Annotated in this window: 99 protein-coding genes and 3 pseudogenes (1 of these 102 cut by a window edge); 45 read left to right on the top strand and 57 right to left on the bottom strand. The window is 73.4% G+C overall.

Features of this window, described 5'->3' with window-relative positions:
* The 3 genes from AB0L74_RS05425 to AB0L74_RS05415 form a co-directional block, all read right to left on the bottom strand.
* Positions 1–628, bottom strand: the 5' portion of a protein-coding gene (locus AB0L74_RS05425) for an ABC transporter permease (protein ID WP_365645820.1). 392 nt of this gene lie to the left of the window's left edge; 628 of the gene's 1020 nt are visible here — the first part of the coding sequence; it begins with the start codon at positions 626–628; its stop codon lies off the left edge, out of view.
* Positions 625–2142 (bottom strand): sugar ABC transporter ATP-binding protein, encoded by a 1518-nt coding sequence (locus tag AB0L74_RS05420; RefSeq protein ID WP_365645818.1) that lies wholly within the window; start codon positions 2140–2142, stop codon positions 625–627. The genes AB0L74_RS05425 and AB0L74_RS05420 overlap by 4 nt, the downstream gene beginning before the upstream one ends.
* 171 nt (positions 2143–2313) lie before the next feature.
* A complete protein-coding gene (locus tag AB0L74_RS05415) occupies positions 2314–3495 on the bottom strand; it encodes an ROK family transcriptional regulator (RefSeq protein ID WP_365645816.1) in 1182 nt (393 codons plus the stop codon).
* Positions 3496–3798: 303 nt separating this feature from the next.
* Between AB0L74_RS05415 and AB0L74_RS05410 the strand changes: the two genes are divergently transcribed.
* Positions 3799–4326, top strand: a complete 528-nt coding sequence (locus tag AB0L74_RS05410) for a DinB family protein (RefSeq protein ID WP_365645814.1) — start codon at positions 3799–3801, stop codon at positions 4324–4326.
* 71 nt (positions 4327–4397) lie between these two features.
* Here the strand turns inward: AB0L74_RS05410 and AB0L74_RS05405 are convergent, their stop codons facing one another.
* Positions 4398–5075 carry a GntR family transcriptional regulator gene (locus AB0L74_RS05405; RefSeq protein ID WP_365645812.1) on the bottom strand — a complete coding sequence of 226 codons (678 nt, stop codon included), beginning with the start codon at positions 5073–5075 and terminating at the stop codon, positions 4398–4400.
* Between the two features lie 208 nt (positions 5076–5283).
* On the bottom strand, positions 5284–6231 hold the full coding sequence (locus AB0L74_RS05400) for a beta-ketoacyl-ACP synthase III (RefSeq protein WP_365645810.1): 948 nt from the start codon (positions 6229–6231) through the stop codon (positions 5284–5286).
* Positions 6232–6564: 333 nt separating this feature from the next.
* On the opposite strand from AB0L74_RS05400, the gene fdhD reads away from it, so the two are divergent.
* Positions 6565–7413, top strand: a complete 849-nt coding sequence (fdhD, locus tag AB0L74_RS05395; RefSeq protein ID WP_365645808.1) for a formate dehydrogenase accessory sulfurtransferase FdhD — start codon at positions 6565–6567, stop codon at positions 7411–7413.
* 311 nt (positions 7414–7724) lie between these two features.
* On the top strand, positions 7725–9626 hold the full coding sequence (locus tag AB0L74_RS05390) for an exo-alpha-sialidase (protein WP_365645807.1): 1902 nt from the start codon (positions 7725–7727) through the stop codon (positions 9624–9626).
* Between the two features lie 63 nt (positions 9627–9689).
* Here AB0L74_RS05390 and AB0L74_RS05385 read toward each other — a convergent pair whose 3' ends face one another.
* Positions 9690–10727, bottom strand: a complete 1038-nt coding sequence (locus AB0L74_RS05385; RefSeq protein ID WP_365645805.1) for a bile acid:sodium symporter family protein — start codon at positions 10725–10727, stop codon at positions 9690–9692.
* Between the two features lie 177 nt (positions 10728–10904).
* Here AB0L74_RS05385 and AB0L74_RS05380 point away from each other — a divergent pair, with 177 nt between their 5' ends.
* From AB0L74_RS05380 to AB0L74_RS05365, 4 genes are all read left to right on the top strand, one after another.
* Positions 10905–11876 carry a LysR substrate-binding domain-containing protein gene (locus AB0L74_RS05380; protein ID WP_365645803.1) on the top strand — a complete coding sequence of 324 codons (972 nt, stop codon included), beginning with the start codon at positions 10905–10907 and terminating at the stop codon, positions 11874–11876.
* A gap of 128 nt (positions 11877–12004) precedes the next feature.
* On the top strand, positions 12005–14266 hold the full coding sequence (locus AB0L74_RS05375) for an alpha-N-acetylglucosaminidase (RefSeq protein WP_365645801.1): 2262 nt from the start codon (positions 12005–12007) through the stop codon (positions 14264–14266).
* A gap of 948 nt (positions 14267–15214) precedes the next feature.
* A complete protein-coding gene (locus tag AB0L74_RS05370) occupies positions 15215–17365 on the top strand; it encodes a cellulose binding domain-containing protein (RefSeq protein WP_365645799.1) in 2151 nt (716 codons plus the stop codon).
* Positions 17366–17664: 299 nt separating this feature from the next.
* A complete protein-coding gene (locus tag AB0L74_RS05365) occupies positions 17665–18285 on the top strand; it encodes a TetR/AcrR family transcriptional regulator (protein ID WP_365645797.1) in 621 nt (206 codons plus the stop codon).
* An 81-nt stretch (positions 18286–18366) separates the two neighbouring features.
* On the opposite strand, the gene AB0L74_RS05360 is transcribed toward AB0L74_RS05365, so the two are convergent.
* Positions 18367–18975, bottom strand: a complete 609-nt coding sequence (locus tag AB0L74_RS05360; protein ID WP_365645796.1) for a hypothetical protein — start codon at positions 18973–18975, stop codon at positions 18367–18369.
* A gap of 147 nt (positions 18976–19122) precedes the next feature.
* On the opposite strand from AB0L74_RS05360, the gene AB0L74_RS05355 reads away from it, so the two are divergent.
* Entirely contained in the window at positions 19123–19623 is a 501-nt protein-coding gene (locus tag AB0L74_RS05355; protein WP_365645794.1) for an N-acetyltransferase, read from the top strand.
* 154 nt (positions 19624–19777) lie between these two features.
* Here the strand turns inward: AB0L74_RS05355 and AB0L74_RS05350 are convergent, their stop codons facing one another.
* Positions 19778–19945 (bottom strand): hypothetical protein, encoded by a 168-nt coding sequence (locus AB0L74_RS05350; protein WP_365645792.1) that lies wholly within the window; start codon positions 19943–19945, stop codon positions 19778–19780.
* Between the two features lie 440 nt (positions 19946–20385).
* On the opposite strand from AB0L74_RS05350, the gene AB0L74_RS05345 reads away from it, so the two are divergent.
* Positions 20386–22212 carry a long-chain fatty acid--CoA ligase gene (locus tag AB0L74_RS05345; RefSeq protein WP_365645790.1) on the top strand — a complete coding sequence of 609 codons (1827 nt, stop codon included), beginning with the start codon at positions 20386–20388 and terminating at the stop codon, positions 22210–22212.
* A gap of 86 nt (positions 22213–22298) precedes the next feature.
* Positions 22299–23135 (top strand): aldo/keto reductase, encoded by an 837-nt coding sequence (locus AB0L74_RS05340; protein WP_365645788.1) that lies wholly within the window; start codon positions 22299–22301, stop codon positions 23133–23135.
* A 199-nt stretch (positions 23136–23334) separates the two neighbouring features.
* Here the strand turns inward: AB0L74_RS05340 and AB0L74_RS05335 are convergent, their stop codons facing one another.
* Together AB0L74_RS05335 and AB0L74_RS05330 are read right to left on the bottom strand one after the other, a co-directional pair.
* Complete coding sequence (locus AB0L74_RS05335) at positions 23335–24156, bottom strand: methyltransferase (protein ID WP_365646040.1); 822 nt, start codon at positions 24154–24156, stop codon at positions 23335–23337.
* 300 nt (positions 24157–24456) lie between these two features.
* Positions 24457–26181, bottom strand: coding sequence for a glycoside hydrolase family 6 protein (locus AB0L74_RS05330; protein ID WP_365645786.1), 1725 nt, complete (start codon positions 26179–26181; stop codon positions 24457–24459).
* A gap of 438 nt (positions 26182–26619) precedes the next feature.
* On the opposite strand from AB0L74_RS05330, the gene AB0L74_RS05325 reads away from it, so the two are divergent.
* Complete coding sequence (locus tag AB0L74_RS05325) at positions 26620–29538, top strand: glycoside hydrolase family 48 protein (RefSeq protein ID WP_365645784.1); 2919 nt, start codon at positions 26620–26622, stop codon at positions 29536–29538.
* Positions 29539–29641: 103 nt separating this feature from the next.
* Positions 29642–32317 (top strand): cellulose binding domain-containing protein, encoded by a 2676-nt coding sequence (locus AB0L74_RS05320; protein ID WP_365645782.1) that lies wholly within the window; start codon positions 29642–29644, stop codon positions 32315–32317.
* A gap of 198 nt (positions 32318–32515) precedes the next feature.
* Here the strand turns inward: AB0L74_RS05320 and AB0L74_RS05315 are convergent, their stop codons facing one another.
* The 4 genes from AB0L74_RS05315 to AB0L74_RS05300 all read right to left on the bottom strand — a co-directional run bounded on the left by AB0L74_RS05315 (position 32516) and on the right by AB0L74_RS05300 (position 36815).
* Entirely contained in the window at positions 32516–34405 is a 1890-nt protein-coding gene (locus AB0L74_RS05315; protein ID WP_365645781.1) for a rhamnogalacturonan lyase, read from the bottom strand.
* Positions 34406–34537: 132 nt separating this feature from the next.
* Positions 34538–35314, bottom strand: a complete 777-nt coding sequence (locus AB0L74_RS05310) for a class I SAM-dependent methyltransferase (RefSeq protein WP_365645779.1) — start codon at positions 35312–35314, stop codon at positions 34538–34540.
* A gap of 5 nt (positions 35315–35319) precedes the next feature.
* Positions 35320–35625, bottom strand: a complete 306-nt coding sequence (locus tag AB0L74_RS05305) for a 4a-hydroxytetrahydrobiopterin dehydratase (RefSeq protein ID WP_365645777.1) — start codon at positions 35623–35625, stop codon at positions 35320–35322.
* Positions 35626–35726: 101 nt separating this feature from the next.
* Positions 35727–36815 carry an ADP-ribosylglycohydrolase family protein gene (locus AB0L74_RS05300; RefSeq protein ID WP_365646038.1) on the bottom strand — a complete coding sequence of 363 codons (1089 nt, stop codon included), beginning with the start codon at positions 36813–36815 and terminating at the stop codon, positions 35727–35729.
* A 28-nt stretch (positions 36816–36843) separates the two neighbouring features.
* On the opposite strand from AB0L74_RS05300, the gene AB0L74_RS05295 reads away from it, so the two are divergent.
* A complete protein-coding gene (locus AB0L74_RS05295; RefSeq protein WP_365645775.1) occupies positions 36844–37674 on the top strand; it encodes a helix-turn-helix transcriptional regulator in 831 nt (276 codons plus the stop codon).
* Here the strand turns inward: AB0L74_RS05295 and AB0L74_RS05290 are convergent.
* On the bottom strand, positions 37656–38081 hold the full coding sequence (locus AB0L74_RS05290) for a hypothetical protein (RefSeq protein ID WP_365645773.1): 426 nt from the start codon (positions 38079–38081) through the stop codon (positions 37656–37658). The two genes, AB0L74_RS05295 and AB0L74_RS05290, sit on opposite strands and share 19 nt — an antisense overlap.
* 360 nt (positions 38082–38441) lie before the next feature.
* Here AB0L74_RS05290 and AB0L74_RS05285 point away from each other — a divergent pair, with 360 nt between their 5' ends.
* From AB0L74_RS05285 to narI, 4 genes are read left to right on the top strand one after another with little or no spacing between them, the layout of a single operon-like run.
* A complete protein-coding gene (locus tag AB0L74_RS05285; protein ID WP_365645771.1) occupies positions 38442–42137 on the top strand; it encodes a nitrate reductase subunit alpha in 3696 nt (1231 codons plus the stop codon).
* Positions 42137–43732 carry a nitrate reductase subunit beta gene (gene narH / locus AB0L74_RS05280; RefSeq protein ID WP_365645769.1) on the top strand — a complete coding sequence of 532 codons (1596 nt, stop codon included), beginning with the start codon at positions 42137–42139 and terminating at the stop codon, positions 43730–43732. The genes AB0L74_RS05285 and narH overlap by 1 nt, the downstream gene beginning before the upstream one ends.
* Positions 43732–44226: a nitrate reductase molybdenum cofactor assembly chaperone gene (narJ, locus tag AB0L74_RS05275; protein ID WP_365645767.1), complete on the top strand. Its 495-nt coding sequence runs from the start codon at positions 43732–43734 to the stop codon at positions 44224–44226. Before narH ends, narJ begins: the two co-directional genes overlap by 1 nt.
* Entirely contained in the window at positions 44223–44945 is a 723-nt protein-coding gene (gene narI, locus AB0L74_RS05270; RefSeq protein WP_365645765.1) for a respiratory nitrate reductase subunit gamma, read from the top strand. Before narJ ends, narI begins: the two co-directional genes overlap by 4 nt.
* A 39-nt stretch (positions 44946–44984) precedes the next feature.
* On the opposite strand, the gene dnaK is transcribed toward narI, so the two are convergent.
* The 5 genes from dnaK to AB0L74_RS05245 form a co-directional block, all read right to left on the bottom strand.
* The gene (gene dnaK / locus AB0L74_RS05265; protein ID WP_365645763.1) at positions 44985–46862 is read right to left on the bottom strand and encodes a molecular chaperone DnaK; all 1878 of its coding nucleotides are present in this window, start codon (positions 46860–46862) and stop codon (positions 44985–44987) included.
* Positions 46863–47005: 143 nt separating this feature from the next.
* Positions 47006–47431 carry an OsmC family protein gene (locus AB0L74_RS05260; RefSeq protein WP_044385670.1) on the bottom strand — a complete coding sequence of 142 codons (426 nt, stop codon included), beginning with the start codon at positions 47429–47431 and terminating at the stop codon, positions 47006–47008.
* Between the two features lie 162 nt (positions 47432–47593).
* Positions 47594–48997 carry an amino acid permease gene (locus AB0L74_RS05255; protein ID WP_365645760.1) on the bottom strand — a complete coding sequence of 468 codons (1404 nt, stop codon included), beginning with the start codon at positions 48995–48997 and terminating at the stop codon, positions 47594–47596.
* 83 nt (positions 48998–49080) lie between these two features.
* Positions 49081–51210 (bottom strand): alkaline phosphatase family protein, encoded by a 2130-nt coding sequence (locus tag AB0L74_RS05250; protein ID WP_365645758.1) that lies wholly within the window; start codon positions 51208–51210, stop codon positions 49081–49083.
* 132 nt (positions 51211–51342) lie between these two features.
* Complete coding sequence (locus AB0L74_RS05245) at positions 51343–51744, bottom strand: hypothetical protein (protein WP_365645756.1); 402 nt, start codon at positions 51742–51744, stop codon at positions 51343–51345.
* Positions 51745–51826: 82 nt separating this feature from the next.
* Between AB0L74_RS05245 and AB0L74_RS05240 the strand changes: the two genes are divergently transcribed.
* Positions 51827–52600, top strand: coding sequence for an MBL fold metallo-hydrolase (locus AB0L74_RS05240; RefSeq protein WP_365645754.1), 774 nt, complete (start codon positions 51827–51829; stop codon positions 52598–52600).
* A complete protein-coding gene (locus AB0L74_RS05235) occupies positions 52597–53223 on the top strand; it encodes a VTT domain-containing protein (RefSeq protein ID WP_365645752.1) in 627 nt (208 codons plus the stop codon). Before AB0L74_RS05240 ends, AB0L74_RS05235 begins: the two co-directional genes overlap by 4 nt.
* A gap of 1 nt (position 53224) precedes the next feature.
* Here AB0L74_RS05235 and AB0L74_RS05230 read toward each other — a convergent pair whose 3' ends face one another.
* The 3 genes from AB0L74_RS05230 to AB0L74_RS05220 form a co-directional block, all read right to left on the bottom strand.
* Positions 53225–54286 (bottom strand): MBL fold metallo-hydrolase, encoded by a 1062-nt coding sequence (locus tag AB0L74_RS05230; protein ID WP_365645751.1) that lies wholly within the window; start codon positions 54284–54286, stop codon positions 53225–53227.
* The gene (locus AB0L74_RS05225) at positions 54283–55527 is read right to left on the bottom strand and encodes an aminotransferase class I/II-fold pyridoxal phosphate-dependent enzyme (protein ID WP_365645749.1); all 1245 of its coding nucleotides are present in this window, start codon (positions 55525–55527) and stop codon (positions 54283–54285) included. Before AB0L74_RS05225 ends, AB0L74_RS05230 begins: the two co-directional genes overlap by 4 nt.
* A gap of 177 nt (positions 55528–55704) precedes the next feature.
* On the bottom strand, positions 55705–56913 hold the full coding sequence (locus AB0L74_RS05220; RefSeq protein WP_365645747.1) for a hypothetical protein: 1209 nt from the start codon (positions 56911–56913) through the stop codon (positions 55705–55707).
* A gap of 268 nt (positions 56914–57181) precedes the next feature.
* Here AB0L74_RS05220 and AB0L74_RS05215 point away from each other — a divergent pair, with 268 nt between their 5' ends.
* Together AB0L74_RS05215 and AB0L74_RS05210 are read left to right on the top strand one after the other, a co-directional pair.
* On the top strand, positions 57182–57304 hold the full coding sequence (locus tag AB0L74_RS05215) for a hypothetical protein (RefSeq protein WP_365645745.1): 123 nt from the start codon (positions 57182–57184) through the stop codon (positions 57302–57304).
* A 174-nt stretch (positions 57305–57478) separates the two neighbouring features.
* Positions 57479–59272: a thiamine pyrophosphate-requiring protein gene (locus tag AB0L74_RS05210; RefSeq protein WP_365645743.1), complete on the top strand. Its 1794-nt coding sequence runs from the start codon at positions 57479–57481 to the stop codon at positions 59270–59272.
* Between the two features lie 127 nt (positions 59273–59399).
* Here AB0L74_RS05210 and AB0L74_RS05205 read toward each other — a convergent pair.
* The 3 genes and pseudogenes from AB0L74_RS05205 to AB0L74_RS05195 form a co-directional block, all read right to left on the bottom strand.
* Positions 59400–59636: pseudogene (locus AB0L74_RS05205) on the bottom strand (AraC family transcriptional regulator); the annotation flags it as partial.
* A gap of 99 nt (positions 59637–59735) precedes the next feature.
* Positions 59736–60146 (bottom strand): VOC family protein, encoded by a 411-nt coding sequence (locus tag AB0L74_RS05200; protein ID WP_365645741.1) that lies wholly within the window; start codon positions 60144–60146, stop codon positions 59736–59738.
* Between the two features lie 64 nt (positions 60147–60210).
* Entirely contained in the window at positions 60211–60378 is a 168-nt protein-coding gene (locus AB0L74_RS05195) for a hypothetical protein (RefSeq protein WP_365645739.1), read from the bottom strand.
* Between the two features lie 189 nt (positions 60379–60567).
* Between AB0L74_RS05195 and AB0L74_RS05190 the strand changes: the two genes are divergently transcribed.
* The 3 genes from AB0L74_RS05190 (at position 60568) to AB0L74_RS05180 (ending at position 62094) form a co-directional block, all read left to right on the top strand.
* Positions 60568–60969, top strand: a complete 402-nt coding sequence (locus tag AB0L74_RS05190) for a DUF2795 domain-containing protein (protein ID WP_365645737.1) — start codon at positions 60568–60570, stop codon at positions 60967–60969.
* Between the two features lie 69 nt (positions 60970–61038).
* Positions 61039–61503 (top strand): CBS domain-containing protein, encoded by a 465-nt coding sequence (locus tag AB0L74_RS05185; protein WP_365645735.1) that lies wholly within the window; start codon positions 61039–61041, stop codon positions 61501–61503.
* A gap of 48 nt (positions 61504–61551) precedes the next feature.
* Positions 61552–62094, top strand: coding sequence for a type 1 glutamine amidotransferase domain-containing protein (locus AB0L74_RS05180; RefSeq protein WP_365645733.1), 543 nt, complete (start codon positions 61552–61554; stop codon positions 62092–62094).
* A gap of 127 nt (positions 62095–62221) precedes the next feature.
* On the opposite strand, the gene AB0L74_RS05175 is transcribed toward AB0L74_RS05180, so the two are convergent.
* Positions 62222–62500: a DUF6158 family protein gene (locus tag AB0L74_RS05175; RefSeq protein WP_365645731.1), complete on the bottom strand. Its 279-nt coding sequence runs from the start codon at positions 62498–62500 to the stop codon at positions 62222–62224.
* Between the two features lie 69 nt (positions 62501–62569).
* Between AB0L74_RS05175 and AB0L74_RS05170 the strand changes: the two genes are divergently transcribed.
* Positions 62570–63697 (top strand): Vms1/Ankzf1 family peptidyl-tRNA hydrolase, encoded by a 1128-nt coding sequence (locus tag AB0L74_RS05170; RefSeq protein ID WP_365645729.1) that lies wholly within the window; start codon positions 62570–62572, stop codon positions 63695–63697.
* Between the two features lie 36 nt (positions 63698–63733).
* On the opposite strand, the gene AB0L74_RS05165 is transcribed toward AB0L74_RS05170, so the two are convergent.
* Positions 63734–65353: an ATP-binding cassette domain-containing protein gene (locus AB0L74_RS05165; RefSeq protein ID WP_365645727.1), complete on the bottom strand. Its 1620-nt coding sequence runs from the start codon at positions 65351–65353 to the stop codon at positions 63734–63736.
* Between the two features lie 117 nt (positions 65354–65470).
* On the opposite strand from AB0L74_RS05165, the gene AB0L74_RS05160 reads away from it, so the two are divergent.
* From AB0L74_RS05160 to AB0L74_RS05150, 3 genes are all read left to right on the top strand, one after another.
* Entirely contained in the window at positions 65471–66964 is a 1494-nt protein-coding gene (locus AB0L74_RS05160; protein ID WP_365645725.1) for a phosphatase PAP2 family protein, read from the top strand.
* A gap of 147 nt (positions 66965–67111) precedes the next feature.
* Positions 67112–67933: a methyltransferase domain-containing protein gene (locus AB0L74_RS05155; RefSeq protein WP_365645723.1), complete on the top strand. Its 822-nt coding sequence runs from the start codon at positions 67112–67114 to the stop codon at positions 67931–67933.
* Between the two features lie 42 nt (positions 67934–67975).
* Positions 67976–68146 (top strand): hydrophobic protein, encoded by a 171-nt coding sequence (locus tag AB0L74_RS05150; protein WP_365645721.1) that lies wholly within the window; start codon positions 67976–67978, stop codon positions 68144–68146.
* A 55-nt stretch (positions 68147–68201) separates the two neighbouring features.
* Here the strand turns inward: AB0L74_RS05150 and AB0L74_RS05145 are convergent, their stop codons facing one another.
* The 13 genes and pseudogenes from AB0L74_RS05145 to AB0L74_RS05085 form a co-directional block, all read right to left on the bottom strand.
* Positions 68202–68486, bottom strand: coding sequence for a gas vesicle protein K (locus AB0L74_RS05145; RefSeq protein ID WP_365645719.1), 285 nt, complete (start codon positions 68484–68486; stop codon positions 68202–68204).
* A gap of 1 nt (position 68487) precedes the next feature.
* Positions 68488–68670, bottom strand: a complete 183-nt coding sequence (locus AB0L74_RS05140; RefSeq protein WP_365645717.1) for a gas vesicle protein — start codon at positions 68668–68670, stop codon at positions 68488–68490.
* Positions 68667–69506, bottom strand: coding sequence for a GvpL/GvpF family gas vesicle protein (locus AB0L74_RS05135; protein ID WP_365645715.1), 840 nt, complete (start codon positions 69504–69506; stop codon positions 68667–68669). The genes AB0L74_RS05140 and AB0L74_RS05135 overlap by 4 nt, the downstream gene beginning before the upstream one ends.
* A complete protein-coding gene (locus AB0L74_RS05130) occupies positions 69503–69829 on the bottom strand; it encodes a gas vesicle protein (protein WP_164395057.1) in 327 nt (108 codons plus the stop codon). The genes AB0L74_RS05135 and AB0L74_RS05130 overlap by 4 nt, the downstream gene beginning before the upstream one ends.
* Positions 69826–70968 (bottom strand): SRPBCC family protein, encoded by a 1143-nt coding sequence (locus AB0L74_RS05125; RefSeq protein ID WP_365645714.1) that lies wholly within the window; start codon positions 70966–70968, stop codon positions 69826–69828. The genes AB0L74_RS05130 and AB0L74_RS05125 overlap by 4 nt, the downstream gene beginning before the upstream one ends.
* Positions 70965–71699, bottom strand: a complete 735-nt coding sequence (locus tag AB0L74_RS05120; protein ID WP_365645712.1) for a DNA primase — start codon at positions 71697–71699, stop codon at positions 70965–70967. Before AB0L74_RS05120 ends, AB0L74_RS05125 begins: the two co-directional genes overlap by 4 nt.
* Complete coding sequence (locus tag AB0L74_RS05115; RefSeq protein WP_365645710.1) at positions 71696–71959, bottom strand: gas vesicle protein GvpG; 264 nt, start codon at positions 71957–71959, stop codon at positions 71696–71698. Before AB0L74_RS05115 ends, AB0L74_RS05120 begins: the two co-directional genes overlap by 4 nt.
* Before the next feature lie 4 nt (positions 71960–71963).
* Positions 71964–72734 (bottom strand): GvpL/GvpF family gas vesicle protein, encoded by a 771-nt coding sequence (locus AB0L74_RS05110; protein WP_365645708.1) that lies wholly within the window; start codon positions 72732–72734, stop codon positions 71964–71966.
* Positions 72731–73156, bottom strand: coding sequence for a gas vesicle structural protein GvpA (locus AB0L74_RS05105; RefSeq protein ID WP_365645706.1), 426 nt, complete (start codon positions 73154–73156; stop codon positions 72731–72733). Before AB0L74_RS05105 ends, AB0L74_RS05110 begins: the two co-directional genes overlap by 4 nt.
* 55 nt (positions 73157–73211) lie before the next feature.
* Positions 73212–73673, bottom strand: a complete 462-nt coding sequence (locus tag AB0L74_RS05100; protein ID WP_365645704.1) for a gas vesicle protein — start codon at positions 73671–73673, stop codon at positions 73212–73214.
* A gap of 115 nt (positions 73674–73788) precedes the next feature.
* Positions 73789–74724 carry a non-homologous end-joining DNA ligase gene (gene ligD / locus AB0L74_RS05095; protein ID WP_365645702.1) on the bottom strand — a complete coding sequence of 312 codons (936 nt, stop codon included), beginning with the start codon at positions 74722–74724 and terminating at the stop codon, positions 73789–73791.
* Positions 74725–74866: 142 nt separating this feature from the next.
* Entirely contained in the window at positions 74867–76714 is a 1848-nt protein-coding gene (locus AB0L74_RS05090) for a transketolase (protein ID WP_365645701.1), read from the bottom strand.
* A pseudogene (locus AB0L74_RS05085) lies at positions 76711–78263 on the bottom strand (NAD(P)/FAD-dependent oxidoreductase). The gene AB0L74_RS05090 and the pseudogene AB0L74_RS05085 overlap by 4 nt, the downstream one beginning before the upstream one ends.
* Before the next feature lie 184 nt (positions 78264–78447).
* Between AB0L74_RS05085 and AB0L74_RS05080 the strand changes: the two are divergent.
* Positions 78448–79407, top strand: coding sequence for an LLM class F420-dependent oxidoreductase (locus tag AB0L74_RS05080; RefSeq protein ID WP_365645699.1), 960 nt, complete (start codon positions 78448–78450; stop codon positions 79405–79407).
* 138 nt (positions 79408–79545) lie between these two features.
* Positions 79546–79893, top strand: coding sequence for a VOC family protein (locus tag AB0L74_RS05075; protein WP_365645697.1), 348 nt, complete (start codon positions 79546–79548; stop codon positions 79891–79893).
* Between the two features lie 119 nt (positions 79894–80012).
* On the opposite strand, the gene AB0L74_RS05070 is transcribed toward AB0L74_RS05075, so the two are convergent.
* From AB0L74_RS05070 to AB0L74_RS05030, 9 genes are all read right to left on the bottom strand, one after another.
* Positions 80013–80564: a GNAT family protein gene (locus tag AB0L74_RS05070; RefSeq protein ID WP_365645695.1), complete on the bottom strand. Its 552-nt coding sequence runs from the start codon at positions 80562–80564 to the stop codon at positions 80013–80015.
* A gap of 29 nt (positions 80565–80593) precedes the next feature.
* The gene (locus AB0L74_RS05065; protein ID WP_365645693.1) at positions 80594–82402 is read right to left on the bottom strand and encodes a CocE/NonD family hydrolase; all 1809 of its coding nucleotides are present in this window, start codon (positions 82400–82402) and stop codon (positions 80594–80596) included.
* A gap of 157 nt (positions 82403–82559) precedes the next feature.
* Positions 82560–83483 (bottom strand): LD-carboxypeptidase, encoded by a 924-nt coding sequence (locus AB0L74_RS05060; RefSeq protein WP_365645691.1) that lies wholly within the window; start codon positions 83481–83483, stop codon positions 82560–82562.
* Positions 83480–85435 (bottom strand): prolyl oligopeptidase family serine peptidase, encoded by a 1956-nt coding sequence (locus tag AB0L74_RS05055; RefSeq protein ID WP_365645689.1) that lies wholly within the window; start codon positions 85433–85435, stop codon positions 83480–83482. The genes AB0L74_RS05060 and AB0L74_RS05055 overlap by 4 nt, the downstream gene beginning before the upstream one ends.
* A 35-nt stretch (positions 85436–85470) precedes the next feature.
* Positions 85471–86796 (bottom strand): M20/M25/M40 family metallo-hydrolase, encoded by a 1326-nt coding sequence (locus AB0L74_RS05050; protein WP_365645687.1) that lies wholly within the window; start codon positions 86794–86796, stop codon positions 85471–85473.
* Positions 86789–87622 carry a M55 family metallopeptidase gene (locus tag AB0L74_RS05045; protein WP_365645685.1) on the bottom strand — a complete coding sequence of 278 codons (834 nt, stop codon included), beginning with the start codon at positions 87620–87622 and terminating at the stop codon, positions 86789–86791. Before AB0L74_RS05045 ends, AB0L74_RS05050 begins: the two co-directional genes overlap by 8 nt.
* A 125-nt stretch (positions 87623–87747) precedes the next feature.
* Complete coding sequence (locus tag AB0L74_RS05040) at positions 87748–88086, bottom strand: DoxX family protein (RefSeq protein WP_365645683.1); 339 nt, start codon at positions 88084–88086, stop codon at positions 87748–87750.
* Between the two features lie 143 nt (positions 88087–88229).
* A complete protein-coding gene (locus AB0L74_RS05035; protein ID WP_365645681.1) occupies positions 88230–90635 on the bottom strand; it encodes an MFS transporter in 2406 nt (801 codons plus the stop codon).
* Between the two features lie 149 nt (positions 90636–90784).
* Positions 90785–91228, bottom strand: a complete 444-nt coding sequence (locus AB0L74_RS05030) for an SRPBCC family protein (protein WP_365645679.1) — start codon at positions 91226–91228, stop codon at positions 90785–90787.
* Positions 91229–91385: 157 nt separating this feature from the next.
* Here AB0L74_RS05030 and AB0L74_RS05025 point away from each other — a divergent pair, with 157 nt between their 5' ends.
* Together AB0L74_RS05025 and AB0L74_RS05020 are read left to right on the top strand one after the other, a co-directional pair.
* The gene (locus AB0L74_RS05025) at positions 91386–92429 is read left to right on the top strand and encodes an Rv2578c family radical SAM protein (protein WP_365645677.1); all 1044 of its coding nucleotides are present in this window, start codon (positions 91386–91388) and stop codon (positions 92427–92429) included.
* A gap of 180 nt (positions 92430–92609) precedes the next feature.
* Positions 92610–94193 (top strand): alpha/beta hydrolase, encoded by a 1584-nt coding sequence (locus AB0L74_RS05020; protein WP_365645675.1) that lies wholly within the window; start codon positions 92610–92612, stop codon positions 94191–94193.
* Positions 94194–94268: 75 nt separating this feature from the next.
* Here AB0L74_RS05020 and AB0L74_RS05015 read toward each other — a convergent pair whose 3' ends face one another.
* On the bottom strand, positions 94269–94844 hold the full coding sequence (locus AB0L74_RS05015; protein WP_365645673.1) for an adenylosuccinate lyase: 576 nt from the start codon (positions 94842–94844) through the stop codon (positions 94269–94271).
* Positions 94845–95280: 436 nt separating this feature from the next.
* Here AB0L74_RS05015 and AB0L74_RS05010 point away from each other — a divergent pair, with 436 nt between their 5' ends.
* The 9 genes from AB0L74_RS05010 (at position 95281) to pssA (ending at position 106263) form a co-directional block, all read left to right on the top strand.
* Entirely contained in the window at positions 95281–97086 is a 1806-nt protein-coding gene (locus AB0L74_RS05010) for a 3-hydroxybutyryl-CoA dehydrogenase (RefSeq protein ID WP_365645671.1), read from the top strand.
* Between the two features lie 160 nt (positions 97087–97246).
* Positions 97247–98056: a TetR family transcriptional regulator gene (locus AB0L74_RS05005; protein ID WP_365645669.1), complete on the top strand. Its 810-nt coding sequence runs from the start codon at positions 97247–97249 to the stop codon at positions 98054–98056.
* Positions 98057–98476: 420 nt separating this feature from the next.
* A complete protein-coding gene (gene ccrA / locus AB0L74_RS05000) occupies positions 98477–99814 on the top strand; it encodes a crotonyl-CoA carboxylase/reductase (RefSeq protein ID WP_365646036.1) in 1338 nt (445 codons plus the stop codon).
* A gap of 10 nt (positions 99815–99824) precedes the next feature.
* Positions 99825–101858: a protein meaA gene (locus tag AB0L74_RS04995; protein ID WP_365645668.1), complete on the top strand. Its 2034-nt coding sequence runs from the start codon at positions 99825–99827 to the stop codon at positions 101856–101858.
* Positions 101855–102871 carry a CoA ester lyase gene (locus AB0L74_RS04990; protein WP_365645666.1) on the top strand — a complete coding sequence of 339 codons (1017 nt, stop codon included), beginning with the start codon at positions 101855–101857 and terminating at the stop codon, positions 102869–102871. Before AB0L74_RS04995 ends, AB0L74_RS04990 begins: the two co-directional genes overlap by 4 nt.
* Positions 102872–102876: 5 nt before the next feature.
* Positions 102877–103389, top strand: a complete 513-nt coding sequence (locus tag AB0L74_RS04985) for a MaoC family dehydratase (protein ID WP_365646034.1) — start codon at positions 102877–102879, stop codon at positions 103387–103389.
* Positions 103390–104595 (top strand): acyl-CoA dehydrogenase family protein, encoded by a 1206-nt coding sequence (locus AB0L74_RS04980; RefSeq protein WP_365645664.1) that lies wholly within the window; start codon positions 103390–103392, stop codon positions 104593–104595. It abuts the gene before it with no gap.
* 170 nt (positions 104596–104765) lie between these two features.
* Positions 104766–105422, top strand: a complete 657-nt coding sequence (locus AB0L74_RS04975; RefSeq protein ID WP_365645663.1) for a phosphatidylserine decarboxylase — start codon at positions 104766–104768, stop codon at positions 105420–105422.
* 22 nt (positions 105423–105444) lie between these two features.
* Complete coding sequence (pssA, locus tag AB0L74_RS04970; protein ID WP_365646032.1) at positions 105445–106263, top strand: CDP-diacylglycerol--serine O-phosphatidyltransferase; 819 nt, start codon at positions 105445–105447, stop codon at positions 106261–106263.
* A gap of 291 nt (positions 106264–106554) precedes the next feature.
* On the opposite strand, the gene AB0L74_RS04965 is transcribed toward pssA, so the two are convergent.
* Positions 106555–107691: a glycerate kinase gene (locus AB0L74_RS04965; RefSeq protein WP_365646030.1), complete on the bottom strand. Its 1137-nt coding sequence runs from the start codon at positions 107689–107691 to the stop codon at positions 106555–106557.
* A gap of 159 nt (positions 107692–107850) precedes the next feature.
* On the opposite strand from AB0L74_RS04965, the gene AB0L74_RS04960 reads away from it, so the two are divergent.
* Positions 107851–108924, top strand: coding sequence for an ADP-ribosylglycohydrolase family protein (locus tag AB0L74_RS04960; protein ID WP_365645661.1), 1074 nt, complete (start codon positions 107851–107853; stop codon positions 108922–108924).
* 61 nt (positions 108925–108985) lie between these two features.
* Here the strand turns inward: AB0L74_RS04960 and fdxA are convergent, their stop codons facing one another.
* The 3 genes and pseudogenes from fdxA to gap all read right to left on the bottom strand — a co-directional run bounded on the left by fdxA (position 108986) and on the right by gap (position 110544).
* Complete coding sequence (gene fdxA / locus AB0L74_RS04955; protein ID WP_365645659.1) at positions 108986–109306, bottom strand: ferredoxin; 321 nt, start codon at positions 109304–109306, stop codon at positions 108986–108988.
* A 40-nt stretch (positions 109307–109346) separates the two neighbouring features.
* Positions 109347–109503 (bottom strand): annotated as a pseudogene (locus AB0L74_RS04950) (flavodoxin-dependent (E)-4-hydroxy-3-methylbut-2-enyl-diphosphate synthase); the annotation flags it as partial.
* 30 nt (positions 109504–109533) lie between these two features.
* Positions 109534–110544, bottom strand: a complete 1011-nt coding sequence (gene gap / locus AB0L74_RS04945; protein ID WP_365645657.1) for a type I glyceraldehyde-3-phosphate dehydrogenase — start codon at positions 110542–110544, stop codon at positions 109534–109536.
* Positions 110545–110730: 186 nt separating this feature from the next.
* Between gap and AB0L74_RS04940 the strand changes: the two genes are divergently transcribed.
* Entirely contained in the window at positions 110731–111195 is a 465-nt protein-coding gene (locus AB0L74_RS04940; protein WP_365645655.1) for a MarR family transcriptional regulator, read from the top strand.
* Positions 111196–111258: 63 nt separating this feature from the next.
* On the opposite strand, the gene AB0L74_RS04935 is transcribed toward AB0L74_RS04940, so the two are convergent.
* Complete coding sequence (locus AB0L74_RS04935) at positions 111259–111459, bottom strand: DUF2191 domain-containing protein (protein ID WP_365645653.1); 201 nt, start codon at positions 111457–111459, stop codon at positions 111259–111261.
* A 104-nt stretch (positions 111460–111563) separates the two neighbouring features.
* Here AB0L74_RS04935 and AB0L74_RS04930 point away from each other — a divergent pair, with 104 nt between their 5' ends.
* Entirely contained in the window at positions 111564–112310 is a 747-nt protein-coding gene (locus AB0L74_RS04930) for a Sir2 family NAD-dependent protein deacetylase (RefSeq protein WP_365645651.1), read from the top strand.
* Complete coding sequence (locus AB0L74_RS04925) at positions 112303–112644, top strand: glyoxalase superfamily protein (protein ID WP_365645649.1); 342 nt, start codon at positions 112303–112305, stop codon at positions 112642–112644. Before AB0L74_RS04930 ends, AB0L74_RS04925 begins: the two co-directional genes overlap by 8 nt.
* A 531-nt stretch (positions 112645–113175) precedes the next feature.
* Here AB0L74_RS04925 and AB0L74_RS04920 read toward each other — a convergent pair.
* Positions 113176–113557 (bottom strand): VCBS repeat-containing protein (locus AB0L74_RS04920; protein ID WP_365645647.1); only part of this gene is annotated, 382 nt, incomplete at its 5' end.

Raw genomic sequence — 113557 nt, 5'->3', positions numbered from 1 at the left:
AGGTGGTGCGGTTGAGCAGCAGCCAGCCGGCGACGGTGACGACGGCGAAGACCAGCACCAGGGGCGGGACGCCGAGGACGTACGCGTCGCGTTCGCCGAGGTCGAGGACGCCCTCTACGGTGACGATCTGGGTCTTGCCGTCGGTGATCTGGAGGGCGAGACCGCGCGCCGAGGCGAACATGGCGAGTGTGGCGATGAACGGGACCATCGCTCCGTAGGCGACGAGCACACCGTTGACCAGGCCGCAGCCCACTCCGACGACGATCGCGGTGAAGAGGATGCCGCCGAAGCCGTACTCCTGGGTGGCCACCGTGGTCGCCCACACCGAGGCGAGCGCGACGATGGCGCCGACCGACAGGTCGATGCCGCCGGAGACGATGACGAAGGTCATGCCGACGGTGACGACACCGATCACGGACGCCTGGGTGAGGACGAGTTGCAGGTTGCGGGTGTCGAGGAACTCGTCGGGTCTGGTGATGCCGCCGATGAGGACCAGGACGGCGAGCACGCCGAGCAGGGACAGGGTGCGCAGGTCGGCCCGGCCCAGCGGGCCCCGCCGGGCGGGCGGGCCGTCCACCGCCGCCGCTTCGCCGGTGCCGCCCCGTGGCGGGGACACGTGCTGCGTCATGACGCCGGGGTTCCTTCCATCACGAGGTCGAGTACGCGGTGTTCGTCGAGTTCGCGGGCGGGCGCCTCGTGCACGACGCGGCCCTCGCGCAGCACCAGCACCCGGTCGGCGAGGCCGAGAACCTCGGGCACCTCGCTGGAGACCAGCAGCACGGCGAGGCCCTCGTCGGCCAGGCGCCGGATGACGGCGTACAGTTCGGCGCGCGCGCCCACGTCGACGCCGCGGGTGGGTTCGTCGAGCAGCAGCACCCGGCAGCCGCGCAGCAGCCAGCGGGCCAGGACGGCTTTTTGCTGGTTGCCGCCGGACAGGGTGCGCACCGGCACGGCAGGGTTGTCGGGCCTGAGCGACAGTTCGCGGGTGGCGGCCCGGGCGGCGCCCCGTTCGGCGCCCCGGTCGATCCAGCCGCCGCGCGAGAAGCGGGGCAGGGAGGAGACGGACACGTTGCGGGTGACGGACTCCAGCATCAGCAGGGCCTGGGCCTTGCGTTCCTCGGGGGCGAGTCCGAGTCCGGCGCGGACGGCCGCCCGTACGCTGCCGGGGCGCAGCGGCCGTCCGTCGACGAGCACCCGGCCGGCGGCGGGCCGGCGCGCGCCGTAGATCGTCTCCAGGATCTCCGAGCGGCCGGAGCCGACGAGTCCGGCGAGCCCGAGGATCTCCCCGGGGCGGACCTCCAGGTCGAGGGGGGCGAACTCGCCGTCGCGGGCCAGCCCCCGCACCTGGAGCACCGGGTCCCCGCCGGGCGCCGTCGCCGGCCGCTCGGGGAAGACGTACGCCACGTTCCGGCCCGTCATCAGCGAGACCACCTCGCTGGTCGGTGTGGTCTTCGCGGGCAGCCCGCCCGCGACGGCCCGGCCGTCCTTGAGCACGGTGACCCGGTCGCCGATGCGGCGGATCTCCTCCAGGCGGTGCGAGATGTAGACGACGGCGACGCCGTCGGCGGTGAGGTCGGCGACGATGCGGAAGAGGTTGTCGACCTCCTCCGGGTCGAGCGCGGCGGACGGCTCGTCCATCACGATCAGCCGGACGTCGTGGGAGAGTGCCCGGGCCATCGACACGATCTGCTGCTGCGCCGCCGGCAGTGCCCCGACCAGGCACGCCGGGTCGATCTCGGGGTGGCCGAGCCGTTTGAGCAGCGCGGCCGTCGAGGCGCGGGCCGCCTTGCCGCGGACGACGAACCCGGCGGTGGTCGGCTCGTGGCCGAGGTGGACGTTCTCGGCCACGGACAGGTGCTCCACCAGGTCGAGCTCCTGGTAGATGGTGGCGATGCCCAGGCGCGTGGCGGTGACCGGCGAGCGCAGCGTGACCTCCTCGCCGCGCCAGCGGATGGTGCCGGTGTCGGGCTGGTGCGCGCCGGCCAGGACCTTGATGAGAGTGGACTTCCCGGCGCCGTTCTGGCCGAGCAGGCAGTGCACCTCCCCGGCCTGGACGTCGAGGTCGACACCGTCGAGGGCCCGGACGCCGGGGAAGGACTTGGTGATGCCGGACATGCTGAGCAGCGGTGGTTCTGGTGCCATGTGAGGTCCCCTCGGCGGGCGTGGTGCGGGCCGGTGTCAGGACGGAGCGGAACAGGCAGAGCAGAGCGGGCGGGACAGAACGGAACGGAACAGCGGAGCAGAGGCAGGACAGGACAGGGCAGAGCGGGGAGTGCGGCGCGCTGTGCTGGTGACGCGGTGCTGCCGGGCCGGTTACGCGGGCGAGAACAGGTGATCGCTGATGAGGCGGGCTCCGCCGATGACTCCGGCGGTGGGGCCCAGCTCGCCGAGGACGATGGGCAGATTGCCGGTCGCCAGGGGCAGCGACTGGCGGTAGACCTGGGTGCGGATCGCGGCGAGCAGGGTGTGGCCGAGGCCGGTCACCCCGCCCCCGATCACCACCAGGCCCGGATTGAAGAAGCTGACCAGGCCGGCGATGACCTGACCGGTGCGGGTGCCGCCCTCCCGGATCAGGTCCAGGGCGGTGGCGTCGCCCGCGGCGGCCGCGGCGGCGACGTCGGCGGCGCTGAGGGCCCCGTTCCCCTCCAGCCGGGCGGCCAGCTCCGGGGAGAGTCCCTGCTGGGCGGCGTCCGTCGCGTCGCGGGCGAGCGCCGCGCCGCTGAAGTGGGCCTCCAGGCAGCCCCGGTTGCCGCAGGCGCAGGGGCGGCCGTCGGGCACCGCCTGGATGTGCCCGATGTCGCCCGCACTGCCCGTCGTACCGCGGTGGACGCCGCCGCCGACGACGATGCCGCAGCCGATGCCGGTGCCGATCTTGACGCAGAGGAAGTCGGCGACGGTGCGGGCGACGCCCGCGTGCTGCTCCCCCAGCGCCATGAGGTTCACGTCGTTGTCGACCATGACCGGGCAGCCGAGTTCCTGGCTGAGCGCCTCCCGCACGGGGAAGCCGTCCCAGCCCGGCATGATCGGCGGAGCCACCGGGACGCCCTCGGGGAAGCGGACGGGTCCGGGGACGCCGATGCCGGCGCCGTCGAAGCCCTCCGCGAGCCCCGAAGCCCTCAGCTTCGCGGCCATGGACAGTACTTGCTCGAAGACCGCGACCGGTCCCTCGCGGACGTCCATGGGCTGGTTGATGTGGCCGAGGATCTCCAGTTCGGCGTTGGTGACGGCGACGTCGACCGAGGTCGCGCCGATGTCGACGCCGAGGAAGCGCAGACCGGGGTTGAGCCGGATGTTGTGGGAGCGGCGCCCGCCGCGCGAGGCGGCGAGACCGTCGGCCACGACCAGCCCCGTCTCCAGCAGCCGGTCCACCTCCACGGCCAGCTTGGACCGCGAGAGGTCGACCTGATCGCCCAGCTGGGCACGGGAATTGGGTCCGCCGTCACGCAACAGCCTCAGCAGCCGGGCCTGGTGGGCGTTGGCGGGTCGCGCGGTCATGCGTCTCACGAGCCCCTCCCCGCCTCAATGGCCTGTGCGCACCGGTTTCCGGCCACCTCCCGTGGCCTGCTTTCGGAGGGGAACGTAGCAGCGGCTGCCGGTGGTGGGAAGAAGTCGCGCACGAATTGCCGTCAACTTTCGCCACTGAGTGGACAAAGGGCGGCGGGGTGCCACCCCGTCACGGGCGCGGCTCGGGGGCGAGGCCACGGGTGCGGCCCGGGGCGGGAGGCGCGGGTGCGCGGCGGGCCGTGGCCGGGGGAAATCCGCTTGGCGAACGCCGCGGCCGTGTGCCATCGTCGCGCGGTGTCGTCCTCACGATCGAAGCTGGTGACGTGGCAGTGGGACCTGACGTGGTCGCTCTTCGAGTACCACGCGGAACGCATGGAGGCGGCGGACTTCCTGTGGGAGCCGGCCCCGCTGTGCTGGACCATGCGGCGTCAGGCCGCGGGAGGGTGGGTGCCGGACTGGGCGGACACCGAGCCCGATCCCGTCCCGGTGCCCACCGTCGGCTGGCTGACCTGGCACATCGGCTGGTGGCTGAGCGTGGCCGCCGACCATGTGGCGGGCCGGACGCCGCGTGACCGCTCCGCGATCGTCTGGCCGGGTCCCGGCGACCCGGCCCTCGCCTGGCTGCGCGGCCTGCGCGAGGAGTGGTCCGGCGCGGTGGCGGGTCTCACCGAGGCGGACCTCGACCGCACCGCGCCCTTTCCCTGGGCCCACGATCCGGAGCACACCGTCGCCCACATGCTGGCCTGGGTGAACGCCGAACTGATGAAGAACGTGGCCGAGATCGGCCAGCTGCGCCTGCTGAGGGCCGCGTCCGCACGCTGAGGCCGCGGGGCCCGCCGAGCCGTGCCGGGCACGCCCGGTCCCGCGTACCGCTCAGCGTCCCCGGGTCCGCGTCAGGACCGCGCGCGCTCGTGGTACGAGCGCCGGGTGTGCTCCGTGTGCTCCCGCATCAGGTGCGTCGCGCGCCGCTCGTCCCGGTCGGCGATCGCCGCGATCAGCTCCCGGTGCTCGATCCAGGACTGCCGGCCGCGCTGCCGGGCGACGGGCGTGTAGTACCAGCGCACCCGGCGGTCGACCTGCCGCGCGAGTTCGGCGAGGACCGCGTTGCCGGCCAGTTCCATGATCTTGGCGTGGAAGCGGGCGTTCAGGGCCACGGCGCCGTCCACGTCGTCTGCGGCCACCGCCCGCTCGCCCTCGGCGCACAGCTCCTCCAGGCCGGCGACGCCCGCGTCGTCCGCGCCGGCGGCGGCGAGCCGGGCGGCCTCGGCCTCCAGCAGCGTACGGACCGTCAGCAGCTGGTCGGCCTCCTCCTCCGTGGGCTCGTGCACGAACGCCCCCTGGGCGGGCCGGAGGTCGATCCACCCCTCGGTGTTCAGCCGTTGCAGCGCCTCGCGGACGGGCTGGCGGGACACACCGAGGTGGCCGGCGAGTTCGCTCTCCACCAGATGCTGGCCGGGCCGCAGGGCGCGGGTGGTGATGAGTTCGAGCAGCGCTTCGTAGACGCGGTCCCGCAGCGGGCCGGGGCGTTCGAGCCTGGGTACCGCCCCCTGGGGCAGTCCTGTCGACAACATCGCGGTCCCCTCCTGGGCAGGGCCGTGCGCGGCAGCGACAGCCGACTGACAGTAAAGAAATCCTAAATTGTCGTTCGTCTACAGTCTACGGTCGCGCCGCGCCTGCCTCCGGCTGGCCGCGGGGGCCGGGAGGGCGCGCCACCGCCCGTCACGGGCACCCGGGGAGCCGGGACGGGTCCGTGGCGCCCGGCCGGCGTTCACCGCCCGCTCAGGGGCAGCGGACGACCTGTCCGGCGTACGACAGGTTGCCGCCGAAGCCGAAGAGCAGCACCGGGTCTCCGGAGGTGATCTCGCCCCGTTCGACCAGCTTGGACAGGGCGAGCGGGATGCTGGCCGCGGAGGTGTTGCCCGACTCGGTCACGTCCCGGGCGACGACGGCGTTGACCGCGCCGAGCTTGCGGGCGAGGGGCTCGACGATGCGCAGGTTCGCCTGGTGCAGCACGACCGCGGCGAGGTCCTCGGGCGCCAGTCCCGACAGCTCGCAGGCCCGGCGGGCCAGGGTCGGCAGCCGGGTGGTGGCCCAGCGGTAGACGGCCTGCCCCTCCTGGGCGAACCGCGGCGGCGTCCCCTCGATGCGCACGGCCCGGCCCATCTCCGGCACCGACCCCCACAGCACGGGGCCGATCCCGGGCTCCCGCCCGTCCGGGCAGGGTTCGACGACGGCGGCGCCCGCGCCGTCGCCGACGAGCACGCAGGTGCTGCGGTCGGTCCAGTCGGTCACGTCGGACATCTTGTCGGCGCCGATCACCAGGGCGCGGCGCGCGGCCCCCGCGCGGACGGCGTGGTCGGCGGTGGCCAGGGCGTGGGTGAATCCCGCGCAGACGACGTTGACGTCCAGCACGGCGGGCTGCGGCATGCCGAGCCGGGCCGCGACGCGGGCGGCGGTGTTCGGGGAACGGTCGACGGCGGTGGACGTGGCGACCAGCACGAGGTCCACGTCGGCGGGTGCCAGTCCGGCCGCGGCGAGCGCCTTCCCGGCGGCGTGCGCGGCCAGCTCGTCCACCGGCTCGTCGGGGCCCGCGATCCGGCGGGTGCGGATGCCCACCCGGCTGCGGATCCACGCGTCGCTGGTGTCGACCAGGCCCGCCAGCTCCTCGTTGGTGAGCACCCTGGCGGGCTGGTAATGGCCGACGGCGGCGATGCGCGAGCCGTTCATGGGCGAGTCCCCCTCGTTGCCTCGGTAGCGGGATTCATCAGTCTGATGAGTGACTCACGGGTAGGGCGGCAGGTGAACCGACAGGAATAGGACGCCCCGGTTGTCGGCTTCCGTCAGGCCCTCGGACGCCCGACCAATCCCCGCCCTCGGCGGGGCGCCCGGGACGCTTCCCGGCGGACCCGGACGACCGCGGGGTGCGCGTACCGCCAGGTGGGCTGCCGCCCCACCCCGCACGTGCGGGACAATGAGACCGGGCCGCTTCGGCTACCGGCACGTACGGAGCCGGGGATGCGCCGGACCGGCCCCGGCAGCGACAACGGGACTGATGGGGACATGGGACGAGTCACGGAACGACGCAAGGTGATCCGGATCCGGGACGGCGCGGTCACCAGCCGTCCGGACACGCTCGTCGCCGAGGAGCCCCTGGAGATCCGGCTGAACGGCAAACCGCTGGCGATCACCATGCGCACCCCCGGTGACGACTTCGCGCTGGCGGCGGGCTTCCTGGTCAGCGAGGGCGTGCTCGCCGAGCGGGAGGACCTGCGGAACATCGTGTACTGCGCGGGCGCGTCGGCCGACGGGACCAACACGTACAACGTGGTGGACGTGCAGACGGCCCCCGGCGTCGCGCTCCCCGACATCACCCTGGAGCGCAACGTCTACACCACCTCCTCCTGCGGCCTGTGCGGCAAGGCGAGCCTGGACGCCGTACGGACGTCGGCCCGCTGGCCCATCGCCGACACTCCCCCGCTGCGCGTCGGACCGGGGCTGCTCGCGTCCCTGCCCGACCGGCTGCGCTCCGCCCAGCGGGTCTTCGACCGCACCGGCGGCCTGCACGCGGCGGCCCTGTTCGCCGAGGACGGCGAACTGCTGGACATACGGGAGGACGTGGGGCGGCACAACGCGGTCGACAAGCTGGTCGGCCGCGCCCTGCAGAGCGGGGACCTGCCGCTGTCCCGGACGATCCTGCTGGTCTCGGGCCGGGCCTCGTTCGAGCTGGCGCAGAAGGCGGTGATGGCGGGGGTGCCGGTGCTCGCGGCGGTCTCGGCGCCGTCCTCCCTGGCGGTCGACCTGGCCGCCGAGACGGGACTGACGCTGGTGGGCTTCCTGCGGGGCAGTTCCATGAACGTGTACGCGGGCGAGGACCGCGTCGTCCTGCGGGCCGCGGCCGCCCAGGGCTGACGGTTCCAGCCCCTCCCCGCGGGGCCCCCTGTCTCTTCCCCGGCCCCTGCGGATCGGGCGCCGGAACCGGAGCCGGGAGCCCGCCCGCGTCCGGTCCGACCCGGCAGGCGCCGGCCGGCGCGCGGGGAAGGCCGTCCTCGCGCCCTGAGCGCCACGCGGACGACACGCGCGCGGTCTTCTTTGGGGGACGCGCCGGCCCGGTCTAACGTCGGTCGGGCGCGCGTCGGACGCGGGACGTCCTGATGTCCGGACGACGATGCCTCGACCCACCCCCGGTCCCTCGACCAGCACCCCGAAGGGCAGGCCGCTCCGTGCCGGCACGACCGCGTATCCGTCCGCGTACCCGTCCGCGTACCCGTCTCGGGGCCACCCTCACCGCCCTGCTCGCCCTCGCCGCGACCGCCGCCTCCCCCGCCGAGTCCGGCGCCGTACTCGGTACCCGGGCACCGCTGTTCGAGGAACAGGTCCTCTTCAAGGCCGGCCGGGAACCGGGTTACGCCTGTTTCCGCATCCCGGCGATCGCGCGGACGACCGCCGGCACGCTCCTCGCCTTCGCCGAGGGCCGGGTCCTCGACTGCGGGGACGCGGGCGACATCGACATCGTCCTGCGACGCTCCACCGACGGCGGCCGGACCTGGGGCCCGCTGGAGGTGGTCAACGACGGCGGCGGCGACACCCACGGCAACCCGGTCCCGCTCGTGGACCGGGACACCGGCCGCGTCCTGCTCGCCGAGACGTACAACACCGGACGGACCGACACGGCCGGCTGCCCGGCGCCCTGCGACCGCCGGCCCCGTCTCCAGTACAGCGACGACGACGGCCGCACCTGGTCGGCGCCGCGCGACCTGAGCGGCGAGATCCTCCCCGCCCACTGGAACTCCTGGTACGCCACCGGCCCCGTGCACGGCGTCCAGCTCGCGCGCGGCGCGCACGCGGGGCGGCTGGTCTTCGGCGTCAACGCCGAGACCTGGGACGGCGGCCGGGTCACCGCCAACCACGCGGCGCTGGTCGTCAGCGACGACGGAGGGGAGACCTGGCGGATCGGCGCCACCGACAGCTGGCCGGTCCCCGCCGGCGGGCCCTTCCGGCAGAAGCCGTCCGAGCTGACCCTCGCCGAGCGGGCCGACGGCACCCTCCTGGTCAGCGGCCGGGAACAGGACGGCACCGACCTCGGCCACCGCACCCAGACGGTCAGCCGGGACGGCGGCGACACGTTCGCCGCGCCCTTCCGGGCCCTGCCCGGCTTCTACACCCCCCAGGTGCAGGGTGCCCTGCTCCGCCTGGGCGACCGCCTGCTGCTGTCCGCCCCGGCCGACCCCGACCGCCGCCGCACGATGATGGTCCGCTCCTCCTACGACGGCGGCGCCACCTGGGAGAGCGTGGACCGGGGCACCGTCGTGACCCGGGACTGGTCCGGCTACTCCGACATGGTGCCCATCGACGACGAGGGCACCGTGGGGCTGCTGTACGAGGGCGGGGCCGTCGACGCCCGCGACGAGATCCGCTTCGCCCGCTTCACCGAGGACTGGCTGACCCCGCGCCGCGGCCCGGACCCGGTCACCCCGGACCTCGCGCCGGGCGCCCCGCCCGCGGCGGTCCTCGGCGGTGCCGCGGTCACGGACGGCGCGATCGGCGGCGCACTCGCCTTCGACGGCACCGACGACGCCGTACGCCTGCCGTACCGCGCCGCACTGCCCCTGGGCGCGAAGGACTTCACCGCGTCGCTGTGGTTCCGGTACACCGCGACCCGGGGAGAGCAGCCGCTGCTGTGGATGGGCGGGACCGGCACCGCCCAGCCCCAGGTGTGGCTGCGGGCCGAGCCCGCCCACGACCGCGTCCAGGGCCTGATCACCGCCCGCGACGGCCTGGCCGCCCCGCGGTCGGCGTACGTACGGGCCGCGGGCGCGCGCGACGACGGCCGCTGGCACCATCTGGTGCTGCGTCGCGGCGAGGGACGGCTGACCCTGTTCGCCGACGGCACGGCGCTCGGCACGGCGGCGGACGTACCCGGCTCGGTCAGCCGGAACGCGCCGTTCGGCGTGCACATCGGCCAGCGCGTGGACGGCCGGGCCTTCTTCACCGGGGCGATCGACGACGTGCGGGTCTGGGACCGGGCGCTGACCGACGGGGAGATCGCCGGGCTGGGCACGGCCGGGGCGCCGCCGGGCACCGTCCTGTCGCTGCCGCTGGACACGGTGCGCCCCGGCGGCTGACGTCCCGGTGTCCGCCGGCCCGGTGGCTGACCTCCCCGTGCCCGGGCGGCCCGGCGGCGCGGCTCAGCCGGACCGCGACCCGGTGCCGACGGCCGTACGCGGCCCCTTCGGGTTCCGCGCGGTGTGCTCCTCGTCGCCGTCGCGCGCCCGGCGCTTGGCGATCACCGCGCACACCATCAGCTGCATCTGGTGGAAGAGCATCAGCGGCAGCACCGCCAGCGAGGCGTGCGCGCCGAACAGGACGCTCGCCATGGGCAGACCGGCGGCGAGGGACTTCTTCGAGCCCGCGAACTGGATCGCTATGCGGTCCTCCCGCCCGAAGCCGAGCGCCCGGGCGCCGTACCAGGTCAGGGCGAGCATCACGGCGAGGAGGACGACCTCCACGGCCAGCAGCCCGGCCAGCCGGACCGGGCTCACCTGGTGCCAGACGCCCTGGACCACGCCCTCGCTGAACGCGGTGTAGACGACGAGCAGGATCGACCCGCGGTCGACGAGGCCGAGCCCCTTCTTGTGCCGGGTGACGAAGCCGCCGATCCAGCGCCGCAGCAGCTGGCCCGCGAGGAACGGCACCAGCAGCTGGAGGACGATCTCCAGCAGCGAGTCGGCGGAGAACCCGCCCCCGGCGCCGCCGAGCAGGGCGGCGGCCAGCAGCGGTGTGACGACGATGCCGGCCAGGGAGGAGAAGGAACCCGCGCAGATGGCGGCGGGCACGTTGCCGCGGGCGATGGAGGTGAAGGCGATCGAGGACTGGATGGTCGACGGGACCAGGGTGAGGAAGAGCAGGCCCTGGTAGAGGGGGTGCGTCAGGAAGACCGGGACCAGGCCGCGCGCCGCCAGCCCCAGCAGCGGGAAGACGACGAAGGTGCAGGCCAGCACGGTGACATGGAGCCGCCAGTGGCGCAGGCCGTCCAGCGCCTCGCGGGTGGAGAGCCGGGCCCCGTACAGGAAGAACAGGAACGCGATCGCCGCCGTGGAGACGCCGGAGACGGCGTCCGCCGCCGTGCCGCGCGCCGGCAGCAGCGCCGCGAGGCCCACCGTCCCGAGCAGCAGCACGATGTACGGGTCGACCGGTATCCAACGGGGCCATCGCAGGCGTTTCACGGTGCTCCACTTGCTCGCTGTCGGTTCTCGCCCCCGGCAGGACGGGAGGCGGCACGGGGGACGGCTCGGGGACACGGGTCCCCCCTTTCATCGTGCTCCTCCCCCCGGCGATCGGGAATCCCGCACACCGCTCTGACTGTCATCACGAACCGCGATGACAGGCGCTAACGTGGCCGTATGTACGACCCGTCCCACCTGCGCACCTTCCTGTCGGTGGCCCAGACCCTGAGCTTCACCCAGGCCGCCCGCCGGCTCGGGCTGCGCCAGTCGACCGTCAGCCAGCACGTACGGCGCCTGGAGGACGCCACCGGGCGGCAGCTGTTCACCCGCGACACCCACTCGGTCGAGCTGACGGAGGACGGTGAGGCGATGCTGGGCTTCGCGCGCCGGATCCTGGAGGTGCACGAGCAGGCGACGGCGTTCTTCACCGGCCCCCGGCTGCGCGGCCGGCTGCGGTTCGGGGCGTCGGAGGACTTCGTGCTGACCCGGCTGCCGGAGATCCTGGAGGGCTTCCGGCACGACCACCCCGAGGTCGAGCTGGAGCTGACGGTGGAGCTGTCCGGGATCCTGCACGAGCGGCTGGCCGCCGGGAAGCTGGATCTGGTGCTGGCCAAGCGGCGGGCCGAGGACCCGCGGGGCGAACTGGTCTGGCGCGACCGCCTGGTGTGGATCGGCGCGGAGCGGCTCCGCCTCGACCCCGACCGTCCCGTCCCGCTGATCGTCTACCCGCCGCCCGGCATCACCCGGGCGCTCGCCCTGGAGGCGTTGCAGCGGCACGGCCGCGCCTGGCGGGTGGCGTGCACCAGCGGCAGCCTCAACGGGCTGATCGCGGCGGCCCGGGCGGGACTCGGTGTGATGGCGCACTCCCGCGGGCTCGTTCCGCCCGGTCTGGTCCGGGTGCCGATGGGAAGGTCGGGCCTGCCGGAACTCGGCGCGGTCGACTTCGTCCTCCTCCACGGCCGCCACCGCCCCGCCGCCCAGAGCGCGGCGGACGCCCTGGCCACGGCCATCCTGACGGGCGGGCTGCCGAGGCCGCAGGGTACGGCCTCGGCGGTCGTGGCGGGAGGGCCGTGGCCCGCGCCCGGGCGGACCGGGCGTCCGCGCCCCGCGGAGGCCGGGAGCGGTCCGCGGACCGGTCCGCCGGGGTGACCCCCCGGGGCGCCCCTGGTGGGGTTCCGGCCGTCCTCCCGGCGCGGCGGGCCGGGCGCTCTTGACGGGCGAACGCGCAGCCCCCATGTTGGCGAGCACCCCGTCAACTGAATACCTCGAGGTGACCCGTGAGAAGCCTCAGATCCCGCGCCGCCCTGTGCGCGGCCACCGCCCTCGCCCTTCTCACCACGGTCCTGGGCCCCGTCTCCTCCTCCGCGGCGGCCGCTCCGCCGGGCAGGCCGGCCTTCGCCGTCCAGCCCGCCAGAGCGGCACTCGCCCGGCTGCTGCCCCGCCATGTCTCGCAGTTCCGCCTCGTCCCGGTGAGCCGCCCGGCCTCCGGCGACTACTTCACCGTCTCCGGCCGCACCGGCCGGGTACGCGTCGCGGGCACCAGCCCCGCCGTGATCCTCAGCGGCGTCAACTGGTATCTGAAGTACACGGCGAAGGTGGACATCGGCTGGCCCGGGCGGAGCACGGCGAAGCTGCCCCGCACCCTGCCCGCCCCCGCCGTCCCCGTCCGCGAGGACGCGTCGGTGCCGCACCGTTTCGCGCTCAACGACACCGACGACGGCTACTCCGGCGCCTACCGCGACTGGGCCTCCTACGAGCGGCAGATCGACCTCCTCGCCCTGCACGGCGTCAACGAGGTGTTCGTGCAGATGGGCGCCGACGCCGTCTACTACGAGACGCTCCAGGAGTTCGGCTACTCCGAGGAGGAGCTCAGGGCCTGGATCCCCGGCCCGGCGCACCAGCCGTGGTGGCTGATGCAGAACATGTCCGGCTTCGGCGGTCCCGTCACCGAGCGGCTCCTGAAGGACCGCGCGGCCCTCGGCCGCAAGATCGCCGACCGGCTGCGCCGGCTGGGGATGACCCCGGTCCTGCCCGGCTACTACGGCACCGTGCCCCCGGAGTTCACGGAGAAGAACCCCACCGGGCCGGTCGTCCCGCAAGGGAGCTGGGTCGGCTTCGAGCGGCCCGACTGGCTCGACCCGCGCAGCGAGATGTTCCCCAAGGTCGCCGCGTCCTTCTACCGCCATCAGCGGAAGCTGTTCGGCGACTCCTCGATGTACAAGATGGACCTGCTGCACGAGGGCGGCCGGCCCGGGAACGTGCCCGTCGCGGACGCCGCCAGGGCCGTGATGGACGCGCTGCAGACCGCGCGCCCCGGTGCCGTCTGGACGCTCATCGGCTGGCAGAAGAACCCCTCGACGCAGATCATCGACGCCGTCGACAAGAGCAAGCTGTTCATCGTCGACGGCCTGTCGGACCGGTACGACGGCCTCGACCGGGAAGCCGCCTGGCACGGCGCGCCGTACGCGTTCGGCACCATCCCGAACTTCGGCGGGCACACCACCCTCGGCGCCAACACCTCGGTGTGGACGGAACGCTTCGAGCAGTGGCGCACCAAGCCCGGCAGCGCCCTGGCGGGCATCGCCTATCTGCCGGAAGGCACCGGCGGCAACCCCGTCGCCTACGAGCTGTTCACCGAACTGGCCTGGCGCACGGGCCCGATGGACCACCAGGCGTGGTTCGCCCGGTACGCCGAGCGCCGCTACGGCGGTGCCGACCCGCACGCCGCCAGGGCGTGGGAACTGCTGCGCACCGGCCCGTACAGCATGCCGTCCGGCACCTGGAGCGAGGCACAGGACAGCCTCTTCACCGCCCGGCCCCGGCTGACGGCCACCAAGGCGGCGAGCTGGAGTCCCGGCGCCCTGCGCTACGACCCGGCCACCGTGCACCAGGCGCTGGCCGAGCTCCTGAAGGTCGCGCCGGCCCTGCGCTCCACCGACGCCTACCGCTTCGACCTGGTCGACGTCGCCCGGCAGGCCCTGGCCAACCGCAGCCGGTCCCTGCTGCCGCAGATCAAGGACGCCTACGACGCCCGGGACCTGCCCCGCTTCCGCGAACGGGCCGCCGAATGGATGCGCGACCTCGCCCTGCTGGACGACCTGCTCGCCACCGACACCCGGTTCCTTCTCGGCCCCTGGCTGGAGGACGCCCGGTCCTGGGGCGCCACGGAGGCGGAACGGGCCGCCGCCGAGTTCGACGCCCGCTCCCTCCTCACCACCTGGGGCCACCGCTCCGGCAGCGACACGGGCGGCCTGCGGGACTACGCCAACCGCGAGTGGTCCGGCCTGGTCTCCAGCTTCTACGCGATGCGCTGGGGCACGTATCTCGACTCCCTCGACACCGCGCTGTCCACCGGCCGGGCGCCGGCCGCCATCGACTGGTTCACGCTGGAGAACGCCTGGAACCTGCGGCGCGACCGCTTCCCGGTGAAGGCTTCGGGCGACCCCGTGGCACAGGCCGCCGAGGTCCTCGCCACGGTCCCCGCGCCCGCCCCGGCGCGACCGGTCGGGGCCGGGAGCGAGGGTCTGTCGTCACGGTGATCCCGGCTTGCGGCCACGGTGTCCTGACACCCCGATCATTCGCAGGTGGCGGGCAGGGTGATGCGGCGTTCGGAGCTGGTGGTCTTCGTCGGCAGGATGGTCGGGCCGCAATCGCTGGCGGCTCGACCACGGCGCCGCCCCCCCCCAAGGCGCGGAGCTCACCGCCGATCCCCTCGGCACGGACGTACGGACCGCGCGGCAGGCACTCAACCTGCTGATCACCGAGCGGAAGGCCGCTCGTGTCCGCCGCGGGGTCGCCTCCAGCGATGGCGGAATGAGGGGCGAGGAAGTCACCGTCATCGGCCCGGGGTCAGGAGAGGGAGTCACTGGAGCCCTGGAGGTTTTCACGGTTCCAGCTCCGAGGAGATGCAGACCCGCGTCCGTATGGACGTGCTCGCCGACGCGGAGCCGTGCGCGGCCGGTGCGCGGGCCCGGCCGCTACGGCGCCGCCCCGCTAACCCCGGACCCGGCCCCTGGCCGCGCAGAACGGCACCCGGAACAGCCGGTCGACCGCAGGATCCCCGGACGCGCCAGCACTCGGCCGCCCGGGTCAGCCATGCGTGAGCCTTCCCCCACAGCCGGCGCGCCTACGTCGCCAACAGGGGCGACGGGACCGTATCGGCGGTCGGCCTTCCCGCCGGTTAGCCGCAGGGTGCTCCCGGCCGGGCCGGCGCTCCCGGCGAGGCCGCGGTGCCCGGTCCGCCGAACATCACGTGCGACACGTTGACAGGACGTTCTGCCCCTCCCATCCTGGGAGCGCTCCCACCGGTGGAGATCCGCCGCCGGTCCCGCGCGACCGTTCCCCGTTCGCGCACCGTTCCTCGTTCGCGCACCGTTCCCCGTGCCACCGGCGTGGCAACGCCCTGCCGCCGCGTCGGCACCCCGCCCGTCCGGCGGCACGGTCCCGGCTCCTGCCCGCCGTGCCGCGGACCCTTGAGGAGGGCCCACGTGCCACCATCGCAGAGATCCGGCCGCCCGGCCGGCACCGGCCGCACCGCGAGACCCGGTCCCCGCCGCCTCGCCCGCACCGTGGCCGTCCTGGCCGCCGCGTGCGCCCTGTTACCCCTGGCGGACGCCGCGGGCGCCGCGTCCGCCGCGCCGCGGGCGGCCACCGCCGCCGATGTCACCGTCCGGGTCAACGCCCAGGCGTCGCTGGGCCGGCTGGCCGATGTCGCCCGCGGCGTCAACGCCGCCGTCTGGGACTCCCATATGAACGATCCCGAGGTGGCCACGCTGATGAAGGCGGCCGACGTCGGGGCCATGCGCTACCCCGGCGGCTCCTACGCGGACATCTACCACTGGCAGACCCACACGGCGCCCGGCGGATACGTCGCCCCCGGCACCGGCTTCGACTCCTTCATGAACACCGTCCGGGCCGCCGGGGCCCAGCCGATCCTGATCGCCAACTACGGCTCGGGCACGCCCGAGGAGGCGGCCGGCTGGGTCCGGTACGCGAACGTCACCAAGGACTACGACGCGAAGTACTGGGAGATCGGCAACGAGATCTACGGCAACGGCCACTACGGAAACGGCTGGGAGCACGACGAGCACGAGGACAAGAGCCCCCGGGAGTACGCCCGCCAGGTCCGCGCCTACGCCGAGGCCATGAAGGCCGTCGACCCGACGATCAAGATCGGCGCGGTCCTCACCACCCCGGGCCACTGGCCGGACGGCGTCGTCGGCGAGGGCGATCCGGGCGACTGGAACCACACCGTGCTCTCCGAGGTCACCGACGTCATCGACTTCGTCAGCGTCCACTGGTACGCGGGCGGCTCCGACACCACCGCCGAGGACGCCATGGCCCGGCTGTCCGGGCTGCCCGGCGAACTGCGGGAGGTGCGCTCCCAGATCGACCGGTACGCGGGCGCCGACTCGCCGCGCATCGGCATCGCGCTCACCGAGATCAACACCAACACCGGCGGCGCCCGGCTCACCGCCCGGCCCAACGGCCTGTTCGCCGCGGACGCCTTCATGACGGCCCTGGAGAACGGCGTCTTCACCGTCGAGTGGTGGAACACCCACAACGGTCCCGGCCAGATCACCACCGTCGACGGCGAGACCGACTACGGCGACATGGGGATGCTCTCCAGCGGCGCCTGCGCCGGCGACGTCTGCCAGCCGCCGCCGAACACGCCGTTCCACCCCTACTACGGCATGAAGATGACCCGCGAACTGGGCACCGAGGGCGACACCATGGTCGCCACCGCGTCCTCCGGGCAGGACGTCTCGGCACACGCCGTGCACCGTCGCGACGGGCGCCTGAGCGTCCTGCTCATCAACAAGAACCCGGACGCCGCGCGGACCGTGGACCTCGGTTACACGGGCTTCACCCCGTCCGCCACCGCACCCCAGGTCAGCCGCTACGCGCGCGGCGACAGCGACATCACCGACGTCACCGGCGGCGAGGCGTCCGCCTCCCGGGTCACCGTGCCGCCGTACGCGATGCTCACCGTCACCCTCGCCCCGAAGGCCGGCACCGGCCCCGGCGCCTCGGCGGCCCAGGCCCCGGGCACCCCGCGGCTGGAGGCGGTGACCGACACGACCGCGCGCCTGTCCTGGGGCGGCGCGGAGGGAGCCGCCCGCTATCTGGTCCAGGAACGCGACGGCGCGCACACCCGGCTGATCGGCGAGTCCACCGGCACGTCCGTGACCCTGCGCAACCTGCCCCCGGGCAGCACCCACACGGTCAACGTGCTGGCGGCCGACGCCTCGGGACGGCTCTCCGCCCCGTCCACCCCGCTGACCTTCACCACCGGCACCCCGGCGGACGCGCCCTGCGCGGTCACCTACCACCAGGATCAGAGCTGGGGCAACGGCTTCGTGGCCACGGTCACCGTCCGGAACCTCTCCGCCACCCCGATCAGCGGCTGGACCGTGGACTGGGCGTGGCCGACGGACCGCCAGTCGGTGTCCTCGGGCTGGAACGCCACGTTCCACCAGAGCGGCCGGCAGGTACGGGTGACCGCTCCCGACGGCGCGGGACCGCTCGCCCCGGACGGCGGCTCCGCGGTCTCGTTCGGATTCGTCGGCGCCAACGACGGACCCAACCCGCAGCCGACCGTCTTCCGTCTCAACGGCACCGTCTGCTCCAGCGGCTGACGACCGGCCGGCCGGCTCGGGGCCACCGCCGGCCGGAAGACGCCGGGCGCGCGCCCGTTTACTCGGCGCGCGCCCGGCTCAGACGCCCCGGCCCACGCGGCCCGGCCCGCGCCGCCGCGCGACCTCCGTACGCGCCGATTCCCGTACCCGTTGAGCCCCGTGCACGGTGAGTCCCGTGCGGCCAACTTCCCTGTGTCACGAGGCGTGTACGCCTCCGTGGGAGATACGCAGCCGTATCCCATACGGTGCTGTACCGTGATGCGGTCACGCCGAGGTGTGAGCGGCCGGGGAGGGACGACGTGCCGAAGGGACCCACCAAGCGACGCCCGCAGACGACCGCGCGGCTGCTGGAGGCGGCCCGGGAGACGTTCGCCGAGCGCGGCTTCCACGGCTCCTCCATCGAGGCGATCTGCGAGCGCGCGGGGCTGACCCGCGGAGCGTTCTACTCCAACTTCCGCACCAAGGAGGAGCTGTTCTTCGCGCTGTTCGACCTGCACGCGCGGCGGGTGATCGACCGCCTGACCCGGGCGGTCGACGAACTGGACACGTCCGACGACCCCGTACGGACGGTGCTGACCCGCATGGGCACCGTAAACGAGACCGAACGCGGCTGGTACCTGCTGTCCACGGAGTTCACGCTGCACGCGATCCGGCATCCCCGCACCGGCCGCGTCCTGGCCGAGCACGACCGCCGCCTGCGCGAGGAGATCGTCCGCCTGCTCACCCGCCTCTTCGACCGCCTCGGCCGCAGACCGACGGTCGACCCGGACGCCCTGGCCCGCCTCCTGACGGCCGTCCACGAAGGCTCCCTGGCCCAGAGCCTGGTCGAACCCGACCGCCTGGCCCCCGAGCAGCTGGCCGTGACCTTCCTGCCGCCGCTGATCGACGCCGTCTCCGAACCGGCACCCGCGGACGGCTGAGGGGCGCCGTCCCGGCAGGACGGCTCGCCCGCCGTCTGCCCCTGGCCGTCCGGTCGGACGCGCCCGAGGTGCCGGGCGGCCTCACACGCGGACACCGCCGGAATCGATGCCGACGCGTTCCTCGTACAGCCGCACTCGCCGGCCGGCCGGCTCCAGGTCGGCCTCGTCGAGATCCTCCGTCTCGTCCTCTCCTTCGACGTTCACGGAGTAGCGCCACGTCCGGTGGGCGGGGTCGGTGGCCGAGTCGTACACCGGGTGTCCGACGATCACCTCCGCCCCGGCCAGGCCGAGCTCGCGGGCCTCGGCGCAGTCACGGACCCGCACGACGTCCCCGGTTTCGAACCGGGGGGCGGCGGCCGCCTCCAGACCTCCGGCCTGAGCGCCGTACACGGCGGGGTGCAGGAACGTCCCGCCGTTGACCGGCCGCTCCCACTCCGACCAGCCGAAGCCGTCCTCCCAGGTGAAGCCGAGGGCGCGCAGGCAGTCGGACGCGGACCCGCGCGGCGTCAGGTCGGCCTCGAAGTGCAGCATTTCCGGGGTGCGGTGAAACGGTCCCCGGGCACGCACGACCACCTCGCCGTGGGGCGCGAGTGCCGCGCGCAGGTGTGCGGCGAGCGCCGTGCTCTCCTCGGGCGGGGCCTCGGCCCACAGGGCCAGCCAGACGAGCCGATAGGGCGCCAGAGCCGTCACCGGAACTCCTTTGTGCAGACAGACGTACGCGGAACCGCCACTTCGAGGGGTCGCCGGTCTCCCGGCTCGCCGGCCTTCATCCTTTCAAAGCCGCTACGTCGGTAAATCCTTTTACGCGGCGCACCGCGGCGTGGTTGGCTCGCGCCCATGACCTGGCTGCCACATGGCTTCACCCATCCCCCGCATGTCGACATACCCGGCGGCGAGGGCCACCGGCTGCGTCCGATCAGCGCTGCGGACGCCCCGCTCGACTACCCCGCGGTCATGGGCTCGCGGGAGCGCCTGTGGTCGGTCTTCGGTGCCGCCTGGGGCTGGCCGGCGGCCACGATGTCGTACGAGGCGAACCGCGCGGACCTGGAGCGGCACGCCGCCGAGATCGAGGCCCACGCGTCGTTCAACTACACCATCGAGAACGCGGACCGCACCGCCCTGCGCGGCTGCGTCTACATCGACCCGCCGCAGAAGCGGGGGGCCGACGCCGAGATCTCCTGGTGGGTGGTGGACGAGGAGGTGGGCGGTGCGCTGGAGCGGGCGCTGGACGCGTTCGTGCCGCGCTGGATCACCGAGGACTGGCCGTTCGAGCGGCCGCGGTTCATCGGGCGGGACCTGACGTGGGAGGAGTGGCTGCGGCTGCCGGACCGCTCGTGAGCGGACGCCCGGCTCAGGGGCAGCCGAGGGATACGGCCGCGGCCGATCCGGTCGGCGGCCGCCGCGCCCGCCGTCGTGCGGGGCCGAAGGCCGGCCCGGTCACCATGATCGTGGCGGCCCGGTGACGGGGTCACCGGGCCGCCGGGGTGCCGGGTCAGCGCCTGCGGGACCAGCCGGCCCCGATCCCCGCCATGTGCAGGGCCAGGGCGGTCAGTCCCAGCAGCATGATGTTCACCGAAGAGAACACGTCATTGGTGCCGATCTCCGCCGCGTTGACGAGAAACGCGATGAAGAACAGCACCGCCGCGACTATGCCGAGCACGGGTGCCTCCTCTCGTAGGGGGTGAATCCCGTATGCCCGGCCGTCCCGTTCCCAGACGGGGCCGAAGACCCGGACTCGGCCTGGACCCCCCTCGCCGACCGGAGCGCGACGCGCCCATGGACCAGACCCGCTGTGACGAATCCGGCCGCTCCCGCGCTGAACACAGAAGAGGGCACCGGCGTGACCCATACGAGGGAACGACCGGGCGGTGAGCCCGGCGACGGCGGGTGAGCGGGTCGTACAGATTCGGTGGAGATGACGGCACCGAAACCGGCTCCACCGCCGGGAATCCGCCCGGCCCTTCCGCGTATGCGCGCATTCTCCCCGGCTGACCAGCGACAACCTGAACATCGCTCACGATCGACCCCCCTCCCGCCCCCCGTCCCGGTGGGGTAGCTTTCACGGCGCCGTGCCGGACGTCACATAGAGCGGAGCGGGGTTTGCGCGAGTTCACCAGCCCTCCGTCGGCTCTGGCGCCACCCGTGGGCGGTCTGGCCGACGTGGTCTTCCAGCACGCCCTCGACGACCCGCCGCGCGTCGCCCTCGGCCGCAAGGACGAGGCGGGGCGGTGGCGGGACGTGACCGCCGCCGGGTTCCGCGACGAGGTGCTGGCCCTGGCCAAGGGGCTGCTGGCGGAGGGGGTCCGGTTCGGCGACCGCGTCGCGATCATGTCCCGTACCCGTTACGAATGGACGCTCTTCGACTTCGCGCTGTGGACGATCGGCGCGCAGGTCGTACCGGTGTATCCGACCTCCTCGGCGGAGCAGTGCTTCTGGATGCTGTACGACGCCGAGGTCACGGCGGCGGTCGTGGAGCACGAGGACCACGCGATGACGATCGCCACCGTCATCGACCGGCTGCCGCACCTGAGGCGGCTGTGGCAGCTGGACGCCGGCGCCGTGGCGGAGCTGTACGAGGCCGGGGCCCACGTCGACGACGAGGTGGTGCACCGGCACCGGCAGGCGGTCACGCCCGACTCGGTCGCGACCGTCATCTACACCTCCGGCACCACCGGGCGCCCCAAGGGCTGTGTGATCTCGCACGGCAACCTGATGTACCAGGCGGACACCGTCATCCGGCGCTGGGAGCCGGTGTTCCGCTCCAGGAAGGGCGACGAGGCGGCGACCCTGCTCTTCCTGCCGCTGGCGCACGTCTTCGGGCGGATGGTGGAGGTGGCCGCGATCCGCGGCGGGGTCCGCTTCGGCCACCAGCCGCAGCTGAACGCGGCGGCGCTGCTGCCGGACCTCGCCGCCTTCCGGCCGACGTTCATCCTCGCCGTGCCGTACATCTTCGAGAAGGTGTTCCACGCGGCCCGGCGCACGGCGGAGAAGGAGGGCAGGGCGGGGGCGTTCGAGAAGGCCGTCGACGTCGCCGTGCGGTACGCGGAGGCGGTGGAGGCCAGGGCGTGGGGCACCGGTCCCGGCCCGTCGGCCGCGCTGCGCGTGCGGCACCAGCTGTTCGACAAGCTCGTCTACGCCAAGGTGCGAGCCGCGATGGGCGGCCGGGTGCGGCACGCGATGTCGGGCGGGTCGGCCATGGACCGGCGGCTCGGGCTGTTCTTCGCCGGCGCGGGCGTGCAGATCTACGAGGGCTACGGCCTGACCGAGTCCACCGCCGCCGCGACCGCCAACCCGCCCGAGCGCACCCGCTACGGCACCGTCGGGCAGCCCATCCCGGGCGTCACGGTGCACATCGCCGACGACGGAGAGATCTGGCTGCGCGGCGCCACCGTGTTCCAGGGCTACCTGAACAACCCCGAGGCCACCGGCGCGGCGCTGAACGACGGCTGGCTGGCCACCGGTGACCTGGGCTTCCTCGACGAGGACGGCTACCTCACCATCACCGGCCGCAAGAAGGAGATCCTGGTCACCTCCAGCGGCAAGAGCCTCTCGCCGGGCCCGCTGGAGGAACGGGTACGGGATCATCCGCTGGTCGGCCAGTGCATCGTCGTCGGCAACGACCGCCCCTACGTCGCCGCGCTGGTCACCCTGGACACGGAGGCGGTCGAGCACTGGCTGACGATGCGCAACAAGCCCCGGATGTCCCCGGCGGACCTGGTGCGCGACGCCGACCTGGAGGCGGAGGTGCGGCGCGCGGTCGTCGCCGCGAACACCCTGGTCTCCCAGGCCGAGGCCATCCGTACCTTCCGGATCCTGGCGCAGCCGTTCACCGAGGAGCACGGGCTGCTGACACCGTCGCTGAAGCTGAAGCGCAAAGCGATCGAGAAGGCGTACGCGGACGTGGTGGAGGCGCTGTACCGGGTCTGATTTTTCCCGGACAGGAATGTGTGGCGGCCTGTGATCGTTGACGATGGGAGTACCACCTGTCCACAGAAACGAAGGATCAACAGCTCGTGAGCAGCCAGGTCCCCCCGATCATCCTGAACAACGGCGTCGAGATGCCCCAGCTGGGCTTCGGCGTCTGGCAGGTGCCGGACGACGAGGCCGAGACGGCCGTCGCGACGGCACTGGAGGCCGGGTACCGCAGCATCGACACAGCGGCGATCTACGGCAACGAGGAGGGCACCGGCAAGGCGATCGCCGCCTCCGGCATCCCCCGCGAGGAGCTCTTCATCACCACCAAGCTCTGGAACAGCGACCAGGGCTACGACTCCACGCTGCGCGCCTTCGAGACCTCCCTGGCCAAGCTCGGCCTGGAGTACGTGGACCTCTATCTGATCCACTGGCCGCTGCCGTCCCAGGACCGCTACGTCGACACCTACAAGGCGTTCGAGAAGCTGCACTCCGACGGCCTCATCCGGGCGATCGGCGTCTCCAACTTCCTGCCCGAGCACCTGGACCGCCTGATCGCCGAGACGTCCGTCGTCCCGGCCGTCAACCAGATCGAGCTCCACCCGCACCTGCAGCAGCGGGCCGCCCGCGAGTACCACGCCGAGCAGGGCATCGCCACCGAGGCGTGGTCGCCGCTCGGCCAGGGCAAGGGCCTGCTGGAGGTCCCGGCGGTCGTGGCCATCGCCCGCAAGCACAACCGCACCCCGGCCCAGGTCGTGCTGCGCTGGCACGTCCAGCTGGGCAACGTCGTCATCCCGAAGTCCGTGACGCCGTCGCGGATCAAGGAGAACATCGACGTGTTCGACTTCAGCCTGGACGACGAGGACCTCGCGGCGATCAGCGCGCTGAACGAGGACCGGCGCCTGGGCCCGGACCCGGCGGCGTTCGACATGAGCTGACCCGGTTCCCACCGGTGGCCGGGCGAAGGCCCGGCCCGCCCCCGCCGTACTCGCGCGGGGGGCGGGCCGGGCCTTCGCACGTCCGGGCCCTTTCCCGGCGTACGGCCGGGGTGCCCATTCCCCGCGCACGACGGTCATGCGGACGCCGGCGCGGGCGGGCCGGACCGCCGCCGTCCGGCGCCCGGCGCCCGGCGCCCGGTCAGGCGGGCCGGACGGCGGTGTGCACGGTGTGCGCCGCCAGCAGGAACACATCCGGGCGCCGGTGGACGCTCGCCTCGTCGGCCGGGTCGAGGAGCCGGTCGAGGGTGGCACGGTCATCGGCGTCGAGACGGTCGCCCTGCCCCTCGCGCAGGCGGTCGAGGAAGGCGGCGACATAGGCGCGGGCCCGGTCGGAGGCCGGGGCGGGCAGGTCCAGCAGGAAGCTGCGGCTGCCGGTGTGCTCCAGTCCGGCGGCGTTCAGCAGCGCCGGCCAGTCCTCCGTCTCGGCGACCGACCCGGGCAGCGTCGCGCGCATCTCGGCGAACCGCTCCTCCTGCGCCACGTCCAGCCGCGCCTGGAGCCCCGGGCGCCCGACGCCGATGTCCCGCGGCAGGAACCGCATCGGCAGTCCGCCCTCCAGGATCGCCAGTGTGCCGCCCGGCGCGAGACGCTCGCCGAAGGCGGCGAGTCCGGCCCGCTGGTCGCCCAGGTGGTGCAGGCTGCGGCTGGCCCACAGCAGGTCGGCGGGGTAGTCGAGGTCGTCCAGCACACCGGGCAGCTCCCCGGCGAGGGTGCCGAAGCGGTCCGCCACGCCGAGGCGGGCGGCACGGGCGCGGGCCCGCTCCAGCAGCGGCTCGGCACCGTCGGCGGCGACGACCCGCGCGCCGGGGAAGGCGTCCGCGAGCAGACAGGAGACGACACCCGGTCCGCTGCCCGCGTCGACGACCAGTCCCGGGTCCCGTACGTCCCGTGCCAGCCAGGCCAGGGCCTGGGTGTAGAGGGGGCTGAACAGCTCCGCCTCCGTTTCCAGCAGCGGCGCCATCCCGGCCCAGTCGACGTCGGCGTGGTCGTGGTGGTGTCCATGGGGGTGAGGGCCCTGGTGCGGTCCGCCGCCCTCCGGGAGGTGGGAGCCGTGGGGGTGTCCGTGGTCGTGCGCCATGGTGGTCAGCTTCTCGTTCGCCATGATCCCAGCGTGCGCCGAGGCAGCACAAAACGGCCACTGGTGTTGCCGGAACGGCAACACCAGTGGCCGGCCGTCGGGGAGAACGGCGGTGAGGGCCGCGAGCCGCCGGGGCCCGGCCCGGGAAGACCGGGCCCCGGCGGGATCACCTGCCCGCGCCCGCTACGGCAGCGGCGGGTAGGCGTTCTGCATCAGCTGCTGGAACTGGGCCGAGAACCAGTGCCCGGAGATCGGGGCGTCCGGGAGGGCACCGGTCCGGTTGTTGTTGTTGCGCGGGTTGCCGGTGTACGTCGGGTCGCACATCCGGTCGAATCCCTTGCCCTCGGTGTTCGGGATCTCCTTGCTCGCGCCGTCCGACTCCCCCGGCGGCTTCATCCACACGTAGGCGTCGATGCCCGGCTCGGGGTTGGCCCGCGGCCGTTCGCCGAGTCCCGCCCCGTCCTGGTTGCACCAGTTGCCGAGGTGGATGCGGCGGTCGTAGCGGCCGCCGTCGACGTAGGTGTCGACGCTGGTCGTGGCGCCCGGACCGGTGGGCCGCTTGGCGCCGCCCCAGCCGTTGCGGGAGGTGTCGATCAGCATGCCGATCTTCGAGTCGAAGCCGATCGAGACCAGCTTGTCACGCATGGCCTGGGCGTAGGACAGCTCGTCGGTGTAGCGGTTCCAGTCCACCCACTTGGACTGGCGCACGGACGTGCCGTTAACGGTGTCCGTGATCTTGAAGTGGTCCTCCTTGAGGGCGCTGTAGTTGGCGGTGTTGACGATGAAGCCGTGCACGTCGGCGACGGTGGCGCCCTCGGTGGTGGCGGCCGTCTTGAACATGTCGGCGGAGGCGCCGAAGTTGTCGTCCCAGCCGAGCCAGCCGTGGTGGCCGGCGTCGATGTAGTTGTAGACGTTGGCGATGTCGCCCAGCTTGTTCAGGGCGTAGCCGACGCCCTTCTGGTAGTTGCCGTTGGCCTTCATCACGTCACAGTTGGGCGTGGCGGTGGCCCGGGGCGTGACGTTGGTGACGAGGTTGGGCAGGGAGTCGATCTCGATCGTGGTGACGATCCGCAGGCCCGCGTACTTGGGGTCGGCGAGGATCGCGGCGATCGGGTCGATGTACTCCTTCTTGTACCGGTCGATCTCCGTCGGGCCCAGTTCGCCGTTGGAGGCGAGGGCCGCGCAGTCGCGGCCGGGAAGGTTGTAGATGACCAGCTGGATGTAGAGCTCGCCGGAGCCCTTCTGCTTCAGCGCCTCGTCGAGGTGGTCGCGCAGGCCCATGCCGCCGTTGACGCCGTTGATGGCGGCGATCCGGTCGAGCCAGACACCGGTCGGCTGGTTGCTGATCCGGCTGCCGCCCGGCTCGGCGGCGGCCTTCGCCGACCACTCGGGGTTCACGTACCCCTTGGCGCCGACGTACGGGTTGTCGGCCTTGCCCGACGGGTTGGGCGGCGGGTCGGTGGGGCCGCCGGGTCCTCCGCTGCCGCCGTCGTCGACGTTACAGGTGACACCGTCGAGGGTGAAGGTGGCGGGGATCGCGTTGGTGCCGCTGTAGCTGCCCTGGAAGCCGAAGCTGACCGAGCCGCCGGTGGCGAGCTGGCCGTTGTAGCCCTCGTTGGCGGCGGTGACGGCGGCCCCGCTCTGGGTGACCCTGGCGTTCCAGGCGCTGGTGACCTTCTGGTTCCCGGCGTAGGACCACTTCACCTGCCAACCGGACTTGGCGGCCCCGTTGTTGGTCACGGTGACGGCGGCGGTGAAGCCGGTGCTCCACTGGTTCTGCACCTTGTAGTCGACGGTGCAGGGGATGGCTGCCACCGCCGAGTCCGCCGGAAGGGCGGCGAACGCCGTGCCGGAGGCTCCGGCCACGAGCGTCAGGGCAGCGAGCAACGCTGTTCTGGTTCGGTTCATGAGGGAATTTCCCATCCGTTGGGCGGTGCGGGGTGCCACGCGGCCCGGCCGCCCACGACGTGATACGTCGCCGGAGGCGCGGGAACGCGCAGGGGATGGAGTCGCCCGAGCGGGCCCGCCGACCGAAGGTGCCACCGGCGGAAAAACCCTGGACACGAGGGGTGGTGCACGAGCGACTCCGGGCAGGTCGGGCGCGCCGTGACGGACACGCCTGCTGATGGAACCGCTCCCACTGGTGTCCAAGAAGCTAGCGCCAAGTGACGGCGAAGAACAGAGAAGTCGCCAACTTTCCCGAAAGCCTTGCGCGTCGAATGTTTTCGACTCTTCACACGTCTTGACCCCTCCTACCGCCCTCCGCACTATGGGAGCGCTCCCACTGGTTCAAGGCTTGTTGCTCCTCCCACTCCCCTGCCCGAGCCGCAAGGAGGAACCAGCACCATGCATCCCGGACGCAGACGCAGACGCCGCACCACGCGGCGGCTGTGGACGGCCGCCCTGGCGGCCTTAGCGCTCCCGCTCACCCTGGCGGGAACGGGTACGACTCCGGCCCACGCCGCTGCGGTCCAGTGCAGCGTGGACTACAAGACCAACGACTGGGGCTCCGGCTTCACCGCGGACCTGACGATCACCAACCGCGGTACGGAGGCCCTCGACGGCTGGACGCTGACGTACGCCTACGCGGGCAACCAGAAGCTCTCCAACGGCTGGAACGGCACCTGGTCCCAGTCCGGCCGGAACGTCACGGTCAAGAACGCCTCCTACAACGCGCGGATCGCGGCGGGCGCCGCCGTCTCCACCGGCGCGCAGTTCACCTACAGCGGCACCAACGCCGCGCCGACCAGCTTCGCGGTCAACGGCACTCCCTGCGTCGGCGCGCACCAGCCGCCGATCACCGTGCTGACCAGCCCCGCCGCGGGCGCGGTCTACACGCAGGGCGAGGCGGTCCCGCTGGCGGCCACGGCCGCGGCGGCCGACGACGCGACCATCAGCAAGGTCGAGTTCTACGACGACACCAGGCTGCTGGGCACGGACACCAGCGCCCCGTACTCGCTCTCGGTCACCGACCTGGCCGTGGGCGGTCATTCCCTGCTGGCGAAGGCGTACGACAGCATGGGCGTGTCCGCCGAGTCCACCCCGGTCGGCATCACGGTCGCCTCCGGCCCCACCGTGGTCGCGTCCCCGCCCCAGCTGGGCGTCCAGCAGGGCAAGTCGGGCACGTTCGAGGTGAAGCTGTCCAAGCAGCCGTCCGCGAACGTGACCGTGACGACGGCCCGCGCCAGCGGCAACACGGCCCTGACCGTCAGCGGGGGCGCCTCGCTCACCTTCACGCCGCAGAACTGGAACACCGCGCAGAAGGTGACCATCTCCGCCGGCTCCTCCGGCACCGGCTCGGCGGTCTTCGAGTCGACGGCGCCCGGCCACGGCAAGGCCACGGTCACCGTGACCCAGCTCGGCGCCACCAAGGAGTACGACGCCCGCTTCCTGGAGCTCTACGGGAAGATCACCAACCCGGCGAACGGGTACTTCTCCCCCGAGGGCATCCCGTACCACTCGGTGGAGACGCTGATCGTCGAGGCGCCGGACCACGGCCACGAGACGACGTCGGAGGCGTACAGCTACCTGCTGTGGCTCCAGGCCATGTACGGCAAGGTGACCGGCGACTGGACCAAGTTCAACGGCGCCTGGGAGATCATGGAGAAGTACATGATCCCCACCCACGCCGACCAGCCGACCAACTCCTCCTACAACGCCTCCAAGCCGGCGACGTACGCCCCCGAGTACGACACGCCGAACGAGTACCCCTCCCGGCTCGACGGCGGCGTCTCGGTCGGCCCCGACCCGATCGCGGGTGAGCTGAAGAGCGCCTACGGCACCGACGACGTCTACGGCATGCACTGGATCCAGGACGTCGACAACGTCTACGGCTACGGCAACTCACCGGGCAAGTGCGAGGCGGGTCCGGCGGACACCGGCCCGTCGTACATCAACACCTTCCAGCGCGGACCGCAGGAGTCGGTCTGGGAGACGGTCCCGCAGCCGACCTGCGACGCCTTCAAGTACGGCGGCAAGAACGGCTACCTGGACCTGTTCACCGGTGACGCCTCCTACGCCAAGCAGTGGAAGTTCACCAACGCCCCGGACGCCGACGCGCGGGCCGTGCAGGCCGCGTACTGGGCGGACATCTGGGCCAAGCAGCAGGGCAAGGGCTCCCAGGTCTCCGGGACCGTCGCCAAGGCCGCCAAGATGGGCGACTACCTGCGCTACGCCATGTTCGACAAGTACTTCAAGAAGATCGGCAACTGCACGAGCCCCTCATGCCCGGCGGGCACCGGCAAGGACGCCTCCCACTACCTGCTGTCCTGGTACTACGCCTGGGGCGGCGCGGTGGACACCTCCGCGGGCTGGGCCTGGCGCATCGGCTCCAGCCACGCCCACGGCGGCTACCAGAACCCGCTGGCCGCCCACGCGCTCGCCAACTACGCACCGCTGAAGCCGAAGTCGGCGACGGGCGCGGCGGACTGGGCCAAGTCGATGGACCGGCAGCTGGAGTTCTACCGCTGGCTGCAGTCCGACGAGGGCGCCATCGCCGGCGGCGCGACCAACAGCTGGGCGGGCCGCTACGCGGCCCCGCCGGCCGGGAAGTCGACGTTCTACGGCATGTACTACGACGAGAAGCCGGTGTACCACGACCCGCCGTCCAACCAGTGGTTCGGCTTCCAGGCGTGGTCCATGGAGCGGGTCGCCGAGCTGTACCAGCAGACGGGGAACGCGCAGGCCAAGGCGGTCCTCGACAAGTGGGTCGACTGGGCGCTGGAGCACACCACCGTCAACCCGGACGGCACCTTCCGGATCCCGTCGACGCTCCAGTGGTCGGGCCAGCCCGACACCTGGAACCCGTCGTCGCCGGGCGCCAACAGCGGCCTGCACGTCACGGTCGCCGACTACACCAACGACGTCGGTGTGGCCGCGGCGTACGCCAAGACCCTGACGTACTACGCCGACCGCTCCGGCGACACCGAGGCGGCGCGGATCGCGAAGGCGCTGCTGGACGGCATGTGGGTCAACCACCAGGACGCCCTCGGCATCGCCGTCCCGGAGACCCGCGCCGACTACAACCGCTTCGACGACCCGGTCTACGTCCCCAGCGGCTGGACCGGCACCATGCCGAACGGTGACGCGATCAACTCCTCGTCCACCTTCGAGTCGATCCGCTCCTTCTACGAGGACGACCCGGCCTGGTCGAAGATCGAGTCCTACCTGGCGGGCGGCGCCGCGCCCGTCTTCACGTACCACCGGTTCTGGGCCCAGGCCGACATCGCCCTGGCCATGGGCTCGTACGCGGAGCTCCTCGAATAAGTCCCCGCTGAACGCTCCGCGTACCGGGCCGGGCGGCCCCCTCCCTGACGGGGGCCGCCCGGCCGTCTCGTGCGCACCCTCCACGACGGAAGGAATCCCCACCGTGCGAAGAACCCGCACGCTCACGGCCGTGCTGGCGCTGGCGGCCGGTCTGCTCACCGGCGTCCCCGCCGCCCTGGCCGCCGACCCGCCGAAGCCGGCGGCCAGGGCCGCGGCCGCCGACACCTACACCTGGAAGAACGCCCGGATCGACGGCGGCGGCTTCGTCCCCGGCATCGTCTTCAACCGCACCGAGAAGAACCTCGCCTACGCCCGCACCGACATCGGCGGCGCCTACCGCTGGCAGCAGTCGACGAAGACCTGGACCCCGCTGCTGGACCACGTGGGCTGGGACGACTGGGGGCACACCGGCGTGGTGAGCCTCGCCTCCGACCCGGTCGACCCGGACAACGTGTACGTGGCGGCCGGGACGTACACCAACAGCTGGGACCCGGGCAACGGGGCCGTCCTGCGCTCGGCCGACCGGGGCGCGACCTGGCGCAAGACGGACCTGCCGTTCAAGCTGGGCGGCAACATGCCCGGCCGCGGCATGGGCGAACGCCTGGCCGTCGACCCGAACAAGAACAGCGTGCTGTACCTGGGCGCGCCCAGCGGCAAGGGCCTGTGGCGGTCGACGGACTCGGGCGTCACCTGGTCCCGGGTGACGGCCTTCCCCAACCCCGGGAACTACGCGCAGGACCCCAGCGACACCAGCGGCTACGGCTCCGACAACCAGGGCGTCGTCTGGGTCACCTTCGACGAGTCGTCCGGCACCGCGGGCAACGCGACGAAGACGGTCTACGTCGGGGTCGCCGACAAGGAGAACGCGGTCTACCGCTCGACGGACGCGGGCGCGACCTGGCAGCGGCTGCCCGGCCAGCCCACCGGTTACCTCGCTCACAAGGGCGTCCTGGACGCGAAGAACGGCTACCTGTACCTCGCCTACAGCGACACGGGCGGCCCGTACGACGGCGGCAAGGGCCGCCTGTGGCGGTACGCGACGACGACCGGCACCTGGACGGACATCAGCCCGGTCGCGGAGGCCGACACCTACTTCGGCTTCAGCGGCCTGACCGTGGACCGGCAGAAGCCCGGCACGGTGATGGCGACCGCGTACAGCTCCTGGTGGCCGGACACCCAGATCTTCCGCTCCACGGACAGCGGCGCGACCTGGACGAAGGCGTGGGACTACACGTCGTACCCCAGCCGCGAGAACCGGTACACGATGGACGTGTCGTCCTCGCCGTGGCTGACCTGGGGCGCCAACCCGTCACCGCCCGAACAGAGCCCGAAGCTCGGCTGGATGACGGAGTCCCTGGAGATCGACCCCTTCGACTCCGACCGGATGATGTACGGCACGGGCGCGACGATCTACGGCACCGAGAACCTCACCAACTGGGACGACGGGACGAAGTTCACCCTCAAGCCGATGGTGCAGGGCCTGGAGGAGACCGCGGTCAACGACCTCGCCTCTCCCCCGTCGGGCGCGCCGCTGCTCAGCGCGCTGGGCGACATCGGCGGGTTCCGGCACACGGACCTGACCAAGGTGCCGTCCATGATGTTCACCCAGCCGAACTTCACCTCCACCACCAGCCTCGACTTCGCCGAGACGAAGCCCGACACGGTCGTCCGCGTCGGCAACCTGGACTCCGGTCCGCACATCGCCTTCTCCACGGACAACGGCGCCAACTGGTTCGGCGGGACGGACCCCGCCGGGGTCAGCGGCGGCGGCACGGTGGCCGCGGCGGCGGACGGCAGCCGGTTCGTGTGGAGCCCGCAGGGCGCCGGCGTGCACGTCGCGACGGGCTTCGGCACGTCCTGGTCGGCGTCCAAGGGAATCCCGCAGGGCGCGATCGTGGAGTCCGACCGCGTCGACCCGAAGACGTTCTACGGCTTCAAATCCGGCAAGTTCTACGTCAGCACCGACGGCGGCGCGACCTTCACCGCCTCCGCCGCGACCGGCCTGCCCTCCGGCGACAGCGTCCGCTTCAAGGCGCTGCCGGGCACGAAGGGCGACATCTGGCTGGCGGGCGGCGCCCCCGACGGCGCGTACGGCCTGTGGCACTCCACCGACGGCGGCGCGACCTTCGCCAAGCTGCCGGGCGTCGAGCAGGCCGACACCGTGGGCTTCGGCAAGGCCGCACCGGGCGCCTCGTACCAGACGCTCTTCACCAGCGCCAAGATCGGCGGCGTCCGCGGCATCTTCCGCTCCACGGACAAGGGCGCGACCTGGACCCGTATCAACGACGACGCCCACCAGTGGGGCTGGACCGGCGCGGCGATCACCGGTGACCCGCGTGTGTACGGGCGGGTGTACGTGGCGACCAACGGCCGGGGCGTGATCTACGGCGACCCCGCCGGCACCGGAGACGGCGGCACGGGCCCGACGCCGACACCGACCCCGACGCCCACGCCGGCCGGCGGCTGCGCGGTGACGTACAAGGTCACCCATCAGTGGTCGGGCGGCTTCCAGGCGGAGGTCCGGCTCGACAACACGGGCACGAGCGCCTGGAACGGCTGGTCACTGGGCTGGACCTTCGCGGACGGCCAGAAGGTCTCCCAGCTGTGGAACGCCGAGCACACCCAGTCGGGTTCCGCCGTGACGGTGAAGAACACCGGGTGGAACGCCGCGGTGGCGGCCGGTTCGTCCGTGAGCTTCGGATTCACGGGGAGCTGGTCGGGGACGAACGCCAAGCCGACCGCGTTCGCCCTCGGTGAGCGCGGCTGCACGGTGTCCTGACGGGACGGGTGCGTGCCGGCGCGGCACGCACCCGGGCGCCGGGGCGGGGCTCCCGCCGGGCTCGGCCGCCGCTCCCGGACCGGCCGGCCCTTCCCGGCGGGGCAGTCATGACAAGCGGACGGCCGGCCGCGGTGTGCGGCCGGCCGCCGGGCCGGCGGGTCGCCGACGGGTCATCGACAGGATGGCCCGCCGGGCGTCCTACGGCGTGTACACCGCCGGACGCGGTGCCGTCGGCATGCCGTTGCCGAGGAAGAAGCTGGGGTGCGGGGGCTGGTTGTAGGCGGTGTTCTGCCAGGCCAGGGCCGTGCGGTACTGGGTGTCGTGCAGCAGGGTCGTGATCTTGGTGTTGGTCTGGTGCGGGGTCGAGTAGATGCGCAGCGCCGTGTTGCCGCTCGTGCGCCAGATGACCTCCTCGCGCCAGTCGCCGAGGATGTCCCCGGACAGGACGGGGGTCGCCTTGGTGCCGTTGTTGGAGGACACCCCGGAGCCGGTCAGCAGGCGGGTGTCGCCGGAGGTGCCGTACTTGTCGATGCGGGTGCCGTCGAGGAGTTCGCGGACGGGGTCGCCGTCCCACCACGACAGGAAGTTGGCGCTGGAGGGCTCGCGGCCCAGGGAGGCGCCGGTCGCCGAGCGCAGGGTGGTGTCCGCGGCGGACCAGGCCTCGGCGCCCGGGCTGCCGGCGTAGACGTCGGCGGCGACGCCGCGGCCGTTGTCGGCGCCGGAGGCCGTCTGCCACAGGATCTGGCCGGTGCGGGCGTCGGCCATCCAGGAGCCGGGCTTGGAGCCGTCCTCGGAGACCTTGAAGTACTCCAGGCCCGGGCGGGACGGGTCGAGGTCGCCCACGTGGCCGGCGTCGCCGTGGCCGAGGCGGGTCGTCCAGAGTCCGGCGCCGTTGTCGTCGACGGTCATCGCGCCGTAGACGATCTCGTCCCTGCCGTCGTTGTCGACGTCCGCGACGGACAGGCTGTGGTTGCCCTGGCCGTCGTAGCCCTTGCCGGTGTTGGTGGAGGAGCTGGTGTCGAAGGTCCAGCGGCGGGTGAAGGAGCCGTTCCGCCAGTCCCAGGCGGCGATCACGGTCCGCGTGTAGTAACCGCGGGCCATGATCAGGGAGGGGCGGGAGCCGTCCAGGTAGGCCGTCCCGGCCAGGAAGCGGTCGACGCGGTTGCCGTAGGAGTCGCCCCAGGAGGAGACCGTGCCGCGGGCGGGCACGTAGTCGACCGTGCCCATCGCCTTGCCGCTCCGGCCGTCGAACATGGTCAGGTACTCCGGGCCGGACAGGACGTAGCCGGAGGAGTTGCGGTGGTCGGCCGAGGAACTGCCGATGACCGCGCCGGTGCCGTCCCTCGTGCCGTCGGCCGTCTTCATGGCGACCTCGGCCCTGCCGTCGCCGTCGTAGTCGTACACCTGGAACTGGGTGTAGTGGGCGCCGGAGCGGATGTTGCGCCCGAGGTCGACACGCCACAGCCGGGTGCCGTCCAGCTTGATGCCGTCGACGATCGTGTTGCCGGTGTAGCCGGACTGGGAGTTGTCCTTGGCGTTGGTCGGCTGCCACTTCAGGACGATGTCGAGGGCGCCGTCACCGTCGAGGTCGCCGACGGAGGCGTCGTTGGCCTCGTAGGTGTACGCCACCCCGTCCGGGGTGGTGCCGCCGGCCGGCGGCGAGATCGGGACGTCCTTGTAGCCCGCGCGGAACTGGATGGCGTGCACGGAGTCGGCCTGCTCCTGGCCGCCGACGACCGCGCGGACGGTGTAGTCGGCGTGTTCGGGAGCACCGGCGTGGAAGTAGGTGGTGGAGCCGGTGATGGGACTCGCGTTGACCTTGGTCCCGGCCCGGTAGACGTTGAAGGACACGTCGGACGGGTCGGTGCCGAGCCAGCGCCAGCTGATCAGGTTGCCGTCGGCGGTGTGGACGCTGACGACGCCCCGGTCCAGCCTCTCCACCTGACGGGCGGTGGCGGCCTGGGCGGAATCGGGGGCGAGCAGGGTCAGTCCGGCTCCCAGCAGGGCCGCCGCGGCGGTCATGGCCGGGAGGACGACACGGACGCGGCGTCTGCGGTGCGGGCGAGGGTGCGGGTGCGGGTGCTTCACGAGACGAACCTCCGGAAGGAACGGGGGCTTGCGCCTCTCAGTCGCCGCCGGGGGCGGGTACGTTGCCGTGTCCGCGCCCCGATTCGGCGACGGCGCCGGTGTCACCGGCGCGTCGCCGGGCCCCCGGCCCGGTCACCGCGTGCGCTGGGCGGGGAGGGCGGCCGGTTCCGGCGGCTTGCGGAACGCCCGGAGCGTGAAGACGGGGTCGGGCCGGGGGCGGTCCTGGTCGGGCAGGGCGGCGAGGCGGGCGGCGAACTCCTCCGCGAGCGGGCTGCCCGGCGGCAGCGTGACGAACCAGCCGCGCCGCAGGTCGGCGATGGTGCGACGCGGGCTGCGGCCCTGGCCGACGCCGGTGAAACGGGCCTGGCCGGCGGGGACCAGGCCCTGGGCGCGGGCGTGCGCCTCGACGGCCGCCGCGCCGTCCCGGACCGGACTGGGCGGGCGATCGGCGAGGACGGCGTCGATGTCGCTGCCGACGTTGTGGGCGGGGCCCTTGTCGACCGTGGTGACGTAGACCCCGCCCGGCCGCAGCACACGGGCGCACTCGCCGACGATCCTGCCCACGTCGCCGGCGCTGTCGATCAGGTGCAGCAGCCACACGCTGGTGACCGCGTCGAACGCCCCGTCCGCGAACGGCAGCCGGCGGCTGTCGGCCCGGACGACGGCGCCGGGCAGGCGGGCGGCGGCACGGCGGACCATCTCGGACGCGAGGTCGGCGCCGGTCACCCGCATGCCGTCGCGCGCGGCGGCCAGCCGCCGGGTGACGATGCCGGTGCCGCAGGCGAGGTCGAGGAGACCGCGCGTCCCCCGCGGTACGAGGCCCAGGACGGCCTGCGCGGCGGCGGCCGCCCGGGGCTCGCCGCCGCGTGCGGCGTCGTACCGCTCCGCTTCCTTGTCGTAGTCCAGCACGCGCCTCAGTGTGCCCCGTGTCCCGGGGCCAAGTCCTCTACCCTGCGGGCGAGTTCCACGTCCTTCGCGGTCACGGCGCCGCCGGCGCTGTGGGTGTGCACGCTCACGGACACCGTGTTGTAGCCCAGGGTGAGGTCGGAGTGGTGGTCGAGCTCGTCCTGGACCTGGGCGATGTGGACGACCATCGCCGTGGCCGCGGCGTGGGAGGCGAGCCGGTAGCGGCGGGTGAGGCGGTCCCCGTCGAGCGACCAGCCCGGCAGCCCGGCGAGCCGTTCCTCGATCTCCTGCGGCGACAGCGGTTCGACGGGCATGGGCCGCTCCTTCCGACGGGGGGCGCGTACCCGTCCAGCCTGCCACAGGAACGGGCCCGGGGCCCTGGCCGGCCACCCGGGCCCCGGTGCCCGCGGGGGGGTCAGCGGCGGGCGCACTCCGCCGCGAAGTCGTCCGCCAGGGCCGCGATCCGGTCGCGGCCCTCGACCCGTTCCACCCAGGCGTGCGGCAGGCCGACGTCGCCGTACCGGGCGCCGACGATGTTGCCGCACACCGAACCGGTGGAGTCGCTGTCGCCGGAGTGGTTGACCGCCAGCAGCAGCGCGTCCTCGGCCCGGGGCGCGGCCAGCGCGGCGTAGACGCCGATGGCCAGGGCTTCCTCGGCGATCCAGCCGGCCCCGAGCCGTTCCACCTTCTCGGCGCTCGGATCGCCCTCGGCGGCCAGGTCCAGCGCCTGCCCCAGCGCGGCGGAGGTCTCCTCGTGCCCGGGGTGGGCGGCGAGCAGGCGCAGGGTGCGCAGGACGGCGCCCTCGACGGAGTCCCCGTCGACGATGTACGCCACGAGCGCGGCGAAGGCGCCGGCCGCGTAGTAGCCGGTGGGGTGGCCGTGGGTCATCTGGGCGCAGCGGGCGGCCAGGCCGAAGGCCCGGTCGGCGGGGGCTCCGGTCAGGCCGAAGGGCGCCGAGCGCATGACCGTGCCGCAGCCCTTGGAGCCGGGGTTGACCGGTCCGGGCGGACCGAGCGGGGCCGCCGGGTCGGGGACGAAGTCGGTGGCGAGGCCGGACAGGCAGGCGTTGCCCGGAGCGCGGCGGGAGTACAGCCATGCCTCGGTCACCAGGCCGCCGGCGGGCCCCTGGTGGGCGCGGACGAAGTCCGGGTCGGGGGCAGGCTTGCGCTGAGTCTCCAGCCAACGCTCGTAAGCCCAGCGGACCAGGCGGGGCGCGCCGCCGCCGATGCCCTTGAGCCGCTCGCGGGAGTGGGCCTGCCGCAGGGCCTCCACGGTGAACAGGGTCATCTGGGTGTCGTCGCTGATCCGGCCGGGCGCGTCGGTGCCGCCGGTGACGAGGCCGGTGACGCCGCGCGGCCCGTGGGCGGCGCGGATGCGGTCCAGGGAGGAGAACTCCACCGGGTAGCCGAGGGCGTCGCCGAGCGCCCCGCCCAGCAGGCAGCCGCGCACTCTGGCGCGGTGGACGGCCTGCGCCTGGAGGGACTGCCGCCACGGCTCGTTCATGCTCAACTCCTCGACTACGGTCGTCAGCATGACCATTGTCTCGACCGGTACCGCCGCGCCTCAGGCCGCCCCCGCCGGCAAGGGTGCCGGCCCCTTGCTGCGGGCCTGGCGGGAGCGGCGGCGGATCAGTCAGCTGGAGCTGGCGCTGCGGGCCGACTCCTCCGCCCGGCACATCAGCTTCATCGAGACGGGGCGTTCCCGGCCGAGTGAGGAGATGGTGCTGCGGCTGGCCGAGCACCTGGACGTGCCGGTGCGGGAGCGCAACGCGCTGCTGCTGGCGGCGGGTTACGCCCCGCGCTATCCGGAGACCCCGCTGGACGACCCGGCGCTGGACACGCTGCGCACCGGTATGGAGCGGCTGATCACCGGCTACGAGCCCTACCCGGCGCTGGTGGTCGACGCCGTGTACAACGTGCTGGCCGCCAACCGGGGCACCATGCTGCTGATGGAGGGCGTCTGGGAGGGTCTGCTCCAGCCGCCGCTGAACGTGATGAGGCTGTCCCTGCACCCGCGGGGCCTGGCGCCGCGCATCCGCAATCTGCGCGAGTGGCGTGGCCATCTGCTGGCGCAGATGGAGCGGCAGATCGCCCTGCACCGGTCGGAGCCGCTGCGGGCGCTGTACGAGGAGGTGGCGGCGTACCCGGTGCCGGAGGCCGCGCCGGGCGAGGAGCCGGCCGAGCCGGTGCCGTACTTCGCGCTGCCGTTGCAGGTGGAGCACGCGGGCCGGACGCTGTCCTTCGTCTCGTCGATCTCCACGTTCAACACGCCGATGGACGTGACCGTCGCCGAGCTGGCCATCGAGACGCTGCTCCCGGCCGACCCGGCGACGGTGAAGTACCTTCAGTCGATGTCCTCCTGACGTGCCTTCAGGGCGGCGTACTGGAGCAGGGCGAAGCCGCCGACGGTGACCGCCTGGAGCGCTCCCCAGACCGCGCCGGCCATGGTGGGCGTGAGCCAGACGACGAGGGCGACGAAGCTGAGTACCGCCCAGGCGCAGTTGACCTCCACCACGGCCTGGACGGGCAGCGCGCCCGGGCGGGCCCGGGAGGCGAGCCATCCCACGGCGCCGGCGAACAGCAGCAGGAAGGCGCCGAGCTCCAGCAGCAGCCCGGAGCCGACTCCGAGCAGCCGTCCGAGCGGTCCGGACAAGGCGAGGTAGGCGATCGCGTTGGCGCCGGTCACCACGGCGTCCAGGGCCAGGAACCGGCGCAGCATCGACTGCGGCTCGGCGCTCCGGGCGAGCGCGGCAAGCTGGGTCACGGACATGGCAATCACCCTCCGTCGGGTCGGGCAAGGCGGCGGTACCCGGGTGCCGGGCCGGCCTGCGCCGGACCGGCACCCGATGCGTCCACGATGCCGCCGGGCGGCGGCCGGGTCGATTACCCGCGGGGTAATGCCGGTGCCGCCTGCCCTGAGGCCGCCGGTACCCGGGTGCCCAGGTCCCCGGATCGCCCGGGTCCCCGGGGCGGGCCGGCCGCCGGGCGCCGTGAGGGTGGCGTTGTGGCCGGTGGGCGCGGGCCGGCCGAAGCCAGGTGCCCCATACGGGCGCCGCGAACAGGTGCGCTGCCCCGTCCGCCCCTAGGTTCGGAACCCAGGGTGCCCAGGGCCAGCAAGGGAGCAGCGCACGTGACGGACACGCGGACACCGCCCACCGAGCCGGGCGCGGCGCTGCTGCGCGCCGGGCGCTTCCTCAGGCCCGGCACACCCTCCCCAGACCTGCACAGCATCGGCCTGACCGGGGGCCGCGAGTCGGACGCCTTCTACCGGGACCGGTGGAGCCACGACAAGGTCGTGATCTCCACGCACGGGGTGAACTGCACCGGTTCCTGCCGCTGGCAGGTGTACGTCAAGGACGGGATCATCACCTGGGAGGCGCAGGCGACGGACTACCCGTCGGTCGGCCCGGACCGTCCCGAGTACGAGCCGCGCGGATGCCCCCGGGGCGCCGCGTTCTCCTGGTACACCTACTCGCCCACCCGGGTGCGCTACCCGTATGTGCGGGGCGAGCTGCTGCGGATGTACCGGGAGGCGAAGGCCCGCCTCACCGACCCGGTGCTGGCCTGGGCGGACATCCAGAACGACCCGGAGCGGCGGCGCCGCTACCAGCGGGCGCGCGGCAAGGGCGGACTGGTGCGGGCGAGCTGGGAGGAGGCGGTGGAGCTGGTCGCGGCGGCCCACGTCCACACGATCGGGACCTACGGCCCCGACCGCATCGCCGGGTTCTCGCCGATCCCCGCGATGTCGATGGTGTCGCACGCGGCGGGCGCCCGCTTCCACTCGCTGATCGGCGCTCCGATGCTGTCGTTCTACGACTGGTACGCCGATCTGCCGGTGGCCTCGCCGCAGGTGTTCGGCGACCAGACCGACGTGCCCGAGTCGGGCGACTGGTGGGACGCGGCCTATCTGATCATGTGGGGGTCGAACCTTCCGGTGACGCGCACCCCGGACGCGCACTGGATGGCGGAGGCCCGCTACCGGGGCCAGAAGGTCGTGGTGGTGGCGCCCGACTACGCCGACAACGCCAAGTTCGCCGACCAGTGGCTGCACCCGCACCCGGGCACGGACGGGGCGCTCGCCCTCGCGATGGGGCATGTGATCCTCAAGGAGTTCTTCGTCGACCGGGACACCCCGTTCTTCGCGGACTACGTACGGCGCTTCACCGACCTGCCGTTCCTGGTGACGCTGGAGGAGCGGGACGGGGCGCGGGTCCCGGCGAAGTTCCTGCGCGCGGCCGACCTGGGGCAGGAGGGCGAGGACGCGCGGTGGAAGACGGTGGTCCTGGACGAGGCGACCGGCCGGGCGGTGGTGCCCAACGGCTCGCTGGGCTTCCGCTGGAACGAGGCGGACCGGGGCCGGTGGAACCTCGACCTGGGCGGCGCGCTGCCCCGGCTGAGCCTGCGCGGCCACGAGGCCGCCGCGGCCGTGGAGGTGCTGCTGCCCCGCTTCGACACCGAGGGCGGCCCGCACGGGCAGGGGCGCGGGGAGGTGGTCCGGCGGGGGGTGCCGGCGACCCGGCTGGGCGGGCCGGACGGGCCGCTGGTGACGACCGTGTTCGACCTGCTGCTGGCCCAGTACGGGGTCGGCCGCCCCGGCCTGCCGGGCGACTGGCCGGACTCCTACGAGGACGCGGACGCGCCCGGCACCCCGGCCTGGCAGGAGACGCACACGTCCGTCCCGGCGGCGGCCTGTGTGCGGATCGCCCGGGAGTTCGCGCGGACCGCCGAGCGGTCGAAGGGCCGCTGCATGATCATCATGGGGGCGGGCGTGAACCACTGGTTCCACTCCGAGACGATCTACCGCGCCTTCCTCGCCCTGCTCCAGCTGACCGGCTGCCAGGGCCGCAACGGCGGCGGCTGGGCACACTACGTGGGCCAGGAGAAGTGCCGCCCGTCGACGGGCTGGGCCTCGCTGGCCGCCGCGTCGGACTGGTCGCGCCCGCCGCGGCAGATGATCGGCACCGCGTACTGGTATCTGAACACCGACCAGTGGCGCTACGACCGGTTCCGCGCCGACGTGCTGGCCTCACCGCTGGGCGAGGGGCGGCTGGCGGGCATGGCGGGCGCGGACTGCCTGGCCCTGTCGGCGCGCTGCGGGTGGATGCCGTCGTACCCGACCTTCGACCGCAACCCGCTGGAGCTGGGCGAGGCGTTCGGCGACCCGGTGGCGCGGGCGGTGGCCGAACTGCGCGCCGGGACGCTGAAGTTCGCCTGCGAGGACCCGGACGCTCCCGAGAACTGGCCCCGCGTCCTGACCCTGTGGCGGGCCAATCTGCTGGGCTCGTCGGCCAAGGGCGCGGAGTACTTCGCCAAGCACCTGCTGGGCACGCACTCCTCGCTGCGCGCCGAGGAGGCGGCGCCGGACGAGCGGCCCCGGGACGTCGTCTGGCGGGAGGAGGCGCCCGAGGGCAAGCTCGACCTGCTGCTGTCGCTGGACTTCCGGCACACCTCCTCCACGCTGCTGTCGGACGTGGTGCTGCCCGCCGCGACCTGGTACGAGAAGCACGACCTGTCCAGCACGGACATGCATCCCTATGTGCACGCCTTCACCCCGGCCGTCGATCCGCCGTGGCAGGCGCGCACCGACTTCGACACGTTCAAGGCGCTGGCGGAGAAGCTGAGCGAGCTCGCCGCCGGGCATCTCGGCGTCCGCAAGGACCTGGTGGCCGCCCCGCTCCAGCACGACACACCGGGCGAGACGGCCCAGCCGGGCGGTGTGGTGCGGGACTGGAAGCGCGGGGAGTGCGACCCGGAACCGGGCAGGACCCTGCCGAACCTGACGGTGGTGGAGCGGGACTACACGGCGATCGGCGAGAAGTTCGCGGCACTGGGCCCGCTGGCGGAGGGCAAGGGCCTGCCCGCCAAGGGCATCACCCTGCGGCCGGACGAGGAGGTCGAGCGGCTGCGGCGGACCAACGGGGCGGTGCGCGGCGGACCGGCCGACGGGCGCCCCTCGCTGGACACGGCCGTGAAGATGGCGAACACCATCCTCGCCCTGTCCGGCACCACCAACGGCCGGCTGGCGGTGCAGGGCTTTCGCGCGCTGGAGGCGAAGACCGGCCAGGAGATGGCCCATCTGGCCGCCGAGCACGAGGGCAAGCGGATCACCTACGCGGACACCCAGTCCGCGCCCGTGCCGGTGATCACCTCGCCGGAGTGGTCGGGCAGCGAGGCGGGCGGGCGCCGCTACACGGCGTTCACGCTGAACACCGAGCACCTCAAACCCTGGCACACCCTCACCGGCCGCCAGCACTTCTTCCTCGACCACGACTGGGTGCACGAGCTGGGCGAGGCGCTGCCGGTGTACCGGCCGCCGCTGGACATGAACAAGCTGTTCGGGGAGCCGCGTCTCGGCCCCGACGGGTCACGGGAGGTGACGGTCCGTTATCTCACCCCGCACAACAAGTGGTCCATCCACTCCGAGTACCACGACAACCTGTTCATGCTGTCGCTGTCCCGGGGCGGCCAGAACATCTGGATGTCCCCGCAGGACGCCGACGCCATCGGGGTGGCCGACGACGACTGGGTGGAGGCCGTCAACCGCAACGGCGTGGTGGTGGCCCGCGCCATCGTCTCGCACCGCATGCCGCCCGGCACCGTCTACATGCACCACGCCCAGGAACGCACGGTGAACGTGCCTCTCGCCGAGGCCACCGGGATGCGCGGCGGCACCCACAACTCCCTCACCCGGCTGCTCCTCAAGCCGACCCATCTCGTCGGCGGCTACGCCCAGCTGTCCTGGGCGTTCAACTACCTCGGGCCGACGGGCAACCAGCGCGACGAGGTGACCGTGATCCGCCGCCGGAGCCAGGAGGTCGAGTACTGATGCGTGTGATGGCCCAGATCGCCATGGTGATGAACCTCGACAAGTGCATCGGCTGCCACACCTGCTCGGTCACCTGCAAGCAGGCGTGGACCAACCGGCGCGGCATGGAGTACGTCTGGTTCAACAACGTCGAGACCCGCCCCGGCCAGGGCTACCCCCGCCGCTACGAGGACCAGGAGCGGTGGCGCGGCGGCTGGGAGCTGAACCGGCGCGGCGCGCTGAAGCTCAAGGCGGGCGGGCGGCTGCGCAAGCTCGCCGGGATCTTCTCCAACCCCAGGCTCCCCGAGATCAAGGACTACTACGAGCCCTGGACCTACGACTACAAGAACCTCACCGACGCCCCGCTGGGCGCCGACTACCCGGTCGCCCGGCCCGTCTCCCAGCTCGACGGCAAGCCGATGAAGATCGAGTGGTCGGCGAACTGGGACGACAACCTGGGCGGGATGCCCGCCTACGGCGATCTGGACCCGATGGTGGAGCGCACCCGCCGGCAGGCCGCCGAGAAGGTGCGGTTCGCCTACGAGCAGACGTTCATGTTCTATCTGCCGCGCATCTGCGAGCACTGCCTGAACCCCTCCTGCGTGGCGTCCTGCCCGTCCGGCGCGCTGTACAAGCGCACCGAGGACGGTGTCGTCCTCGTCGACCAGGACCGCTGCCGGGGCTGGCGGATGTGCGTGACGGGCTGCCCGTACAAGAAGGTGTACTTCAACCACCGCACCGGCAAGGCCGAGAAGTGCACCTTCTGCTTCCCCCGCATCGAGGTCGGGATGCCGACGATCTGCTCGGAGACCTGCGTGGGACGGCTGCGCTACCTGGGGGTCGTGCTGTACGACGCCGACCGGGTGGCGGCGGCGGCCTCCGTGCCCGACGAGCGGCGACTGTACGAGGCCCAGCTCGGCGTCTTCCTCGACCCGCACGATCCCGGGGTGCGGCGGGCGGCGGAGGCGGCGGGCATCCCGCACGACTGGCTGGAGGCGGCCCGGCGCTCCCCGGTGCACGCGCTGGTCAGCCGCTACCGGGTGGCGCTCCCGCTGCATCCGGAGTACCGGACGCTGCCGATGGTCTGGTACATCCCGCCGCTGTCGCCCGTGGTCGAGGCGCTGACGGAGACCGGGCACGACGGGGAGGACGCCCGCAACCTGTTCGGGGCGATCGACACCCTGCGCATTCCGCTGGAGTACCTGGCGGAGCTGTTCACGGCCGGGGACACCGGGCCGGTGCGGGCGTCACTGGAGAAGCTGGCCGCGATGCGCTCCCACATGCGGGCGGTCAACCTCGGCGAGGAACCCGATCCGGCCGCCGCTGCCGCCGTCGGCATGCGCCCGGAGGAGATCGAGGAGATGTACCGGCTGCTGGCCATCGCCAAGTACGAGGAGCGGTACGTGATCCCGACGGCGGCGGTCGGGGACGCGCGGCGGCTGGAGGAGTCGGCGCTGCCGGACGTGTGCAGTCTGGACCACGACGGCGGGCCCGGCATGGGCGGCGACGGCCCGTTCGGACGGGACTCGGGACGCAGACGGCTGCCGCTGGTGCCGGTGGAGAACTTCCACATCCTGCGCCGGCGGCAGACCGCGGACGACGAGCGGGAGGTGTGATGCCCGGTTTCGAGGTGCTGTACCAGGCGGCGGCGCTCTGCCTGACCTATCCCGACGAGGAGTTCCGGGCCCGGCTGCCGCTGCTGCGGGAGGCGGCCCCGCAGCTGCGGGAGTTCACCGACCACGCGGCCGTGACGGCGCCGGAGGAGCTGGAGGCGCACTACGTGCGGGTCTTCGACCTGAAGAACCGGCACAGCCTGTATCTGAGCTGGTGGCGGGATGGCGACACCCGGCGCCGCGGGCTGTCGCTGGTCCGGTTCAAGGAGCTCTACCGCGCCCACGGCCTGGAGTGCACCGGCGAGGAACTGCCCGACTTCCTGCCCGCGGTGCTGGAGTTCGCGGCCCGCACCGGCAACATCGACCCGCTCGTCGAGCACCGCGACGCCCTGGAGCTGCTGCGCGGCCGCCTCACCGATTTCGGCACCCCGTACGCGTGTGTCCTGGACGCCGTCTGCGCCACCCTTCCCCCCGCACCCGCCGGAGCCCGCCCATGACCGTCTTCCTCTGGGGCGTGCTGCCGTACGCCGCGTTCGTGCTGCTCGTCGCCGGGCTGGTCTGGCGGCACCGCTACGACCGGTTCGGCTGGACGACCCGTTCCTCCCAGGTGTACGAGTCGAAGCTGCTGAACATCGCCTCGCCCGTCTTCCACTACGGCATCCTCTTCGTCCTCGTCGGCCATCTGATCGGCCTGTTCGTGCCGGAGTCGTGGACGGACGCGGTGGGCATGGACGAACACGCCTACCACCTGCTGTCGCTCTACAGCGGCACCGCGGCCGGGGTGCTCGCGGTCGCCGGGATCGCGATGCTGATCTACCGGCGCCGCACCAACGCGCCGGTGTTCCGCTCGACCACCGCCAACGACAAGCTCATGTACGTCCTGCTGCTCGCGGCGATCGTGCTGGGCATGGTCGCCAAGCTCGCCCACACCTCCGGCAGCGGCTACGACTACCGGCACACCATCGCCCCCTGGTCGCGCGGCCTGTTCACGCTCCGGCCGGACACCGCCCTGATGGAGGGCGTGCCGGTGCTGTACCAGGTGCACGCCGTGGTCGGCATGGTGCTGATCGCGCTGGTGCCCTACACCCGCCTGGTGCACATGTTCAGCGCGCCGGTGCAGTACCTGATCCGCCCCTACGTGGTCTACCGCAGCCGCGACCCCCGCGGGCTGGGGCCGCGCCCGGACCGGCCGGGATGGGAGCGGGCGGAGCTGTGAGCACGCCCCGGCCGCGTCCCCGCGCGGGCCGGTCGCGGTTCAGGCGGCCGGTCCCTTGGTGTCCTTGTCGTCGTCGACGATCTCCGCGTCGACCACCCCCTCCTCGTCCCGGGGCCCGGTGGGCCGCTCGGTGGGCTGCTCGCCACCCGCCGCGCCCGGCGGCTGCCCTCCTTGCGCGTACATCGCCTGGCCCATGCGCTGGCTGACCGAGGCGAGCTTCTCGATGCCGTCCCGCAGGGCGGGGGTGTCGGCGTTGCGCTCCAGCAGGCCCTTCAGCTCGGCGACGGCCGACTCCACCTCCAAGCGGGTGCCGTCGGGGACCTTGTCGCCGCTGTCCCGCAGGAACCGCTCCGTCTGGTAGACGAGCTGCTCGCCCTGGTTGCGGGTCTCGGCGGCCTCGCGGCGCCTGCGGTCTTCCTCGGCGTACTCCTCGGCCTCCCGCATCATGCGGTCGATGTCCTCCTTGGGCAGCGCCGAGCCGCCGGTGACGGTCATCTTCTGCTCGCGGCCGGTCGCCAGGTCCTTGGCGGAGACGTGCATGATGCCGTTGGCGTCGATGTCGAAGGCGACCTCGATCTGCGGGACGCCGCGCGGGGCGGGCGGCAGGCCGGTGAGGTCGAAGGTGCCGAGCTTCTTGTTGTAGGCGGCGATCTCCCGCTCGCCCTGGTAGACCTGGATGCCGACCGAGGGCTGGTTGTCGGTGGCCGTGGTGAAGATCTCCGAGCGCCGGGTCGGGATCGTCGTGTTCCGCTCGATCAGCTTGGTCATGATGCCGCCCTTGGTCTCGATGCCCAGGGACAGCGGGGTGACGTCGAGGAGCAGGACGTCCTTCACGTCGCCGCGCAGCACGCCCGCCTGGAGGGCCGCGCCGACGGCCACCACCTCGTCGGGGTTGACGCCCTTGTGCGGGTCCTTGCCGGTGAGCTCGCGGACCAGCTCGGTGACCGCGGGCATCCGGGTGGAGCCGCCGACCAGGATCACGTGGTCGATCGCGGAGAGCTTGATCCCGGCGTCCTTCACCGCCTGGTGGAAGGGCTTCTTGCACCGGTCCAGCAGATCGGCGGTGAGCTCCTGGAACTGGGCGCGGGTGAGCTTCTCCTCCAGGTGCAGCGGCCCCTCGGCGGAGGCCGTGATGTAGGGCAGGTTGATGCTGGTCTCGGTGGAGGACGACAGCTCGATCTTGGCCTTCTCGGCACCCTCGCGCAGCCGCTGCGAGGCCATCTTGTCCTTGCCCAGGTCGATGCCGTACTGGCCCTGGAAACGCTTGACGAGGTACTCGACGACGCGCTGGTCCCAGTCGTCGCCGCCCAGGTGCGTGTCGCCGTTGGTGGCCTTCACCTCGATGACGCCCTCGCCCATCTCCAGCAGCGACACGTCGAAGGTGCCGCCGCCGAGGTCGAAGACGAGGACGGTCTGGTCGTTCTCCTTGTCCAGGCCGTACGCCAGCGCCGCGGCCGTCGGCTCGTTGATGATCCGCAGCACCTTCAGGCCGGCGATCTCCCCGGCCTCCTTGGTGGCCTGCCGCTGGGCGTCGTCGAAGTAGGCGGGCACGGTGATCACCGCGTCGGTGACGTCCTCGCCCAGGTACGCCTCCGCGTCCCGCTTGAGCTTTTGCAGCACCCGGGCGGACAGCTCCTGCGCCCGGTAGCGGGTGCCGTCGATCGAACCCTGGTCGGGGAAACGCCAGTGCGCGTCGCCCATGTGCCGTTTCACGGAGCGCGCGGTGCGCTCGACGTTGGTCACGGCCTGCCGTTTGGCGACCTCCCCGACCAGTACCTCGCCGTTCTTCGCGAAGGCGACCACCGACGGCGTGGTCCGGGCACCCTCCGCGTTGGCGACGACCGTCGGCTCACCGCCCTCCAGGACGGCCACCACCGAGTTCGTGGTGCCGAGATCGATACCGACCGCGCGTCCCATCGCCGTCCCCTTCCCTCAGGGCACATCTCCCGATTCCAGCACAAATCCGGAGTGCGCCGTTGTCAATGGGAGGGCAGGGGCGTCCGGTCGCGCGGGCCGCCCGCGGAGGGCGGCCCGCGCGACCGGGCGGTGCGGGCGAGCGGTCAGGCGAGCTTCGCGGACAGCGTGATCGGTACCGCCTTCAGGGCCTGGCTGACCGGGCAGTTCGCCTTGGCGTCCTCGGCGGCGGCGACGAAGCCGTCGTTGTCGAGCCCGGCGACGGTGCCCTCGACGGTGAGGTGGATGCCGGTGATGCCCTCACCCGGCTGGAAGGTGACGTCGGCGGAGGTGACCAGCTTGGTGGGCGGGGTGCCGGCGCCGGCCAGGGCGTGCGACAGCGCCATCGAGAAGCAGCTGGAGTGGGCGGCGGCGATCAGCTCCTCGGGGCTGGTCTTGCCGTTCGGCTGCTCGGCGCGCGACGGCCACGACACCGGCTGCTGTCCGATGCCGGAGGAGTCGAAGGTGACGACGCCGTTCCCCTCGAGCAGGTTGCCTTCCCAGACGGTGTGTGCGGAGCGCGTGGTTGCCACGACGGTTCCTTTCGAAAAACTGCCTCGGTCGTTGTCGTTGGGCCCCGTTTCCGGTGTCCCAGGGCCCATACGATCACACTCCGGCCCCGCTCACCGGCAAGACCGCCCTACGGACGGACCGGCGGGCCCCCACGCGCCCCGGGGCGATCCCGGGGACGGGCTTCAGGCGGCCTTCTGGCGGCGGGCCGCCATCACCGCGTACACCAGCACGCCCGCGAACAGGAACAGCACACCCTGGTAGACGGCCGCGTAGCCGGCGCCCGCGACGAGCCACATGGAGAAGGCGGCGGCGACGGCCGCGACCACGGCGTCCCGCACCAGCCTGCGCCGGTCGACCAGGTCACGCCGCCCCGACACGAGGTGGAAGATCTGCGCGGCGGTCGCCAGCAGGTAGGGCACGGTGGCGGTGAAGGTGGTGACGAGGACCAGGACCTCGAAGACCTTCGCCGACCCGGCCATGTAGTTGTAGACGGTCAGCAGCGAGGCGAGGACGACGGTGACGCCCACGCCGACGGTGGGCACGCCGCGCCGCTTGCGCGCGAAGGCGGCCGGGAAGAGCCCGTCCTTCGCGGCGGCGTAGGGGGTCTGGGCGCTCAGCAGGGTCCAGCCGTTGAGGCAGCCGGTGATCGACACCAGCGCGGCCAGCGCGACGGCCCAGCCGCCCCAGGTGCCGCCGAACATGGCGTTCACGGCGTCCGAGAAGGGCGCGGTGGACTCCACCAGGCGGTCGTGGGCGACGGTGCCGAACACCGAGAGCGTGCCCAGCAGATAGACGAGCGCCGCGCCGGCGGTGCCGATGACGGTGGCGAGGCCCACGGTGCGCCGCGGGTTCCTGACCTCGCCGGCGCTCACGGCGGCCGACTCCACGCCCAGGTAGGAGAAGAGCAGGATCGCCGCCGACGCGGAGACGGCGCCGGTCAGGCTGCCGTCGCCGGCGTGGAAGGGGCCGAGGTTGTCCGGGTCGAAGAAGAACAGGCCGCCGAACGCGACCAGCAGCAGCGGCGCGAACTTCAGGACGGTGGCGACCAGCTGGACGGCGCCGACGTAGCGGGTGCCGGCGAAGTTGGCCAGCGCGGGCAGCCACTGCACGACCAGCGCGGCCAGGCAGGCGGTCCAGCGGTGGTCGTTCACCGGGACCAGGACGTCGAGATAGCCGACGGCGGCGACGGCCAGGGCCGCGTTCGACACCCAGGAGGTGATCCAGTACGCCCAGGCGGCGAGGAAGCCGGCGAAGTCGCCGAAGGCCCCGCGGGCGTAGACGTAGGGTCCGCCGGTACGCGGGTCGCGCTGGGCGAGCCGGCCGAAGACCAGCGCGAGGGCGATGGCGCCGACGGTCAGGACGCCGAAGGCGACCAGGCTGACCGTGCCGAAGGGTGCCACGGAGGCCGGGAGCAGGAAGATGCCGCCGCCGATGATGTTGCCCATGACCAGGGCGGTGGCGACGGGCAGCCCGAAACGGCGGGCATGGCGGCCGGAGCCGCCGGTGGGGTCCTCGGCCGGTGCGGGGTCCGCGGGGGTCTCCTGCGGGGCCGGAGCCGACGGGGGGACGGTTCCGGTGACGTGCATGGGGTGGTGCGCCTCTCGTCGTACTGGTGTCCGGGATCGCCGGACGGCGCCCATGGTCCGGCATGCTCCGAGGCCGCGCCAAATCACGCGCTTTTGTTCTGCAACCCCCCGTCCGACACCGCAAAAGGTGCGCTGTCGCGGGCTTCGGACGGGGAATCGTCCAGGGGCACCTGCGGGCCGTTCACCTCGCCCAGCCAGCGGCGCAGCACCCGGTGCACCTGCTCGGCGCCGACCAGCCGCGCCCCGTCGGCGACCGGCGGGGAGAAGGCGGCCGGGGCGAGCAGGAAGGCCCGGGACTGGGCGCCGCCGAGTCCCCCGTGGGAGCCGATCTGCTCCTCGAAGGCGAGGACCTCGCCGTCGGCCGGGTCGTAGAAGGAGTTGACCATGATGTCGGCGGTGTGCGGGAAGGAGTGGGTGCGGCGGACGGCGTCGGCGGCGCCGGGTCCGAACACGGCGAGCGGGCCGGGGTCCTCGTCGAGCCGGTCCAGGGGGATCTCCACGCCGCGGGCACCGAGCACGACCCCGCCGTGCCGCTCGCTGGCCACCAGCAGGAAGCCGATGCCGGGGTGGTTGGCGAGGGTCGGCAGCAGCGCCGGGTGGCGGGCGTCGATCTCCTCCTTGGTCATCCGGTGCCCGACGTCCGGGAAGGAGACCAGGCCCAGGTTGCCCGAGGCGAGCACGATCGGCTCCGAGCGGCGTCCGGCGGGCGGCCGCTGTGCGCCGCCCTCCTCAACGGGGCGGCGCAGGGCGGCGCGCACCGCGTTGCGGGCCTCGGCGCCGCTGCGGGTGCGCCGGGCCCGGCGCGGCACGGGCAGCCCGCAGCCGGCCCGCACCAGGTCGCCGAGGGTGAGGCCGTAGCGGGCGCGAAAGGTCTCGCCGGGGCTCTGTCCGTGGTCGGACAGGACGACGATCCGGTACGGGCGGGGGGCGTGCTCGGCGACCTTCTCGATCAGCGCGAGGGCGCGGTCCAGGCGCTGGAGGACCTTCTCGGCGTCGCGGCTCGCGGGCCCGGAGTGGTGCGCCACCTCGTCGTAGGCGACGAGATCGGCGTAGACGGCGGTGCGCCCGGCGAGCATGTCCCCCATCACCGCGGCGACGACGACGTCCCGCTCGACGACGGTGGCGAAGGCGCGGACGAAGGGGTAGAGGCCGCCGCGCGAGACCCGGGGGCGCTCCTTGCGCAGGCGGGCCCGGGTGGACTGGGCGATCTCCCGGGCGACCTCGGCGGCGAAGGACATCGCGGTGCGCACCGCGTTGGCCGGGTCGGAGAAGTAGGCGAAGTAGCCGGCCCGGGAGCGGTTCTCGGGGCTGCGGCGGCGGGTGGCGATGGACAGCACGAGGGCCTGTTCGCCGGCGCCGCCGCTGAAGAGGTTGCCGCGGCTGGCGCCGTCGACGGTGAGCAGCCCGCCGTGCCCGGCGTCCCGGGCGGCGCGGTGCTGGAGCAGGGCGGCGCTGGCCGGGCGGTTGCAGACCATCACCTCGCCGCGGTCCTTCTCGTACCAGCGGAACGCCGGGACGTCGTGGTTGCTCCCGTGCAGGATGCCGAGCTGGCTGGCGCCGGTCTGGCTGGACCAGTCGGTGCGCCAGGGGACGATCCGGTGGGTGGCGGGCCGGCCGTCGCCGCCGCCCAGCCAGCGGGCGACGGTGGGCATCAGGCCCCTGCCGACGGCGTCCAGCAGGAGGTCGTGGCCGACGCCGTCGAGCTGCACGAAGACGGTGCCGGGGGTGACGGGGCAGGGCGGTCCGGCACGGCGCCGGCGGCGGTCGGCGAGGCGGTACAGGCGGCGCCGGTAGGCGTCGTCGTCGCGGACGGCCAGGGCGGCGCCGGTGGCGGAGGCGACGGCGGACATGACGGCGGCCACCACCACCGCGGTCTCCGGGGCGACCGCGCCGCGCGCGGCCGGGTTCAGATGCAGCGCGAGCAGCAGCAGGGCGCCGTTGAGGAAGAAGACCAGCAGTCCGAGGACGAGCGCCGGCACCAGCAGCAGCAGCCGGACCAGCAGGGGCCACACCAGGGCGGACAGCAGGCCGAAGGCACCGGCGCCGGAGGCGGCGGTGACCGCGATGGTGGTGGCGCTGTCGCCGTCGGCGGACTGGAGCTGGAAGTCCGGCAGGAGGCCGGCGAGCACCAGCATGGTGACCGTGGAGACGGCCCACACCGCGACACTGCGCCCGATCTGGCTGGCGGCCCTCCGCCAGCGTCCTTGGCCCACGCTCAGCACACCTCACGTCCCGGCCCGTCGACGGCGCGGGCCCCTCCCCACCCTGTCACAACGGTCCGACGTGCCTGTTCGTCCCCCCGGGACCGCTGCCCGGCCGGGCGGTGCGCGCGCCTCGCGGCGGCGTCAGCGTCCGTCGTAGCCGGCCGTCGGCATCGACAGCCGGCGGTGGACGCGGGCCTTCATCTCGGCGTCGTAGGCGGGCTCGGCCCGGCCGACCGTCTCCACGCGCACCCCGCGCCGCGCGCATTCCTCGGTGAACTCCTCGACCGACGACAGCGCGCTCTCCAGCACCCGGCGGCTGGGCGCCACGAACAGGTCGGTCCCCGGGCGCACGCCCTCCCATAAGGCGTCGTGGTCGGGCCGCAGGCCCCGCACCAGCAGTTCCCTGGTGACGACGTAGCCGTGCTCGGCGGCCCAGCGGGCGCACATGGCGTGCTGCCCGCGGGAGTCCACCAGGAAGGGGTCGGCGTCCAGTTCCTCCAGCGGCGTCAGACTCGCGATCGCCGTCACCCGGACCGGCCTCATGCGTCCCCCTCACCTCCGGTGCTCGCCGCCGACCCTACCCCTGGACGTAGGCTTCGGGGAGTCGCGCGAAGGAGGCGAAGAGGTGCCGGTGGAGGTCACCTGGTGGGGTCACGCCACCTGCACGGTGGAGGACTCGCACATACGTGTGCTCACGGATCCCCTGTTCACCCGCCGGCTCGCCCATCTGCGCCGCCGGCGCGGGGCCCTGCCACCGCCGGACGCCCGGCGCGCGGACGTGGCGCTGGTGTCGCACCTGCACGCCGACCATCTCCACGTGCCGTCGCTGGCGCGGCTCGCGCCGGGCACGCGCCTGCTCGTGCCCCGGGGCGCGCGACGGGCGGTGCCGGGGCTGCGCCGGCTGCGCCATCTGCGGGTGAGCGAGGTGGCGCCCGGCGACGTCACGGCCGTCGGGGACCTCGTCGTCCGGGCCGTGTCGGCGCGGCACGACGGGCGGCGGCTGCCCTTCGGGCCGCACCGCTCCCCCGCTCTCGGCTATGTCGTCGAGGGCGAGGCCAGGACGTACTTCGCCGGGGACACCGGTCTGTTCGACGAGATGGAGAAGGAGGTCGGGCCGGTCGACGTGGCGCTGCTGCCGGTGGGCGGCTGGGGGCCGTTCCTCGGGGAGGGGCATCTGGACGCGGGCCGGGCGGCCGAGGCGCTGGCCCGGCTGGAGCCGGGGAGCGCGGTGCCGGTGCACTACGGCACGTACTGGCCGATCGGGATGGACGCCGTGCGCCCCCATGAATTCCACGCGCCGGGGGATGACTTCGTGCGCCTGGCGGCGCTGCGCGCGCCGGGCGTGGCGGTGCACCGGCTCGCGCACGGTGAGAGCGTGCGTCCGGAGGTCACGCGGTGAGCTGGCTGACCGCCGCCTCGACGACCGTACCGCCGGAGACCACGCAACAGGCGCTGGGCTACCCGTCGCTGTTCCTGCTGGTGCTGATCGGGGCGCTGGTGCCGGTGGTGCCGACGGGCGCGCTGGTGAGTTCGGCGGCGGTGGTGGCCTTCCACCAGACGGCGCCGTTCGCGCTGGCGCTGGTGCTGGCGACGGCGTCGCTGGCCGCGTTTGCCGGGGACGTGGCGCTGTACTGGCTGGGGCGGCGCGGCATGGGCTCGAAGAACGGCTCGCGCTGGCTGGAGGCGATCCGGGCGCGGGCGCCGGAGGACCGGCTGGCGCAGGCGCAGGAGAAGCTGGCCGGTCACGGTGTCGCGGTGCTGGTGCTGTCCCGGCTGGTGCCGGCGGGCCGGATCCCGGTGATGCTGGCCTGCCTGATGGCGCGGTGGCCGCTGCGCCGTTTCGCCCGGGGCAATCTGCCGGCCTGCCTGGCCTGGGCGGTGACCTACCAGCTGATCGGCATTCTGGGCGGTTCGCTGTTCGCGGAGCCGTGGGAGGGCGTGGCCGCGGCGGTCGCGCTGACGGTGCTGGTCAGCGCGGCGCCGGGGGTGTGGCGGCGGCTGCGGGGCGCGGCCGCGCGGTAGCTCACTCCAGGATCCGCGAGCCTCCCACCGGCAGGTCCCACAGGTCCTGCCGGGGCAGGCCCGCCCGTGCCCAGGCGGCGCGGACCCGGGTGAGGGGTTCGAGGACCGGCTCGGCGGACAGCACGAACGTCCCCCAGTGCATGGGGGCCATGCGGCGGGCGCCGAGGTCCTGCGCGGCGCGGACCGCCTCCTCCGGGTCGCAGTGGACGTCGCGCAGCCACCAGCGGGGGTCGTAGGCGCCGATGGGGAGCAGGGCGAGGTCGATGCCGGGGTAGCGGCGGCCGATGCGGGAGAACCAGTGGCCGTAGCCGGTGTCGCCGGCGAAGTACACGCGCTGTCCGTCGGGGGCGGTGAGGACCCAGCCGCCCCACAGGGTGCGGCAGGTGTCGGTGAGGGTGCGCTTGGACCAGTGGTGGGCGGGGACGAAGTCGAAGCGGACGCCGTGCAGTTCGGCCGCCTCCCACCAGTCCAGCTCGGTGACGCGGGTGAAGCGGCGGCGGTGGAACCAGCGTCCCAGTCCGGCGGGCACGAACACCGGGGTGTCGCGCGGGAGTCTGCGCAGCGTGGGCGCGTCCAGGTGGTCGTAGTGGTTGTGGCTGATGACGACCGCGTCGATGTGCGGCAGGGCGTCCCAGGCGACGCCCACGGGGGTGACCCGGGCGGGCGTGCCGATGATGCGGCGGGACCAGACGGGATCGGTGAGCACCGTCAGCCCCCCGATCCGCACCACCCAGCTGGCGTGTCCCGCCCAGGTGACGGCGATGGTGCGGGCGTCGACGCGGGGCAGCGGGCCCGGCTCGAACGGCAGCCGGGGGATGTCGGCGAGCCCTTCGGGCCCGGGTCTGACGGCACCCTCGCGGGCGAACCGGGCGAATGCCTTCAGGCCGGGCAGCGGGGCGGTCAGCCGGTCGTGGAACGTCCGCGGCCACACCCGGCGTTCGGCCAGCGGCCGGGGCTCGGCGAGCGGCGGGAGGGGGCCCGCCGCGGGTGACGTGGCCGCCTGGGCTCCGGTCTCCCGGGGAGGCGTGCCGGCGATCGTGGTCGACTCGGGCTGCTGCGTCATCGAGGAGGCTCCCATCGCTGAGCGTCGTGGAGGTCGCCGAAGACCGACTTCACGGTGGTCAACGCGCGTCGCACCTGGGGCAGTTCCAGCGGTGCGGGCGAGCCGAGGCAGGCCGCGCGTTCGTCCTCCGTGTCCCCCAGCAGGGGGCTGGTGGACAGCCGTACGCGCAGGGCGCCGAGGTCGTCGCCGAAGCGGTGGCCGCCGGGCGCGGGCATGCCGAGCCGGCCGGTCAGGAAGTCCTCCAGGTCCTGGGCGTCGCCGACGCCGCGCGCGGTCAGCGCGCCGCGCAGCGGGGCCAGGTCGGCGTACAGGTGGCGGCCGGCGCGCGGGGGGCGGGCGAGGGCGCCCGCCGCGACGACGGCGGCGTGCGCGGCGCCGGCCACGCGCGCGTGCAGGCGTACGGCCGCCGCGCGGTGCTCGGTGAGCGGCTCGGGCTCGGCCAGGGCGTACCCGGCCGCGGCGGCGACCGGCGCGGCGACGCGCGCGTCGAGGGCGGTGAGCACGTCGAGCACACGCGCGTGCAGGCCGTCCCCGGCGGCGGACGCGGGGAAGCGGGCGACGGCGGCCGGCCAGCCGGCCGGGAGCAGGGCACCGGCCAGGTCGGTGACGACGGTGACCCGCTCGGGCAGCATCTCGGCGGGGCTGAGCAGCACCGTGTCGCGGGGATCGTGCAGGGTGTCGCGCCAGGTCTCGTCGCTGGCCAGGTGGAGCCCTTCGGCGGCGGCGGCCTCCACCGTCTCGTGCAGCAGTTCGGGCGGGGCGACGGTGGCGGTCGGGTCGTCGGCGACGGAGAGGACCAGCAGGCGCGGGTCGCCGCCTTCGGCGCGGACCCGGCGCACGGTCTCCAGCAGGGCGTACGGATCGGGCACCCCGCCGCACTCGGCGGGCGTCGGGACGTGGAAGGCGGGCCGCCCCAGCAGGCGGGCGTACGGCCCCCACCAGGCGGCGCAGGGGCGCGGTACGAGGACGTCGCCGCCGAGCGCGGCGGTCAGCGCCAGCAGCAGGGCGGGGGCGCCGGGCGCGGCGGCCACGGCGCCGGGCTCGCAGGACAGCCCGCGCCGGGCCCAGTAGCCGCAGGCGGCCTCCCTGAGGGCGGGGCCGCCGCCGACCGGTTCGCCGGCGGTCCGGGACGCCGCCGCGGCGAGGATCCCGGACAGCCCGGGCGGCACGGGCAGCCCGTCGCCGGGGAGCGGCGGCCCGTAGCGGACGGGGCCGTGGCCTTCGGTGGCCGTCCGCCGCATGCCTCACCTCCGCGCAGTCCGTGGCGCCGTGCCGTGGCTTCCCGCCGCCTCGCGTACTCCGTGGCCGCCGGTCCGGTGGGCGACCACGGGCACTGAGTACCCACGGTGGCGCCAGGTCATGAGCGCGGGGCGGCGTTGCGCGGATCACAGCGCCGGGCGCGGGGACGTGCGGTCCGGTCACCGAGGCCCGCTTCCGGGGTGGGCGGCCAAGGTGTCCCCGCGTGCCCGCAGCCGGTGTACGGCGGCTCCCGCCGCGCCCGCGATCAGGAGGCCGCCGGCGACCACCGCCGGTACGCAGGGGGTGAACGCGCCGCCCTGCCCGGCCCGCACGCCGTGCCGGGCCACCGCGCCGCCGCAGGGCTCACCCCGGGGCCCGTGCGGCGCGGCGGGGGTGGGGCAGGGCCGGGGGGTGCCACCGGCACAGGCGCCCGCGTGCCCCGCGCCCTCGGGGCACGGCCCGGCCGTGCCGCCGGCCCGGGAGACCAGGAGTTTCGCGCTCCAGGGCACGCCCCGCCCGCCGCCGGGCGGTGCCGGGCAGGTGCCGTCGACGGTCCACGCCGAGTCCGTCGCGGCCGCGTCCGGCTCGCCCTCGAAGCTCTCGGCGGGGGCGATGCGGGCCGTGCCGCGGTAGGCGGCGCCGGGTGCCGTGGCATCGCCGCCGGAGACCTTGCGGAGCGGGACGGTGCCCTCGTCGAAAGCCGGTGAGCTGGCGTCGAGGGCGGCGGGCGCGGCACCCCCGGCCGAGTCGCAGGTGACAGAGACGGTGACGCTGTCGCCGGGTGCGACGGCCCCGGGGGCGACCCGCGCGGCCGGCCCGCCCGGCTCCACCGGCTCCACCGGTTCCTCGGCGTCCTCCGAGCCCGGCTCCACCGGTTCCGGGGCATCGTCCGCGTCCGGGACCACCGGTTCCTCGGCATCACGTGAGCCCGGAACCCCCGGCCCCACGGCATCACGCGAGTCCGGAACCACCGACTCCGGGGCACCGTCCGCGTCCGGGACCACCGGTTCCTCGGCATCGGCATTGCCCAATCCCGGCTTCCCCGGTCCGCCGCCGCCCAGGTCGTCCGGCACCACCGGCTCGTCCCCGCCCGGGTCGTCCGGCATCACCGGTTCGCCCTGGCCCGGGTCATCCGGCATCACCGGTTCGCCCTGGCCCGGGTCATCCGGCACCGACGGATCGGCGGCGCCGCCCGTCCCCGGCTCCCCCGGTACGACGGGCTCCTCGGCAGGCGCGGCGGCGCGCTCCCCCGGCGCCCGCGGCTGGGCGGCGCTTCCCGCGCGCGGCTCCTGCGGCGCCCCGGGTGCCGCGGCGGCGGCCGCGGCGGGGACACCCAGGGCGGCGCTGGCCAGGACGGCGGCGGACAGGGCACGTGCGGTGCGACGCATGGGACGGGCTCCTTCGAGCGACGGCTGCGGGGGCACGTCGCTCGCGCCCCCGTTGAGCCATCACAGCCCGCCCGTCACCGGCCCGCGCGCGGCCGGGCACCATTCGCGCGACGGTGCCGCCCGTTCGGGTGAGGCGGGACCACACGGACCCGGGTGCACTCGGGTGCGAGTCCAACGGACTCTCTGCTTCGGATAGCGCTCGGCGGGAAGTCGCGTCCCTGGCGGCAGACGCGAAGAACGCGAGAGCGGGAATCAGGGAGGACAAGCGATGGAAACAGCTCGCGGCTCCAGTATCGACGGCGGCGGCCATCTGGCGTTGATCGCCCTGGGTATCGCGGTCGTCTGCTTCATCATCGCCGCCGTCGCGTCACGGAGGAAGCGTCAACGATAGGACGGGCGCGGCTCCCGGTCTCCGGGTACCGAGAGCGGCCGTGCGCCGGCGGGCAGGGGACCGGCGGGGCGGACCGGGGCCGCGCCCCGGCGATGTTTTCCGGCATCCCGCCCGGTGACTCGTACGGCTGCCGCCGGCAACACCCCCGACGACCCACCTCCTGGAGGTCCGTACATGAGCACCAAGGTCTCCGACCACGTCCTGCGACGGCTGCGCGAATGGGGCGTCGACCATGTGTTCGGCTACCCGGGCGACGGCATCAACGGCCTGCTCGCCGCCTGGGGCCGCGCCGGCAACGAGCCCCGTTTCGTGCAGTCCCGGCACGAGGAGATGTCCGCGTTCCAGGCGGTCGGGTACGCCAAGTTCAGCGGCCGGCTCGGCGTGTGCGCCGCCACGTCGGGGCCGGGCGCGATCCACCTGCTCAACGGGCTGTACGACGCCAAGCTCGACCACGTCCCGGTGCTGGCGATCGTGGGGCAGACCCACCGCACCGCGATGGGCGGCTCCTATCAGCAGGAGGTGGACCTGCACACCCTCTACAAGGACGTCGCCTCCGAGTTCGTGGAGACCGTGACGGTGCCCGAGCAGCTCCCGAACGTGCTGGACCGGGCGATCCGCACCGCGTACGCGCGCCGCTGCCCCACCGCGGTCATCATCCCCGGCGACGTGCAGGAGCTGGACTACTCGCCGCCCACCCACGCGTTCAAGATGGTGCCCTCCAGCCTGGGGCGCGGCGAGTGGACCGCGATCCCCTCCGAGGAGTCCGTGCGGCGGGCGGCGGAGGTCCTCAACGCCGGTGACAAGGTGGCGATCCTGGTCGGGCAGGGCGCGGCCGGGGCCCGGGCGGAGGTGGAGCGGCTCGCCGAGCTGCTGGGGGCCGGGGTGGCCAAGGCGCTGCTCGGCAAGGACGTGCTGAGCGACGACCTGCCGTACGTCACCGGCTCGATCGGCCTGCTCGGCACGCGGCCGAGCTACGAGCTGATGCGGGACTGCGACACGCTGCTGACCATCGGGTCCTCCTTCCCGTACTCGCAGTTCCTGCCGGAGTACGGCAAGGCGCGGGGCGTCCAGATCGACCTGGACCCGCACATGGTGGGCATGCGCTACCCGTACGAGGTGAATCTCGTCGGCGACGCGAAGGCCACGCTGGAACGGCTGATCCCGCTGATCGACGGCGCTCGCGGGCGGGAGTGGTTCGAGACGGTGTGCGACAACGTCCGGCACTGGCGCGACGTGATGGAGCGGCGCGCGGGCCTGGAGGCCGACCCGGTCAACCCGGAGTACGTCGCCCGCGCCCTGGACCCGCTGCTGCCCGAGAACGCGATCGTCACCTCCGACTCGGGCTCCACCGCGAACTGGTACGCCCGGCATGTGACCATGCGGCCCGGGATGCGCGGTTCGCTGTCCGGCACGCTGGCGACGATGGGCTGCGCGGTGCCGTACGCGATCGGCGCGAAGTTCGCCCACCCCGACCGGCCGGTGGTCGCCCTGGCGGGGGACGGCGCGATGCAGATGAACGGGCTCGCGGAGATGATCACCGCGGCGAAGTACCGGGATCTGTGGCAGGACCCGCGGCTAGTGGTGGGCGTGTGGAACAACCGCGACCTGAACCAGGTCACCTGGGAGCTGCGGGCCATGGGCGGAGCCCCGTCGTTCGAGCCCTCGCAGGAGCTGCCGGACGTGCAGTACGCCGCGTTCGCCCGGTCGCTGGGGCTGACCGGCATCCGGGTGGAGAAGCCCGACGACGTGGAGGCGGGCTGGCGGGCCGCGCTGGAGGCGGACGGCCCCGCGGTGGTGGAGTTCCTCACCGACCCCGCGGTGCCGCCGATCCCGCCGCACGCCACCTGGGAGCAGATGGAGGCCACGGCCGCCGCGATCCTCAAGGGCGACCCGGACGCCGGCTCGGTGGTCAAGCGGGGCTTCAAGGCGAAGATGCAGGAGTTCCTGCCGGGCCGGGAGAAGAAGTAGGCCCCGGCCCGGGCCGCGCCCCGGGCCGCGCCCCGGGCCGCGCCCCGGCCGGCGGCGTCGCGCCGTTCCCCCGGCCGGGCGCGGGAAAGGCCGCCGGCGAGGACGACGACGAGCGGGGAGAGGGCGGCGCCGCCGCGCGCTCCATGCGACGCGCCATCAGGAACGCGTACGGCGACATGCCGTAGGCCAGCCGGAACTGCCGACTGAGCTGCCCGGCGGGCATGGCCGCGTCGCGGGCGAGCGCCTCCACGTCCAGCGGCCGCGCGTACTCCCGGTCGATCCGGTCACGGACGCGGCGCAGGCGTACGAGGTCGCTCAGGCGCCGCGCCTCGATGCGCGCGCGCCTCCACGCGGGGTGACACACGGAAGAAGCACTCCCCTTCGTCGAGTCGTCTTCGTCGAGTCGTCTTCGTCGAGTCGTCGAGTTGCTCGCCGGGTTCGCCGCGTTCCTCGGGGTCGTGGCTCAGCCGGTCTCCTGGATGCGGATCAGATTGCCCGCGGGATCGCGGAAGGCGCAGTCGCGGATGCCGTACGGCTGCCGGGTCGGCTCCTGCACGACCTCGGCATCGCGGGCCTGCAGCTTCTCGAACGTGCCGTCGAGGTCCGGGGTGGCCAGCAGGATCCAGCCGTAGGTGCCCTTGGCCATCATCTCGGTGATGGTGCGGCGCTCGTCCTCGGTGACCCCGGGGTCGGCGGCGGGCGGCGCCAGAAGGATGGAGGTGCCCGGCTGGCCGGCGGGGCCGACCGTGATCCAGCGCATCCGGCCCTGCCCGACATCGCTGCGGACCTCGAACTCGAGCACGTCGCGGTAGAAGGCCAGCGACGCGTCCGGGTCGTCGTGCGGGAGGGAGGTGGTGTGAATGGTGATGTCCATGACGTTCAGGCTAGGGCGGCGCCGTGCCCCCTGCTTCTCGATTCCTGATCGATCCGGGCCGGGGTCACGGTCGGGCGTCCGGCACGGCCGTGGCGGCGGCCGCGGCAGCGACCGGGTCGAGGGTGTCGGGCTGCGGGCCGGAGCCCGGGAGCAGGAGCTCCTCGTACCGGCCCAGCGCCAGTACCACGCCGAGCATGAGGACCGGGATGAGCACAGCGAACAGCACCGCCATGGTCCGTCCTTCCCGTAAAGGGGCGACGTGGGGGGAGGCGTGAGCCGGGTTCCCGCCACCCGACGGGCCAACCCCGCCCGCCGTACACCCGCACGATCCGTACCGAAATAGGGTCGGACCCATCCGAATCCGTGTCGGCGTCCGGTCTTCGGGTACGCGGTGGCCACCCCCGAGGATCTGGAGGGAGACATGCAGCGAGGCAGTGACCGCCTGAGCGTCCACCGCGACGACGAGATGAAGCACGAATTGCAGGGTCTGCTCAGGTCGGGGCACCCCACCCGCACCGAGGAGTGGCACGACCCGGAGCCGACCGCCGAGGACGATCCGGAGGTCGCGCGCGGCCCGGTGACACCGAGCCGCGGGCCGACGTACCTGGAGGCGCTCCGGCTGGAGCTGGCCCGGACCCTGACGCGCGGCGCCTTTCCCGCCAGTCCGCGGGAACTCTCCCGTGCCCTGCGCCGCGCCAACGCTCCCGACGCCCTCGTCGAGCGGGTGGAGGAGCTGCCGCACAAGGAGCGCTTCGGCAACGTCCAGCAGCTGGCCCAGGCCCTGACCGGGCCCGGCGCCGCCGGACGGGCCGGGCCCGAATAGTCCGAAGGCCCCGGCCGGGGCACCGCGGACGGCGCCGCCGGCCGGGTACATCAGGAAGGTCCCCTGCTGATGGCCGAGTTCGTGAAGGACGTGATGACCCCGGGCGTGGTCGCCGTCCGCCCGGACGCCTCGCTGGTCGAGGCGGCGCAGCTGATGCGCTCGCAGGACATCGGCGACGTGGTGGTGGCCGACGGGCAGGAGATCGTCGGCGTACTCACCGACCGTGACATCACGGTACGGGCGGTCGCGGAGGGCCTTGACCCGCTGACGGTGGGCGCCGGGTCCGTCTGCACCCCGGATCCGCTGGTGGTCGCGCCGTACGACCCCGTGTCGGCGGCGGAGGCACTGATGCGGGAGCAGGCGGTACGCCGGCTGCCGGTCGTGGAGAACGGGCTGCCGGTCGGGATGGTGAGCCTCGGCGATCTGGCCGAGGCGGAGGATCCCGCCTCGCCGCTCGCCGACATCAGCCGCGCCACGCCGGACGCCCGCGACGCCCGGGACGCCCGCGGCGGCCCCCCGCCGCCACCCGCCTGAGCGGAAGCGGAAGCCGCAGCGAAAGCAAGGAAAGGAACACGGAACACCATGCGCATCGCTTTTCTCACCGCACCGGAAGGTGTCGAACAGGTCGAGCTGACCAAGCCGTGGCAGGCCGCGGTGGACGCCGGGCACGAGCCGGTGCTCGTGTCGACGAAGGCGGGTGAGATCCAGGCCTTCGACCATCTCGACAAGGCGGACACCTTTCCCGTGGACGAGGTGGTCGGCGAGACGTCGGCCGACTCGTTCGGCGGGCTGGTCCTGCCGGGCGGCGTGGCCAACCCCGACTTCCTGCGGATGGACGACAAGGCCGTGGCGTTCGTGAAGGACTTCTTCGACCAGGGCCGCCCGGTCGCCGCGATCTGCCACGCCCCGTGGACGCTGGTCGAGGCGGACGTCGTCCGCGACCGGGTCCTGACCTCCTGGCCGAGCCTGCGGACCGACATCCGCAACGCGGGCGGCACCTGGGTCGACGAACAGGTCCAGGTCTGCGACCACGGCCCCAACCGGCTGATCACCAGCCGCAAGCCGGACGACCTGAAGGCGTTCTGCGAGACGTACGTCGCGGAGTTCGCCCGGGCGGGCGGCTGAACCGGCGGACCGGCGTACCCACGCCGCACGGCGCGGGCCCGGTCCTCCCTCCGCCGACGGACAGGGAGGACCGGGCCCGCGCACACGTGCCGGCCCGCCGGTTCTTCACCGGCGACCGCGCCCGGCCTCACGCGCCGGGAGTCGCCGACTCCCCGCAGCCCCGCTCCCGGGCCCCCTCGCGGGTGCGGCCCGCGGCGACCGGGCGGCGGGGGTTGCGGCGCAGCCATTCGCCCTCCAGCTGGGCCATGCGCTCGTTGTGCGCCCGCAACGCGTCGTTCGAGCCGTACAGCAGCGTGTCGTGCCGTGTCCGGTGGATGTTCTCCAGCTCCTTCATGAGCTGCTGGTCGTCCAGCCGGTCCGGATCGATCCCGGTCGCGGTGATCTCCCGCTCGTCGTGTTCGTTCATGCGGTCCGGGTACCCGCCCGGTGAGCAAGCACTACCACCCCACCCCCGAGCGGCATCCGGGAGGGAGCCATGGATCTCGCCTTTCTGCACCCCTTGTACGAACAGCCCGGCCCCTGGGCCTCCGTGTACGTCGACCTCTCCCGGCACGCGGAGGACACCGCGCACGAGCGGCAGCTGACGGCCGCAGCGGTGGCCCGGGAGCTCGCGGCGCAGGGCGCCGACGAGGCGACCTGCCGGGCCGTGCAGGAGGCGGTGGACGACCTGCGTCACTCCTCCGACCCGCACGGGCGCGCCCTGTTCGCCCACGCCGGCCGGGTCGTCCTCGACCCGCCGCTGGCCCGCCCTCCGCAGGGCGGCACCACCGCCCACTGGGCGCCCCTGCCGCATGTGTCGCCGCTGCTGGAGCTGATGGGCGAGGACCCGGTGTGCGTGGTGGCGTACATCGACCGCAAGGGCGCCGACTTCGAACTGCGCAGCGCGCTCGGCAGCCGGGAGGCGGGCGGGGTCACCGGCCGGCAGTGGCCGGTGCACCGCACGAGCAGCGTCGACTGGTCGGAGCGCCACTTCCAGCTCCGGGTCGAGAACACCTGGGAGCACAACGCGGCGGAGATCGCCGACGCGCTCGCGGTGTGCCAGGAGGAGACCGGCGCCGACCTGCTGATCCTGGTCGGTGACGACCGGGAGCGGCGGGCGGTCCACGAGCGGCTGCCCAAGCGGCTGGCGAACTGCGTGGTGGAGGCCACGCGGGGCGCCGGCAGCAGGCTGCTCGACGACGAGGTGGAGCGGCTGCGCGCCGAGCACGTGCGCGCCCGGGCCCAGGAGGACCTGGACACGTTCCTGGCCGCCCGCACCCCGGACGGCGAGGGGCGGGCCGCCGCGGTGGAGGGTGTGCCCGCGCTGGTCGAGGCCGCCCGCGAGCACCGCATCGACGAGCTGCTGGTCATCCCCGACGGTCCCGACACGCACCGCGAGGTGTGGATCGGCGAGGACCCGGACCAGCTCGCGATGCGCCGTACGGAGCTGAAGATCCTGGGCGAGCAGCACTCCTGGTCCGCCCGCGCGGACGACGCCCTGCTGCGCTCGGCGGTGATGACCGGCGCCCCGGCGATCGCGGTGACCCCGGCGCTGCCGCCGGACGCGGCCGAGGAGGCCGACGCCCCGGTGGGCGGCCTGGGCGCGCTCCTGCGCTGGAAGTGAGCGCCCGCCGGGGCGCGCACCGGCCCGGGCGGCGGGTCAGCGGGCCCGTTCCACCCGCCGCTCGTCCCACACCGGCTCCGGCGTCTCGCGGAGGCGGCCGTCGCTGCCGAAGACGAGGAACCGGTCGAAGGAGCGGGCGAACCAGCGGTCGTGGGTGACCGCGAGCACCGTGCCCTCGAAGCCCTCCAGTCCTTCCTGGAGGGCTTCGGCCGATTCCAGGTCGAGGTTGTCGGTCGGCTCGTCCAGCAGCAGGGCGGTGGCGCCCTCCAGTTCCAGCAGCAGGATCTGGAAGCGGGCCTGCTGGCCGCCGGAGAGCTGGCCGAAGGTCCGCTCGGCCTGGGCGGTCAGCTCGTAGCGGCGCAACCGGGACATGGCGGCGCCCCGGTCCTGGGCGTGCTCCCGCCACAGGATGTCCAGCAGTGTGCGGCCCTGGAGCTCCGGGTGCGCGTGGGTCTGCGCGAAGTGCCCGGGCACGACGCGCGCCCCGAGTTTCCACCGGCCCGTGTGGGCCACGTCACCGCCGGCGAGCAGGCGCAGGAAGTGGGACTTGCCCGAGCCGTTGGAGCCGAGGACGGCGACGCGTTCGCCGTAGAAGACCTCCAGGTCGAACGGTTTCATCAGGCCGGTGAGCTCCAGCCCCTCGCAGGTGAGGGCGCGTACGCCGGTCCGGCCGCCCTTCAGGCGCATCCTGATGTCCTGCTCGCGCGGGGGCTCCGGGGGCGGGCCGGCCTCCTCGAACCTGCGCAGCCGGGTCTGGGCGGCGCGGTAGCGGGAGGCCATCTCGTCGCTGTTGGAGGCGGCCTGACGGAGCGTCAGGACGAGCTTCTTCAGCTGGGCGTGCTTCTCATCCCAGCGCCGGCGCAGCTCCTCGAAGCGGGCGAAGCGTTCGCGCCGCGCCTGGTGGTAGGTGCGGAAGCCGCCGCCGTGCACCCACGCGTCCGCGCCCGCCGGGCCGGGCTCCAGGGAGACGATCTTCTCGGCGGCGCGGGCGAGGAGTTCGCGGTCGTGGGAGACGAACAGCACCGTCTTGCGGGTCTCGGCCAGCCGCTCCTCCAGCCAGCGCTTGCCGGGGACGTCGAGGTAGTTGTCGGGCTCGTCGAGCAGCAGCACCTCGTCGGGGCCGCGCAGCAGCGCCTCCAGCACCAGCCGCTTCTGCTCGCCGCCGGACAGCGTGCTCACCTGCCGCCACTGGGCCCGTTCGTAGGGCACGCCCAGCGCGGCCGTGGTGCAGATGTCCCACAGGGTCTCGGCCTCGTATCCGCGCGCCTCCGCCCAGTCGGCCAGCGCCTGCGCGTAGGCGAGCTGGGCGGCTTCGTCGTCGACCGTCATGACGGCGTGCTCGGCGGCGTCGACGGCGCGCGCGGCCTCGCGGATCCGGGGCGGCGCCACGGACACCAGCAGGTCGCGTACGGTCGTGTCGTCGCGTACGGAGCCCACGAACTGCCGCATCACCCCGAGACCGCCGCTCACGGTGACGCTGCCCCCGTGCGGCTTGAACTCGCCCGTCAGCAGCCGCAGCAGGGTGGTCTTGCCGGCGCCGTTGGGCCCGACGAGGGCGACGACCGCTCCCTCCCCCACCCGGAAGGACACATCGCCCAGCAGCGCCCTCCCGTCGGGGAGGTGGTACTCCAGGTGCGCGGCTTCGAGATGTCCCATGGGCAGCGATTGTGTGGCGGGGCCCATCGCCCGGCAAGCGGTTTTCGCGCGGTGCCGCCCGTGTCGGCGCCACCGCGCGGGCGGCAGGAAACCCGCCCGGCCGGGTAGGCGGGAGGCATGAGCCCCGACGTAGACCTCACCGCCCCGACGCCCGGCCCGCACCCCGTCCGCGACGGCCTCCTGGAGCTGGACCGCCGGCTGTTCGAGGCCGTCGCCGCCCGCCACTGGCCCGGCGCCGACCAACTGCTGCCGCGCCTGAGCCGCAGCGCCAACCACGGCGTGCTGTGGTGCGCGGCCGCCGCCGCGCTGGCCGCCTCCCGCACCCCGAGGGCCCGCCGGGCCGCCACGCGCGGCCTCGCCTCGCTGGGCCTGGCCTCCCTGACCATCAACACCCTCGGCAAGCGCACGGTCCGCCGTCCCCGCCCGGTGCTGGACCCGGTGCCGCTGGTCCGGCGGCTGAAGCGGCAGCCGATCACGACGTCCTTCCCGTCCGGGCACGCCGCGTCGGCCGCCGCGTTCGCCACCGGCGTGGCGCTGGAGTCACCGGCCTGGGGCGCGGCGGTGGCCCCGGTGGCAGCCGCGGTCGCCGTCTCCCGTGTCTACACCGGCGTCCACTTCCCGAGCGATGTGCTGGCCGGCGCGGCCCTCGGCGCGGGCGCCGCGTTCGCCGTACGGGGCCTGGTGCCGACGCGCGCCCAGGTCGTCCCGCCGGCCCGGCCCCGCGCGGACGTGCCCGCGCTGCCCGAGGGCGAGGGCCTGGTCATGGTGGCCAACCGGGGGTCGGGCACGGCGGACCGGGTGCGGGCCCTGTGCGACGCGCTGCCCCGGGCGGAGGTCGTCGAGTGCGAACCGGACGAGGTGGGCGCGGAGCTGGAGAAGGCCGCGGGCCGGGCCCGGGTGCTCGGCGTGTGCGGCGGGGACGGCACCGTGAACGCCGCCGCCCGGGTGGCCCTGCGCCACGGTCTGCCGCTCGCGGTGCTGCCCGGCGGGACGCTCAACCACTTCGCGTACGACCTGGGCGTGGAGGACGTGCGGAACCTGTGCCGGGCGGTGGTCCGGGGCGAGGGCGTGCGCGTGGACGTGGGCCGGTTCTCCTCGGAGACACAGCAGGGGATCTTCCTGAACACCTTCAGTCTCGGGGTGTACCCGGAGCTGGTGCGCGAGCGGGAGCGCTGGTCGCACCGGATCGGCGGCTGGCCGGCCGGGGTGCTGGCGGCCGTGCGGGTGCTGCGCGCCGACCGGCATCCGCTCTACGCCGAGGTGAGGGGCCGTTCCCGGCCCCTGTGGATGCTGTTCGCCGGCAACGGCACCTACCACCGCATGGGTCTGGCTCCGGGCCGCCGGATGGACCTCGCCGACGGGCAGCTCGACGTCCGGGTGGTGCACGGCGGCCGCCGGCCGGCCCTGCGGCTGCTGTCGGCGGCCCTGGCCGGACCGCTCACCCGCTCCCCCGCCCATGCCGCGGTGCAGGTGGGCCGTCTGCACCTGACCGGTGTCGCCGCCGGCACGCTCCTGGCGTACGACGGGGAGATCACCGAGACCCAGGGTGATCTGACGCTGGAGAAGCTTCCCGAGGCGCTCGCCGTCTACCGGCCGCTGCCGGGCAGCTGACCGCCCGCGCCTGACCGGCTCAGTCCATATAGTAAAACGGTAGTCTCACATTCCGGCAGGCACGCGTAGCGTGACGTCCGTCGCCGGGCGCGGATCCGCGGTGTTTCCGCGCACCGGCGCGTCGTGCCGCCGGAGAGGGGATCGGTCATGCCGAAGCCGCGGGAGACCGCCGTCTACACACACGGGCACCATCCGTCGGTGCTGCGCTCGCACACCTGGCGCACCGCGGCCAACTCCGCGCCGTACCTGCTGGACTCGCTCAAGCCCCATATGAAGATCCTCGACGTGGGGTGCGGTCCGGGCACGATCACCGCCGATTTCGCGGCCCTGGTGCCGGACGGGCACGTCACCGGCGTCGACCGGGCGCCGGAGATCCTGGAGCGGGCCCGGGCCACGGCCGCCGGGCGGGGGCTGGCCAACGTCGACTTCGCCGTGGCGGACGCGCACGCCCTGGACTACGCGGACGGCACCTTCTGCGTCGTCCACGCCCACCAGGTGCTCCAGCACGTGGGCGACCCGGTGCGGGCGCTGCGCGAGATGCGGCGGGTGACCAGGCCGGGCGGCTTCGTCGCCGTCCGCGACTCGGACTACGCCGCCATGACCTGGTACCCGGCGTCGGCGGGCATGGACGCCTGGCTGGACCTGTACCGCCGGGTGGCCCGCGCCAACGGCGGCGAACCGGACGCCGGGCGCCGGCTGAAGTCGTGGGCGCTGCGCGCGGGCTTCACCGACATCACGGCGACATCCCACACCTGGACCTTCACCACCCCCGGGGAGCGGCAGTGGTGGAGCGGGCTGTGGGCGGAGCGCACCCTGGAGTCCGCGTACGCCGCTCTGGCCGTCCGGGGCGGCCACGCCACCGCGGCGCGACTGCGGGAAATCGCCACCGCCTGGCGGGAATGGGGGAAACAGTCCGACGGCTGGTTCAGCGTGCTGCACGGAGAAATTCTGTGCAGAAAAGAAGCCTGATCGGCGAATTCCGGGAAACCAGTACGCCAGGAGGTTCACATTATGGTTCCGCTTCTGCTCGTATTGCTTCTCGCGCTCGTTCTGTTCGGTGCCGGATTCGCCGTGAAGGTGCTCTGGTGGATAGCCCTGGCCGTTCTGGTGCTGTGGCTGCTGGGCTTCGTGGCCCGCGGCACGTCCGCGAGCGGCGGCAGGGGGCGCTGGTACAGGTGGTGACATACGAGGAGGCATAGAGGAGGCAGGAAGGCACGGCCCCGCCGCCCCGGGAGGCTCACTCCCGGGGCAGCAGCGGCCCGAGCGGCCCGAGGTCCAGGTTCAGGTCCTCGGGCCGCAGTCCGTAGCGCTCCCGCAGCTCGGCCATGCGGTCCTCGAGCAGCATGAGGGTGAGCCCGATCCGCTCCTCCTGGTCCTCGCTCAGATCTCCCTCGTCGAAACGGCGCAGCGCCTGGCGCTCCATGAGCTGGCGCAGCAGCTCCACCACGGTCAGCACCAGTTTGATCAGATCGCGTTCGACGGTGTCCGGCTGGAACTCGACACGGTTGCGGTGTTCGCTCACCTCACTCCCCCCACGGCGACGGCACATTGGCGTTGACCGAGCTGATCAGCGCGTTCAGGTCGATGCGGACCAGATCGACGTCCGCGATACGCAGTGTGATGTCGCCCGTGAGGACCACCCCGCCGGCCAGGAGCCGGTCGAGCAGGTCCACGAGGGCGATCTCCCGGCGTTCGATGACGGTCACGGCGCCTCCCCCGCGGTGGTGCCCGTGCCCTCCGCGGCGGTGGGACTGCCCCGCTTTCCGGAATCTTCTCGCGGGGGTTCCTCTCCGGCAAAGGAATAGGCCGCCCAGGGGCCGGTGAGTTCCACGCGAATTCCCGGGGCCTCGTCCTTCGTCCGGTCCACCATTTCCACGAATTCCTCGGAGACGTCCCGCCGCACCAAATAGGCGGCGTTGAGTACGTTCCGGCCGGCGGCGCCGGAGAGCGCGGCGTTCTGCGGCGCGTGCAGCCGGGTGTCCTCGGCCCGTGCGGACAGCGTCCGGTGCAGCCGGGTCGCGAATTCCTCGGCCCGCTGCCACATGTCCTCGTGGGCCCGCGACCGCATGCTGCGCTGCCGCAGATAGTCGCGGCCCGACGCGGGCTTCCCGGCCGGCCGCTCCGCCAGGGCGCCTTGCTGGGGGTCGGCCTCGGCGTACACCTTCACGCCCCATTCCACCCGCCCCTCCAGCCGGTCGAGGGTGCGGCGGAAGTAGTCCTCCCGTTCCTCCATCATCACGCGGACGCCGCTGTCGTCCCGGAAGACGGTGGCGAGCCGGAGCGGCAGCGGCGTGGTGACGGCGGTCAGCGCGTCGATGACCTGCTGGTGGGCGCGGGCGGTCGCGGCCAGCCAGTCAAGATCCTCCAGATGGGCCCGCAGCGCCTCCTCGGAGAAGTCCGCCTCGGGCACATGGCTGACCACGGCCACCAGATCGTGGTGGTGCAGCACCCGGGGCGGATCGCCCGCCACCCCCGTCAGCTGGGCCTGCAAGGCCGCGCCGAAGGGGCGGCAGACGGCGTAGACGTACCGCAGTCCGGTCATGGTGACTCCTTCGGTGCGCGGCCCGGCTCCAGTTCCGCCAGGCGGGCGCGCAGCTCGGCGTTCTCCCGGGCGAGTTCCTTGTGCCTGGCGTTCGAGGAGAGCGCCGGGTCGCTCTCCCACCAGTCGATGCCCATCTCCTTGGCCTTGTCGACGGAGGCGACGACGAGCCGCAGTTTGATGGTGAGCAGCTCGATGTCGAGCAGGTTGATCCGGATGTCGCCCGCGATGACGACGCCCTTGTCCAGTACCCGCTCCAGGATGTCGGCGAGGTTGGCGCCCTGCCCCTGGCCGTAGGGTTCGGGCAGTCGGCCGGGAGTCGTCATCGGCGGCTCCCCCGGTCGGCGTACACGTCCTCGTCGCGGTAGGCGCAGGCGTCCTCGCTCTCACCGTCGTCCGCGTCGGCCCCGGTGTCGTCGTACGCGTACACGTCCTCCTCTTCCTCCTCGGGCTCCTCGTACACGTCGCCCTCCTCGGCGTACGGGACCTCCGCTCGCTCGTACCCTTCCTCTTCCCCGTACCGGTCGTGCTCGTCACCGGTCTGCCGGCCGGAAGCCGTCTCCGCCCGGTCCTGCCGGGCTTCCTCGTCTCCGTCCCGGTCCTCCGGTTCCCGGGCCACCGCGTCCTCATGGGTACGGACGTCCTCGCCGTCGCGGATCTCACCGTGCCGGCCGTCCCCCGCCTCACCGTGGAGGGTGACGTGGCGGGCGAAGTTCCTCAGGTCGCGCCGGGCCCGGCGGCCCCGGGCGCGCCAGAGGTCGCCGCTCTTCTCGAGCAGGCCCCGGGGGTGGTACTCGGCGACCAGCAGCACCCGGGTGAGGCTGTCGGCGAGCCGGTGGAAGGAGACGACGCCCTTCGCGGTCCCCGTGGCGCCCTCCGACGTCCAGGAGATCCGGTCGTCGGGGACCCGCTCGGTGATCTTCGCCTGCCGGCCGCGGAGGGACCGGAAGACCCCGAGCCGCCGGCCGGAGGTGGTCTCGTCGGCGCGGTTCGCGCTCTGGGCGCCCGAGGCGGAGGTGCCAAAGTCCTGGTACCGCGTCCACTGGTCGTAGGCGGTGCGCAACGGCACGCCGACGTCGACGTGCTCGACGATCACGGTCGGCGGCCGGCCGGCGCCGCCGCCGAGGTTCTTCAGGGCGCCGGTGACGCCGTCCTTGGCCCGCGAGGCGCCCAGTTCCACCACGGTGCGCACCGGTCCCTTGCCCTCGGCGAGCTTGCGTCCGCCGTCGAGGGCGAGTCTGGCGAAGCCGGGGCTGTTGCCCTCGGCCACCTCGCTGAGCTTGACGGTGGTCTCGCCGAGCTTGCGGCCGACACCCGCCAGCAGGCGCCGCGCCTGGACGGCGAGGTACTCCCGTGCCTCCGCCTTGAGCCGGTCGGCGGCCTCGCTGTGGACCACGTCGGCGAGCGGGCCGTCCTTCGCGGCCGGACGGGCCTCGGAGCCGGCCGGGCCGAGGGTCTGCGTCATCGCTCACCACCTCCCTTCGACTGCGCGGCGCCGCGGGCCGCCCGCCCCGCCGTCTTCTTGGCCGCCCCCGCCTTCTTCGCCGCCGCCTTCTTCACGGGAGCCTTCTTGGCGGTCGTCTTCTTGGCGGCCGTCTTCTTCGCGGGCGCCTTCTTCGCGGTCTTCTTGGCGGGCGCCTCCTTGGCGGCCTTCTTCGCCGGTGCCGTCCCGGCCGCCTCCCGGCCGCCCGGCCCGCCCCGGCCACCGGAACGGCCGGGCGAGGACGGCTGCGCGCGGCCGCGGTCGCCACGGCCCTCGTCGCCGGCGGGCTCCTCGGCGTCCTCGGGACCCTCGTAGCCGTCCTCGTCCTCGTCCTCATCCTCGTAGACGTCGGGGTCGTCGGCGCCGTCACGGCCGGCGCCGGGTGCCCTCTGCGCCCCGCCCGCCAGCTCGTCGCGCATCCGGGCGGTACGGCTGTGCAGGCGGTCGGCGAGCGAGTCGATCCGCCGCTCGATCATGGCGCCCGAGGCCGCCCTGCCCACCCCGCGCAGGTCCTGCCGGAGCTGGTCCCCGATCTCCTTGAACTGCGGGTTGTCCCAAAGTTGCCGGGAGACCAGGTCCGCGACCGCGCGGGGGCTCAGGTTCATCCGCTTGCCGGCCACGAGGGTGCCGACCGCGACGGCGAGTTTCAGTTTTCTCGTGCGCCCCAGAAGGTATCCGGCCCCTACCGCGAGGCCCATTCCCACTCGACTCATGCCGGCGTCCCGTCGCCCGTTCCCGCGCCGCCGCGCGAGGCGATCTCCAGCCGGTCCAGGAGTTCGTCCTCCCGCCGGTCGAACTCCTCCTCACTGATCGCACCGGCCTCCAGCTGCTCCTCCAGACGCCCGAGTTCGGCCCGGATGGCGGCGGGGTCGTAGTAGATCCGCTCGGCCTCCCGGAGCACCTGTCTGATGGCCCAGGCGCTGCCGCGCACCGGGGCGAACGGCAGCAGCAGCGCCTCCGAGATCAGGCCCATGACCTCACGCTCCGGCGTCCGCGCCGCCGGCCGCGGTGGCCGCGGGCTCGGCGGGGCCCGGCTCGACGAAGCTGTAGGGCGGCAGCGGGCCGTTGACCCGCACCTCCAGGTGCGGCAGGTCCTTGCGGGCCTGCTCCACGGCGGCCAGGAAGGTCTCGGCGGAGCCTCGGTCCACCAGGAAGGAGACGTTGGCGAGCCAGCCCGTGGAGTCGGGCCCCGTGCTCACGGCCTCGCAGGCCGGCTCCAGGACGCGCTGCAAGGCGGCGGCGTCCTGGGCCTCCCTGGCCTTGACCGCCGCGGCGACCATCTCGCCGAGCCGGATCTTGTCCTCGTAACTTCCGCCGCCCGCCTTGCGGTTGGCCTCGGCCAGGGCACGGATCTCCGGGCTCTCGGCCATCACGTGGTGCAGGACGGCATCCTCCACGTGGTTGGCCTTGACGTTGTACTCAACCCGGCCGTCCAGCGCCCGCAGACGCTCCCGGTAGTGGTCGGCGCGCTCGGCGAGCACTCCGGTGACGGCCTGGTCGTCGGGGGCGACGCTGCCGAACCGCATGGGCAGCACACAGCCGGCCGCGCCCGTCTCGCTCAGCACGTTCTGGTGGGCCAGCAGATCCTTGCGCTTGGGGCGCAGCCCTTCGGGCGCGTCACTGACGACGGCCGCCAGCTCGCCCTCCTTCAGGATGCGCACGGGGCGCGGCGGTTCGCCGACCCCGCCCATGCCCTCGGGGAGCGAGGGGTGCGTGCTCGCGGTGATGCCGTAGACGTAGGTGCTCACTCCTGCTCCTCCTTCCTGCGGGCGGCCGTGGTCTTGCGGGCGCGCGGGCGTGACTCGCCCTCGCCTTCCTCACGCGCCTGCTTGAAGGCGTCGGAAATGGTCTGGGCGGCGCCGGACAGCGCGCCCTTGGACTTGCCGCGGGCGCCGGACTCGGTGACCTGGCCGACCACGTCGGGCAGGCCCGGGCTCTTGCGCGGCCCGGATTCCAGGTCGAGCCGGTTGCACGCCTCCGCGAAGCGCAGATACGTGTCGACGCTGGCGACGACGACCCTCACGTCGATCTTGAGGATCTCGATACCGACCAGGGACACGCGCACGAACGCGTCGATCACGAGCCCCCTGTCCAGAACAAGTTCGAGCACGTCGTAGAGGCCGGAGCTTCCGCCTCCACCACCGGTCTGCTGTGCCGGTACGACAGTCATGCCGGCTGTTCCTCCTTGGTGTGAGTGGGTGTGGGTGTGCCTCCGGTCGGGCGGCCTAGCCGCCGGACCTGCGCCCGTCGGCCCGTCCCCGCTCGTAGCGGCGGACGCGGCGGTACCCGGTGAGCTGGCCGTCGTGGTCGAGCTCGACCTGGTAGCCGGCCATCAGGCTCATCGTGTCGGGCACCCTCTCGAGTTCGAGGACCTCGACCTCCAGTGCCCAGCCCTCCTCCGTCCGTTCGAAGGACGACACGGACTCGGCGGTCATCCCGGTGAGCTCCGCGAGCTGCTCGCGCGCCTGGCGCAGCACCCGCATGGGGCTCGGCCGGCGGTCCGCCGTGCTGTCCGGCGTGTTGTGCCTTGTGCCGCTGTTGTCGTTGCCGTGGCTATGGCTGTGGTCTTCGGTGTCGTCGACGCCGCTGCTGCCGACGTCCTGTTCGGCCGTCTCGCGACTGTTCTGCGTTTCTTGTGAACTTCGTTGCTCGTGTTGCGAATCGGATGTGTTTTTCGTGTTCGTCATGGCCACCTCCCCCTCCGTGTGGCCGCAAGTTTGTTCGCCAAACCTCCACGGCCCCATGCATCGGCCACCCGATGCCGTCCGCCTGCCCCGCCGGGTGCCCGGCCGCCCGGGCCGTTCAGCCGCGCAGCGCGTTCAGCCGCCGCCGGGCCGGCCCCAGGGCCCGCGGGCGGCTCATGAGCCCGGCCCAGGGGTCGGTGCGCGCCTGTTCGACGGCGTCGGCGACGGTCCAGCGGCGGGCGTGCAGCTCCGGGTCGTCGAGCTGTGTCCAGGCGAAGGGAGTGGCCACGGGGGCTCCGGGCCGCGCGCGGACGGTGAAGGGCGCGACCGCGGTCTGCGCGTAGGCGTTGCGCTGGACGTCCAGGTAGAGCCGTCCGCCGCGGTCCTTCTTGCGGGCGGCGGTGGTGAGCCGGCCGGGGTGCGCGGCGGCCAGGAACTCGGCCACCTCGCGGGCGAACCCCCGCACCTCCTCGACGTCGTGACGGCCGTTCAGCGGCACCACCACGTGCAGGCCGCGCGATCCGGTGGTCATCGGCGCGCAGGGCAGCCGCAGTTCGCCGAGCAGCTCGGCGAGGAGCGAGGCGGCCTCGCGCACGGGCGCGAAGTCGTCGCCGGGAGGGTCGAGGTCGAACACCAGCCGGTCGGGCCGGTCCACCGCGGTGGTCCGGGACAGCCAGCGGTGCAGGGTGAACGCGGCCTGGTCGACGAGGTAGAGGAGGGTGGCCCGGTCGTCGCAGACCGTGTGGCACACGGTGCCGCCCTCCTTGGCCACCTCCGCCCGGGTGATCCACTCCGGGTAGTGGTCCGGGGTGTTCTTCTGCATGAAGCGCGGGCCGTCCGCCCCGTCCGGGTACCGCTCCAGCATCAGCGGGCGGCCCCGCAGGTGCGGCAGCATGAAGGGGGCGACGGCCCGGTAGTAGTCGACGAGGTCGCCCTTGGTGTACTGCGCCGGGTGCCCCGCCCTGCCGTCGCCGGGCAGCAGCGCCTTGCCGGGCCGGTGGATCACGACGGTGCGCCGCCCGGCCCGTACGGTCCGGGAGCCGTCACCGCTCATGGCACCCCTCCCCCGCCCGGCCCGGACGGCGCCGGCCGCTCACGGCACCCGGCGCCGCCGGTTCCACGCCCCGCCGGCCGCTCGTGGCACCCGCCCCGCGCGGCCCGGCCGCCCCCGTCGGCGCGCCCGGCACCGCGACCGCTCACGGCACCACCGCCTGCTCGACCAGCAGGCGGCCGGCCGCCGCGATCGACTCGGCGTCGATGCCCGCGGCGTGCAGCTGCTCGGCCGGGGACGCCGATCCCGGCATCGTCCGGACGGCGAGCCGCACCAGCCGCGGCACGGGCCGCCCGTCGGCGAACGCGCCCAGGACCGCGTCCCCGAGGCCGCCCTCCTCACGGTGGTCCTCCACGGTCACCAGGCAGCCGGTCTCCTCGGCGGCCTGCCGCAGCGTGGCCCGGTCGACGGGCTTGACCGAGTACAGGTCGATCACGCGGACCGGGATGCCCTCGCGGCCGAGCGCGTCGGCCGCGGCCAGCGCCTCGGGGACGGTGACCCCCGCCGCGACGATGGTCATGCGGTCCTGTCCGCAGGAGCGCAGAACCTTGCTCCCGCCGATCGGGAACTCCTCGTCGGGGCCGTAGATCACCTCGCCGCCGCCGCGCGAGGTGCGCAGATAGCGGATGCCGTCCAGGTCCGCCATCGCGGCGACGAGCCGGGCGGTCTGGTTGGCGTCGCACGGGTACAGCACGGTGGAGCCGTGGATCGCCCGCATCATCGCCAGGTCCTCCAGGCCCATCTGGCTGGGCCCGTCCTGCCCGATGGCGACCCCCGCGTGGGAGCCGACGAGGTTGATGCCGGAGCCGCTGACGGCGGCCATGCGCACGAAGTCGTAGGCACGCGTCAGGAACGCCGCGAACGTGGACGCGTACGGCACCCAGCCGCGCGCCGCGATCCCCACGGCGGTGGCGACCATCTGCTGCTCGGCGATGTAGCACTCGACGTAACGGTCGGGGTGCTCCTTGGCGAAGAACTCGGCGCGCGTGGAGTCGCCCACCTCGCCGTCGAGGGCGACGACGTCGTCCCGCGCGGTGCCGAGCGCGGCCAGGGCCTTCCCGTAGGCGTCGCGGGTGGCGACCTTCTCGCCCTTGTCCCAGCGGGGCAGTTCGGCGGAGCGGGAGTCCACCGCGTGCAGGACGCGCGCGGCCGGCGGCTCGTGCACCCGCACGCGCAGGTCCCGGGGACCGCCGAGTTCGGCGATCGCCTCGTCGGCGTCGGGCAGCGGCTTGCCGTGCAGGCCCTCGCGGTCCTCGACGCCCTCGACGCCCTTGCCCTTGAGGGTGCGGGCGAGGATCGCGGTGGGCTGGCCCCGGGTGGACAGGGCTTCGCCGTAGGCGCGGTCGACGGCGTCCACGTCGTGGCCGTCGACCTCGACGGTGTGCCAGCCGAACGCCTGGAAGCGGCGCGCGTAGGCGTCCAGGTCGTGGCCGTGCCGGGTCGGGCCGCGCTGGCCGAGCCGGTTGACGTCGACGATCGCGACGAGGTTGTCGAGGTTCTCGAACCCCGCGGCCTCGGCGGCCTCCCACACCGATCCCTCGGCCAGCTCGCTGTCACCGCACAGCACCCACACCCGGTAGCCGGTGCGGTCCAGCCGCTTGCCGGCCAGGGCGATGCCGACTCCGACCGGCAGGCCCTGCCCGAGCGAGCCGGTCGCCGTCTCGACCCACGGCAGCCGCTGCGGGGTGGGATGGCCCTCCAGGCGGCTGCCCAGCTTGCGGAAGGTGAGCAGTTCCTCGTCGTCGATGGCGCCGGCCGCCTTGTAGGCGGCGTACAGCAGGGGCGAGGCGTGCCCCTTGGACAGCACGAAGCGGTCGTTGCCGGGGTGGGCGGGGCGGGCGAAGTCGTAGCGGAGGTGGTTCGCGAGGAGGACGGCCATCAGGTCCGCGGCCGACATCGACGAGGTCGGATGCCCGGACCCCGCGGCGGCGGACGCGCGCACGCTGTCCACGCGCAACTGCTGGCCGAGTTGGACGAGTTCACCGGTGTTCATGAGTCTCCTTCCGCAGGGGCGTCGGACCGCTTGACGGGGCCGGGTGCGATGTCGGGGCCGGGTGCGATGTCGGGGCCGGGCGCGGGCTGCCCCTCCGGGGGCTCCAGCCGCCCCAGCCGCCTCGGGCGCCCGGGACCGGCTCCCCCGGCGGGTTCCGTCCCGCCGGACGGCGGCGTGCCCGGTTCACCGCCGGGCGGTCCCGGGGCCGGCTCACCGCCGGGCGCTCCCGTGGCGGACGCGGCGCCGTCCCGCCCCGCGCCGGCCGGCGTCCGCGCCAGCTCCGGGGAGGCCGTGTCCAGCGGCACCGACCGGGACCGTACGAGGCCCAACTGCACGGCTGGCGCGGCAGTACGGCGTCCAGCAGCCAGTCCGCGGCGACCCGGACCCGGTTCCCGGGCATCGCCGCGAGGTGGTAGCCGCGGGTGACCGCGCCCGCCGCCGGACCGGACAGGGCGACACCGAGCGGGTTGGCCGCGGCCTTGGCGCCGCCGAGGTCCACGACGAAGCCCGGGTCGCGGTGGCGGTACGGGCGCCGCCCGGCCCCGTGCGGCCCGAGGGACGCCGCGACGTTGCGGGCGCAGACCTTGCCCTGCCGCCAGGCGTGCTGGGCGGTCATCGGCGTGTACCGGCCGGGCTGGCCGAGGTCGGGCACCTCGGCCGCGTCACCGCACGCGGACAGCTCGGGGCGGCCGGGGACCTGGAGGTAGGGGTCGACGAGCAGCCGGCCGCGCTCCATGGGCAGCCCGAGGGACTCCACGAGCGGAACGGGCCGCACACCGACGCACCACACCAGGGCGCGGGTGGGGACGAACTCCCCGTCGGTGAGCAGGACCCCGTCGCGCGTGGCCTCCTTCACGGAGGTGCCCATCCGCACCTCGACGCCCCGCTGCCGCAGGACCCGGTCGGCGGTGGCCGACAGTCTCGCGTCCAGCTCGGGCAGCACGCGGGGCGCGACGTCCAGCAGCATCCAGCGGGGCCGCGGACCGCCGCGCGGCGGATGCCCGCGGACCTGCACGTCGGTGAACATCTGCCCGTGGGCGGCGACCTCGGTGCCGGTGTATCCGGCGCCGACCACCACGAACGTGCACCGGGCGGAGCGCTGCGCGTGATCGCCGCCGGCGGCGGCCGGCTCCACCTGCCGGGTGACGTGGTCGCGCAGGTTCAGCGCCTCCGGCAGTCCGCGGAAGCCGTGCGCGTGCTCGGCGACGCCGGGGATGGGCAGCAGCTTGTTGACGCTGCCGGCGGCGAGCACCAGCCGGTCGTAGCCGAGGCTGCCGCCCCGGCCCTCGGGGTCCGTGCAGTGCACGGTACGGGCGTCGAGGTCGATGCGGCCGGCCTCGCCCAGCACCAGCCGTATGTGCGGCAGCGTGGCCGCGAGGGACACGGTGACCCGGCGCGGTTCGAGTATCCCGGCGGCGACCTGGGGCAGCAGAGGCAGATAGAGGAAGTGGTCGGTGGGGTTGAGCAGGGCGATGTCGGCCTGGTGCCGGGTGAGCCGGACCAGGGTGCGGGCCGTCCGGTACCCGGCGAAGCCGGCACCGACGATCACGATGCGGGGTCGGCTCACGGTCTCGCCTCCGGGCTGTCGCGTACCTCGAACCTTCCGCGTCCCCCTGACCAGGGCGGCCAAACGTCGGCCGGAGTCCCGTCCCGGGTCCGCCGGCGGTTTCCGGACCCGGCCCGCGGGTAACCCGGGGCGGGACCCACCCCTCACGTCCCGGAGGCAGACACCCATGCCCGAGTACGGCTACTTCCTCTCCTGCGAGCAGCACGGGCCCGCCGAGCTGCTGGAGCAGGCACGCATGGCCGAGCAGGCCGGTTTCCAGTCCCTGTGGATCTCCGACCACTACCACCCGTGGAACGACGCACAGGGGCAGAGCCCGTTCGTGTGGTCGGTGATCGGCGCGCTCTCCGAGGCGGTGTCCCTGCCGATCGAGACCGCGGTGACCTGCCCGACCGTGCGCATCCACCCGGCGGTGGTGGCGCAGGCGGCGGCGACCAGCGCGGTGATGACCAACGGCCGCTTCCGGCTCGGCGTCGGCACCGGCGAGGCGCTCAACGAGCACATCGTCGGCCACACCTGGCCGCCCGCGCATGTGCGCCTGGAGATGCTGGAGGAGGCCATCCAGATCATGCGGCGGCTGTTCACCGGCGAGGAGGTCAACCACCACGGCACGCACTACACGGTGGAGAACGCCCGCCTGTACACCGTCCCGGACCAGCCCGTGCCGATCGACATCTCCGGTTTCGGGCCCGCGGCCACGGCGCTCGCCTCCCGGGTCGGCGACGGCTACATCACGATGATGCCGGACGCGTCGATGGTGGAGCAGTACCGCAAGGGCGGGGGCGGCGGCAAGCTGGTCAGCGGCGGCACCAAGGTCTGCTACGACACCGACAGGGACGCGGCGGTACGGACCGCGCACCGGCTGTGGGCGAACGAGCTGCTGCCCGGCGAGCTGGGCCAGGTGCTGCCCTCCCCGAAACACTTCGAGCAGGCGCAGACGCTCGTCACCGAGGACATGGTGCGCGAGAGCCGGGTGTGCGGCGACGACGCGGACGAGCACGTCGCGGAGCTGAAGCGATTCGCCGACGCCGGATTCGACCGGGTCTACGTCAACCAGATCGGCCCGGACACACGCGGCTTCTTCGACTTCTACCGCACGAAGGTGCTGCCGCAGCTCCAGACGGTGTGAGCGGGCCGGGGCGGCCGGCCCGCTCACACCGGAGGCGCCGCCGCACACCGGACCGCCCTCGCGGCCCCGTCCCGCACCCGGGCGGGGCGGGCCGCGGCGGCGAGCGCATGACGCCCCGGCCCAACTAGGCTCACCCGCATGGAGATTCTCGGAGCGACGCTGCGCGTGTGCGTCGACGACCTGGAGAAAGCGATCCCCTTCTACGAGCGCCTGGCGGGCGGCAGAGCCCTCCGTTTCGAGCGCGGCGGCGTCCAGGTGGCCGCGGTGGGCTGCTTCCTGCTGATGAGCGGCCCCGAGGCCGAGCTGGAGGTGCTGCGCAAGGTCGCCGCGACCATCGCCGTGACGGACGTCGAGGAGGCCCACCGGGTCCTCGCCGAACTCGGCGCCGACATCATCGCCGGTCCGGTGCCCACCCCCGTGGGCCGCAACCTCATCGCCAGACACCCGGACGGGGCGGTGTACGAGTACGCCGACCGCCGCGCCTGACCGACGCCACGGCCCGGCATCGTCCCCGCACGGCGATCCCCGCACGCCGTCACCGCCCGGGGTCGTACCTCCGCCGGCAGTGCCACCGAAACGGGATCGGGGATGAGCGACCATGAAGATCAACCGGAAATCACCGTCTCGGCGGTGACGGCCCACCGCTGGTGGTCGCGCCAGGCCCCGTCGATGTAGAGCATCTTCGGGGAGAAGCCCTCCAGCCGGAAGCCACAGGCGCGCGCCAGCGCGATCGACGCGGCGTTGCCCGGCTGGACGTTGATCTCCAGCCGGTGCAGCCGCATCGGCCCGAACGCGTACCGCACGACGAGGCCGAGCCCCTCCCGCATCAGTCCGCGTCCCGCCGCGTGTGCGAAGGCGCCGTAGCCGAGGGCGCCGCTGCGGAAGGCGCCGTGGACGATGTTGTTGATGTTGATGAACCCGGCCAGGGAGCCGTCGTCCTTCTCGCACACCAGGAACCCGGCCTTGTCCGGGTCCTCGATCAGCCGCCCCGCGTAGGCCGCGTAGGCGGCGGCGTCGTCCGGCGGGAAGAGCCACGGACGGTGCAGGTCCCGGCTCTCCCGCGCGCGGGCGGTGAACTCCGCGCCGTCCTCGTGGGTGAAGGGGCGTATGCCCACGCGGGGGCCCTCGGCGAGATAACGGGAAGCGTGGTGCGGCACGGCGCCAGCTTACGACGCCCCCGGCCGGATCACCCGCCGGCCACCGGCAGCTCGACCACCCCGGTGTCCCCGGGTTCGCTGACCACGGTCACCGGCTTGACCCCCCGGTTCCCGGCGTAGGCGCCGTCGGCGGCCGCGATCACGAACCGGAGCCGGTGGCCCTGTTCGTAGCGGTGCACGATGCCGGGCAGCGTGACGGTGAAGCTCCGGGTCACGTCCGGGACCCGGACGGGCGCGACGAGGCGGTGGACCAGCGTCCGGGTGCCGTCGGGGGCGATGTCGTACAGCTTGGCGAACAGCACCAGTTTGTCGGCGGCGTCACCGGAGCGCTGCGTCCGCTCGGCCGCCGGGGAGACGACCTTCAGCGTGGCCCGGGGGGCGCCGACGACATCGAGGGGCCGCTCCAGCGGGGCGCTGGTCCAGGCGAGGTGGGTGCCCTTGGTGTCGTACGGCGCCGGGTCCGGCAGGCCGGTGATCCCGGCCAGCGAGCTCTCCGAGTGGCTGGTGGGTATGAGCCAGTTGGTGTAGGCGCGGCTGCCGCGCGCCACCTCCGCGCGCCGGCCGGCCAGTGTCCCGTCGCCGGAGAGGTAGAACGTCCGGCTGAGCGCGGGCAGACGGTCGGCGGTGGCGTAGGTGCGCCACGGGTCGTCGATCCAGTCGCGGTAGTAGGCGAAGTCCGGTCCGGTGTCGGTGGCCGTGCGCCGGTGGAGGTAGCGGTCGAACCAGGCGAGGATGCGCCGGCCGGTGTAGCTGGTCTCCAGATTGCCCTGCCCGAGGTCGAGTTCGCCGGCGGCCGGGTCGGTGACGCCGCCGCTGTGGCCGGCGGACTGCCAGATCATCTTGGCGGGTCTGCCCTGGGCCTTGAGGGTCTTGTAGGTGGCGGTGGCCTCGTTGAGGTTGAACAGGGTGTCGGCCTGTCCCTGGATCAGCAGGGTGGGCGCCTTCACCCGATTCAGGTACGACACCGGGGAGACGCCGCGCGCGTAGTCGAGCAGGTCGGCGGTGCGGCCGGCCGGGAAGCGGCCGGAGTTGAGGGTGCGGATCGTCTCGCAGGCCCGGGTGACGAAGTGCAGGCAGGTCAGCGAGTTGACGCGGGAGGGGTCGAGGGCGGGCGACAGCAGGGGCTGCCCCTCGCCGATGAGGTAGAAGCCGTTGGTCCACTGCCATTTGAAGACGCCGGGGACGTCCCCCGCGCCGACGGCGTTGTTCGGGTTGAGGGAGTACGCGAGGTCATGCCAGGTGATCATCGGTACGAGCGCGTCGACGCGGCGGTCGACGGCGGCCGTCGCCAGCTGGACGGCTCCCCCGTAGGAGCCGCCGATCATGCCGACGCGCGGATCGCCCGCGGCGTCCAGGGTGACGAAGTCGGCGGTGGTCCCGTCGTCGGCGGCGCGCCGCCCGGCCAGGAAGTCGATCAGCCGGGAGGCGGCGGCCCCGTCGATGTCCGGATCGTCGAGGGAGACCAGGCAGCCGGACTTTCCGAAGCCGAGCCCGGAGTAGACGAGGGAGACGTATCCGCGCTGGGCGAAGGCCTTGCCGATGGCCGCGGTCTGACCGTCGGACTTGCTGCCGCCGAAGCCGTTGGTGGCGAGCACGGCGGGTGCCGGGCGGACGCGGTCCACGCCCGCCGGCCGGTACAGGTCGGCGTCGACCGCGCAGGTGCGGTCGCCCGCCCGCACGGTGAACCTCACGGGGGTGACGGTGTACGCGGCGGTCGCGGGGGCGGCGGGGGCCGGGGCGGCGAGCGCGAGGGGGGCGGCGAGGGCCGCGCCGAGGGCCAGCGCGAGCGGGCCCCGGGTACGACGGGCGCGGGGGGACCTGGGGACACGACGGGACACGGAGACCTCCGCACTGAGGGCCCACTGCGCGGGCAACCCGGCTTACCGACCGGTAGGTACCGGCCGGGAGTCATCGTGTGACACGTGTCAGGCGCGGGTCAATCACTGGGACAGCGGTTTCTCGGCACCGGTTCAGGACCCGGGGCGCTGGTCCCGTTCAGCGCAGCGCCGGTTCGGCCAGTGTCAACGTGCCCGCGTCGGCGTCCAGTTCGGCCGCCACCCCGAAGGGGACCGTCAGCGCGCCCGCGCAGTGCCCGAACCCGAACTCCTCCGCCACGGGCACGCCCAGCCCGCCGAGCCGGTCGGCGAGCAGGGGGCGCAGCCCCTCGCGGGGCTCGCACCGCTCCCACGATCCGAGGAGCACGCCCCGGACCCCGTCCAGCCAGCCGGCGCGCAGCAGCTGGGTCAGGTAGCGGTCCAGCCGGTACGTCTCCTCCCCGACGTCCTCCAGGCACAGCAGCCCGCCGCGCGCGCGGGGCCGGGCGTGCGGGGTGCCCAGTTCGGCGGCGAGCAGGGACAGACAGCCGCCCAGGGTGACGCCCCGTGCCCGCCCGGGGACCAGGGGCGTGCCGCCGGAGGCGAGGGTGGTGACCGTCTCCGGCGCGAAGAGCGTCGCCTTCAGGTGCTCCTGCGCCCGCGCGTTCTTGAGGAAGTCGACGCCCGCCGTCATCGGCCCGTGCAGGGTGACCAGGCCCAGCCGGGTGGCGAACGCCTCATGCAGCGCGGTGATGTCGCTGAAGCCGACGAACACCTTCGGCCCGGCCGCCCGCATCGCCTCCCAGTCGAGCAGGCCGGCGATCCGCTGGGCGCCGTAGCCCCCGCGGGCGCACAGCACCGCGTCCACGGACGGGTCGCACCACGCGCGCTGGAGGTCGGCGGCCCGGTCCGCGTCCGCGCCCGCCAGGTAGGGGAACGTGCCGTGCCGGTCCAGGACGTGGGGGGCCACGACCGGGTCCAGGTCCCAGCCGCGCAGTACGTCGAGCCCCGCCTGGAGCCGTTCCTCGGGCACCGGTCCGCTCGGCGCGACGACGGCCACCCGGGCGCCGGGCGCGAGCCGGGCCGGGCGCAGCAGGGTCTTCACCCGGTCAGCTCCAGTTTCGGTACGTCACCGGGCCGCAGCCCGAAGACCTGGGCGTACAGGGACAGTTCCGCCTCCAGCGCGCGCACCATCGTCTCCGCCCGCCGGAAGCCGTGCCCCTCGCCCTCGAAGGCGAGGTAGGCGTGCGGCACCCCGCGGCCGGCCATGCGGGCCAGGAAGCGTTCGCACTGCGCGGGCGGGCAGATGACGTCGTCCAGGCCCTGGAGCAGCAGGAAGGGCGCGGTGATCCGGTCGGCGTGCTCGGCGGGCGACCGCTCGGCGTACCGCTCGGGCACCCGCGCGTACGGGCCGATCAGCGTCTCCAGGTAGCAGGACTCGAAGTCGTGGGTCTCCCCCGCTCCCCAGCCGGTCAGATCGAGGACGGGGTAGATGATCGTGCCGCAGGCGTAGACGTCGGTGGTGGCGAGCGAGGCGGCGGCGGTCCAGCCGCCCGCGCTGCCGCCGCGCACGGCGAGCCGGCCGGGGTCGGCGGTGCCCTCGTCGGCCAGGGCCCGGGCGACGGCGGCGCAGTCCTCGACGTCGACGACGCCCCACCGCTCGCGCAGCCGGTCGCGGTACCGCCGCCCGTACCCGGTCGATCCGCCGTAGTTGACCTCGGCGACGCCGATGCCGCGCGAGGTGAAGTAGGCGATCTCCAGGTCGAGGACGAGCGGCGCCCGGCTGGTGGGGCCGCCGTGCGCCCAGACGACGTAGGGCGGCAGTTCGCCGTCGGGGGCGGCGCAGCCGGGGTGGCGCGGCGGGTAGACGTGCGCGTGGACCTCCCGCCCGCCGGGACCGGTGAAGGTACGGCTACGGGGCCGGGGGTAGTAGGCGGGGTCCACGGCGTCGCGGTGGGCGGCGCCGATCACCCGGGCGCGGCCGGTGCGCGTGTCCAGCTCGATCACCTCGTAGCCGCTGTGCGGGCTCGCCCCGACGGCCGCCACCCGCTCGCCGAGCGCCGCGAGCGCGGGCGCGAACTCGGTCCACGGACCGGCGGCGTCGGCGATCTCGCCGGTCTCCGGGTCGAGTATGCCGAGGCGGGCGGCGCCGCGGCCGTGCAGCACGGCGATCGGTCCGCTGTCCAGCGGGGCGAACCAGCGCTGGCCCAGTTTCCACAGCGGCCCGCCGAACTCCTCCTCGCGCGGGCACAGCGGGGTCCCGTCGCGGTAGAGGTTCCACCAGCCGGTGCGGTCGCCGACGTGCAGGAGGGACCCGTCGGGCGCCCAGTCCACCTGGGCGATCGACTCCCCGGGGCCGCCGGCCACCGTCCGGGCACCCTGGAAGGTGCCGTCGGGGGCGATGTCGGCGAGGAGCAGTTCGGTGCCGTCCCACGGCATGCGCGGATGGTCCCAGGCGAGCCAGGCGGCACGCCGCCCGTCGGGCGAGATCCGCGGCCCGGTGACGAACCGGTGCCGGTCGTCGGTGAGCTCCCGTACCGCGCCCCGGTCCCCGGCGGCCGAGCCGTCCAGCGGCACCGCGGCCAGGACCCGGCGCACGTCGGTGGGCCCGTCCCCGGTGAACTCCTCCAGGACGCACCACACCTCGCCCCGCTCCGGGCGGATCCGGGGCTCGGCCCAGCGCAGCCCGCCGCCCACCGGCGAGAGGGGGGTCAGGGGGCGCGGGTCCTCGCCGCCCGGCCGCCAGGCGTACAGCCGCTGGTCGGGGAAGTGCGCGAACACCACCAGCGGCCCGCCGGCGTCGGTGACCGCGGCCCAGGGCCGACCGCCGTACTCGATGACCCGGCTGCGCACGTTCCACGGCGCGGGCAGCACCGTCTCCTGCGTGCCGTCGGCCCGGCGCCGCACCAGGGTGCGCCGGCCGCCCTCCGCGGGCCGCGGCTCGGTCCACCACACCTCGTCACCGGCGAAGTCCACGTCCTCCGGGCGGCCGTCATGAGCGGCGGCGAGCGCCGCGTCGATGGGCGAGGGCCACGATCCGTACGCCAGGGTCTGCACGCTGTCCTTCCTCCCCTAGGGTCTTGTCGTCCGGTTCAGGCCGTGCGCAGGAAGCGGTCGAGGACGCGGACGCCGAAGTGGAGGGCCTCGATCGGGACACGTTCGTCGACCCCGTGGAAGAGCGCCTGGTAGTCGAGGTCCTCCGGCAGTTTCAGCGGCGCGAATCCGTAGCAGGTGATGCCCAGCCGGGAGAACTGCTTGGCGTCCGTGCCGCCCGACATGCAGTACGGCACCACGTGCCCCTCCGGGGCGAACGCCTCGACGGCGGCCCGCATCCGCGCGAACAGCGGCGAGTCCACCGGCGCCTGGAGGGCGATCTCACGGTGGTGGAACTCCCACTCCACGTCCGGCCCGGTGAGCCGGTCCAGGGTGGCGCGGAACTCCTCCTCGGTGCCCGGCAGACAGCGCCCGTCGACGTAGCCGACGGCCTCTTCCGGGATCACGTTGACCTTGTAACCGGCCCGCATCATGGTCGGGTTGGCGCTGTTGCGCACGGTGGGCTCGACGAGCGCCGCGGCCGGCCCCAGCTTGTGCAGCAGCGCCTCCGTGCTCTCGGGGTTCTCCGGGTCCACGGGCTCCAGGCCGTACAGGGCGGCGAGCTCGGCGAGGGCCGCGCGCACGGTCGGTGTCAGCCGCAGCGGCCAGGTGTGGGCGCCGATCCGGGTGAGCGCCGCCGCCAGCCGGGTCACCGCGTTGTCCCGGTTCACCTTGGAGCCGTGCCCGGCCCGGCCGCGCGCGGTCAGCTTCAGCCAGGCGGTGCCGCGCTCACCGGCCGCGATCGGGTACAGCTGCCGTCCGGCACCGTCGTGGAAGGTGAAGGCGCCCGACTCGCCGACGCCCTCGGTGCAGCCCTCGAACAGCCCGGCGTGCCGGTCGGCGAGGAAGCCGGAGCCGTCCTCGGCGCTGGCCTCCTCGTCCGCGGTGAACGCGATCACCACGTCCCGGCGGGGCCGCACGCCCTGCCGGGCCCAGGCCCGCACCACGGCGAGGATCATCGCGTCCATGTTCTTCATGTCGACCGCGCCGCGTCCCCAGACGACCCCGTCGCGGATCTCCCCGGAGAACGGGTGCACGCTCCAGTCGGCGGCCTCGGCGGGCACCACGTCGAGGTGGCCGTGGAGCAGCAGCGCGCCGGCCGCGGGGTCGGTGCCCTCGATCCGGGCGACGACGTTGGTGCGGCCCTCGGTGCGCTCCAGCAGCACCGGTTCGGTCCCCGCCTCCGCGAGCAGCGCGGCGGCGTACTCGGCGGCGGGCCGCTCCCGGCAGTCGCCGCCGCCCCGGTTGCCGGTGTCGATCCGGATCAGGTCGGAGGTGAACGTGACGACCTCGTCGAGAGCCTGCGCGTCGGGCTGGTCAGCCATACTGCTCCTCCACCGCTGCCGAGACGATCGTGGTGACCGCCTTGAAGGTCCGGATCGCCTCGTACATAGTGGCGTGGGTGTAGGCGACCTTCCGCTCTCCGACGCGCGCCACGCCCGGCACGACCGTCGCGGCCATCGCCAGATGCTCGGCGTCGAACTCCAGCGCGACGGTGTGCGGCCCGCCGTGCACGGGTACGTGACGCACCGCCAGCGACGCCGCCTCCTTGGCCGCCGCCCGGATCTCGGCGGCGGTCCGCGCGGGCGTCCGGCACACGGCCGCGTACCGCGACACGTGGTCCTTGACGGCGACCTTCAGCGCCCCGGGCGCGTAGCCGAGCGCGTCCTCGCAGGCCACGTCGTCCCCGGTGACGAGCACGACCGGCACCCCGTACTCGGCGACGACGTGCGCGTTGAGCAGGCCCTCGCTGGCCCGTACGTCGTTCAGCCACACCCCGGTGACGGAGTTGGCGAGGTAGGTGTGGGCGAGGACGCCCTCCATGCCGGCGCCCGCGTGGTAGCCGACGAAGGCGATGCCGTCCACGTCGCCGTGCTGGACGCCCTCCACCATCGACAGGGACTTGTGCCGCCCGGTGAGCATCTGCGCCCGCTCGTCGAGCCGTTCCAGCAGCAGATTGCGCATGGTCCAGTGGGCCTCGTTGACGAGCACCTCGTCGGCGCCGCCGTCGAGGAAGCCCAGGACGGCGGCGTTGACGTCGGAGGTGAACATCGACCGGCACCGCTCCCACTGGGGCGTACCCGGCAGCACGTCGGCCGGCCAGGTCACCCCGGTGGCGCCTTCCATGTCGGCGCTGATGAGGATCTTCACGGGGCGCCACGTTACGCGCCGGGCGGCGCACTGGCCAGGACGCGGAGCGGGGGCCGGGCCGCCCGCGCCGGGCGCGGGGACGGCCCCGTGTCACCTCACGGGCGGCGGCCCGCTCCTTCAACCGGTCACACCAGGGCGAGGGAGGCGGCCACCGGCGCCGCGTACAGCAGCGGGATCGGCACGTGGGTGAACCAGCGGGCCCGCACCACCGTGGCGACGGCTCCGAGGAAGTACAGCACCAGGCCGGACGCGGCGAGGACGCCGACGGCGGGCACCGCGAGGCCCACCAGCAGGCCGGCCGCCCCGGCGGCCTTGGCGGCGCCGAGCCAGGGCCACCAGGAGCGGGGGACGCCGTAGCCGGCCAGCGGCTTGGCGATCCACTCCGCGCGAAGGAACGTGGTGATCGCCGAGACGCCCGCCATGGCGGCTCCCAGCACGGTGACGACGACGTAGGCGGTGGACATGGCAGGGGCTCCTCCCAGGCGGGCCGTTCCGGGACGCGCCCGGCCGGCCTCTCGGTTTCCGTATCTCACTGACGTCAAGCGCCGCGGGAGTGTGACGGCGGGCGCCGGTACCGCCCTGTGACGGTGGTCACCCCGCCCGGAGGTCAGTCCTCGTGCCCGAGCTGGAGGTCGCGTTCGGCGCGTCCGCCGCCGGCCACCTGGAGCACGGTGGCGACGGGCGGATAGCCGGCCGCGATGACGGTGTACTCGCCGGAGGACAGGTCGACGAACCGGAAGATGCCGTCGGAGGCGGTGGTGAGCGTGTCGACGACGTTGCCGGCCGCGTCGAGCAGGGTCACGCGGGCCTCCTCCACGGGCCGCCCGCCACCGGCCCGCACGGTACCGCGCAGCACGGCGCCGCCCGCGAGCTCGATGTCCCGCCGGGTCTCCCGGGCGGCCTGGACGCTCACGGGGAGGGCGGCCGGGCGGAAGGCGGGCGCGCTGCCGGCCAGGGTGTACTCGCCGGCCACCAGCTCGGTGATGACATAGCCGCCCTCGCGTCCGCTGCGGGTGCTGGCGACGACCTCGCCGTGCACGTTGGTGAGGGTGACGGTGGCGTCGCGGACGGGGCTGCCGTCGGCGGTGATCACGGAGCCGGCCAGGCGTCCGGCGCCGCCGAGGACGACGTCCAGCTCGACGGGGCGCTCGCCGACGGTCACGGAGACCGCCTGCGGCTGGTGGCCGCCGGCCGCGGCGATCAGGACGTAGGACCCCGGGCCCGGCGTCCCCAGCGCGTACCGGCCGTCGTCGCCGCTGGCACCCCGGCCGACCTGCTGTCCGGCGGCGTCGATGAGGGTGAGCGCCGCGCGGGGCACCACGCTTCCGTCGGGGTGCTGCACCGTGCCGCAGACCGGGGTGCCGGCGGCGTAGGGCGAGCGGGCCTGCGGGATGGGTCCGGCCGGGTGCGGCCCGGTCTCCGTCTCGCCACCGGGGGTGTGGTGGCCTGCTGCGCTGTTCACCAGGGGTGTCTCCTTGAGGAAGAAGGCGAGGACCAGACCGAGGAGGAGGACCGGCACCAGATAGAGGAAGATGCCGGGCATCGCGTCGGCGTACGCCTGGACGTAGGCGTCGCGCAGCCGCGGCGGCAGCGCGTGGACGAGCTGCGGGGTGAGGGACTCGGCGGCGGGCAGTCCGGCGCCGGCCTGGGCGGGGATCCGGTCGGCGAGGGCGTCGGTGAGCCGGTCGGCGAAGAGGGTGCCGAAGATCGCCGCGCCGACGCTGCCGCCGATCTGCCGGAAGTAGGTGTTGGCGCTGGTGGCGGTGCCCAGGTCGGCGGGGCGCACGGCGTTCTGCACGGCGAGGACGAGGACGGGCATCACCATGCCGATGCCGGCGCCGAGGACGGCCATCCAGACGCTGTAGTGCAGGCGGGGCGTGTCGGCGTCGAGGCGGGACAGCAGCCACATGCCGGCCACGGAGAGCGCACCGCCGACGATGGGGTGGGAGCGGTAGCGCCCGGTGCGGCTGATGAGCTGGCCGGAGAGGACCGAGGCGCCGACGACGCCGCCCATCATCGGCAGCATCAGCAGGCCGGACTCGGTGGCGGTGGCGCCGTCGACCATCTGGAGGAAGGTCGGCAGATAGCTGGCGGCGCCGAACAGGGCGACACCGACGACGAGGCCGACCAGGCCGGTGATGGTGAAGACCGAGTCGCGGAACAGGCGCAGCGGGATGAGGGGTTCGGCGGCGTGGCGCTCGGCGACCAGGAAGAGGACGGTGGCCGCCACCGCCCCGGCGCCGAGGCCGAGGATGACGCCCGAGCCCCAGGCGTACTCCGTGCCACCCCAGCTGGTCAGCAGGACCAGGCAGACGGAGACGACGGCCAGCAGCAGCGAGCCCACCACGTCCAGCCGGGGCTTGTCCCGGGGTTTGGGCAGCTTGAGGACGACGGCGACGACGGCCATGGTGATCAGGCCGAAGGGCACGTTGATGTAGAAGCACCACCGCCAGGAGAGGTGGTCGGTGAAGTAGCCGCCGAGCAGCGGGCCGGCGACGGAGGCCAGGCCGAAGGAACCGCCGATCAGGCCCATGAACCGGCCGCGGTCGCGCGGCGGCACGATGTCCGCGACGATCGCCTGCACACCGATCATCAGGCCGCCCGCGCCGACGCCTTGCAGGGCGCGGAAGGCGATCAGCTGGTCCATGGTCTGCGCCCGGCCGGCGAGCGCCGAGCCGACGACGAAGACGAGGATCGCGAACTGGAAGACGCCCTTGCGGCCGCGCAGGTCACCGAGCTTGCCGTAGACCGGCAGGCCGACGGTGGAGGTGAGCAGGTAGGCGGTGATCGCCCAGGACATCTTGTCCAGGCCGTGCAGCTCGCCGACGATCTTCGGGAGCGCGGTGGCGACGATCATCTGCTCCAGGGCGGCGAGCAGCAGCGCCAGCATCAGCCCGCAGAAGACCAGCCGGACCTGGCGCGGACCGAGCGGGGCGGCCGGCTCCAACGTCGGCGCCTGGTCCGCGGGAGGCGCGGCGACCGGTTCGTCCCGCACCAGAGTGGTCCCGACCACGTGTGGCTCCCCTCGTCGCACTTGGACACAAGTCCCGCCTAGACGGACAACTGCGAACAAGTGCGACGAGTTACGGCATATGCGGCATACGCCGGGGGATCACCCGAACCGGTGAGGACGCCAACTCGCCCTCCGCGAACGGATCTTGGCTACTTCTCGACCTCGGCCGCGAGCCTGGCCAGCAGCGCGTCGTAGATGCGGCCGAGGCCCTTGGGAGCGAACGTCTTCTCGAAGAAACCGCCGACGCCCCCGGCGCCCTGCCAGGTGGTGGTGACGATCACGCGGGATGTGCCCTCGCCGGCCGGGGTGACCCGCCAGGTGGTGACCATGGAGGAGTTGCGGTCCTTCTCGACGAGCTCGCCGTCGGAGGGCTCGGTGACCTCCAGCAGGCAGTCGCGGACCCGCTTGCTGGTGGCCTGGAGCTTCCAGTGGACGAGGGTGCCCTCGCCGTCGCCGCCCTCGCGGACCTCGTACTCGCTGAACTGCTCGGGCAGCAGCTTCGCGCGCGTGCCGCTGTAGTCGGCGAGGGTGTCGAACACCGTCTCCGCGTCCGCGGCGACGATCCGCTCCGTCGTGGCCTCGACCTGCGCCATCGGGTTCCTCCAGGAGGTGGTTCTCAGGGTCGGGGCAAGCCAACCACCCCGGCTCCCGGCCGCCAAATCCGGCCGTTCGAACCCGGCCGGGCGGCCCACCCGCACGATCAAGGGAACATCTGTTCTATTCTGAGCCCAGTGCTACCGAGGAGGCGTCATGCGCTGGGACAACCTCACCCTCACCGAGTCCGGCCGCGGCCGGGCGGCCGACGCGGCGCTGTTCGACGCGGACGCGGTCACCACTCGCACCTTCGAGGCGCCGGAGTTCCGGGGGATCACCTTCCACGAGGTGCGGGCCCGCTCGGTCCTGAACCGGGTGCCGGGCGCCTCGCGCATGCCCTTCGAGTGGACGGTCAACCCCTACCGGGGCTGCACGCACGCGTGTGTGTACTGCTTCGCCCGCAAGACGCACAGCTACCTGGACCTCGACACGGGGCTCGGGTTCGACACCCAGATCGTGGTCAAGGTGAACGCGCCCGACGTGCTGCGCCGACAGCTCGCCTCGCCGCGCTGGCAGGGCGACCACATCGCGATGGGCACCAACGTCGACTGCTACCAGCGCGCGGAGGGCCGCTACCGGCTGATGCCGGGCATCATCACCGCCCTGCGCGACCGCGCCAACCCGTTCTCGATCCTCACCAAGGGCACGCTGATCCTGCGCGACCTGGACCTGCTGACGCAGGCGGCCCGCGTGACGGACGTGGGCATCTCCGTGTCGGTCGGCTTCACCGATCCGGAGCTGTGGCGCACGGTGGAGCCGGGCACCCCGGCCCCGGAGCGGCGCCTGGACGTCGTACGGACCCTGAGCGAGCACGGCATCGGCTGCGGGGTCCTGATGGCTCCGGTGATCCCGTTCCTCGGCGACCACCCGGCCCGGCTGCGGGAGACCGTGCGGGCGATCGCGGCGTCCGGTGCCACCTCGGTCACGCCGCTGGTACTGCATCTGCGGCCCGGCGCACGGGAGTGGTTCATGGCCTGGCTCGCCCGCCGGCACCCGCATCTGGTGGGCCGGTACGAGCGGCTGTACGCGGAGGGGGCCTACGCCCCGAAGTGGTACCAGCGCCGGATCACCCGCCAGGTGCACGAGCTGGCCGAGGAGTACGGCATCGGCCCCGCGCGCGGGGGGACGCCGCGCCGGATCCGGCCGCCGGAACCGGCCGCGCCCCCGGCACCGGAGCCGACCCAGCTCTCGTTCCTCTGAGAGCTCCGGGACGCCGTACGCCTGGACGCGCCCCGCGGCGTTCGGGGGCATCCGGCGGGCCGATCGGGTCCCTGCGGGACGGGTCGCGTTTGCGCACGAGGGCTTCCCGGGACGATGCGGCGAGGACCGCTGCCCCCGCGGCCCGCCGCCCCCGCGCCCCCTCCGTCCCGGGAGAACCCCATGAGACAACGCGCCGCCGTACTGTGCGCCACCGCGGCCGTGGTGGCCGGGACCGCCACCGCCGCCCCCGCCGGCGCGAGCCCGCCCCCGCGCGCGCAGGCCCCGGCCGCCGCGGGGCTCGACTGGACGAAGTGCGGCACGGCCAGGTACCCCGCGCTCCAGTGCGCCTCCCTCGCGGTGCCGCTCGACCACGCCCGCCCGCACGGGGAGCGGATCACGCTGGCGCTCACCCGTATCCCGCACACCGCGCCGGCCTCGCGGGGCCCGCTGCTGGTCAACCCCGGCGGCCCCGGCGGCAGCGGGCGGACGCTCGCCGGGTTCGTCGCCTCCTCGCTGCCGGCCGAGGTCGCCGCCCGGTACGACGTGATCGGCTTCGACCCGCGCGGCGTCGGCGCGAGCAGCCCCGCCCTGGACTGCCGCCCGGGCCACTTCGCCCCGGTGCGCCCCGACTCCCTGCCGCGCACGCCCGCGATCGAGCGGGCCAACCTGACGCGCGCCCAGTCCTTCGCCCGGGCGTGCGGCGCGAAGTACGCGCGCGTACTGCCGTACCTGGACACGGTCAGCGCCGCGCGGGACATGGACGCGATCCGGGCGGCGCTGGGCGCGCCGGAGATCAGCTACGTCGGCTACTCGTACGGGACGTACCTCGGCGCCGTCTACGCGAAGCTGTTCCCGCACCGGGTCCGGCGCATGGTCCTGGACTCGGTCGTCGACCCGGCGGGGGTCTGGTACGAGGACAATCTCGGCCAGAACCGGGCGTTCGACGACCGCCACCGCGCCTTCCTCGCCTGGGTCGCCCGGCACGACGCGACCTACCGGCTCGGCACCGACCCGGCGCGCGTGGAGGACCGGTGGTACGCGATGCGGGCGGCGCTGGCCGGGAAGCCGGCGGCCGGGAAGGTGGGCGCGGCGGAGCTGGAGGACACCTTCGTCGCGGGCGGCTACTACAACGGCTACTGGCCGGCCCTGGCCGCGGCGTTCGCGGCCTACGCGCGGGACCGGGACACCGGGCCGCTGGTCACGGCGTACGAGGCCCTCGGCGCCGTGGACGCCGCGCGCGACAACGGCTACAGCGTCTACGCCGCGGTGCAGTGCCGGGACGCGGCCTGGCCCCGCGACTGGCGCCGCTGGCGCGCGGACCACCGGGCCTCGTACCGGAAGGCTCCCTTCATGACCTGGAACAACGCCTGGTACAACGCGCCGTGCGCGTTCTGGCCGGTGCGGGCGCTACGGCCGGTGGACATCGCCAACGGCGAACTGCCGCCGGTCCTGCTGTTCCAGGCGACCCACGACGCCGCCACCCCGTACGAGGGCGCGGTCAGGGTGCGCCGGCTGCTGGCGGGCTCCCGCCTGGTGGTCGAGGAGGGCGGCGGCAACCACGGCGTCACGCTGAGCGGCAACGCCTGTCTGGACCGGCATCTGGCGGCCTATCTGGCCGACGGCACGGTGCCGCGCGGCGGTGGCGGCGGGGCGGACGCGGTGTGCCCGGCGCTCCCGGAGCCGGTACCGCCGGCGTCGAAGGCGGCGTCCGCGTCCGCGCGCGGCTTCACCCTGCACCGGCTGCTGGGCCCGCGTCCCCGGTGACCTGACGGACCGCCGGTGCGGCACCGCCGGGGCCGCGGTCGCCCCGGACGCGGACCCGCCGGCCCCGGTCCGCCTTCACCGCCGCTTCGGGATCCGCGCCAGCGCCCGTACCGCCGCCTCGGCCAGGGCCGGGTGGGCGAGGGCCTCGTCGAGGACGGGCCGGGCGCGGGGGTCGCCGAGCGTCCCGAGGCCCTCCACGCAGGCGAGCGCGACCCGGCGGTAGGGGTCGTGCGGGCGCAGCCGCCGCCGCAGTGTGGTGATCAGCGCGGGCACGGCCTCCGGGGCGCGCAGCTCGACCAGGAGCCGGACGGGGTGCAGGGCGTAGGCGACGCGCAGTTCGTTGGTGGCGAGCGCGGCGGCGGCCCGGGCGGTGCGCGGGTCGCCGAGGCGGGCCAGGGCGTACGCGGCGGAGGCGCAGCGCGGCGGATCACGGTGGTTGAGCAGCAGCACCAGGGACTCGAAGGCCCGCCGGTCCCCCGCCAGCCCCAGCCGGAACGCGGCCAGTTCCCGGGCCCACAGGGGCTGTCCGGGCTCGGTGAGGACCGCCGCCAGCTCGTCCCGGTCCCCGGTCGTCACGAGGCGCTCGTACGCCTCCGGTCCCCCGGACTCGGCCCGTAGACGCTCCGTGACCGCTCGCAACTCTTCGTCCATGACACCGAGGTTAGGGCGGACGCGGGCCGTTGGGGACGTGCCGGACCGACCCACCCGGCCGGGGCACCCGGCCAACGACAGGGGCTGGCGCGCTCGTTACCGGGCAGTTAAGCTCAGACGAGCGAGCTACCCACTCGCGACCCTCCTCGCGGCGGTCTGGTGACGCGGCCGCCGCGCGGGAAAGCCATCACCCCAGGCCGTCAAGGCCGTGGGGGGCGTCGGTTCGGTACCTCGGGTACCGCAGTACGGCCCGGCCCCGGGACAGGGCCGGCCGGTTCCGGCCGCCGCGCGGGCGTGTGCACGCCCGGGCCGGCGGCACCGGGCGTGTGCGCTCGCAGCCCGGCGACACCCGCACTCCTCATCCCTGACGCACCGGTGCGCCCGTCGGCGCCCCCGGCGGCGTCTCCCGTCGTCACCCTCATTCCTGGAGTCCGCGATGGCCACTCCCCTGTCCGACACCCCCCTGTCCCCGCTGCGGACCGTCGCCGTCGTCGGCCTCGGCACCATGGGCACCGGCATCGCCGAGGTCCTGGCCCGGGCCGGCCGTGACGTCGTCGGCATCGACATCGGCGAGGCGCAGACCGCGCGTGCCGCCGCCGCGCTGGAGGCCGCCACCGCCCGCGCCGTCGCCCGGGGGCGGCTGACCGAGCGGGAGCGCGCGGACGCCCTCGCCCGGGTGCGCACCTCGACCGACCTGCGGGCGGCGGCCGGCGCCGATCTGGTGATCGAGGTGGCGCCGGAGTCGTACGAGATCAAGCAGCGGATCATCCGGGAGCTGGACGGCATCGTGCGGCCGGACACCATCCTGGCGACCGGCACCAACGCCCTGTCCGTGACGCGCCTGGCCGCCGACTCGGCCCGCCCCGAGCGGGTGCTGGGCATGCACTTCTTCAACCCGGCCCCGGCGATGAGGCTGGTGGAGATCGTCTCGTCCGTGCTGACGGCGCCCGCGGCGGTCGGGGCGGTCACCCACCTCGCGCTGGACCTCGGCAAGGAGCCCGTCGCGGTCGGCGACCGGCCCGGTTTCGTCGCCGACGGGCTGCTGTTCGGCTACCTCAACCAGGCCGCGGCGATGTACGAGGCGAAGTACGCCTCGCGCGAGGACATCGACGCCGCGATGCGGCTGGGCTGCGGGCTGCCGATGGGGCCGCTCGCCCTGCTCGACCTGATCGGGATCGACACCGCGCGCACGGTCCTGGAGGCCATGTACGCCGCCTCGCACGACCGGCTGCACGCCCCCGTTCCGATCCTGAGGCAGCTGAGCGAGGCGGGGCTGACGGGCCGCAAGGCGGGGCGCGGCTTCTACACCTACGAGGCTCCGGGCAGCCCGGCCGTGGTGCCGGACGCGCTGACGCCCGGGGAGGGCGGTGGGCAGGTCCCCAGGCGTCCCGTCCGCTCGGTCGGGGTGGCCGGCTCCGGCACCATGGCGTCGGGCATCGCGGAGGTCTTCGCCAAGGCCGGGTACGAGGTGGTCCTCGCCGCGCGCAGCACGGAGAAGGCGGAGGCCGCCAAGGCCCGCGCCGGCGCGTCCCTGGCCCGCTCGGTGGACCGGGGCCGGCTGACCGCCGAGGCCGCCGCGCGGACCCTGGAGCGGATCCGCCCCACCGCCGCCTACGACGACTTCGCCGACGTGGACCTGGCGGTGGAGGCCGTCGCGGAGGACCTGGAGGTCAAGCGGCAGTTGTTCGCCGTCCTGGACAAGGTCTGCCGGCCGGGCGCCGTCCTGGCCACCACCACCTCCTCCCTCCCCGTCATCGCCTGCGCCCGCGCCACCGCGCGCCCGCAGGACGTGATCGGCATGCACTTCTTCAACCCCGCCCCGGCGATGAGGCTGGTGGAGGTGGTGCGCACGGTGCTGACCGCGGACGACGCGCACGCCACCGTCCGCGGGGTCTGCGCCGAGATCGGAAAGCATCCCGTGGACTGCGGTGACCGGGCCGGGTTCATCGTGAACGCGCTGCTGTTCCCGTACCTGAACAACGCGGTCAAGATGGTGCAGGAGCACTACGCCTCGCTCGACGACATCGACGCGGCGATGAAGCTGGGCGGCGGCTATCCGATGGGCCCCTTCGAGCTGCTGGACGTGGTCGGGCTGGACGTGTCGCTCGCCATCGAGAAGGTGCTGCACCGCGAGTTCCGCGACCCCGGGCTCGCCCCGGCGCCGCTGCTGGAGCATCTGGTGGCCGCGGGCTGCCTCGGCCGCAAGACCGGCCGCGGCTTCCGCGAATATGCCAAGCGCTGAGCGGCCCGGCGACTGGTTCCGGCCCGGTGACGACTGGGGCGGACTGCTGGACCCGGGCGGGTGGCCGGCACCCGCCCGGCGCACCTGCGCGCCGCCCTCCGCCGCCCGGGCGGACCCCGGTCATGCGCACCGAGCTGCGCACATGCAGTACGTTCGGGGCATGTCCCAGCCCGCCAAGTCCTCACGTACACCCGCCACGCCCGACGCGCCGGAGAGCGCCGCGGGCGGCCGTGCCGCCGCCCAGCGGCTGAAAATGCGCCGAGAACTGGCGGCGGCGGCGATGGAGCTGTTCGCGACCAAGGGGTACGAGGCGACCACCGTCGACGAGATCGCGGCCGCGGCCGGGGTCGCCCGCCGCACCTTCTTCCGCCACTTCCGCTCCAAGGAAGAAGCGATCTTCCCGGACCACGACGACACCCTGGTGCGCGCCGAGGCCGTCCTCAACGCCGCGCCCGCGCACGAGAATCCGCTCGACACGGTGTGCCGCGGCATCAAGGAAGTCATGAAGATGTACGCGGCCCGGCCGGAGATCTCGGTCGCCCGCTACAAGCTCACGCGTGAGGTGCCCGCGCTGCGCGAGGCGGAGATCGCGTCGGTGGCCCGCTACGAACGCCTCTTCACCCGCTATCTGCTCGGCCACTTCGACGAGCGCGCGCACGCCGACGACGCCAATGACGACCCGCTGCTGGCCGAGGTGGCCGCCTCCGCCGTGGTCACCGCCCACAACCACGTGCTGCGGCGCTGGCTGCGGGCGGGCGGCCAGGGGGACGTGGAGAAGCAGCTCGACCACGCCTTCGCGATCGTCCGCAAGACGTTCGGCACGGGCATCATGGCGGGCCGCACCACGGCCCCGCGGCCGGCCGCCGCGACCGCCTCCGCCCAGGGCGAGGTGCTGGTGACCGTCGCCCGTACCGACGCCCCGCTCGACGAGGTCATGCGCACGATCGAACAGGCCCTCAAGGAACGCTGAGCACCCTCCCCCGCTGTGAGAACGGCCACCCGCCCGGGTGGCCGTTTTGGCATGTCAGGGGCGGGTTTCCGGCCGCCTCCAGCCCCCTTCCGATCGATCATCGCTCATCTGATACGTAAAGTTTTCATCTGAGAGCAATTACTGGCACCCAGTGCCTTGCGAGCTGACACGGCGTGCCATACGTTGAAGGTGTCCGGGCGGCCGGAGCGCGGCGACCTACCGCGCGCCGGCTGTCCCAGCGGACCGACGGCCCGCGCGCCCGGACGCCTGCGTCACAGGCACCCTCCCGCGCCACAAAGCGCTGCCGAACCGCTCCGCCCCGCCGAACCGACGGCCCCCCTCACACCACCTCAGCAGCACCGACGTAACCCCCAGCGCCCCTCCCTCAGGGCGCTCATCGCCGGAGGCAACACCGTGACCGTGAAGGACATCCTGGCCGCGATCCAGTCGCCCGACTCCACCCCGGCCGACTTCGCCGCCCTGCCGCTCCCCGAGTCGTACCGCGCGATCACCGTCCACAAGGACGAGGTCGAGATGTTCGCGGGCCTTCAGACCCGGGACAAGGACCCGCGCAAGTCCATCCACCTGGACGAGGTCCCGGTGCCCGAACTCGGCCCGGGAGAGGCCCTGGTGGCCGTCATGGCCTCCTCGGTCAACTACAACTCGGTGTGGACCTCGATCTTCGAGCCGCTGTCCACCTTCGGCTTCCTGGAGCGTTACGGCAAGCTGTCGCCGCTGGCCAAGCGGCACGACCTGCCGTACCACATCATCGGTTCCGACCTCGCGGGCGTCGTGCTGCGCACCGGCCCCGGCGTCAACGCCTGGAAGCCCGGCGACGAGGTGGTGGCCCACTGCCTGTCCGTCGAGCTGGAGTCGCCCGACGGCCACGACGACACGATGCTCGACCCCGAGCAGCGCATCTGGGGCTTCGAGACCAACTTCGGCGGCCTCGCCGAGATCGCGCTGGTGAAGTCCAACCAGCTCATGCCCAAGCCGGACCACCTCAGCTGGGAGGAGGCCGCCGCACCGGGCCTGGTGAACTCCACCGCCTACCGGCAGCTCGTCTCCCGCAACGGCGCGGCGATGAAGCAGGGCGACAACGTGCTGATCTGGGGCGCCTCCGGGGGCCTCGGCTCCTACGCCACCCAGTACGCCCTCGCCGGCGGCGCGACCCCGATCTGTGTGGTCTCCTCGCCGCGGAAGGCCGAGATCTGCCGGAAGATGGGCGCCGAGCTGATCATCGACCGCACCGCCGAGGACTACCGGTTCTGGAAGGACGAGCACACCCAGGACACCAAGGAGTGGAAGCGGTTCGGCAAGCGCATCCGCGAACTGACCGGCGGCGAGGACGTGGACATCGTCTTCGAGCACCCCGGCCGCGAGACCTTCGGCGCCTCGGTGTACGTGACCCGCAAGGGCGGCACGATCGTCACCTGTGCCTCCACCTCCGGCTACATGCACCAGTACGACAACCGCTACCTGTGGATGTCGCTGAAGCGGATCGTCGGTTCCCACTTCGCCAACTACCGCGAGGCGTACGAGGCCAACCGCCTGATAGCCAAGGGCAGGATCCACCCCACCCTGTCCAAGGTCTACCCGCTCCACGAGACCGGCCAGGCCGCCCACGACGTGCACCGCAACGCCCACCAGGGCAAGGTCGGCGTGCTGTGCCTCGCCCCCGAGGAGGGCCTGGGCGTGCGCGACCACGAGATGCGCGCCGAGCACCTCGACGCCATCAACCGCTTCCGGAACGTCTGAGGGGCGCCGCATGACAGAGCGTCGCAAGGAACGGGACCGGCCGTGGCTCATGCGGACGTACGCGGGGCATTCGACCGCCGAGGCGTCCAACGAGCTCTACCGGCGCAACCTCGCCAAGGGCCAGACGGGTCTGTCGGTGGCGTTCGACCTGCCGACGCAGACCGGTTACGACCCCGACCACGTCCTCGCCCGCGGCGAGGTGGGCCGGGTCGGGGTGCCGGTCGCGCACCTCGGTGACATGCGCCGGCTGTTCCAGGACATCCCCCTGGAGCGGATGAACACCTCGATGACCATCAACGCCACGGCCATGTGGCTGCTGGCGCTCTATCAGGTCGTCGCGGAGGAGCAGGGCGCGGACATCACCCGGCTCCAGGGGACGACCCAGAACGACATCGTCAAGGAGTACCTGTCGCGCGGGACGCACGTCTTCCCTCCCGGGCCCTCCCTCCGCCTGACGACGGACATGATCGCGTACACGGTCTCCCACCTCCCGAAGTGGAACCCGATCAACATCTGCAGCTACCACCTCCAGGAGGCGGGAGCCACCCCGGTGCAGGAGATCGCGTACGCGATGTCCACCGCGATCGCCGTCCTCGACGCCGTGCGCGACTCCGGCCAGGTGCCGCGGGAGCGCATGGGCGATGTCGTCGGCCGGATCTCCTTCTTCGTGAACGCGGGCGTCCGCTTCATCGAGGAGATGTGCAAGATGCGCGCCTTCGGCCGTATCTGGGACAAGGTCACCCGTGAGCGGTACGGCATCGAGGACCCCCGGCACCGCCGCTTCCGTTACGGCGTCCAGGTCAACTCCCTCGGCCTGACGGAGGCGCAGCCGGAGAACAACGTCCAGCGGATCGTGCTGGAGATGCTGGCGGTCACCCTCTCCAAGAACGCCCGCGCGCGTGCGGTGCAGCTGCCCGCCTGGAACGAGGCCCTGGGGCTGCCCCGCCCCTGGGACCAGCAGTGGTCGCTGCGCGTCCAGCAGGTGCTGGCGTACGAGAGCGACCTGCTGGAGTACGACGACATCTTCGAGGGCTCGACGGTGGTCGAGGCGAAGGTGGACGAGCTGGCCCGGGCCGCGCTCGCCGAGATGGACCGGATCGAGGAGATGGGCGGGGCGCTGGCCGCCGTGGAGTCCGGGTACCTCAAGTCGCGGCTGGTCGCCTCGCACGCCGAGCGCCGGGCCCGCATCGAGTCCGGCGAGGAGAAGATCGTCGGCGTCAACGTCTTCGAGTCGACCGAGCCCAGCCCGCTCACCGCCGACCTGGACACCGCCATCCAGACGGTCGACCCGGCGGTCGAGGCCCGTGTCGTCGCCTCGCTCCGGCACTGGCGGGACACCCGCTACCAGCCGCCGTTCAACCACCCGCGCCCCTGCAAGGCCCTGGAGCGCCTGAAGCAGGCCGCGCGCGGCACCGAGAACCTCATGGAGGCCACCCTGGAGTGCGCCCGCGCCGGTGTCACGACCGGCGAGTGGGCCGGGGCCCTGCGCGAGGTGTTCGGCGAGTTCCGGGCGCCGACCGGGGTGTCGTCCGCGCCCGTGGCGGTCCCCGCCGAGGAGGGCTCCGCGCTGTCCGGGGTGCGCCGCAAGGCGGAGCGGACCGCCCGGGAGCTGGGCGTCGGCAAGCTGCGCTTCCTCGTCGGCAAGCCCGGCCTGGACGGGCACTCCAACGGCGCCGAGCAGATCGCCGTACGGGCCCGGGACGCCGGCTTCGAGGTGGTCTACCAGGGCATCCGGCTGACCCCGGAGCAGATCGTGGACGCGGCCCTGGCGGAGGACGTGCACGCGGTCGGCCTGTCCGTCCTCTCCGGCTCGCACGCCCGGCTCGTGCCGGACGTGCTGGAGCGGCTGCGTGTGGCCGGTGCCACAGACATTCCGGTGATCGCCGGTGGCATCATCCCAAGCGGTGACGCCGAAGAGCTGCGGGCCGCCGGAGTGGCCGCGGTCTTCACCCCGAAGGATTTCGACATCACCGGGATCATCGGCCGGATCGTCGACGAGATCCGGAACGCGAACAAGCTCGACCCCCTGGAGGTCCCCGCATGACCGCCCACCCGTCGCCCGCCACCCCCCTTTCCCCGGGCGGCGCCGCAGCACAGCCTTCGTTCAACCGGCTCCGCCCCCGGCGCTCCTGCCTGGCGGTGCCGGGCTCGAACCCGCGCTTCCTGGAGAAGGCCCAGGGCCTCCCGGCCGACCAGGTCTTCCTCGACCTGGAGGACGCGTGCGCGCCGCTCGCCAAGCCCGAGGCGCGGCACACCATCGTCAAGTTCCTCAACGAGGGCGACTGGACGGGCAAGACGCGGGTCGTGCGGGTGAACGACTGGACGACCGAGTGGACGTACCGGGACGTCGTCACGGTCGTCGAGGGCGCCGGCCCGAACCTGGACTGCGTCATGCTGCCGAAGGTCCAGGACGCCCAGCAGATCGTCGCCCTCGACCTGCTGCTCACCCAGATCGAGAAGACGATGGGCTTCGAGGTCGGCCGGATCGGCATCGAGGCGCAGATCGAGAACGCGCGCGGCCTGAACAACGTCAACGAGATCGCGCAGGCCTCCCCGCGCATCGAGACGATCATCTTCGGCCCGGCCGACTTCATGGCGTCGATCAACATGAAGTCCCTGGTCGTGGGCGAGCAGCCGCCCGGCTACCCGGCGGACGCCTACCACTACATCCTGATGAAGATCCTGATGGCCGCCCGCGCCAACGGCCTCCAGGCGATCGACGGCCCCTACCTCCAGATCCGCAACGTCGACGGCTTCCGCGAGGTCGCCGGCCGCGCCGCCGCCCTCGGCTTCGACGGCAAGTGGGTGCTCCACCCCGGCCAGGTGGACGCCGCCAACGAGGTGTTCTCGCCCTCCCAGGAGGACTACGACCACGCCGAGCTGATCCTGGACGCGTACGAGTACTACACGTCCGAGGCGGGCGGCAAGAAGGGTTCCGCGATGCTGGGCGACGAGATGATCGACGAGGCCAGCCGGAAGATGGCCCTGGTCGTCGCGGGCAAGGGGCGCGCGGCCGGCATGCGGCGCACCAGCGGCTTCGAGATCCCGGAGGCGTGAGCGCGATGCGGTTCGGACGCACCTACGAGGAGTTCGAGGTCGGGGCGGTGTACAAGCACTGGCCGGGCAAGACGGTCACCGAGTACGACGACCACCTGTTCTGCCTGCTGACCATGAACCACCACCCGCTCCACCTGGACTCCCACTACGCGGAGCAGACGACGGACTTCGGCCGGAACGTGGTGGTGGGCAACTACGTCTACTCCCTGCTGCTCGGCATGTCGGTGCCGGACGTCTCCGGCAAGGCGATCGCCAACCTGGAGATCGAGTCGCTCCGGCACGTGGCGCCGACCTTCCACGGCGACACGGTCTACGGCGAGACCACCGTGCTCGACAAGTGGCCGTCGAAGTCGAAGGGCGACCGCGGCATCGTCCACGTCGAGACCAGGGGCTACAAGCAGGACGGCACGCTGGTGTGCGTGTTCCGCCGCAAGGTGATGGTGCCCACCGAGACCTACATCAAGGAGCGCGGCGGCGAGCAGCCCGGCCGCCCGGAGCCGAAGCCGCAGGAGAAGTAGATGAGCCGCCTCGCCCAGACCCACGGCCTCACGGACGTCCAGCGGGAGATCCTCGCCACCGTCCGGGACTTCGTGGACAAGGAGATCATCCCGGTCGCGACCGAGCTGGAGCACCGCGACGAGTACCCGCAGGCGATCGTGGACGGGCTGACGGAGCTGGGCCTGTTCGGCCTGATGATCCCCGAGGAGTACGGGGGTCTGGGCGAGTCGCTGCTGACGTACGCGCTGTGCGTGGAGGAGATCGCCCGGGGCTGGATGTCGGTGTCCGGCATCATCAACACGCACTTCATCGTGGCGTACATGCTCAAGCGGCACGGCACCCGGGAGCAGAAGGACCACTTCCTGCCGAGGATGGCCGCCGGCGAGATCCGGGGCGCCTTCTCGATGTCGGAGCCGGGCCTGGGCTCGGACGTGTCGGCGATCACCTCGAAGGCGGTGAAGGACGGCGACGAGTACGTCCTGACCGGCCAGAAGATGTGGCTGACCAACGGCGGCACGTCGTCGCTGGTGGCCGTCCTGGTGCGCAGTGACGAGGGTCACCCGGAGGGCATGGCCCCGCACAAGTCGATGACGACCTTCCTGGTGGAGAAGGAGCCCGGCTTCGGCGAGGTCCGTCCCGGCCTCACCATCCCGGGCAAGATCGAGAAGATGGGCTACAAGGGGGTCGACACCACCGAGCTCATCATGGACGGTCTGCGCGTACCGGCCGATCAGGTGCTCGGCGGGGTGACCGGCCGAGGTTTTTACCAAATGATGGACGGCGTGGAGGTGGGCCGTGTCAATGTGGCGGCGCGTGGCTGCGGCGTCGCGCAGCGTGCCTTCGAGCTGGGCGTCCGCTACGCCCAGCAGCGTCACACTTTCGGCAAGCCGATCGCCCAGCACCAGGCGATCCAGTTCAAACTCGCGGAGATGGCCACCAAGGTGGAGGCCGCTCATGCGATGATGGTGAACGCGGCACGCAAAAAGGACTCCGGGGAACGAAACGACCTTGAGGCGGGGATGGCCAAGTACCTCGCCTCGGAGTACTGCAAGGAGGTCGTGGAGGACGCCTTCCGGATCCACGGCGGCTACGGCTTCTCCAAGGAGTACGAGATCGAGCGCCTCTACCGGGAGGCCCCGATGCTGCTCATCGGTGAAGGGACCGCCGAGATCCAGAAAATGATCATCGGCCGCAGGTTGCTCGAAGAGTATCGATTCCAGGGCTAGATGTCCGGATACGGGGTGTTTTCTTGGAGAAGAAGATCACACCCCGTAGGCGGTCTTCGGCCGCCGACTCGGCTTCTTGGCTTACCCAGTTGCGGCCCCGAGCCGCTACGATCGCCGGAAAGCCGCCGTCCCCCGTCAAAGCGCGGCATCATCCGCTACGAAGGTCATCCATGCCCCACAGCCAAACCTCTGCACCTCGCGACAGCCTGGCCGGCGTACGCCTCGCGCGCGGAGCATCGCCGTGGCTCCTCCCGACCGTGGCCACCGCGGCCCTCAGCCTCGCCCGGGCGCGCCGTTCCGGCGCCGCCAAGGCCATCGCCGTCCCCGCCACCGCGCTCGCGGCGGGGATGCTGTGGTTCTTCCGCGACCCCGAGCGCGAGATCGCCCAGGGCCGGGTCATCTCGCCCGCCGACGGCGTGGTGCAGAGCATCATGCCGTGGAAGGACGGCCGCACGCGCGTCGCGATCTTCATGAGCCCGCTCAACGTACACGTCAACCGCGCCCCGCTGGCCGGCACGGTCACCTCGGTGGAGCACATCCCGGGCGGCTTCGTTCCCGCTTTCAACAAGGAGAGCGAGAACAACGAGCGGGTCGTCTGGCACTTCGACACCGAGCTCGGCGACATCGAGATGATCCAGATCGCCGGCGCGGTGGCCCGCCGCATCGTCCCCTACGTGCCCCGGGGCACCAAGGTGGAGCAGGGTGAGCGGATCGGCCTGATCCGGTTCGGCTCGCGCGTCGACCTCTACCTGCCCGAGGGCGTGGAGGTCGCGGTGGAGGTCGGTCAGAAGACCGTGGCTGGGGTGACTCGCATTGACCGTGATTGATCCGGAGACCCAGACGGGCTGGGTGCCCGAGGCCGCCGAGGCGGACGACGAGGAGGAGATGCCCCTCTCGCTCCGCCTGTCGATAGCCGACACCCTCACGCTCGGCAACGCCACCTGCGGCTTCATGGCGGTGTACTTCACCACCACCGGCATCCTGATCCCGCACCTGTCGGGCAGCCAGGAGACCGGCATGGCACGGCACAGCGCGGCCACCGCGGTCATCCTGATGCTGTGCGCGGCGGTCTTCGACCTGTTCGACGGCCTGGTGGCGCGCAAGCTGCGCAGCTCGCCGATGGGCGCGGAGCTGGACAACCTCTCCGACCTGATCAGCTTCGGTCTGGCCCCGGCGTACTTCGTCCTGGTCTACGGGATGGTCGCGGACGACGCCCACCAGCGGGTGGCGGCGGTCAGCGCGATCGTCGTGCTGCTGGCGGTGGTGCTGAGACTCGCGAGATTCTCGTGCGTCACGGTCAAGGACGGGACGTTCCAGGGCATGCCGTCACCGTTCGGCGCGCTCACGGTCGTCTCGATCGTCCTGCTGGAGCTGCCCTTCGTGGCGACGGTCCTGGCCGTCCTCGGCACGGCCTGGCTGATGGTGAGCCGGGTGGAGTACCCCAAGCCGCGCGGCCGTCTCGCGGTGGCGATGCTCTCCTGGATCGTGCTGTCGATGGGGCTCCTGGCCGCCTGGGCCTTCGACGCCCCGAGCGGCCAGCTGCTGCTCCAGACCGGCTGCGCGCTCCAGCTGGTGATGGGCGCGGTGATCCCGCTGTTCGCCACGGCCCGCCGGGTGAACAACTTCCGCGACAACCGGCGCGAGGCGCGCGCGGCGCAGCTGCCGTAGCGCTCCGCTGAGTGGGCCCCGGACCCGGGTGTGGGTTCGGGGCCCTCCGTCTGTCCGCGTACCGGCGAGGGCGCGGGCCCCGCTCGGGGCTGCGCCCCCAGGCCCCCGGGCCTGTGCCCACCCACCGCCCGACTCGGTGGGGGTGGAGGTGGTGGCCGGTTCTCCAGCCCGTCCGGCGTTTTGAGGACGAGGCCGTTCAGGGCGACAGCGGGGGTCCGGGGCGGCAGCCCCCGGGAACGGGGAGGGGCGGCGGGGGCGGAACTCCTCCAGGCCCTCCTCTAGGCCCTCCCTCTAGGCCAGGAAGTCCCGCGCGATGTTCTCCGCGACCCGCTCCAGGATCGGGCCCGCCTCCGCGATGCACTTCTCCACGTCCGGCTCGATCTCCGTCAGCGGGTAGGCCCGGCGGATCCCGGCCCGGCCCAGCGTCTCCGCCGGCAGGGCCAGGCGCCCGCACACCGCGACGACCTCCTTGCCGGCGGTCCGCGCGGCGGCGGCGACGCCCGCGGGGGCCTTGCCGTGCAGCGTCTGCTCGTCCAGCGACCCCTCCCCGGTGATCACCAGGTCGGCGCGCTCCAGCGCCGGGGCGAAGCCCAGGACGTCCAGCATCACCTCGATGCCGGGGCGGAAGCGGGCGCCGAGGAGGAGCGCGCCGTAGCCGATGCCGCCCGCCGCGCCCGCGCCCGGGGAGGCGGCGTACTCGGCCGCCTTCGCCCCCACGGCGTCCTCCAGGACCTTCGCGTAGTGGGTGAGGGCCGCGTCCAGGGTCTCCACGTCGTCCGGCGAGGCGCCCTTCTGCGGGCCGTAGACCGCCGGGGCGCCCTTCGGGCCGGTCAGCGGGTTGTCCACGTCGCTCGCGAGCACCAGTTCGACGGAAGCCAGGCGCGGGTCCAGCCCGGTCAGGTCGGCCGTGGCCAGATCGGCGAGGCCCCCGCCGCCCGGCGCCACCGGCTTCCCCTCCGCGTTCAGGAAACGAGCCCCGAGCGCCGTCAGCATGCCGGCGCCGCCGTCCGTGGTGGCGCTGCCGCCGACCCCGAAGACGAGGGTGCGCGCGCCCGCGTCGAGGGCGGCCCGCAGCAGTTCCCCGGAGCCGTGCGTGGACGCGGTCAGCGGGGCCAGGACACCGGCCGGCAGCCGTTGCAGTCCGCTCGCCTCGGCCATCTCCACGACCGCGGTGTCACCGCGCAGCGCGAACGCCGCGGTCACCTCGTCGCCCAGGGGCCCGGCGACCCGTACCTCCCGGCGTTCGAACCCGGCCGCGACCGCCGCGGCCACCGTCCCGTCACCGCCGTCGGCCACCGGCAGCGCCTCGACCCGCACGCCGGGCACGACCCGGCGCAGCCCGGCCGTCACCCGCTCGGCGACCTCGACGGCCGTCAGCGACCCCTTGAACTTGTCCGCGGCGACGAGGACCCCGCGGGCCCCGTCCAGTGCAGCGTCCGCCACTTGCTTTCCCCTCGCTTTCCGGGCCCCGTGTACATCCCCGTACGCCGAGGCCAGTCGCGCCGCTGTGACCTTAACCGGAGGACGCCCCCGCCGTCATGCCCCTGCCCAGCCCCTGGACCGCCCGGATGCGGGTACACCGTCACCATGACCTCTGTGAGCGGGCAGCCGCGGCTCGCCGACCGCGTCCTGGGCGGCTGGCTGGGCCGGATCGCGGGCAACATGCTCGGCAAGCCGGTGGAGCAGGGCGAGGTGTGGACGCGCGACCGCATCGACCGCTATCTGCGGCAGGCCGGCGCCCTCCCCCTGACCGACTATCTGCCCGAGCCGGTCGGCGACAGCGACCGGCTCGCCCTGCGCCCGGAGTGGCGCGGCTGTGTGCGCGGCCGCATCCACGGCAGCTGCCGCGACGACGACGTCGACTACGCCGTCCTCGGCCTGCATCTGCTGGAGACGCACGGCTTCGGGTTCACCACCGAGCAGGTCGGCGACCTGTGGCTGCTGCGGCTGCCGTACCTTCAGACCTTCACGGCGGAGCGGGCGGCGTACCGCAACCTCGCCAACGGGCTGAAGCCGCCCCTGACCGCCACGTACGACAATCCGTACCAGGAGTGGATCGGCGCCCTGATCCGTGCCGACATCCACGGCTGGACCTGTCCCGGCGCCCCGGGCCGCGCCGCGCTGCTCGCCCGCCGGGACGCGGTGCTGTCCCACACCGGCAACGGGGTGTACGGCGCGATGTGGGCGGCGGCGCTGATCTCGGCGGCGTTCACCGCGCCGACCGTGCGCGAGGCGGTGGAGCAGGCGCTGGCCGTGATCCCGGCGGGCAGCCGCCTCGCGCGCGTCGTGCACCGGGTGGCATCGCTCCACGACACCCGGATGACGTGGGAGGACACGCTCGCCACGGTGGCCGAGGAGACCGCCGGGCTCGGCTGGATCCACACCGTGCCCAACGCCGCCGTCCTCACCGCCGGGCTGCTGTACGGCGATGGGGACTTCACCCGCACCATCACCCTGACCGTGCGCGGCGGGCTGGACACCGACTCCAACGGCGCGACGGCTGGCTCGGTCGCCGGGGTGTTCGGCGGCGCCTCGGCGATCCCCGCCCAGTGGACGGAGCCCCTGCGGGACACGGTCCGCAGCGCCGTGTTCGGCTTCGACGGCGTGCGGATCAGCGAGCTGGCGGAGCGGACGCTGCGGCTGGCCGGTGACCCGGCCTGAGGGCGGGGCGGCGCGGCGCCGGCCGTGAGGCGGGACGCCGCGCCCCCCGCCCCTCCGCGGCTCAGCCCGTGCGGACCGGCTGACCGGCGACGACCGGGTGGTCCCGTTCGATCAGCCCCTGGGCGGCGGCCCCGCCGGGCGAGCCGAGCTCGTCGAAGAACCCGGCGTTCACCGCCTTGTACTGCGCCCACTCCTGCGGGGTGTCGTCCTCATAGAAGATCGCCTCGACCGGGCAGACCGGCTCGCAGGCTCCGCAGTCGACGCACTCCTCGGGGTGGATGTACAGGGCCCGCTGTCCTTCGTAGATGCAGTCGACCGGGCACTCCTGGATGCACGCCTTGTCCTTGACGTCGACACAGGGCTGGGCGATCACGTAGGTCATGGGACTCTCCTTCTGCTCTGCCGCGGGTTCGGGTGAGAGGAGCCCCGCCGGGGCCGTTGACGACGCGGCCCATCACGGTGACGCGCGGCGGCACCTCCATCCCCTCCGGCCCGGCCTGTCACCTCCTCGGCCAGCTTGCGGACGTCGGCTAGAGCCCGGCCACAGGACGGGCAGGACGCGATCTCCCCGCCGCCCTCGCCGGACCGGGCTCAGCGGAGCCCGTCACGTCACGCGGTCGCGCCCCCGACCAGCAGGGTCGTGTCGATGAGGCGGTTGGAGAATCCCCACTCGTTGTCGTACCAGCCGAAGACGTGTACGTGGCGCCCGTCGATGACCTGCGTGAGCAGCGAGTCGAAGATGCAGGACGCCGGGTCCCTGACGATGTCCGCCGAGACCACCGGGTCCGCGGTGTAGCGCAGGATCCGCGCGAGATCGCCGTCCGCCGCCTTGCGGAAGAGCGAGTTGACCTCGTCCACCGTCGTCTCGCGGGCCACCCGAACGGTCAGGTCGGTCAGCGAGCCGACGGGGACGGGGACCCGCACCGAGTACCCGTCGAGCTTGCCTTGCAGGCTCGGGAGCACGAGGCCGATCGCGCTGGCGGCGTTGGTGGTGGTCGGGATGGTGCTGAGGTTGGCCGCGCGGGCACGCCGGGGGTCGGGGTGCGGGCCGTCCTGGAGGTTCTGGTCCTGCGTGTAGGCGTGGATCGTGGTCATGGTGCCGCACTCGATGCCGAGCCCGTCGTCGAGCACCCGGGCCATGGGGGCCAGGCAGTTGGTCGTACACGAGGCGTTGGAGACGATCGTGTGCCGCTCGGGGTCGTACAGGCCGTCGTTGATCCCCATGACGAGGGTGAGGTCCGCGTTCTTCGCCGCGGCGGAGACGACCACCTTCGAGGCTCCGGCGTCGATGTGCGCCCGGGCCTTGGCGGCGTCGTTGAACACGCCTGTCGACTCGATGACGACGTCGACTCCGAGGCGGCGCCAGGGCAACCGCGCCGGGTCGCGTTCGCCGAGGACCTCGACCACGGTGTCCCCGACCCGGATCGACGAGCCGTCCGCCACGACCTGCTGCGGCAGCACCCCGTACACGCTGTCGTACTTCAGCAGGTTCGCCAGGGTCTGCGCGCTGGTCAGGTCGTTGACCGCGGCCACGCGGATGTCGGCGCCGGACGCGAGCAGGGCGCGGAAGTAGCTACGGCCGATACGGCCGAAGCCGTTGATTCCCACAGTGATTGTCATGATTCCCGTCCTGAAGGGGCGTGATCATCCACGGCGACGATCGACTTTCGCACCAGGCCCTCGCGCTCTTGATGTCGGGATTGACGCGCCGTTGCGCCGAGGCGCCCAGGCCAACCACCCACCTGGGCAAGGCGCGTGGGCCGCGATCGATCAGGAGCTTATATAAGCCTGCGATACATTTCCAGGGTGACTTCCACCCCGCGTGTCCCCGTGCAGGACGACTTGGATATCGGCGACCTCACCCAGGCGATCGAGAACTTCAACCGCTACTACATCCGCCTGCCCACGGTGCAGAAGCTGTCGTTCACGACGCTGTCCGTGCTGGACACACTGGCCCACGGCGGCCCGAAGCGGCTGACCGAGCTCGCCCGAACCGAACAGATCAGCCAGCCGGGTCTCACCCAGCTGGTCACCCGGCTGGAACGGGACGGGCTCGTCGAACGGCGCCCCGATCCGACGGACGGGCGGGCCGTGCTCATCCACATCACCGACCGGGGCCGGAGCATCGGCCGGGCCCGGCACGAGGACCGGGGCCGTCATCTGCTCCCGCTGATCGCCCGGCTGACGCCCGCCGAGCGGCGGGCGATCGCCGCCGCCCTGCCCGCCCTGTCCCGCCTGGCGGAGCTGGGCGCCCAGGCGTCCGGACGGTAGGACGCCTTCGCGCCGGGAACGGGCCGGACCGCGCCCGCCCGGCGGCAGCTCCGAAGAGGAGGGTCAGCCCTCGTTGGTGCGGGGCTGGGCGTCGATCTCCCGCAGCGCCTCGTCCCGCTCGGCGATCCTCGCCTCGGTGCGGTGACCGCGCGCGATGTAGTCCCGGACGACGAGTTCCACGGCGTCCTGGGGATTGCCCACCCCGGCGAGCACCATGACCTCGACGACGAGTTGGGCGTCCAGGGAGACGGAGACCTTGGCCATGCGGGGGACGCTAGCACCCCCCGCCCGCCCGCGGTCCGGTGATGCGTGGACCGGGGACGGATATACGTTCGCCGCGGTGGCCGGGGCGGCCTACCCTCGGCAGCATGAGCAAGCCTCTCGTCGCCCTCCTCAGCGGCGCGGGTGTCTCGACCGACTCCGGCATCCCCGACTACCGCGGGCCCAACGGACTGTGGCGGCGGGACCCCGAGGCCGAGAAACTCGTGACCTACGCGTACTACATGGCCGACCCGGAGATCCGGCGGCGGTCCTGGCGGATGCGGCTGAAGAACCGCACGCTGCGGGCGCGGCCCAACGCGGCGCACCGGGCGGTGGCCGAACTGGAGCGGTCCGGGGTGCCGGTCCGGGTGATCACGCAGAACGTGGACGGGCTGCACCAGCTCGCCGGTCTGCCCGCCCGCAAGGTGCTCGAACTGCACGGCACCGCGCGCGGTTACGTCTGCACGGCCTGCCATGCCCGGGGGCCGATGGAGGACGCCCTGGCCCGGGTCGAGGCCGGTGAGGAGGACCCGCCGTGCCTGGAGTGCGGCGGGATCCTGAAGTCGGCGACCGTGATGTTCGGCGAGCGGCTCGACCCCGAAGTCCTCGGACAGGCCCTGGCCATCAGCAAGGCGTGCCAGGTGTTCGTCGCCGTCGGCACCAGCCTCCAGGTCCAGCCCGCCGCCGGCCTCGCCGGCGTCGCCGCCGACCACGGCGCCCGCCTGATCATCGTCAACGCCGAACCGACGCCGTACGACGACCTGGCCGACGAGGTGATCCGGGAGCCGATCGGCACGGCGCTGCCGGCGCTGCTGCGCGGGCTGCACCCGGGAGAAGACGGGACGAGTGACTGAGCGCGTGGAGGAGGCCGTCCCGATCCTGCGCGTGGCCGACGCCGCCGCGGCCGTGCGGTGGTACGCACGGCTCGGCTTCGCCGAGCAGTGGGTGCACCGCTTCGAGTCGGGCCTGCCGGCCTTCGTGGAGGTCGCGCGCGGGCGGGTACGGCTGTTCCTGTCGGAGCACGCCGGGGACGCCCGCCCGGGCACGCTGGTGTACCCGCGGGTGACGGACGTCGACGCGGTCGCCGCCGAGTTCGGCGTGCGGGTGGAGGAGACGCTCTGGGCGCGCGAGGTGGAGCTGTGCGACCCGGACGGCAGCCGCCCGCGGGTCGGCACGCCGAGCGGGTGAGGTGCACGCCCGCGCCAGGCGCGCTCTCGCCGCGTCCCGCCGGGATCGTGGACGCGCTGCCCCCCGAGACCCGGGGTGCGGGTCCTGGAGGTCGGCTGCGGACCGGAGGCCGCCGCGCGGGCCATGGCGACGCGGCCGGTGTCGGGGCACGTCCTCGCCGTCGGCCGTTCGGCCCCGGGCGGAGGCCGGCTCGGCCCGGGAGATCGCCTCGGCCGGACGGGCGTGCGCTGTGTCGCGGCGGAGGACTTCGCGCGGAAGCCCGGGAAGGAGCCCTTCGGCCCGGTCTTCGCCGTGCGCGTCGGCGCAATTGGACGGGCGCCGCCCGGAGGCGGGACGGCGCGCGCTGGAACGCGTCGCCGCCGCGCCTGCCCCGGGCAGACGGCTGTCCGTCGGCGGTGGCCGGCCCCCTGCGGGAGATCCTGGTCTCGGTCGGGGGACTGCGTGGCAGGGCGTCCACGGAAGGGGTCGTGACACCGGGACGGCGCCGTAACACCGTCCCGGGGCTGGACGTACCACTGCGCCGCGGGTACATCAGCCGACGATGTGAAGCCGTCCGTCGTAGCCGCCGAACCCAGAAGTGATCTTGTGGTAGTCGGTGAAGCCGTCACCGAAGCCCTCGCCGAGGGTGAGCGTGCCGTCCTTCTCATAGGCCACCAGGTCGGCCTTGCCGTCACCGGTGACGTCACCGAACTTCAGCCGGCCGTCGTACCCACCGAACCCGGACGTGATCTTGTGATAGTCGGTGAACCCGTCACCGAAACCACGCCCCATCGTGATGGTGCCGTCCGGCTCATAGGCCAGGAGGTCGGCCTTGCCGTCACCGGTGACATCCGCGAAGGAAAGCCGGCCGTCATACCCGCCGAACCCGGACGTGATCTTGTGATAGTTGGTGAACCCGTCACCGAAACCCTCG

This window comes from Streptomyces sp. NPDC052020, from assembly GCF_040680575.1.
Taxonomy (GTDB): Bacteria; Actinomycetota; Actinomycetes; order Streptomycetales; family Streptomycetaceae; genus Streptomyces.
This window is presented reverse-complemented; position numbering and strand designations above follow the sequence as displayed.

Excerpts from the sequence above, each read along its gene's own strand:
- AB0L74_RS05420 (WP_365645818.1), bottom strand. The coding sequence starts at position 2,142 with ATGGCACCAGAACCACCGCTGCTCAGCATGTCCGGCATCACCAAGTCC.
- AB0L74_RS05415 (WP_365645816.1), bottom strand. The coding sequence starts at position 3,495 with ATGACCGCGCGACCCGCCAACGCCCACCAGGCCCGGCTGCTGAGGCTG.
- AB0L74_RS05405 (WP_365645812.1), bottom strand. The coding sequence starts at position 5,075 with ATGTTGTCGACAGGACTGCCCCAGGGGGCGGTACCCAGGCTCGAACGC.
- AB0L74_RS05400 (WP_365645810.1), bottom strand. The coding sequence starts at position 6,231 with ATGAACGGCTCGCGCATCGCCGCCGTCGGCCATTACCAGCCCGCCAGG.
- fdhD (WP_365645808.1), top strand. The coding sequence starts at position 6,565 with ATGGGACGAGTCACGGAACGACGCAAGGTGATCCGGATCCGGGACGGC.
- AB0L74_RS05380 (WP_365645803.1), top strand. The coding sequence starts at position 10,905 with ATGTACGACCCGTCCCACCTGCGCACCTTCCTGTCGGTGGCCCAGACC.
- AB0L74_RS05355 (WP_365645794.1), top strand. The coding sequence starts at position 19,123 with ATGACCTGGCTGCCACATGGCTTCACCCATCCCCCGCATGTCGACATA.
- AB0L74_RS05335 (WP_365646040.1), bottom strand. The coding sequence starts at position 24,156 with ATGGCGCCGCTGCTGGAAACGGAGGCGGAGCTGTTCAGCCCCCTCTAC.
- AB0L74_RS05330 (WP_365645786.1), bottom strand. The coding sequence starts at position 26,181 with ATGAACCGAACCAGAACAGCGTTGCTCGCTGCCCTGACGCTCGTGGCC.
- AB0L74_RS05325 (WP_365645784.1), top strand. The coding sequence starts at position 26,620 with ATGCATCCCGGACGCAGACGCAGACGCCGCACCACGCGGCGGCTGTGG.
- AB0L74_RS05305 (WP_365645777.1), bottom strand. The coding sequence starts at position 35,625 with ATGCCCGTCGAACCGCTGTCGCCGCAGGAGATCGAGGAACGGCTCGCC.
- AB0L74_RS05300 (WP_365646038.1), bottom strand. The coding sequence starts at position 36,815 with ATGAACGAGCCGTGGCGGCAGTCCCTCCAGGCGCAGGCCGTCCACCGC.
- AB0L74_RS05295 (WP_365645775.1), top strand. The coding sequence starts at position 36,844 with ATGACCATTGTCTCGACCGGTACCGCCGCGCCTCAGGCCGCCCCCGCC.
- AB0L74_RS05290 (WP_365645773.1), bottom strand. The coding sequence starts at position 38,081 with ATGTCCGTGACCCAGCTTGCCGCGCTCGCCCGGAGCGCCGAGCCGCAG.
- narH (WP_365645769.1), top strand. The coding sequence starts at position 42,137 with ATGCGTGTGATGGCCCAGATCGCCATGGTGATGAACCTCGACAAGTGC.
- narJ (WP_365645767.1), top strand. The coding sequence starts at position 43,732 with ATGCCCGGTTTCGAGGTGCTGTACCAGGCGGCGGCGCTCTGCCTGACC.
- narI (WP_365645765.1), top strand. The coding sequence starts at position 44,223 with ATGACCGTCTTCCTCTGGGGCGTGCTGCCGTACGCCGCGTTCGTGCTG.
- dnaK (WP_365645763.1), bottom strand. The coding sequence starts at position 46,862 with ATGGGACGCGCGGTCGGTATCGATCTCGGCACCACGAACTCGGTGGTG.
- AB0L74_RS05255 (WP_365645760.1), bottom strand. The coding sequence starts at position 48,997 with ATGCACGTCACCGGAACCGTCCCCCCGTCGGCTCCGGCCCCGCAGGAG.
- AB0L74_RS05245 (WP_365645756.1), bottom strand. The coding sequence starts at position 51,744 with ATGAGGCCGGTCCGGGTGACGGCGATCGCGAGTCTGACGCCGCTGGAG.
- AB0L74_RS05230 (WP_365645751.1), bottom strand. The coding sequence starts at position 54,286 with ATGACGCAGCAGCCCGAGTCGACCACGATCGCCGGCACGCCTCCCCGG.
- AB0L74_RS05225 (WP_365645749.1), bottom strand. The coding sequence starts at position 55,527 with ATGCGGCGGACGGCCACCGAAGGCCACGGCCCCGTCCGCTACGGGCCG.
- AB0L74_RS05220 (WP_365645747.1), bottom strand. The coding sequence starts at position 56,913 with ATGCGTCGCACCGCACGTGCCCTGTCCGCCGCCGTCCTGGCCAGCGCC.
- AB0L74_RS05215 (WP_365645745.1), top strand. The coding sequence starts at position 57,182 with ATGGAAACAGCTCGCGGCTCCAGTATCGACGGCGGCGGCCATCTGGCG.
- AB0L74_RS05210 (WP_365645743.1), top strand. The coding sequence starts at position 57,479 with ATGAGCACCAAGGTCTCCGACCACGTCCTGCGACGGCTGCGCGAATGG.
- AB0L74_RS05200 (WP_365645741.1), bottom strand. The coding sequence starts at position 60,146 with ATGGACATCACCATTCACACCACCTCCCTCCCGCACGACGACCCGGAC.
- AB0L74_RS05195 (WP_365645739.1), bottom strand. The coding sequence starts at position 60,378 with ATGGCGGTGCTGTTCGCTGTGCTCATCCCGGTCCTCATGCTCGGCGTG.
- AB0L74_RS05190 (WP_365645737.1), top strand. The coding sequence starts at position 60,568 with ATGCAGCGAGGCAGTGACCGCCTGAGCGTCCACCGCGACGACGAGATG.
- AB0L74_RS05185 (WP_365645735.1), top strand. The coding sequence starts at position 61,039 with ATGGCCGAGTTCGTGAAGGACGTGATGACCCCGGGCGTGGTCGCCGTC.
- AB0L74_RS05180 (WP_365645733.1), top strand. The coding sequence starts at position 61,552 with ATGCGCATCGCTTTTCTCACCGCACCGGAAGGTGTCGAACAGGTCGAG.
- AB0L74_RS05175 (WP_365645731.1), bottom strand. The coding sequence starts at position 62,500 with ATGAACGAACACGACGAGCGGGAGATCACCGCGACCGGGATCGATCCG.
- AB0L74_RS05170 (WP_365645729.1), top strand. The coding sequence starts at position 62,570 with ATGGATCTCGCCTTTCTGCACCCCTTGTACGAACAGCCCGGCCCCTGG.
- AB0L74_RS05165 (WP_365645727.1), bottom strand. The coding sequence starts at position 65,353 with ATGGGACATCTCGAAGCCGCGCACCTGGAGTACCACCTCCCCGACGGG.
- AB0L74_RS05160 (WP_365645725.1), top strand. The coding sequence starts at position 65,471 with ATGAGCCCCGACGTAGACCTCACCGCCCCGACGCCCGGCCCGCACCCC.
- AB0L74_RS05155 (WP_365645723.1), top strand. The coding sequence starts at position 67,112 with ATGCCGAAGCCGCGGGAGACCGCCGTCTACACACACGGGCACCATCCG.
- AB0L74_RS05150 (WP_365645721.1), top strand. The coding sequence starts at position 67,976 with ATGGTTCCGCTTCTGCTCGTATTGCTTCTCGCGCTCGTTCTGTTCGGT.
- AB0L74_RS05135 (WP_365645715.1), bottom strand. The coding sequence starts at position 69,506 with ATGACCGGACTGCGGTACGTCTACGCCGTCTGCCGCCCCTTCGGCGCG.
- AB0L74_RS05130 (WP_164395057.1), bottom strand. The coding sequence starts at position 69,829 with ATGACGACTCCCGGCCGACTGCCCGAACCCTACGGCCAGGGGCAGGGC.
- AB0L74_RS05125 (WP_365645714.1), bottom strand. The coding sequence starts at position 70,968 with ATGACGCAGACCCTCGGCCCGGCCGGCTCCGAGGCCCGTCCGGCCGCG.
- AB0L74_RS05120 (WP_365645712.1), bottom strand. The coding sequence starts at position 71,699 with ATGAGTCGAGTGGGAATGGGCCTCGCGGTAGGGGCCGGATACCTTCTG.
- AB0L74_RS05115 (WP_365645710.1), bottom strand. The coding sequence starts at position 71,959 with ATGGGCCTGATCTCGGAGGCGCTGCTGCTGCCGTTCGCCCCGGTGCGC.
- AB0L74_RS05105 (WP_365645706.1), bottom strand. The coding sequence starts at position 73,156 with ATGACTGTCGTACCGGCACAGCAGACCGGTGGTGGAGGCGGAAGCTCC.
- AB0L74_RS05100 (WP_365645704.1), bottom strand. The coding sequence starts at position 73,673 with ATGACGAACACGAAAAACACATCCGATTCGCAACACGAGCAACGAAGT.
- ligD (WP_365645702.1), bottom strand. The coding sequence starts at position 74,724 with ATGAGCGGTGACGGCTCCCGGACCGTACGGGCCGGGCGGCGCACCGTC.
- AB0L74_RS05090 (WP_365645701.1), bottom strand. The coding sequence starts at position 76,714 with ATGAACACCGGTGAACTCGTCCAACTCGGCCAGCAGTTGCGCGTGGAC.
- AB0L74_RS05080 (WP_365645699.1), top strand. The coding sequence starts at position 78,448 with ATGCCCGAGTACGGCTACTTCCTCTCCTGCGAGCAGCACGGGCCCGCC.
- AB0L74_RS05075 (WP_365645697.1), top strand. The coding sequence starts at position 79,546 with ATGGAGATTCTCGGAGCGACGCTGCGCGTGTGCGTCGACGACCTGGAG.
- AB0L74_RS05050 (WP_365645687.1), bottom strand. The coding sequence starts at position 86,796 with ATGGCTGACCAGCCCGACGCGCAGGCTCTCGACGAGGTCGTCACGTTC.
- AB0L74_RS05040 (WP_365645683.1), bottom strand. The coding sequence starts at position 88,086 with ATGTCCACCGCCTACGTCGTCGTCACCGTGCTGGGAGCCGCCATGGCG.
- AB0L74_RS05030 (WP_365645679.1), bottom strand. The coding sequence starts at position 91,228 with ATGGCGCAGGTCGAGGCCACGACGGAGCGGATCGTCGCCGCGGACGCG.
- AB0L74_RS05025 (WP_365645677.1), top strand. The coding sequence starts at position 91,386 with ATGCGCTGGGACAACCTCACCCTCACCGAGTCCGGCCGCGGCCGGGCG.
- AB0L74_RS05020 (WP_365645675.1), top strand. The coding sequence starts at position 92,610 with ATGAGACAACGCGCCGCCGTACTGTGCGCCACCGCGGCCGTGGTGGCC.
- AB0L74_RS05015 (WP_365645673.1), bottom strand. The coding sequence starts at position 94,844 with ATGGACGAAGAGTTGCGAGCGGTCACGGAGCGTCTACGGGCCGAGTCC.
- AB0L74_RS05010 (WP_365645671.1), top strand. The coding sequence starts at position 95,281 with ATGGCCACTCCCCTGTCCGACACCCCCCTGTCCCCGCTGCGGACCGTC.
- AB0L74_RS05005 (WP_365645669.1), top strand. The coding sequence starts at position 97,247 with ATGTCCCAGCCCGCCAAGTCCTCACGTACACCCGCCACGCCCGACGCG.
- AB0L74_RS04995 (WP_365645668.1), top strand. The coding sequence starts at position 99,825 with ATGACAGAGCGTCGCAAGGAACGGGACCGGCCGTGGCTCATGCGGACG.
- AB0L74_RS04990 (WP_365645666.1), top strand. The coding sequence starts at position 101,855 with ATGACCGCCCACCCGTCGCCCGCCACCCCCCTTTCCCCGGGCGGCGCC.
- AB0L74_RS04985 (WP_365646034.1), top strand. The coding sequence starts at position 102,877 with ATGCGGTTCGGACGCACCTACGAGGAGTTCGAGGTCGGGGCGGTGTAC.
- AB0L74_RS04980 (WP_365645664.1), top strand. The coding sequence starts at position 103,390 with ATGAGCCGCCTCGCCCAGACCCACGGCCTCACGGACGTCCAGCGGGAG.
- AB0L74_RS04975 (WP_365645663.1), top strand. The coding sequence starts at position 104,766 with ATGCCCCACAGCCAAACCTCTGCACCTCGCGACAGCCTGGCCGGCGTA.
- AB0L74_RS04960 (WP_365645661.1), top strand. The coding sequence starts at position 107,851 with ATGACCTCTGTGAGCGGGCAGCCGCGGCTCGCCGACCGCGTCCTGGGC.
- fdxA (WP_365645659.1), bottom strand. The coding sequence starts at position 109,306 with ATGACCTACGTGATCGCCCAGCCCTGTGTCGACGTCAAGGACAAGGCG.
- gap (WP_365645657.1), bottom strand. The coding sequence starts at position 110,544 with ATGACAATCACTGTGGGAATCAACGGCTTCGGCCGTATCGGCCGTAGC.
- AB0L74_RS04935 (WP_365645653.1), bottom strand. The coding sequence starts at position 111,459 with ATGGCCAAGGTCTCCGTCTCCCTGGACGCCCAACTCGTCGTCGAGGTC.
- AB0L74_RS04930 (WP_365645651.1), top strand. The coding sequence starts at position 111,564 with ATGAGCAAGCCTCTCGTCGCCCTCCTCAGCGGCGCGGGTGTCTCGACC.